Annotated in this window: 103 protein-coding genes, 3 tRNA genes and 2 pseudogenes; 62 read left to right on the forward strand and 46 right to left on the reverse strand. The window is 66.4% G+C overall.

Annotated features, from left to right (window positions below):
* Positions 1–342 precede the first annotated feature (342 nt).
* Both ACZ54P_RS04820 and ACZ54P_RS04825 read right to left on the reverse strand, forming a co-directional pair.
* Positions 343–2,358 (reverse strand): DNA sulfur modification protein DndB, encoded by a 2,016-nt coding sequence (locus ACZ54P_RS04820; RefSeq protein ID WP_465460244.1) that lies wholly within the window; start codon positions 2,356–2,358, stop codon positions 343–345.
* A 1-nt stretch (position 2,359) separates the two neighbouring features.
* Positions 2,360–3,052: a GIY-YIG nuclease family protein gene (locus tag ACZ54P_RS04825; RefSeq protein ID WP_465460245.1), complete on the reverse strand. Its 693-nt coding sequence runs from the start codon at positions 3,050–3,052 to the stop codon at positions 2,360–2,362.
* Between the two features lie 170 nt (positions 3,053–3,222).
* On the opposite strand from ACZ54P_RS04825, the pseudogene ACZ54P_RS04830 reads away from it, so the two are divergent.
* Positions 3,223–3,393, forward strand: a pseudogene (locus tag ACZ54P_RS04830) (DNA-binding response regulator); the annotation flags it as partial.
* Between the two features lie 105 nt (positions 3,394–3,498).
* Here ACZ54P_RS04830 and ACZ54P_RS04835 read toward each other — a convergent pair.
* Positions 3,499–3,759 carry a hypothetical protein gene (locus ACZ54P_RS04835; RefSeq protein ID WP_465460246.1) on the reverse strand — a complete coding sequence of 87 codons (261 nt, stop codon included), beginning with the start codon at positions 3,757–3,759 and terminating at the stop codon, positions 3,499–3,501.
* A 661-nt stretch (positions 3,760–4,420) separates the two neighbouring features.
* Between ACZ54P_RS04835 and ACZ54P_RS04840 the strand changes: the two genes are divergently transcribed.
* Positions 4,421–4,789: a hypothetical protein gene (locus tag ACZ54P_RS04840; protein WP_465460247.1), complete on the forward strand. Its 369-nt coding sequence runs from the start codon at positions 4,421–4,423 to the stop codon at positions 4,787–4,789.
* A gap of 174 nt (positions 4,790–4,963) precedes the next feature.
* On the opposite strand, the gene ACZ54P_RS04845 is transcribed toward ACZ54P_RS04840, so the two are convergent.
* Genes ACZ54P_RS04845 through ACZ54P_RS04855 form a run of 3 tightly spaced genes read right to left on the reverse strand, consistent with a single transcriptional unit; the run spans position 4,964 to position 9,347 of the window.
* On the reverse strand, positions 4,964–5,851 hold the full coding sequence (locus ACZ54P_RS04845; RefSeq protein WP_465460248.1) for a phospholipase D family protein: 888 nt from the start codon (positions 5,849–5,851) through the stop codon (positions 4,964–4,966).
* Positions 5,848–7,722: an ATP-binding protein gene (locus ACZ54P_RS04850; protein WP_465460249.1), complete on the reverse strand. Its 1,875-nt coding sequence runs from the start codon at positions 7,720–7,722 to the stop codon at positions 5,848–5,850. Before ACZ54P_RS04850 ends, ACZ54P_RS04845 begins: the two co-directional genes overlap by 4 nt.
* Complete coding sequence (locus ACZ54P_RS04855) at positions 7,719–9,347, reverse strand: DEAD/DEAH box helicase (protein WP_465460250.1); 1,629 nt, start codon at positions 9,345–9,347, stop codon at positions 7,719–7,721. The genes ACZ54P_RS04850 and ACZ54P_RS04855 overlap by 4 nt, the downstream gene beginning before the upstream one ends.
* A 473-nt stretch (positions 9,348–9,820) precedes the next feature.
* Here ACZ54P_RS04855 and ACZ54P_RS04860 point away from each other — a divergent pair, with 473 nt between their 5' ends.
* The 6 genes from ACZ54P_RS04860 (at position 9,821) to dcd (ending at position 17,606) form a co-directional block, all read left to right on the forward strand.
* Complete coding sequence (locus tag ACZ54P_RS04860; RefSeq protein ID WP_465460251.1) at positions 9,821–11,005, forward strand: cysteine desulfurase family protein; 1,185 nt, start codon at positions 9,821–9,823, stop codon at positions 11,003–11,005.
* A 61-nt stretch (positions 11,006–11,066) separates the two neighbouring features.
* Positions 11,067–12,152: a DUF4007 family protein gene (locus ACZ54P_RS04865; protein WP_465460252.1), complete on the forward strand. Its 1,086-nt coding sequence runs from the start codon at positions 11,067–11,069 to the stop codon at positions 12,150–12,152.
* The gene (locus tag ACZ54P_RS04870) at positions 12,149–15,721 is read left to right on the forward strand and encodes an ATP-binding protein (RefSeq protein WP_465460253.1); all 3,573 of its coding nucleotides are present in this window, start codon (positions 12,149–12,151) and stop codon (positions 15,719–15,721) included. Before ACZ54P_RS04865 ends, ACZ54P_RS04870 begins: the two co-directional genes overlap by 4 nt.
* Positions 15,718–16,554, forward strand: coding sequence for a phosphoadenosine phosphosulfate reductase domain-containing protein (locus ACZ54P_RS04875; RefSeq protein ID WP_465460254.1), 837 nt, complete (start codon positions 15,718–15,720; stop codon positions 16,552–16,554). Before ACZ54P_RS04870 ends, ACZ54P_RS04875 begins: the two co-directional genes overlap by 4 nt.
* 360 nt (positions 16,555–16,914) lie before the next feature.
* Entirely contained in the window at positions 16,915–17,037 is a 123-nt protein-coding gene (locus tag ACZ54P_RS04880; protein WP_465460255.1) for a hypothetical protein, read from the forward strand.
* A complete protein-coding gene (dcd, locus tag ACZ54P_RS04885; RefSeq protein WP_465460256.1) occupies positions 17,031–17,606 on the forward strand; it encodes a dCTP deaminase in 576 nt (191 codons plus the stop codon). Before ACZ54P_RS04880 ends, dcd begins: the two co-directional genes overlap by 7 nt.
* Positions 17,607–18,281: 675 nt before the next feature.
* Here the strand turns inward: dcd and ACZ54P_RS04890 are convergent.
* The gene (locus ACZ54P_RS04890) at positions 18,282–18,989 is read right to left on the reverse strand and encodes a tyrosine-type recombinase/integrase (protein WP_465460257.1); all 708 of its coding nucleotides are present in this window, start codon (positions 18,987–18,989) and stop codon (positions 18,282–18,284) included.
* Between the two features lie 909 nt (positions 18,990–19,898).
* Here ACZ54P_RS04890 and ACZ54P_RS04895 point away from each other — a divergent pair.
* The 5 genes from ACZ54P_RS04895 to ACZ54P_RS04915 all read left to right on the forward strand — a co-directional run bounded on the left by ACZ54P_RS04895 (position 19,899) and on the right by ACZ54P_RS04915 (position 35,966).
* Positions 19,899–26,600 (forward strand): LamG domain-containing protein, encoded by a 6,702-nt coding sequence (locus tag ACZ54P_RS04895; RefSeq protein WP_465460258.1) that lies wholly within the window; start codon positions 19,899–19,901, stop codon positions 26,598–26,600.
* Between the two features lie 95 nt (positions 26,601–26,695).
* Complete coding sequence (locus tag ACZ54P_RS04900) at positions 26,696–32,902, forward strand: polymorphic toxin-type HINT domain-containing protein (protein ID WP_465460259.1); 6,207 nt, start codon at positions 26,696–26,698, stop codon at positions 32,900–32,902.
* 1 nt (position 32,903) lies between these two features.
* The gene (locus tag ACZ54P_RS04905; RefSeq protein ID WP_465460260.1) at positions 32,904–33,323 is read left to right on the forward strand and encodes a hypothetical protein; all 420 of its coding nucleotides are present in this window, start codon (positions 32,904–32,906) and stop codon (positions 33,321–33,323) included.
* Between the two features lie 1,831 nt (positions 33,324–35,154).
* Positions 35,155–35,655, forward strand: a complete 501-nt coding sequence (locus ACZ54P_RS04910; protein ID WP_465460261.1) for an STAS domain-containing protein — start codon at positions 35,155–35,157, stop codon at positions 35,653–35,655.
* A gap of 20 nt (positions 35,656–35,675) precedes the next feature.
* Positions 35,676–35,966: an iron-sulfur cluster biosynthesis protein gene (locus tag ACZ54P_RS04915; protein WP_465460262.1), complete on the forward strand. Its 291-nt coding sequence runs from the start codon at positions 35,676–35,678 to the stop codon at positions 35,964–35,966.
* 99 nt (positions 35,967–36,065) lie between these two features.
* Here ACZ54P_RS04915 and ACZ54P_RS04920 read toward each other — a convergent pair whose 3' ends face one another.
* Complete coding sequence (locus tag ACZ54P_RS04920) at positions 36,066–36,830, reverse strand: GAF and ANTAR domain-containing protein (RefSeq protein WP_465460263.1); 765 nt, start codon at positions 36,828–36,830, stop codon at positions 36,066–36,068.
* A gap of 5 nt (positions 36,831–36,835) precedes the next feature.
* A complete protein-coding gene (locus tag ACZ54P_RS04925; protein WP_465460264.1) occupies positions 36,836–37,534 on the reverse strand; it encodes a GAF and ANTAR domain-containing protein in 699 nt (232 codons plus the stop codon).
* A gap of 224 nt (positions 37,535–37,758) precedes the next feature.
* Between ACZ54P_RS04925 and ACZ54P_RS04930 the strand changes: the two genes are divergently transcribed.
* Both ACZ54P_RS04930 and ACZ54P_RS04935 read left to right on the forward strand, forming a co-directional pair.
* Positions 37,759–38,334, forward strand: coding sequence for a dihydrofolate reductase family protein (locus ACZ54P_RS04930; protein ID WP_465460265.1), 576 nt, complete (start codon positions 37,759–37,761; stop codon positions 38,332–38,334).
* 237 nt (positions 38,335–38,571) lie between these two features.
* Entirely contained in the window at positions 38,572–38,775 is a 204-nt protein-coding gene (locus ACZ54P_RS04935; RefSeq protein ID WP_037319102.1) for a cold-shock protein, read from the forward strand.
* A 232-nt stretch (positions 38,776–39,007) separates the two neighbouring features.
* Here the strand turns inward: ACZ54P_RS04935 and ACZ54P_RS04940 are convergent, their stop codons facing one another.
* Genes ACZ54P_RS04940 through ACZ54P_RS04950 form a run of 3 tightly spaced genes read right to left on the reverse strand, consistent with a single transcriptional unit; the run spans position 39,008 to position 40,731 of the window.
* Positions 39,008–39,406 carry a contact-dependent growth inhibition system immunity protein gene (locus ACZ54P_RS04940; protein WP_465460266.1) on the reverse strand — a complete coding sequence of 133 codons (399 nt, stop codon included), beginning with the start codon at positions 39,404–39,406 and terminating at the stop codon, positions 39,008–39,010.
* 10 nt (positions 39,407–39,416) lie between these two features.
* Positions 39,417–40,055, reverse strand: coding sequence for a polysaccharide deacetylase family protein (locus ACZ54P_RS04945; RefSeq protein WP_465460267.1), 639 nt, complete (start codon positions 40,053–40,055; stop codon positions 39,417–39,419).
* Positions 40,056–40,059: 4 nt separating this feature from the next.
* On the reverse strand, positions 40,060–40,731 hold the full coding sequence (locus ACZ54P_RS04950) for a glycoside hydrolase family 11 protein (RefSeq protein ID WP_465460268.1): 672 nt from the start codon (positions 40,729–40,731) through the stop codon (positions 40,060–40,062).
* Positions 40,732–40,991: 260 nt separating this feature from the next.
* Here ACZ54P_RS04950 and ACZ54P_RS04955 point away from each other — a divergent pair, with 260 nt between their 5' ends.
* A complete protein-coding gene (locus ACZ54P_RS04955) occupies positions 40,992–41,585 on the forward strand; it encodes a GNAT family N-acetyltransferase (protein WP_465460833.1) in 594 nt (197 codons plus the stop codon).
* On the opposite strand, the gene ACZ54P_RS04960 is transcribed toward ACZ54P_RS04955, so the two are convergent.
* Positions 41,575–42,219, reverse strand: coding sequence for a response regulator (locus ACZ54P_RS04960; protein WP_465460269.1), 645 nt, complete (start codon positions 42,217–42,219; stop codon positions 41,575–41,577). The two genes, ACZ54P_RS04955 and ACZ54P_RS04960, sit on opposite strands and share 11 nt — an antisense overlap.
* The gene (locus tag ACZ54P_RS04965) at positions 42,216–43,412 is read right to left on the reverse strand and encodes a sensor histidine kinase (RefSeq protein WP_465460270.1); all 1,197 of its coding nucleotides are present in this window, start codon (positions 43,410–43,412) and stop codon (positions 42,216–42,218) included. The genes ACZ54P_RS04960 and ACZ54P_RS04965 overlap by 4 nt, the downstream gene beginning before the upstream one ends.
* Positions 43,413–43,585: 173 nt before the next feature.
* Between ACZ54P_RS04965 and ACZ54P_RS04970 the strand changes: the two genes are divergently transcribed.
* The 5 genes from ACZ54P_RS04970 to ACZ54P_RS04990 all read left to right on the forward strand — a co-directional run bounded on the left by ACZ54P_RS04970 (position 43,586) and on the right by ACZ54P_RS04990 (position 47,516).
* A complete protein-coding gene (locus tag ACZ54P_RS04970; RefSeq protein WP_465460271.1) occupies positions 43,586–44,677 on the forward strand; it encodes an alpha/beta hydrolase family protein in 1,092 nt (363 codons plus the stop codon).
* A gap of 37 nt (positions 44,678–44,714) precedes the next feature.
* On the forward strand, positions 44,715–45,095 hold the full coding sequence (locus tag ACZ54P_RS04975; RefSeq protein ID WP_465460272.1) for a PPOX class F420-dependent oxidoreductase: 381 nt from the start codon (positions 44,715–44,717) through the stop codon (positions 45,093–45,095).
* A gap of 81 nt (positions 45,096–45,176) precedes the next feature.
* Positions 45,177–46,013: an NmrA family NAD(P)-binding protein gene (locus ACZ54P_RS04980; RefSeq protein ID WP_465460273.1), complete on the forward strand. Its 837-nt coding sequence runs from the start codon at positions 45,177–45,179 to the stop codon at positions 46,011–46,013.
* Entirely contained in the window at positions 46,010–46,405 is a 396-nt protein-coding gene (locus ACZ54P_RS04985) for a PPOX class F420-dependent oxidoreductase (RefSeq protein WP_465460274.1), read from the forward strand. The genes ACZ54P_RS04980 and ACZ54P_RS04985 overlap by 4 nt, the downstream gene beginning before the upstream one ends.
* Positions 46,406–46,529: 124 nt before the next feature.
* Complete coding sequence (locus ACZ54P_RS04990; RefSeq protein WP_465460275.1) at positions 46,530–47,516, forward strand: MCE family protein; 987 nt, start codon at positions 46,530–46,532, stop codon at positions 47,514–47,516.
* 215 nt (positions 47,517–47,731) lie between these two features.
* Here the strand turns inward: ACZ54P_RS04990 and ACZ54P_RS04995 are convergent, their stop codons facing one another.
* Both ACZ54P_RS04995 and ACZ54P_RS05000 read right to left on the reverse strand, forming a co-directional pair.
* Entirely contained in the window at positions 47,732–48,181 is a 450-nt protein-coding gene (locus tag ACZ54P_RS04995) for a hypothetical protein (protein ID WP_465460276.1), read from the reverse strand.
* Complete coding sequence (locus ACZ54P_RS05000) at positions 48,174–48,539, reverse strand: hypothetical protein (RefSeq protein WP_465460277.1); 366 nt, start codon at positions 48,537–48,539, stop codon at positions 48,174–48,176. Before ACZ54P_RS05000 ends, ACZ54P_RS04995 begins: the two co-directional genes overlap by 8 nt.
* A gap of 428 nt (positions 48,540–48,967) precedes the next feature.
* Between ACZ54P_RS05000 and lanKC the strand changes: the two genes are divergently transcribed.
* The 4 genes from lanKC to ACZ54P_RS05020 all read left to right on the forward strand — a co-directional run bounded on the left by lanKC (position 48,968) and on the right by ACZ54P_RS05020 (position 55,375).
* Positions 48,968–51,511: a class III lanthionine synthetase LanKC gene (gene lanKC / locus ACZ54P_RS05005; RefSeq protein ID WP_465460278.1), complete on the forward strand. Its 2,544-nt coding sequence runs from the start codon at positions 48,968–48,970 to the stop codon at positions 51,509–51,511.
* Positions 51,512–51,551: 40 nt separating this feature from the next.
* Complete coding sequence (locus ACZ54P_RS05010; protein ID WP_465460279.1) at positions 51,552–51,695, forward strand: SapB/AmfS family lanthipeptide; 144 nt, start codon at positions 51,552–51,554, stop codon at positions 51,693–51,695.
* Between the two features lie 196 nt (positions 51,696–51,891).
* A complete protein-coding gene (locus ACZ54P_RS05015) occupies positions 51,892–53,568 on the forward strand; it encodes an ABC transporter ATP-binding protein (protein ID WP_465460280.1) in 1,677 nt (558 codons plus the stop codon).
* Between the two features lie 70 nt (positions 53,569–53,638).
* Entirely contained in the window at positions 53,639–55,375 is a 1,737-nt protein-coding gene (locus ACZ54P_RS05020; protein WP_465460281.1) for an ABC transporter ATP-binding protein, read from the forward strand.
* On the opposite strand, the gene ACZ54P_RS05025 is transcribed toward ACZ54P_RS05020, so the two are convergent.
* Positions 55,331–55,750: an acyl-CoA thioesterase gene (locus ACZ54P_RS05025; RefSeq protein ID WP_465460282.1), complete on the reverse strand. Its 420-nt coding sequence runs from the start codon at positions 55,748–55,750 to the stop codon at positions 55,331–55,333. The two genes, ACZ54P_RS05020 and ACZ54P_RS05025, sit on opposite strands and share 45 nt — an antisense overlap.
* The gene (locus ACZ54P_RS05030; protein ID WP_465460283.1) at positions 55,744–56,976 is read right to left on the reverse strand and encodes a hydroxyacid-oxoacid transhydrogenase; all 1,233 of its coding nucleotides are present in this window, start codon (positions 56,974–56,976) and stop codon (positions 55,744–55,746) included. The genes ACZ54P_RS05025 and ACZ54P_RS05030 overlap by 7 nt, the downstream gene beginning before the upstream one ends.
* Positions 56,977–57,158: 182 nt before the next feature.
* On the opposite strand from ACZ54P_RS05030, the gene ACZ54P_RS05035 reads away from it, so the two are divergent.
* The 3 genes from ACZ54P_RS05035 (at position 57,159) to ACZ54P_RS05045 (ending at position 59,693) form a co-directional block, all read left to right on the forward strand.
* Complete coding sequence (locus ACZ54P_RS05035; RefSeq protein WP_465460834.1) at positions 57,159–58,808, forward strand: thiamine pyrophosphate-binding protein; 1,650 nt, start codon at positions 57,159–57,161, stop codon at positions 58,806–58,808.
* Between the two features lie 283 nt (positions 58,809–59,091).
* Positions 59,092–59,268, forward strand: coding sequence for a hypothetical protein (locus ACZ54P_RS05040; RefSeq protein ID WP_465460284.1), 177 nt, complete (start codon positions 59,092–59,094; stop codon positions 59,266–59,268).
* A 221-nt stretch (positions 59,269–59,489) separates the two neighbouring features.
* Entirely contained in the window at positions 59,490–59,693 is a 204-nt protein-coding gene (locus ACZ54P_RS05045; protein WP_061980223.1) for a cold-shock protein, read from the forward strand.
* Between the two features lie 61 nt (positions 59,694–59,754).
* On the opposite strand, the gene ACZ54P_RS05050 is transcribed toward ACZ54P_RS05045, so the two are convergent.
* Both ACZ54P_RS05050 and ACZ54P_RS05055 read right to left on the reverse strand, forming a co-directional pair.
* On the reverse strand, positions 59,755–60,414 hold the full coding sequence (locus ACZ54P_RS05050; RefSeq protein ID WP_465460285.1) for a response regulator: 660 nt from the start codon (positions 60,412–60,414) through the stop codon (positions 59,755–59,757).
* Positions 60,411–61,652 carry a sensor histidine kinase gene (locus ACZ54P_RS05055; protein WP_465460286.1) on the reverse strand — a complete coding sequence of 414 codons (1,242 nt, stop codon included), beginning with the start codon at positions 61,650–61,652 and terminating at the stop codon, positions 60,411–60,413. Before ACZ54P_RS05055 ends, ACZ54P_RS05050 begins: the two co-directional genes overlap by 4 nt.
* A gap of 195 nt (positions 61,653–61,847) precedes the next feature.
* Here ACZ54P_RS05055 and ACZ54P_RS05060 point away from each other — a divergent pair, with 195 nt between their 5' ends.
* From ACZ54P_RS05060 to ACZ54P_RS05090, 7 genes are all read left to right on the forward strand, one after another.
* Positions 61,848–62,726 carry a diacylglycerol kinase family protein gene (locus tag ACZ54P_RS05060; RefSeq protein WP_465460287.1) on the forward strand — a complete coding sequence of 293 codons (879 nt, stop codon included), beginning with the start codon at positions 61,848–61,850 and terminating at the stop codon, positions 62,724–62,726.
* Positions 62,727–62,807: 81 nt separating this feature from the next.
* A complete protein-coding gene (locus tag ACZ54P_RS05065; RefSeq protein WP_465460288.1) occupies positions 62,808–64,058 on the forward strand; it encodes a GAF domain-containing protein in 1,251 nt (416 codons plus the stop codon).
* A 68-nt stretch (positions 64,059–64,126) separates the two neighbouring features.
* Positions 64,127–64,249: a hypothetical protein gene (locus tag ACZ54P_RS05070; protein WP_465460289.1), complete on the forward strand. Its 123-nt coding sequence runs from the start codon at positions 64,127–64,129 to the stop codon at positions 64,247–64,249.
* 8 nt (positions 64,250–64,257) lie between these two features.
* Positions 64,258–65,385, forward strand: a complete 1,128-nt coding sequence (locus ACZ54P_RS05075) for a sensor histidine kinase (protein WP_465460290.1) — start codon at positions 64,258–64,260, stop codon at positions 65,383–65,385.
* A complete protein-coding gene (locus ACZ54P_RS05080) occupies positions 65,382–66,020 on the forward strand; it encodes a response regulator (RefSeq protein WP_465460291.1) in 639 nt (212 codons plus the stop codon). The genes ACZ54P_RS05075 and ACZ54P_RS05080 overlap by 4 nt, the downstream gene beginning before the upstream one ends.
* A gap of 105 nt (positions 66,021–66,125) precedes the next feature.
* Positions 66,126–67,520, forward strand: a complete 1,395-nt coding sequence (locus ACZ54P_RS05085) for a hypothetical protein (RefSeq protein ID WP_465460292.1) — start codon at positions 66,126–66,128, stop codon at positions 67,518–67,520.
* The gene (locus ACZ54P_RS05090; protein ID WP_465460835.1) at positions 67,520–68,485 is read left to right on the forward strand and encodes a glutamate ABC transporter substrate-binding protein; all 966 of its coding nucleotides are present in this window, start codon (positions 67,520–67,522) and stop codon (positions 68,483–68,485) included. Before ACZ54P_RS05085 ends, ACZ54P_RS05090 begins: the two co-directional genes overlap by 1 nt.
* 42 nt (positions 68,486–68,527) lie before the next feature.
* On the opposite strand, the gene ACZ54P_RS05095 is transcribed toward ACZ54P_RS05090, so the two are convergent.
* The 5 genes from ACZ54P_RS05095 to ACZ54P_RS05115 form a co-directional block, all read right to left on the reverse strand.
* Positions 68,528–70,024 (reverse strand): hypothetical protein, encoded by a 1,497-nt coding sequence (locus tag ACZ54P_RS05095; protein ID WP_465460293.1) that lies wholly within the window; start codon positions 70,022–70,024, stop codon positions 68,528–68,530.
* 23 nt (positions 70,025–70,047) lie between these two features.
* Positions 70,048–70,626 (reverse strand): DUF3558 domain-containing protein, encoded by a 579-nt coding sequence (locus ACZ54P_RS05100; protein ID WP_465460294.1) that lies wholly within the window; start codon positions 70,624–70,626, stop codon positions 70,048–70,050.
* A gap of 26 nt (positions 70,627–70,652) precedes the next feature.
* Complete coding sequence (locus ACZ54P_RS05105; protein ID WP_465460295.1) at positions 70,653–71,165, reverse strand: DUF3558 family protein; 513 nt, start codon at positions 71,163–71,165, stop codon at positions 70,653–70,655.
* Positions 71,166–71,220: 55 nt separating this feature from the next.
* Positions 71,221–71,640 (reverse strand): hypothetical protein, encoded by a 420-nt coding sequence (locus ACZ54P_RS05110; protein WP_465460296.1) that lies wholly within the window; start codon positions 71,638–71,640, stop codon positions 71,221–71,223.
* A 95-nt stretch (positions 71,641–71,735) separates the two neighbouring features.
* A complete protein-coding gene (locus tag ACZ54P_RS05115; RefSeq protein ID WP_465460297.1) occupies positions 71,736–72,488 on the reverse strand; it encodes an ESX secretion-associated protein EspG in 753 nt (250 codons plus the stop codon).
* A 135-nt stretch (positions 72,489–72,623) separates the two neighbouring features.
* Between ACZ54P_RS05115 and ACZ54P_RS05120 the strand changes: the two genes are divergently transcribed.
* Positions 72,624–75,305 carry a serine/threonine-protein kinase gene (locus ACZ54P_RS05120; RefSeq protein WP_465460298.1) on the forward strand — a complete coding sequence of 894 codons (2,682 nt, stop codon included), beginning with the start codon at positions 72,624–72,626 and terminating at the stop codon, positions 75,303–75,305.
* Positions 75,306–75,371: 66 nt separating this feature from the next.
* Here ACZ54P_RS05120 and ACZ54P_RS05125 read toward each other — a convergent pair whose 3' ends face one another.
* The 6 genes from ACZ54P_RS05125 to ACZ54P_RS05150 all read right to left on the reverse strand — a co-directional run bounded on the left by ACZ54P_RS05125 (position 75,372) and on the right by ACZ54P_RS05150 (position 80,338).
* The gene (locus ACZ54P_RS05125; RefSeq protein WP_061980211.1) at positions 75,372–75,956 is read right to left on the reverse strand and encodes a PaaI family thioesterase; all 585 of its coding nucleotides are present in this window, start codon (positions 75,954–75,956) and stop codon (positions 75,372–75,374) included.
* 9 nt (positions 75,957–75,965) lie between these two features.
* On the reverse strand, positions 75,966–77,381 hold the full coding sequence (locus ACZ54P_RS05130) for an MFS transporter (RefSeq protein ID WP_465460299.1): 1,416 nt from the start codon (positions 77,379–77,381) through the stop codon (positions 75,966–75,968).
* A 213-nt stretch (positions 77,382–77,594) separates the two neighbouring features.
* Entirely contained in the window at positions 77,595–78,053 is a 459-nt protein-coding gene (locus ACZ54P_RS05135; protein ID WP_465460300.1) for a hypothetical protein, read from the reverse strand.
* A gap of 4 nt (positions 78,054–78,057) precedes the next feature.
* Positions 78,058–78,615 carry a SigE family RNA polymerase sigma factor gene (locus ACZ54P_RS05140; RefSeq protein ID WP_465460301.1) on the reverse strand — a complete coding sequence of 186 codons (558 nt, stop codon included), beginning with the start codon at positions 78,613–78,615 and terminating at the stop codon, positions 78,058–78,060.
* The gene (locus ACZ54P_RS05145; protein ID WP_465460302.1) at positions 78,616–78,963 is read right to left on the reverse strand and encodes a hypothetical protein; all 348 of its coding nucleotides are present in this window, start codon (positions 78,961–78,963) and stop codon (positions 78,616–78,618) included.
* 133 nt (positions 78,964–79,096) lie between these two features.
* Positions 79,097–80,338 (reverse strand): L,D-transpeptidase, encoded by a 1,242-nt coding sequence (locus ACZ54P_RS05150; protein WP_465460303.1) that lies wholly within the window; start codon positions 80,336–80,338, stop codon positions 79,097–79,099.
* 421 nt (positions 80,339–80,759) lie between these two features.
* On the opposite strand from ACZ54P_RS05150, the gene ACZ54P_RS05155 reads away from it, so the two are divergent.
* A complete protein-coding gene (locus ACZ54P_RS05155; protein ID WP_003097368.1) occupies positions 80,760–80,963 on the forward strand; it encodes a cold-shock protein in 204 nt (67 codons plus the stop codon).
* A 116-nt stretch (positions 80,964–81,079) separates the two neighbouring features.
* On the opposite strand, the gene ACZ54P_RS05160 is transcribed toward ACZ54P_RS05155, so the two are convergent.
* The gene (locus ACZ54P_RS05160) at positions 81,080–81,499 is read right to left on the reverse strand and encodes a hypothetical protein (RefSeq protein WP_465460304.1); all 420 of its coding nucleotides are present in this window, start codon (positions 81,497–81,499) and stop codon (positions 81,080–81,082) included.
* Positions 81,500–82,047: 548 nt separating this feature from the next.
* Here ACZ54P_RS05160 and ACZ54P_RS05165 point away from each other — a divergent pair.
* The 9 genes and pseudogenes from ACZ54P_RS05165 (at position 82,048) to ACZ54P_RS05205 (ending at position 86,585) form a co-directional block, all read left to right on the forward strand.
* The gene (locus ACZ54P_RS05165; RefSeq protein WP_061980204.1) at positions 82,048–82,302 is read left to right on the forward strand and encodes a hypothetical protein; all 255 of its coding nucleotides are present in this window, start codon (positions 82,048–82,050) and stop codon (positions 82,300–82,302) included.
* Positions 82,303–82,425: 123 nt separating this feature from the next.
* Positions 82,426–83,205 carry an SCO6745 family protein gene (locus ACZ54P_RS05170; RefSeq protein WP_465460305.1) on the forward strand — a complete coding sequence of 260 codons (780 nt, stop codon included), beginning with the start codon at positions 82,426–82,428 and terminating at the stop codon, positions 83,203–83,205.
* Between the two features lie 145 nt (positions 83,206–83,350).
* A tRNA-Glu gene (locus ACZ54P_RS05175) sits at positions 83,351–83,423 on the forward strand.
* Between the two features lie 28 nt (positions 83,424–83,451).
* Positions 83,452–83,525, forward strand: a tRNA-Asp gene (locus ACZ54P_RS05180).
* Positions 83,526–83,556: 31 nt separating this feature from the next.
* Positions 83,557–83,630: transfer RNA gene (locus ACZ54P_RS05185), tRNA-Phe, on the forward strand.
* A 579-nt stretch (positions 83,631–84,209) separates the two neighbouring features.
* Complete coding sequence (locus ACZ54P_RS05190; RefSeq protein ID WP_465460306.1) at positions 84,210–85,382, forward strand: AAA family ATPase; 1,173 nt, start codon at positions 84,210–84,212, stop codon at positions 85,380–85,382.
* On the forward strand, positions 85,379–85,954 hold the full coding sequence (locus ACZ54P_RS05195; RefSeq protein ID WP_350573012.1) for a hypothetical protein: 576 nt from the start codon (positions 85,379–85,381) through the stop codon (positions 85,952–85,954). The genes ACZ54P_RS05190 and ACZ54P_RS05195 overlap by 4 nt, the downstream gene beginning before the upstream one ends.
* Before the next feature lie 70 nt (positions 85,955–86,024).
* Positions 86,025–86,330 (forward strand): annotated as a pseudogene (locus ACZ54P_RS05200) (HD domain-containing protein); the annotation flags it as partial.
* Positions 86,331–86,405: 75 nt separating this feature from the next.
* Positions 86,406–86,585: a hypothetical protein gene (locus tag ACZ54P_RS05205; RefSeq protein ID WP_350573107.1), complete on the forward strand. Its 180-nt coding sequence runs from the start codon at positions 86,406–86,408 to the stop codon at positions 86,583–86,585.
* Here the strand turns inward: ACZ54P_RS05205 and ACZ54P_RS05210 are convergent.
* A complete protein-coding gene (locus tag ACZ54P_RS05210; protein WP_465460307.1) occupies positions 86,576–87,046 on the reverse strand; it encodes an NUDIX hydrolase in 471 nt (156 codons plus the stop codon). The genes ACZ54P_RS05205 and ACZ54P_RS05210 overlap by 10 nt on opposite strands.
* Positions 87,047–87,056: 10 nt before the next feature.
* Positions 87,057–87,941, reverse strand: coding sequence for an XRE family transcriptional regulator (locus ACZ54P_RS05215; protein ID WP_465460308.1), 885 nt, complete (start codon positions 87,939–87,941; stop codon positions 87,057–87,059).
* A 161-nt stretch (positions 87,942–88,102) separates the two neighbouring features.
* Here ACZ54P_RS05215 and ACZ54P_RS05220 point away from each other — a divergent pair, with 161 nt between their 5' ends.
* The 8 genes from ACZ54P_RS05220 to ACZ54P_RS05255 all read left to right on the forward strand — a co-directional run bounded on the left by ACZ54P_RS05220 (position 88,103) and on the right by ACZ54P_RS05255 (position 94,576).
* Positions 88,103–88,573 carry a hypothetical protein gene (locus tag ACZ54P_RS05220; protein WP_465460309.1) on the forward strand — a complete coding sequence of 157 codons (471 nt, stop codon included), beginning with the start codon at positions 88,103–88,105 and terminating at the stop codon, positions 88,571–88,573.
* Between the two features lie 294 nt (positions 88,574–88,867).
* Positions 88,868–89,137, forward strand: a complete 270-nt coding sequence (locus tag ACZ54P_RS05225; protein ID WP_465460310.1) for a hypothetical protein — start codon at positions 88,868–88,870, stop codon at positions 89,135–89,137.
* Positions 89,115–89,369 (forward strand): AMED_5909 family protein, encoded by a 255-nt coding sequence (locus ACZ54P_RS05230; RefSeq protein WP_465460311.1) that lies wholly within the window; start codon positions 89,115–89,117, stop codon positions 89,367–89,369. The genes ACZ54P_RS05225 and ACZ54P_RS05230 overlap by 23 nt, the downstream gene beginning before the upstream one ends.
* Positions 89,359–89,661 (forward strand): helix-turn-helix domain-containing protein, encoded by a 303-nt coding sequence (locus ACZ54P_RS05235; protein WP_465460312.1) that lies wholly within the window; start codon positions 89,359–89,361, stop codon positions 89,659–89,661. The genes ACZ54P_RS05230 and ACZ54P_RS05235 overlap by 11 nt, the downstream gene beginning before the upstream one ends.
* A 333-nt stretch (positions 89,662–89,994) precedes the next feature.
* Positions 89,995–91,578: an FtsK/SpoIIIE domain-containing protein gene (locus ACZ54P_RS05240; RefSeq protein ID WP_465460313.1), complete on the forward strand. Its 1,584-nt coding sequence runs from the start codon at positions 89,995–89,997 to the stop codon at positions 91,576–91,578.
* Positions 91,575–93,224, forward strand: a complete 1,650-nt coding sequence (locus ACZ54P_RS05245; protein ID WP_465460314.1) for a replication initiator — start codon at positions 91,575–91,577, stop codon at positions 93,222–93,224. Before ACZ54P_RS05240 ends, ACZ54P_RS05245 begins: the two co-directional genes overlap by 4 nt.
* 12 nt (positions 93,225–93,236) lie before the next feature.
* Entirely contained in the window at positions 93,237–93,449 is a 213-nt protein-coding gene (locus ACZ54P_RS05250) for a helix-turn-helix domain-containing protein (RefSeq protein ID WP_037333131.1), read from the forward strand.
* Positions 93,449–94,576 (forward strand): tyrosine-type recombinase/integrase, encoded by a 1,128-nt coding sequence (locus ACZ54P_RS05255; protein ID WP_465460315.1) that lies wholly within the window; start codon positions 93,449–93,451, stop codon positions 94,574–94,576. The genes ACZ54P_RS05250 and ACZ54P_RS05255 overlap by 1 nt, the downstream gene beginning before the upstream one ends.
* Before the next feature lie 212 nt (positions 94,577–94,788).
* Here the strand turns inward: ACZ54P_RS05255 and ACZ54P_RS05260 are convergent, their stop codons facing one another.
* Entirely contained in the window at positions 94,789–95,496 is a 708-nt protein-coding gene (locus ACZ54P_RS05260; protein ID WP_465460316.1) for a S1 family peptidase, read from the reverse strand.
* Between the two features lie 126 nt (positions 95,497–95,622).
* Here ACZ54P_RS05260 and ACZ54P_RS05265 point away from each other — a divergent pair, with 126 nt between their 5' ends.
* Positions 95,623–96,444 (forward strand): arylamine N-acetyltransferase family protein, encoded by an 822-nt coding sequence (locus ACZ54P_RS05265; protein ID WP_465460317.1) that lies wholly within the window; start codon positions 95,623–95,625, stop codon positions 96,442–96,444.
* A gap of 4 nt (positions 96,445–96,448) precedes the next feature.
* Here ACZ54P_RS05265 and ACZ54P_RS05270 read toward each other — a convergent pair whose 3' ends face one another.
* The 4 genes from ACZ54P_RS05270 to ACZ54P_RS05285 all read right to left on the reverse strand — a co-directional run bounded on the left by ACZ54P_RS05270 (position 96,449) and on the right by ACZ54P_RS05285 (position 101,668).
* A complete protein-coding gene (locus ACZ54P_RS05270) occupies positions 96,449–96,748 on the reverse strand; it encodes a GNAT family N-acetyltransferase (RefSeq protein WP_465460318.1) in 300 nt (99 codons plus the stop codon).
* Positions 96,745–99,522 (reverse strand): sensor domain-containing protein, encoded by a 2,778-nt coding sequence (locus tag ACZ54P_RS05275; RefSeq protein WP_465460319.1) that lies wholly within the window; start codon positions 99,520–99,522, stop codon positions 96,745–96,747. Before ACZ54P_RS05275 ends, ACZ54P_RS05270 begins: the two co-directional genes overlap by 4 nt.
* 238 nt (positions 99,523–99,760) lie before the next feature.
* The gene (locus tag ACZ54P_RS05280) at positions 99,761–100,273 is read right to left on the reverse strand and encodes a hypothetical protein (RefSeq protein ID WP_465460320.1); all 513 of its coding nucleotides are present in this window, start codon (positions 100,271–100,273) and stop codon (positions 99,761–99,763) included.
* A 39-nt stretch (positions 100,274–100,312) separates the two neighbouring features.
* A complete protein-coding gene (locus ACZ54P_RS05285) occupies positions 100,313–101,668 on the reverse strand; it encodes a nucleobase:cation symporter-2 family protein (RefSeq protein ID WP_465460321.1) in 1,356 nt (451 codons plus the stop codon).
* 155 nt (positions 101,669–101,823) lie between these two features.
* On the opposite strand from ACZ54P_RS05285, the gene ACZ54P_RS05290 reads away from it, so the two are divergent.
* From ACZ54P_RS05290 to ACZ54P_RS05300, 3 genes are all read left to right on the forward strand, one after another.
* A complete protein-coding gene (locus tag ACZ54P_RS05290; protein WP_465460322.1) occupies positions 101,824–103,038 on the forward strand; it encodes an NAD(P)/FAD-dependent oxidoreductase in 1,215 nt (404 codons plus the stop codon).
* Positions 103,039–103,071: 33 nt separating this feature from the next.
* A complete protein-coding gene (locus tag ACZ54P_RS05295; protein ID WP_465460323.1) occupies positions 103,072–103,800 on the forward strand; it encodes a Clp protease N-terminal domain-containing protein in 729 nt (242 codons plus the stop codon).
* A gap of 175 nt (positions 103,801–103,975) precedes the next feature.
* Positions 103,976–105,193 (forward strand): GNAT family N-acetyltransferase, encoded by a 1,218-nt coding sequence (locus ACZ54P_RS05300; protein WP_465460324.1) that lies wholly within the window; start codon positions 103,976–103,978, stop codon positions 105,191–105,193.
* Positions 105,194–105,244: 51 nt separating this feature from the next.
* Here ACZ54P_RS05300 and gndA read toward each other — a convergent pair whose 3' ends face one another.
* Positions 105,245–106,684: an NADP-dependent phosphogluconate dehydrogenase gene (gene gndA, locus ACZ54P_RS05305; RefSeq protein WP_465460325.1), complete on the reverse strand. Its 1,440-nt coding sequence runs from the start codon at positions 106,682–106,684 to the stop codon at positions 105,245–105,247.
* A 563-nt stretch (positions 106,685–107,247) separates the two neighbouring features.
* Here gndA and ACZ54P_RS05310 point away from each other — a divergent pair.
* Genes ACZ54P_RS05310 through ACZ54P_RS05320 form a run of 3 tightly spaced genes read left to right on the forward strand, consistent with a single transcriptional unit; the run spans position 107,248 to position 109,848 of the window.
* Positions 107,248–108,105 carry a helix-turn-helix domain-containing protein gene (locus ACZ54P_RS05310; RefSeq protein ID WP_044855139.1) on the forward strand — a complete coding sequence of 286 codons (858 nt, stop codon included), beginning with the start codon at positions 107,248–107,250 and terminating at the stop codon, positions 108,103–108,105.
* 22 nt (positions 108,106–108,127) lie between these two features.
* Positions 108,128–108,985, forward strand: a complete 858-nt coding sequence (locus ACZ54P_RS05315; RefSeq protein ID WP_465460326.1) for an SAM-dependent methyltransferase — start codon at positions 108,128–108,130, stop codon at positions 108,983–108,985.
* 14 nt (positions 108,986–108,999) lie between these two features.
* Positions 109,000–109,848 (forward strand): SAM-dependent methyltransferase, encoded by an 849-nt coding sequence (locus ACZ54P_RS05320; RefSeq protein WP_465460327.1) that lies wholly within the window; start codon positions 109,000–109,002, stop codon positions 109,846–109,848.
* 19 nt (positions 109,849–109,867) lie between these two features.
* On the opposite strand, the gene ACZ54P_RS05325 is transcribed toward ACZ54P_RS05320, so the two are convergent.
* The gene (locus ACZ54P_RS05325) at positions 109,868–110,131 is read right to left on the reverse strand and encodes a hypothetical protein (RefSeq protein WP_465460328.1); all 264 of its coding nucleotides are present in this window, start codon (positions 110,129–110,131) and stop codon (positions 109,868–109,870) included.
* 5 nt (positions 110,132–110,136) lie between these two features.
* Positions 110,137–110,409: a hypothetical protein gene (locus tag ACZ54P_RS05330; RefSeq protein ID WP_465460329.1), complete on the reverse strand. Its 273-nt coding sequence runs from the start codon at positions 110,407–110,409 to the stop codon at positions 110,137–110,139.
* 349 nt (positions 110,410–110,758) lie between these two features.
* Here ACZ54P_RS05330 and ACZ54P_RS05335 point away from each other — a divergent pair, with 349 nt between their 5' ends.
* Positions 110,759–111,013, forward strand: a complete 255-nt coding sequence (locus ACZ54P_RS05335) for a DUF397 domain-containing protein (RefSeq protein WP_061980178.1) — start codon at positions 110,759–110,761, stop codon at positions 111,011–111,013.
* Between the two features lie 58 nt (positions 111,014–111,071).
* Here the strand turns inward: ACZ54P_RS05335 and ACZ54P_RS05340 are convergent, their stop codons facing one another.
* The 4 genes from ACZ54P_RS05340 to ACZ54P_RS05355 are packed head-to-tail and all read right to left on the reverse strand — an operon-like array spanning position 111,072 to position 114,629.
* Entirely contained in the window at positions 111,072–111,620 is a 549-nt protein-coding gene (locus ACZ54P_RS05340) for a hypothetical protein (protein WP_465460330.1), read from the reverse strand.
* A complete protein-coding gene (locus ACZ54P_RS05345; RefSeq protein WP_465460331.1) occupies positions 111,613–112,752 on the reverse strand; it encodes a hypothetical protein in 1,140 nt (379 codons plus the stop codon). The genes ACZ54P_RS05340 and ACZ54P_RS05345 overlap by 8 nt, the downstream gene beginning before the upstream one ends.
* 18 nt (positions 112,753–112,770) lie before the next feature.
* Entirely contained in the window at positions 112,771–113,178 is a 408-nt protein-coding gene (locus tag ACZ54P_RS05350; protein WP_465460332.1) for a FixH family protein, read from the reverse strand.
* Complete coding sequence (locus ACZ54P_RS05355; protein ID WP_465460333.1) at positions 113,175–114,629, reverse strand: hypothetical protein; 1,455 nt, start codon at positions 114,627–114,629, stop codon at positions 113,175–113,177. Before ACZ54P_RS05355 ends, ACZ54P_RS05350 begins: the two co-directional genes overlap by 4 nt.

Below are 114,629 nucleotides of genomic sequence, written 5' to 3' on the forward strand. Positions count from 1 at the left end.
CAGTCGGCCACCGCACACCCCACGAAACCCGAACCAGCTACAGTCACCAACAAGCCGCGTGAAAACCCCGTGTCCGCCATCCGGGGGCAACTCCACCATCGTCGAGCTGTTCGACCCACGCACCGACTGGCTGGCGTTACGGCACGAACCCCAGCCCGCCGTGCTGGAAGGGGGTGATTTCCACTTCGTCGTGGTAGCACAACGGCTCACGCCAAAGATGACAGGTAGTGCGCCAACCGTGATCACGCTGAACGGCGTATGGAAACTGACCGGCCTTGCTCGTGCCCGGCGGAGAGCGGGTGCCAACTGCGATCACGTCGATCTAGGGCAGTGGGGCGGGGTCTATGACTCGGCAGCAGGGGTGGGATCAGAAGCGGGTGCGAGCAGCTTGGCGAAGTGGGCCAGTCGCCGGGCACCGTGAATCTTGATCAACTCCTCCAGTGACTCCTTGGTCGGCACCTGGCCATCCACCTTGCTCAGGCCGATCACGTACCGCCGCACACCTTTTCGGTAGGCCGAGGCGGCGGCGCGGAGCAACGGCGCGGCGCCGTCCTGCCTGCGTGAACCGAGCGCGAGTGCCTGAAGCCATCGGCGTGCCCCAACGACATGGATCTCTTCCGCCTCGGTCAGGGCGAGAGGGTCAGCGGCCAGCAACACCGTGTCACCGGATGAACTTGGCTGCAGCATCACCCTGATGTCGTCGTCCGACTGCTCCGTGCCGCCTGACTTAGCCACCGGCAGATTCAAAGTGGTGGCGAGCACCACCAACCCCATGATCGCGGTCTTCGACACCTGGGTGTAGTCAATGGTGCCGTCGGAATTCACCGCAGCGCCCGTCCACAGTACCTCTCTGGCCAACGTTTGACGGGCAAGATCGTTGAAACGGAGGATCCACGCCGCCAGTAAGTCCTCACGGCTGCCACTGTCCACATTCCACAGCGGCGCGAGGGCAGTCCGGTTGCTGTCAATCTCACGCGCCGCTAGAACGAACCCGCGCTGGAAGACCACCTGGTACGCCAGGCGATAACGTCCCTTGACCTCGGCAGCGATCCGAGATGCCAACTGAGAAGGATCATCCGCATACGCCGCCTTGTACGAGTTGCGGCCCTCGTGGCTCTGGCCCAGCCACAGTTCCTGCGTGCCCCCGAGCAGGCCCACCTCCCGGTACTTGCTCAGCAGCTCCATGTACGGAAGCCCCGCGAGCAACACCGCCGTGATGACCTTGCCGACACTGTCGCGGAAGCCGAGGCCGGCGGCCTTGACTTCGGAGTTCAACAGAGCGAACGGGGCTTCCTCCAGCTCGTCTGTCTTCAGCCGAGTATCCAGAGCATCAACGCTCCAACCCTGCACAGCCTCCAAGCCAAGCCGTGCCGTGAGTCGGTCTATCCAGGCCTTCATCGCCTCGTAATCACTGCTGGACGATGGCTGCCGGCTGTCGACGACGTCATCGACCAGCTGATGCAACACCTGCAGCGTCGTGATGGAGAATCCATCGTCGAACTTCGACCGGTTCGTCCGCACCCAATCCACCGCCGCCAGCGGGATCTGCGCCGGCCAGCTCGCCGTCGAAGGCAGCTCCTCGCTACGTAGTCCTGGGGTGATCAGCGCCCTCATACACACAGCGGTGACGCTGCGGTCGTCGAGCAAGTACTCCCGCTCGGGCGTCACCTTCACGGCGTGCTTGTTCAGATCAGTAAAAATTGACCTGCTCGCGGTCGTGATTTCCGAGGGCCCACCCGTCGGCGCCTGGAACCCCGCTCGCGGATCCAGCACCAGGATGAGCACTGGGATGCTCGTGACATGCGGCTTGAGCGTCGTCGGCTGCTCATCGTGCACAGCTTTGAGGGCCATGAACCGGTGCTGTCCGTCGATGATGATCGCCCGAACATGCTCCGGCTGCCAGCGCAGATAGCCGACGTCGGAACCCGTGAGTAGCCTCGCCACCACCGGACCGGCCTGGATCACGTCGAAACCGTCGGTGACCAGGTCCTGGGGCAATGCCACGTTCTCGTCGAACGCTTTCTTCGACCGCCCGTCCTTCTCCACCGGGACAAGCACGATCGTCAACGAGTTGAAGAACTTGATCCGCGCTGGTTGCTTCAGATACTCGGCGATCTCGGAGTTCGCGCGATCGGCGTCGACGTCGCGCTGCATCAATTCCTCGATGTTGATCGGGTCATCCGGATCGACGGCAAGTTCGCGAGCGAGATTCAGGTACTTCCGCGCCTCCTCCACCTTCATAGTGGTACAGAAGTATGGCACTTGCTCGCCGCCAATAGCGTACTCACCGCGCACAAACTGAAAGTCGCTTGTCCAGGCGGGCGCGGCGGCCCCGCCGAACTTGCTCAGCGCGGTCATGTCAGTCCATTCTCTCGTTAAATAGTGGATGGCTGGTGCGGATAACCAGTGACTCAGCGAGCTGGATCACGTTGTTCAGCTCCACCTTGCCCGGTGGGACGTACTCCTCGGAATCAGGATCGTCATCGTCCTCCATCAGAGGCGGGACGTCGTCGACAGAGCCGGTCAGGTCGTCACTGTCGTCGTCTTCGTCGGGAGCAAGTCCGTCGATCGTCACCGGGCACAGCACGACGGCACAGTCGTTCACGGACATCCCGTGCTCACGTAGCAGCCTCGAGAACTTGGATTTGTAGCCGAAGTGACTAGGAAGCCGATCGCGAAAGCTCAGTGCCTTGCCCACGTACAATGGCCTCTGGAACAGCGTCGCGCACATAAGCGACCACGACAGCTCAGCAGAGCCACCATCCAGAAGCGCGGTCAGCCGGGTCATCGTTGACGGAGAGAGAGAAGCAGGCTCGTCGTACAACTGGACCCGTCTGTAGTGGCCGAGCCTTCCGCTGTCGATCCGCTGCTCTCGAACCTGCTTGAACAGTGTGGAGATAGCTTCCACCATCGAATGGGCGCTCGTCTCGGCATGCGTCCAGTGATGGCCCAGCTGCAGAGTCCAGATGTAGATGCCCGCTGCGTTCGGCAACATGCTGCGCTTCTTCAGTTGTGTCGCGCCGTTGTATGTCAAGCCGTCGACAATCTGCACCTGGTACCGGTCGAAGATGATCTTCGTATCCTCCTGATCAGCCCAACGATGCTCGCTGAGACCCCGAACAGCATCCCCGACGACTGTCGACCACCGCAACCGGGTCGCCTGGAACCAGCGAACCTACCGCGACAACGACACATCGCCACGCCAACACTCAAGGTGCTGGTGCGCTCGGCGAGCACAAGGACGTCCTGGAGGCGGTGAAGGCAGCGCGGCCGGCTACCGGTCAAGTCGGCGTCCGCGGTGGAGCTGGTCGACGCCGTTCGCCGCACCGCGGCCGGCGCCCCGGTGTTCACCGTGGACCTAGCGGGTTGGTGCTCGGCGAGTACCGGCGCGTCTAGCCAGTACTGGCGTTTCGGATACGACCCGGCCACGGACACGACCGGCCTCGGTCCGTACGCCGTCCACGTCGCCTCTGCCATCGACGCGACGAAAGCCCTGGCCTACGCCATCGCCATGGCTGCTCGGGCTGTAGACCTACGCAACGCGGCGGAGCTGCGTTGCCGGGTGCTGGAGTGCTCGCAGACGCCGGCTTGCCACCCGGCGGCGAGGGCGATGCGTTCCGGGTATCCACGGGCGCCGACACCCGAATCTGGGTGTCCCTCGATCCCAGTGTCGGTGGCGAGCGCGGAACGCAGGCCGAACAGGTGGTCACAGCCCTCGTAGCCGCGGACCTGCAACCGTTGTCGTTCCGAGAGCCGCAATGCCGCAACCCTGCCGACCGACTCCGAGGCGGTGAGCCGCTATACGTCGCCTCGTCTGCTGCAGTTACGTGAGCGCGGTCGAAGCAGAACCCTTCCCTGCCGCACTCCCTCCAGCATGGCGACTTCCGCCGGCTCGTGTCACGTCTTCAGCATTGCACCTGGCGCGTGGTGAAGGGTGATGGGTTCGTAGACGCCACCGGTGAGCAGGTCTGCGACGGTAGGCGGCGGAGCTGTTCTGGACGTTGTTCAAAGCGCACAGGCCTGTGAGATGTCGGACCGAACCAGTAGCGCTGCGCGCCAAGTCCCGTCTGGCGCCTCGATCCTCTGGGTGAACGTAAATACCGCAGGCGACAAAATACCTCGATAACGCCGCACTGTTCGCCGGGGAAAATGTTTATCCTGTGGGCGCCACTATGTACCGGTCAATCGGTCTTAAGCGGAGGGAGTGTCTCAACGTGACGCAGAAGCTGGGTAATGAGGTACTCAATTGCCTGATGAAATTGCGTCCTAATGTTCAAGGTGTCGTGCGAACTTGGATTCTAGTCATCATGGTGTCTGGCTCCGGACGTGGTTGCCGTCTCGGCGTATCCGGGGCCCATGTATTCGAAGTACGGCGAGACACACTGATTCCTCTGGCCGCCGGCGGCGACGCGGGGATCGTATGCTGATCACAGCCGCTTGGGCTCGCGCTCGCGAGAAGTCGTTCATCATCAGCCCCCATGATCAGTTCGAGCTCGCCGTGCTCACAGCCGGTCAAATGGTGCGCCGCTGGACCAGCGTCGCCGCTGATGGCCGGGTGTTCGTGCCGATGCCCTGTCACTCCCGGCAGCACGTCACCGTGTCCGATCCTCGAGCTGCCTATCAGGCGCAATGTCGGCTGTGCGGACGTGCTTATGGCCTGGAACTAATCGATGAAAACGACGGCGGATGGGCGGCCGTGCTCACCTGCGTCGATATCGAGATCTTGCTGTCCCGAGCGCTGCGGAGCGTCGGGCGCCAGGCTGCTGACGGAGCCCGCCGTGGGCCTTAGTTCAGCTCGCTCCGAATCGGGGTCAGCTGAAATTCGGCGCTCCTCGGCCTAAGGCTTATAGTTGAGTCGCGAGCCCCAGGGCGGATGTTGATGCTCTCCGAGGTTCCCCAGTTGGATGTCTTGTTGGCGCGTCGTTTGCGCTAGTTAACGGCCTTCGTAACGATAATCGCTCGCTCATTTAAGTTCGCGGCCATGGCGGAGCTCCCATGAGCCCACCTCGGTGTAGTACCGTCCGAAGTGTTTGAGCCATGCAGCAATGTTTTCTGCGGTCCTTTTTGCCTGGCCTTCCGCGACGCTAGCTCGTTCTTCTAGGGTGTGCTGCAATTCAATGTTGCTCAGATGTTCGCCATCTAATAGCTTTCGAAGCTCGGGGATCTCATGTAGGCGATCCTGCACGAAGGTGGTGAACTGAGTCTCAGACAATCCAACGGGGACGTTGAGCAGAGCGAGGTCTTGCACAAGCCCTGTCTCGACAGCTCCCGCGAACCTCGACCGTCCACTGTAGAACGCGTAGAGGCTCTCCGGGCGCCGAGTAACTGGATACCAGAACGCCGGTGCTGACGGCGCTGGCGTGCTGTCATGTTTAAGCAACTCGGATTGCTGTCGGACAAGGGTAGCCATGGATGCGGTGGCCGGAACGGCAACCTTCTTCAACTCCTCTAGAGCTCGTCGGACCTCCGGATGGGACGCAGGTACTTCGACTAACAACTCGATGTTGGCGTCTGGCGCAAGACCTGTCGCCTTCCCGGTCAGATTGGCTGAGCCAATCAGGCAGAGATCGTCAGCGCCGTAGATCTTGGCGTGGAGGGACGGACACAGAGCGATGTGCACACGTGGGTCCTCGTTGGCGATGTCCAAGATCTCCGGGTCAGAGACTCCGGCCGCTACCTCGGCCGGAGCCCAGCGAGTTACGCAGTCGATACGTTCCACCGACTTAGGAATGACGGCCAGAAGTTTCTCGAAGACCGCCTTCTTTACGAAAGGTGCGACGAGGGTCGTCGTAGCTTTGGCGCTCCGCGCCAGTACTTCTATCTGACGCCAGACGTGGCCTGCTTCGATCACTCGTCGTCCTCGCCGTCGATGAAGTCGCGGGCGTAGCGACCCCAGTCGCGGCGGGCATCGGCGATCTTCTCGCGTTGCTTGTCGTGGGGGATCTCGTCCTCCATACGAGCCCAGGAGAACAGGAGAAGCTTGAAGGTATCGGCCGCGCGGCGCAGCCGATCCCGTAGTTGATCTTCGTTTGTGTCCTCGGGGACTTCCTCAAGGACAGCGAGCAGCTCGTCGTGGAGCGGATGTTTGTTGTTGAAGATCACTTGGAGCATGCCGGCCATGAGGTCGATGCTGAAGAAGGCAGGTGTGTCCTGGTAGCTGGAGATCCACCGCACGCGCCAATCCTTTTCCAGGGCCTCGTCGACCAAGGACTGTGCAGTATCCTCATCGAGGTGGTGGCGCTGGGTGAGGGCGTCCACCTGTTCCCGGCGCTTGTCCTGCTCGGTGGCGCCGTCCTCCATCTGGTCGGTCTTGCCGGTGTGACCTTCGTCCCGCCTGCGGTTGACTGCGTCTGTTGCCTTCGACGTGACCTCGTCTTCGTGGCGTTTCTTGCTCTTGCGGGTGCCCACGGTTTGCTGTTTGAGCTGACGCCGTATCGCGCGCAGAAGCTTGGTCTCGAGGTAGAGGGCGAGGTCGAACAGCTTGAGGCGGGAGTCGCCGAGTTCGGCGAGGCGATCTTTGAATGCTTTGAATGTCTCATCAGCCTCCGCTTCAGCCTGCCAGTCGAAGTGAGCGAGCGATGAGAAGATGGTGGCGGTTTGCTTGTTGTTCGTGACGCCGAAGACCTCATCGAGCGCCGGTGGAAAGTCGACCTCGATTCCCCACCACCGCTCCACGGGGTCGTACCCGATCGCCCAGCTCGAGTCCAAGTCGAGTTCACGTCCGTGCCGGACCAGCGAGACGCCGATGTTGCGGCTCGCATGCTTGCCCCAGGGGTGATTACCGGCGTCCTTGTTGGGGTTCGCGCCGTTGGGCCACGGGTGGTCGGGGACGTCGTGCCGTCGCGCCTCGGGTCGCGCGATGGAGGCACGTACCTTGATCTTGTGCTCAACATCATCAATGGTGATCGGAAAGTGCATGACGCCAGGCTCGTTCTCGTTGCCCATGTTGAAGGGCTCGAACATCGGCTTGTCGCCGAACGGTGCTGGCGTGCAGGTCGGCTGCATCATGTAGAGGGGGTCGTTGGGTTTGGCGTAGTACACGCCATCGACGACCTTGCCATCCCGGACCGGGGCCATCCTGATGTCGACCTTGCCCTCGTTGAGGAAGTGGCGGTAGACGCGGCCGATGAGTTCGGACGTGTTCTTCAGGGTCGCCGCGGCCCCGTACCAGTTCACGCGATCAAGGGTTCTCCATACGACGAGGGTTCCGGTGTCGTCGAGGCCTTCGCTGAGGTCGCGCCAGTAGGCAGGGACTCCACCCTGAATGTGCTCCGGAGCGGGTACCTCATCGCGTCCGTTGTCGATCTCGTCAAGATCGAGGTAGGTGTACAGGGCATTGCCTGGCCCATTGGTCCACGACCAGACCTCGACCTTGGTGCACTGTGACATGCTCGAGTTGGGCAGGCCCATGCCGAAGCGCCCGATGCGCTTGCGGTCGTCACCGAGGCCGTCACCATATTTGAGGGCACGGCGCAGTGTCTCGAAGTCCATACCCTTGCCGTTGTCAAGCACGGCGATGGTTTCAACCCTCTGCCTTGTGCGGGTTGCTACCTGCACGGGGCTCTCGCAAGCGAAGACTTCCACCAGCGTGGCGTCGGCATCGATACTGTTGTCGATCAGCTCAGCGAGCGCGTACGCGGTGTTCTTGTAGCCGCTGTCACGCATGGCCTTGACCGTCAGAGCAGGGCTAACAATCCGGTACTTGCTGTCGTCGACAGTCACGCGGTCTCCCATACGTCTTCCCAGTTGGTGAACGCTTCAGCCACGTCGCCGAACCCCGGCAGCTCTGGGTCCACGACTGTGACGATCTCGCAGGTGGCGGTTCCGCCGGCCTTGGGCCCGCGGATGACCCGGCCGACCATCTGACTGTAGAGAACCAGCGACTTGGTCGGGCGGGCAATGACGGCGGCGCTAGCGGCGGGGGCGTCGAAGCCGGTCGTCAAGACCCCGAAGTTGCACAGAATCATCGGGCGACGACCGCCGCCCTTGAAACGGGTAATAGCTTGATTCCGGTGTCGAGCAGAAGACTCGCCAGTGACGAACTCGGCGTCGACGCCTACAGACGACAGAACGGCAGCGATGAGGCGGCAGTGGTCGACGGAGGCGGCGAATACCAGGATCCGGCGATGCTGCTGTTCGAGCAGCTCCATGATCGTCTGGATGACCTTGAGGTTCCATTGCTCGTCTCGTGCGAGCTCTTCCACGATGCTCGTCGGGATGTCAAACGAGCGGGCCAGCAGCAGGCGATCGCGAGCGGACAGGTATAGCCCCGCTTCTGAAGCCACAGTTCTCATGGTTGGCTTGGCCAGGTAGCCCTGTTCAATCAGAGCAGTCACCGGGTTGCTGTACCCCTCGATCTCCAGCATCACCTTCTGCCGCGAGAAGAAGTCCGACAGTCGCTCGTCCTGAGCGATGTCCGCCCAGGTTCGTCCTGGTGTGGCCGTCAACCCAAGCAGGCTGGCGTCGGGGCGGATGGTGAGGGCATCGACGACTCGTTGGAATGTCGGGGCGATGATTTGATGTGCCTCGTCGAAAACAGTCAGACTGCTGCGCGCGGAGAGCGTATGAAGGAATTTCGTCTTGGACTTTGCTGTCGAGACGGCTTTCTCGAGACCGAGGACAACCATGCCATCGTTAGCACCGTCAAGGTCCGTCGGTGCGTTGCCCCACATTCGCACCACCGACACGGAGCGGTCGCCTAGCTGTGACCAGGCGCGTTCGAACTCTGTCGCGGCCTGTTCCAGCAGCTCCTGACCGTGCGCGAGCCATACGACCAGGGTGGGCTCGTACGTGCGGAGGTGATCACAGATCAGGTTCATACCGGTGCGCGTCTTGCCTACGCCGGTCGGGAGGTGGAGTACCGCGCGGCGCGGTCCGTCGTAGATCAGTTCCTTGACCTGCGCCGCAGCGCGCCGCTGATGCGGGAACAGGGCATACAGCGGCTCGCAGTCCCTCCGGAACGCCGGCGGCTGCGCGGGGGCCCTATCGACCGTGAAGCCCAAGAACTCCAGCAACTCACTTCGCTGGTCAGCTGTCCAGCTCAGACTGGCCAGAACATCTAGGGGGACCCGCCCAGTGACGTCCACGTCCAGCCGCTGAGCCAGCTCGGATTGCTTGGCGGTTGGGAGGAGAACGAGCAACCCCGACCGCTCGGCCTCGTCCGATACGAGTTTCTCGGCCTCGATGACTACGAGGGCAACAGCGCGCAGGCGTCCGTCCGACGCGCTCCCGCCGTCGACGAGGTCAAGCAAGGCGCACAAATCCTTGCCGAGTCGCTCGCGAATGTAGGACATCGGCGCGCTGCTCAGGACGTCGCGGAAGGAGATGCCAGGCGACCAGTCGGTCACGTGCCCACCGCCTCATCGGGAGCCACGCCGAAGCACTGGTCACCAGAGAAACGATCAACTATCAAGCCGGGAAGTCCCTCCTCGTGGAGCAGCGGGCTGAGCAACCTACTGTCGATGTCGCTGAGGAGCTGCTCCGCCGTTACAGTGCGCGAACACTTTAAACCCTCCCACCGACAATTCGAGTCAGGTTGCCTATATCTGAAGGTTGGTAGCCTTGACCAGCGGAGTCCTACTCGCCGTGGGAGAGCATGCCCCTGAGCGGCTCGATACCAGATCTCGCATATCGAACGCGCGGGCGATAGGTGAGGCTGATGTGCTGACCCATCGAGACCTGTCAGCGTCCCGTCCCTCGAATCTGAGGCCGACTCTACTGCCTGAGTGTTCGCTACTCCTGGATGACCTGACGGCGCGGCGCTTGGACGCCTCCAGGAGTGACGCGGTAGGGTTTGCTTACGGCAGCGGAGGGAGTCGCATTGGAGATCGGTCTCACTGTCAGTGATAGCCCTGGTGGTGCGGTGTACCTCGACTACAACGCCACCGCGCCGCTGCGCCCCGAGGCGATGGTCGCCATGGTTGCTGTGCTGAACACCGTCGGCAACGCCTCAAGTCAGCATGCCTATGGGCAAGCCGCTGCCAGCCACGTCGAGAGCGCCCGCCGGAGGGTCGCCGATCTCCTGGGATGCTCGCCGGGGGAGCTGGTGTTCACCGCGGGCGCAACTGAAGCCAACAACCTTGCCCTGTACGCCGCCCCGCAGGGAGGCCGGATCCTCGTCGGTGCTACCGAGCACCCGGCAGTTTTGGAAGCCGCCCGCGCCCACGCTCCCGGGGCCGTGACGATGGTTCCCGTAACGCTAGACGGGGTGGTCGACCTGACCGCTTTGTCCGATGCCCTCTGCGAGGGCGGTGTCGATGTCGTGTCGGTTATGGCAGCCAACAATGAGACTGGGGTCCTGTCTGACTTGCCGCGCGTGATCGAGCTTGCCCACGCCGCCGGGGCCGTCGTACACACGGACGCCACACAGCTGGTGGGCAAGCTTCCGGTGGACCTCGCCGAGTTGGACGTTGACCTCTTGTCGCTGTCGGCACACAAGTTCGGCGGCCCGCAAGGAGTCGGCGCACTGTTCGTCCGGAGGTCTCTGCGGCTTGCCACCCGCCCACTGCTGCACGGTGGCGGCCACGAGAAGGGCTGGCGGGCAGGTACCACCAATGTGGCGGGCATCGTAGGCATGGGCGCTGCCGCCCTGGCGGCCGACACCGGGCTCAACGTGGAGGCGCCGCGAGTGCAGGCGTTGCGTGACAAGCTGGAGCGAAGCCTGCTCGACTCGGTGCCGGGAAGCTGGCGCAATGGCTCACCGGAGCACCGACTTCCAGGCGTCACCAGCATTACCTTCCCCGGCGCCCCGGCCGACGCGGTCGTCGCGGCCATGCCTACCGTGGCTGCCTCGGACGGTAGCGCCTGCCATTCCGGAGCGCTGGGCCCAAGCCACGTGCTGCTGGCCATGGGCATGAGCCGGCTGGACGCCGAGTCGACTATTCGATTCTCTCTCGGTCACGCCACCACCGACGCCGATATCGACCACGCGATCCAGGCGGTGCCCGACGCCGTACTCCGGGTCCGGGCCGCGCTTGGCAATGCAAGCAAACGCGTGCCCGCCTGACCCCCGAGCTGCGACCACCACCTCCCGCAACGACGTCTTGACTGATAGAGGCATTTCAACGATGGCAACAACACCCCTGGCGCTAGCAGCCCGGCCAGCCTTCGCTCGGCACGAGACCTTCGCCCCCCGCTTCGGCTGGTTGCACAAAGCCTACTTGCAGGTGTCGGAGAACAACGACGTGTTCCTGCGCGACGACGCCACAGTCACCCTCGGGGTCGGCAAGAACATGGTCAACGCGATCCGCTATTGGTCGGCGGCGTTCAAGCTGACGGTCGAGTACCCCAAAAGCGGTAACTCGCGCGCCTTCGCAGCCGCCCCAACCTGGGAGGCAAGGTGGCTGCTCGACGAGAACGGCGCCGACCCCTACTTGGAGGACCCGGCGAGCTTGTGGCTGCTGCACTGGTGGCTGCTGTCGCCGACCTGCGCCACCCCAGCCTGGTGGACCGCCTTCCACTTGCTCCCGTCCGCAAGGTTCACCGAGCCGGAGCTGACCGAACTCATCGAGCGGCACGTACGCCTGGCCGGCTGGGACGGCGCGGTACGCGCCTCGGTCGAGAAAGACGTCGACTGCATGACCAAGATGTACGCACCCCGCAAGGGCTCCGCGGCATCGAAGAAGCAAGTCGAGACCGCCGGCAGCTTCGAGGACGTACTGGACTGCCCGTTCAGGGAACTCGGGTTGCTCGAATCGGTAGACCCCGGCCACAAAGCCCCGAGGACATGGCGGTTCACCAGCACCGCGCGAACCTCCCTGCCTCCCGCCGTGGTCGCTTATGCCTGCCTGGACTACGCCGCACAGATGGACTCCGGCGCGGGCTCGATCGCGATAGCACGGCTGGCCAACGAGCCTGGCGGCCCAGGGCGCGCCTTCCGTATCCGCGAACCCGAGCTGGCGCAAAGCCTGGAGACGGTGTGCGACCAGCATCCTGAGCTCGCTATCAGCGAAGCGGTGGGCCAGCGCGCGCTGGTGTTCCACCGCAACCCCAAGGAGCTCGCGTGGGATGTTCTCGACGAGCACTACGGGCGGGTCCGCGACCGCGGATGCCCGACCCGCGAAGAGTGGCTGGACAAGTACCCACAGCTGGCCACCAAACCAGCGAAGCGGGCCGCTGCAGCTGAGATCGCGATGCTCGAGGAGGCAGTGTGAGCGCCGCAGCGGTGAAGACCAAGGTTAGTGGCAAGGCAGCCCGGACGCCGGGCGTGCCCGCCGGGATTGCTGTGGTCGGGTCCAAGCTGCGGTCGACCAATCTCGAGCGCGATGTCCACGGTGACGATCTGCTGCCGCCGCTGTATATCGGCGCCCGCATCCAGGACGCTCTCGACCGGCTCGCCGGCGCGCTGGAAGATTCCGCTCGCACCCGCGCGTGGTCGCTGACCGGCCCTTATGGTTCGGGAAAGTCGACACTTGCCCTCCTGATGACTGCCCTGCTGGCCGCCGACAACTCCCGGCGACGCCACGCGGACGAGACCGTCGCCGAGTACAACCCCGATCTGGCGGAGCGCCTAGGGGCGGCCCGCGAGCAGGCCGCCCCTGAAGGGTTCCTGATCGCCGTGGCCACTGCCCGCCGCGAGCCGCTGACCACCACCCTCCGGCATGCCCTGCGGCAGGCGACAGACCGGCACTGGCCCGACGGGAAAGCACCCAAGGACGTCACCGTTGCCATTAAGGCACTGACGAAACCAAGCAGCGGGCCAGCCGAGCTATTGGCCGCTGCAGTGGCGTTGTGTGCCCACAGCCCTGTCCTGCTGATCATCGACGAGTTCGGCAAGACGCTCGAATACCTGGCTGCCTCTGACGACGACCAGAGCGCCGACGACCTGTTTTTGCTGCAAGAGCTCGCCGAGAAAAGCGCGGGCAAGAAAGGCTTGCCGCTCTACCTGGTCACCCTCCAGCACCTGTCGTTCCTCGACTACGCCTCCCGATCGGCGACACTGCAGAAACGCGAGTGGGCCAAAGTCCAGGGCCGGTTCGAGGACATCACCTTCACCACCCACATCGGCGATGCCCTCCAGCTCTTGCGACGCAGCCTGGACCACAGTGCCGTCACCGCGGCAGGCCGGAAGCTGCTCACCGAGCACCACACAGCGTCGGCCCAGGCCTGGTCGGAACACGGCCTCGACGGCGTCGTCGCACCCGACGAGACCTTGTTCGCCGACCTGTATCCCCTGCACCCGCTCACCGCTGTGGCGGCGCCGCTGCTGGCATCTCAGGTCGGACAGCACGACCGGAGTGTCAGCGGCTTCCTGGGCGGCGACGAACCCAACAGCGTTGCCCGCTTCCTCGCCACTCACTCTCGCGCCAAAGACGCCCGCGCGTCGACGATCCAGCTGCCACAGCTCTACGACTACTTTCTGGCCTCGGGCCGCACAACGATCTTGGTCTCCGCCAACGCCAGCCGCTGGATCGAGATCGACAGCAGGATCAGTGAGGCGCACGGGCTGTCGGAGACCGAGCTGCGCATCCTCAAGACCGTCGGGCTACTCAACCTGGTCGACTCCTCGGGGGCCCTGCGGGCCAGCGCCCACATGGTGCTGTTCGCGTTGACCGACCCCGCCTGCCAGGACGGCCAGGAGTCTGCCGAGGCGTTACATGCGACCCTGAAAGACCTGCAGGAGCGCGGTTTCCTGGTCTACCGGGAGTTCAGCGATGAGTACCGGGTATGGCAGGGCACTGACGTGGACCTGCAGGCACGCATCGACGAGATCTGGGAGCGGTGCGACGACCACGCCGTCGTCGGCGTGCTCAGGCGGCACCTGCCTGAAGCGATCGTGGCTGGCCGCCACAGCCAGCGCACCGGCATGCTGCGGCACTTCGTCACCAACGTCAGTGAGCCCACCACGGGACGCATTGAGGGGCCCGAGCTCGGCGGGGCAGCCGACGGCCTGATGCTGTTCCACCTCGGCGGCGAGGACGACCTGCCCACCGTACGGACGTCGCTGCCGGTCGTGGCCGGAGTCACCAAGCAAGCCCCAGCCGTCCTCGACGCCGGCCGCTTGCTCTTCTGCCTGGAGACACTGCGCGAGGACGACACACTCGACGCGGTCGCCCGCAGGGAAGTCGGCGAGCGGATCAGCCAGGCCGCCGCCGAACTCGCGACCGTCCTCGCCGAGGCGTTCTCCCCCGTCCAAGCCGACACACGCTGGCTACTCACTCAGGCCAATGGCCGCACGTCGGCTGACGACGAGGAACCCTTGCAGGCTCGCAGCCTGTCCGGAATCGTCTCGGCCGCCTGCGAGAGCGCATACCCGCAGACCCCGCATGTGCGTAACGAGATGATCGGCCGACACACCTTGACCAGCCAAGCGGCCAAGGCACGCCGCGAGCTGCTCACCGCCATGATCGAGCACCCATACGAGCGGTACCTCGGCATCGAGGGATTCGGCCCGGAGCGGGCGATGTACGGCGGCGTGGTGGAGTACATGGGACTGCACGCCCTCACTGATCACAGCCATGGCGATCACAGCGGAGGACTAGTTCCATTCGGCTACGTCGAACCTGGGAAGGACAAACCGGTCTACCCAGCCTGGGAGGCGCTCAGCGACGCGTTCACCAACGCGAGCAAGCAAACCTCGCTGGACGAGATCTCCAAACTGCTGATGGCCGCCCCCTACGGGGCCAAGGCCGGTATCGTTCCCATTCTCCTTGTGGCCGCCTTGCTGCTGCGCTCGGAGGACGTGGCGCTGTTCGAGGAAGGCAACTATCGGACACGGCTGACCGCCGACGCGATGGAACGCCTGCTGAAGGCCCCCAGCCGGTTCACGGTAAAAGCAGCGCCCACCAGCAGAGGTCAGCGCAGGCTAGTCCTCGACCTGTTGTCCGAAGCCCTCGGTACCGACGACGCCCGGCCGGCCCGAACCGTGCGGAACCCCCGGGTACTCACTGTCACACAAGCACTGCTGGACAAGGTCCGGGTGCTGTCGCCGTACGCACGCCGCACCCAGCGCATCAGTGCCGATGCCCAAGCGGTGCGCACCGTGCTGACCACCTCCGGCGACCCGGTGGACCTCGTGTTCAGCGCGCTGCCACAAGCTCTTGGCCAGGCCCAGGTAACCGCTGGCGCCCGCCGTAACGAGGACTCGGCGCGAGCTTATGTCCGCAAGCTCGCCGATGCTCTCGACGAGATCTCCTCGGCCAGCGCCGTCCTTCGTGACAACGTGGTCGCTGCGATCGCCGAGGCGTTTCGGCTTCCTACGGAGATAAAAGAGCTGCGTCGCGAGCTCCGTGACCGCGCCCGCGGATTCGGCAACGCCACTCTGGAGTCCCAACTGCGCGGCCTGGTGACCATTGCTATCAATGAGACGCTCACGGACGAGGACTGGCTGGACCCGCTCGTTGTGCGCATCAACGGGGTACCGCTCAACGACTGGACGGACACCGACGCCGAGGCATTCGGTCGGCGCGCCAAACAGCTCGCCCTAGCCCTCGACCGCGTCAGTCACTTCTACGAAAACCATGAGGAGGGCGACAGTGGGGACGAGGGGTATCAAGCGCAACTAGTCACAGTTACTACCCCTGAGGGCACCGAGACTCGTACACTTGTTCGAACGTCGGCGACCTCGCGGGCCGACGCAGCAACCTTGGCCCGCGAGGTGCTGAAGCGGGCGCGCGCCGAGCTTGGCCCTGATGGGGGGCGCATCCTCCTCGCCGCCCTCACTGAGCAGTTGCTGACCGCCGACACCGACAATGCGCCACTCGATCTGATGGGAGCCTCATGACTGACACGGCGCGAGAGGGCGACACAGTGCGCCACGTCCTCGGCATCTCCGGCGGAAAAGATTCCTCCGCGCTCGCTGTCTACCTGCGTGACCGAGTGCCCGAGATGGAGTACTTCTTCTGCGACACCGGTGCGGAGCTGCCGGAAACCTACGAGTACCTCAGCCGGCTTGAGGGCGTGCTTGGCAAGCCGATCGCCAGGCTGAACGCCTCCCGCGACTTCGACCACTGGCTTGAGGTCTACCAAGGCACCCTGCCCAGCCCCAACATGCGCTGGTGCACCAAGAACCTGAAGATCAAGCCGCTGGAGGAGTGGATCGGCGACGACCAGGCCATCTCGTACGTAGCCATCCGCTCCGACGAGAACCGACTCGGTTACGTCAGCACCAAGCCCAACATCACTGCGGTATTCCCGTTCCGCGAGGATGGCATCGACCGCGAAGGCGTCAACCGCATACTCGACGAGGCTGGCATCGGTCTGCCTGCCTACTACGAGTGGCGCACCCGCTCAGGCTGCTACTTCTGCTTCTTCCAGCGCAAACACGAATGGGTCGGGCTCGCCGACAGGCATCCCGACCTCTTCAAGAAGGCCATCGAGTATGAGGACAAGGTTCGCTACCAGGCCACCGCGATGCAAGGTCGCGCCTACACGTGGTCTCAAGGCGAATCGTTGCCTGAGCTGCTCAATCGCCGGGAAGAGATTGAAGAGCGTCACCAGACCGCGATGGAGCGCGCCGCACGCAGGACCAAACCGAATCGCCCCCTCCTCGAGGTGCTGACTGACGCCCTTGACGAGGACAACGACGAGGCTGGGTGCTCCGTCTGTCACCTGTGACAGTAAGTCGGCTGTTGCGGGTCATGACGTTGGTGATGACTGAGAGGTCGGAGATGAGGGGACGGGTCCTTCGGTGACAGGATGAGAAGTGTGCCCATTTCGTCCTTCCTGAGCAGAAAGACCTGTCCGTGCCGCTTGTGGGAGGGGGGCGGCGGACAAGATGCCCCGAGGCCCGTGGTGGGACGTGTGTTGAACGTCGGTTCCGATGGCGACCAGTGCCGCTGACAACCAGTACGTCGTCTGCGACTACCTGGCCTTGACGGCCAGGTGGTCGACGTCGCCGTAGACGTCGAGTCATAAGGAGCCGCCGACCCGCTGAGCCACGAACTGTCGTACCGTCGTTCGGAGGAGTCGACGGGCGTGCGGTTCGACCAGCACGTCGGCGGTGGGGTGGGCCGCCTCGTGGACCGGATCCGCGCGGACTCCGACCACCTTGACGACCCGCGTGCGTTGCGCGCCGGATGGCTGGAGGCGCAGTGCTGACCGACCGGGAGATCGACGCCGCCGTGCACGCAGGAGAGGTTGTGATCCGCCCTTTCGACTTCGCACGATCACGCCCCGCAAGCTATCTGCTGCGGCTCGGTAACAGATTTATGCGCGCCTCGAGCGAAGGCGGTCCCATCGATCCGTTCTTCGAAGCGGACGTCAACGGTGCTGTCGGTGACGCGTTCGATGCACAGGCCCTTCGATTGGAGCCAGGTGACTTCGTCCTCGGCGCGACGGCAGAGGAGATCGGTCTGCCACCGTGGTTCGCGGGGCGGATCACCGGCATGTCGCACCTGGGCAGGCTTGGACTGACTGTGCACGTCACCGCGGACACAATCAACCCAGGCTTCGGATATGACGCCCCGACCGCGATCACCCTGGAGTTAGTGAACCACCATCCCCGGCCGCTAATCCTCCGGGCCGGGATGCCAATCTGCCACCTCCAACTCCACCGCCTCGCTGCAGAACCCGCACGGGCCTACCACAAGTCGGCGGTGCAGTACTCGGGGCCGAACCAGCCGACGGCGAGCCGTTACTGGGCCGAGTTCGGCGATGTTGTGCCGTGACCGACCGCACGAGCAATTTGACGATCCTCGGCGTAGGGGTGGCGACGCTGTGCTTGGTCCTCGTGGCCGCGCGCGCCGCTGTGCACGTCGCCCTTTTCACCATAAGCAGGATCGGAGGTCGCTCTGCCGCACGTAGCCCAGGGGGGCTGCGCAGCAGTGCCTGTCGGCGCGGGGAGATCCATCTGACCGTTGACACATCCTGCGAGAGGTAACGTCGGCCACGGACCGAGATTGTGAACGAGGCGCAACCGCAGGTCATGCCGTATCCGTAGCCCCGTTGAGCACAGCAGGACGAATGGAGACATAACGGAGCCCAGATCGGCCGTTCACGCAAGCAAATACGATCTTGAAGTCGGAGAAATAGCAGGTAAGAGCCCTTGTAGGCCGACACAGATTCAAGATCACCGCAGTCGAACCCGCTAGCTTTTAATCCGCAGGTTCTGGGTTCGAGCCCCAGGCGGCCCACCACATCAACATCCCCGCTGGCCAGTGGGGATGTTGTCGTCTGTGGATCTTGCTTGCTTCGCGACGATCTTGCGTGGGCTCGCGGTGGGCTCTCTCGGTGCTCTGTGCAGGCAAATCGCTGCAGCACTGGCGTATCGATGTGTTCCAGGGCGTGCTTCGCCGTCGCGGGTTTGCGCCCTTTCTCGGTCGGCTTTGTGGGTCTGCGAGGTCTCAGGCAGCGGCCTTCGTGTGGTGGGTCCGTCTGCCGGCGGTCACTGGGCGGCGCAGGGGCGGACGACGACGGTGTGGCATCCGTAGGCGTGTGCCCGTGGCGCAAGCGGCGTCGAGGATGAGACGGGCGGTGGCTTCTGCCGAATCGCGGGCCAGGTTCGGCAGCACGCTGACGTAGGTGTCAGCGGTGAGCACGATGTTGCTGTGCCCGAGCAGGTGTTGCACGGTTTTGAGGTCGGCGCCTGCGGCGAGGGACAGGCTGGCTGCGCCATGACGTAGGTCGTACAGCCGGACCGGCGGCAGCCGCTCTTGGGCTTGCCGATCTCGATGGCCGCGGCGCAGACCGAGCAACGCCAGCAGGTGGAACAGGGGGTAGAGCCGGTGGCCGCGGATCTTCCGTAGGAAAGTCGCGGTCTGGGCGGCGGTCCACACCGCGACTCTCGGTCGGTCCCCGGTCGCGCGCCACAAGGCGACCCGCGGCGGCGTCCACACCACCGCGTGCGGCCGCCTCTGCCGAGGGAGCTCGACGAAGCGAGCTGGATTGCGGTCGATCAGCCCGCGCCGCACCGCCGCGTTGAGTGCCGCGCGCAACGTGGCGTGGATTCGTTGCAGCGTCCCCGCGGCCACCGGGCGCCCTGCTGCGCCGTGGGTCCGGATGATTCCATTGAACGTCGCCTGCACCTGCGCGTTGGTCAGCTCGCCCAGCAAGCGGTCGCCCAGGTATGGGATCAGGTACCCGCGGATGTGCTGGCGGTAGCTATGCAGCGTCGACGCGCCTGGCCCGACCCGGGTCCAGCCAGAGCAGCAGCCACTGCTCGACCGTGATGGCCGCGGTCGACAAGTCTCTCCCGCCCGAATCGAACAGGCAGGCGTGGGCCTGGCGAGCCGCCAGCTGCGACGAGAACCCGCCGCGGCGGATCTGTCGCCTCCGCCCGTCCGGCCACGGCGGCATCTCCACCCTGAAGTACCAGCTCCCGTGCCCCCGCACCGCCAACCCTCGACACCGGCTACCCAGCAACCGCCCCGCACTGTCCCGACAACCGCACCGCTTGTACACGCCAGCGATCTTCATGGCACACCGCCCATTCCTCCGGACGTGCTCAGCGCGCGCCGTCGGCGTGCTGTTGCGGAATCCCCGATGAGGACGCCGCAAGACGCCCCGCCAACGGTCATCGAGTCGACGCGTTCGTTGGTCTCCGTGGTGTCCGTGCGCGCACCGTCTCAGCGAGCCCATCTTGGCGCTCGGACGGCTGACGTGCGCACGTCGCGACGCAAGCAGGCGAGCGAAAAGATACGATCGCCTTGAGGCGTGACGGCGGCGTCGATATCCGGGCAACAACTTCGGCGGCAAGTCGGAAAAGTGCCAACCGGTTGTTGCTCGAACCTGGCAATTGGCGTGTCTTGAAGAGCTGACACAAAATGGTCTGGTCCACGTCATGATCATTCACTCTGTTGGAGTCTTCCTTCACTCGATAGTGATCGTGAAGAGTCATGGTGACTTTGTGGGTCGCGTGGCGTCGGGGACGCGTGCTGACCGGGCCGAGGGGGTCCTTTTCAATGATGCGTCCGTCAGTGGCGCGTGGTTTCAGGCTGCGCGCGTTACCCATGGTGTTCCTGATGTTGGCCGGTGTCGTCGTGGTGACGGCGAGTTCGCCGAAGAGTTCGCTGCCTACGGCCGTGGTCCCTGTTGCGGAGGCGCCGGATGCCGCTAGTGCGTTCGCGGCGGCGCGGTTGCAGGGCTCGCCGGTCGGGGTGGCTGATCAGACCGCTGAGGCGAAGAAGGTGCTGGCGAATCCTGACGGGACGTTGACGGCGCAGTTGTCGCCGCAGCCTGTACGGGTCCGTAAAGGCAGTGGTTGGGTCCCGGTCGACACAGTGTTGACCTCCGTACAGGACGGCACGGTCAGACCGAAGGCGGCCGTGGCAGACGTGGCGTTCTCCGCCGGTGGCGAGGGGCCGCTGGTGCGGTTCTCGCGTAACGGTAAGAGTCTTGCGTTGCGGTGGCCTGGTTCGTTGTCGAAGCCTGAGCTTGACGGCGGCACGGCCAGGTATCGGGAGGTGCTGCCCGGCGTCGACTTGGAGATGCAGGCAGAAGCCGAGGGCTATAGCCAGCGTTTCGTGGTCAAGACCCCAGAGGCGGGGCGTAACCCCGCGTTGTCGTCGATCAAACTCGCGCTCGAGACGGAGGGCGTGCGGCTCACGTCGGATGGAACAGGCCGGGTTCAGGCCGTCGATGGCGGCGGGCAGAAGGTTTTCGTGGCGCCGGCGGCGACCATGTGGGACGCCAGGGGGCGCGAGAGCACGAGCACGCCTGTCGAGGTCGCGATCGATCGTTCGATGATGACGTTGAAGCCGAACGTCGCGATGCTGGCGGATCGGGGCACGCGGTACCCAGTGGTGGTCGATCCGGACATGCGGTCGCCGGGGCAGAGTATGTGGGCGAAGGTGTTCCGCGGCTATCCCGATGGCTCGTACGTCAATGGCACGGGTGACGGGGACGCTTGGGCGAAGGTCGGTAAATGTACCTGGAGTGAATGCGGAAGCATCGACCTCGCGCGTACCTACTTCCAGTTCGATACGGCATTCCTTGCCGGAAAAGAAATCAAGACGGTCAATTTCAACACGGCTGTGGTGCACGGTCCGAACTGCGACCCCAAGGAACATGAGCTCTTCATCGCAAGAGACAACATCTGGTGGGGAACGACCTGGAACAACGCGCCCGGTGGGGATCTTGTTTCCACTGTCTGGGTGCCCAGTAACTGGAATTCCTGCTCGGGGAACAAGCCGGTCGGATTCCCGGTCGGCCTCTACATCAACCCGAACGGTCCTTCGACCTACTTCCTGAAGGCGAAGTCCGAGACGGATTCCGACGCGTGGCGTAAGTACGACGTGCCCAGCACGATCCTGCAGATCACCTACAACACGCGGCCGAACCCGCCGCACGACATGAGGACCGATCCGCCGCTGCCCGCGCCGTGTCGCTGGTGTGACGGTGTGCCGTATGTGGGGGACCCATCGATCCGGCTGTTGAGCAGGTTGTCCGATCCGGACGCCAACGACCAGCTCCGTCCGGTGTGGGATATCTACGGCGGGGCTCCGGACCAGCGGGCTCCGGCGATCTACCAGGCATCGGGTGCCTATCACAGTACTGATGTCGATCTGACGAAGCGGAATGGGCAGCGTGTCACGTGGACGGTGTGGGGTCACGATTCCGCGGATGGTGGTGATTGGCGGAATGGGCCCGGCCCGTTCATCGTCGATCGGACGGGGATCGGTATCAAGCCGACGGTGACAGCGCCGCTCTACAAGGCGGACAATGCTTGGCATGGTGGTGTCGGCGTGCCGGATGTGTTCGAGTTCGATGCGAGCGACGCGACCACCAAGGTCACGGATGTCGACCACTACCTGTACGGCTGGACGGATCCGCCGACGACGCCGATCGACGCCATCGCGCTCGGCGGTAAGGCTTACGCGAAGCTGACCCCTCCTGGTGACGGGCCGCGGGACCTGTATGTGCAGAGTGTCGACCGGGCCGGGCATCGCAGTCCGACGCAGACGCACCACTTCTACGTGCGAGCGGGTAACGGCCCGTTGGCGCAGTGGTCGTTGGAAGGCAACACGAAGGACACCGCCACGCTCGGGTTCCGCGACGCGACGCTGAACGGCGGGCCCGTCTATGTGCCGGGCAGTACCGGGTCAGGGCTCAAGCTGGATGGCGTCGACGACTACATGACGGCACCGATTTCGACGAGTACGTACCCCAGTTTCTCCTTCTCGGGCTGGGTCAATCTCGCCGAAAAGAAGCCGGGCTGGTCGACATTGCTGAGCCAGAACGCGTCGACAACGGCGATGGTGAAGCTCGGGCACACCGGCACCGCGACCGATCGCTGGGCATTGGAGTTCCGGCCTGGAAACGACCCGGCTACGGCGCCGACGACGGTGCCGTCGCTCACCACGGCGCAGACGAACACGTGGACTCATCTCGCCGGTGTCTACGACTCCGAGGCGCAGCAGATCCGGCTTTATGTCAACGGTGACCTGCAAGGCAGTGCGGCATGGAAGTCCCCGTGGCCCGCGACTCATGAGTTCGCGGTCGGTCGCGCGATCGTCAACGGCGTCGGGAAGGACTACCTGGCCGGTGCGGTCGACGAGATCCGCACCTATGACCGGGTGCTCACCGATGCCGAGGTCAAGTCCGCGGTCACGCGGGACAACGTCACCGCGGGCTACTGGAATCTCGACGACGCGGACGGAACGACCGCCCGCAACGCCGCCGCGGGCGGTGAGATGGCGGTGCTCCAGCCCGGCGCCAGGTTCGCTCCCCAGGGCGCGGTCAACGGAGCAGCCACCTTCGACGGGGTCAAGGGATTCGCGGCCACGTCAGGACCGGTGGTACGGACCGATCAGAGTTACGCGATCACCGCCTGGGTGAAACCGGACAAGGTCGGTGACATGACCGCCGTGTCGCAGGACGGCACGACGGTGAGCGGTTTCTATCTCAAGCAGAACAACGGTTCCTGGGTCTTCGGCGTGAACCCGGGTGACGCCACCGGTGGCACGGCGACGGAGGCCAGGTCCGGGGCGAACACGGTGCAGACCGTGCCGTGGACACACCTGGCCGGTGTGTACAACGCGACCGCCAAAACCCTCACGCTCATGGTCAATGGGAAGCAGGTCGCGAGCGTCCCGGCTCCTGCGACGCCGTGGCACGCCACTGGTCCCTTCGCCATCGGGCGAGGGAAGTACGGGGCACCGCTCGGCTACTGGTCCGGCGGGATCGACGAGGTACGTGCCTACAGCCGCACTCTCGACCTCGCGGAGATCCAGGGCATCGTCGCCCAGAACAACGTCACCGCCGCTACCTGGAAACTCGACGGCGACGCGCAGGACACGTCAGGGGCGGCGATTCCGAACCACGGCACGGCGCGAAATGGTGCTCAATGGGGCGCGGGGCAGACCAGCTACCCCGACGCGACTGATCTCGCGGTGAACCTGGACGGCATCGACGACTACGTGAGCGCGCCGGCGCCGGTCAACACCGGCATGAGCTTTTCCGTCGCCGCCTGGGTCAAGATGACCAACAAAACCCCAGGTTGGGGTGCTGTGGTGAGCCAGAGCGGGCAGAACGTGTCCGCGTTCAACATCGGCTACACCGGCACTGCTGACGACCGTTGGGCCTTCGCGATGCACGGCCCCGACAGCACGGCACCGAACTCTGTCGTTCGTGCGCGCTCGGCGCAGCCGGTCCAGAGTGGTGTCTGGACACATCTGGCCGCGAACTACGACAGCAACACCGGTGAGATGCAGCTGTATGTGAACGGCACCCTGTCCGGTACCGCGACGTTCACCGCACGGTGGAACGCGACCACTGAGTTCGACATCGGCCGCGGCAAATGGGCCGGTAACTGGTTGGACAACTTCGGCGGTGCGGTCGACGACGTCAAGGTCTACAGCCGCACCTTGTTCACCGACGAGATCCGCACCATGTCCGGGCAGGACCTCACCCTGGTGCACAACTGGCAGCTCGACGAATCCAGCGGCACCAAGGTCGCCGACTCCACCGGTGCCCGCACCGGAACTCTTGAGCCCGGGGCGCAGTTCGCGCCCGGCCGTGTCGGGAACGCCGTCCAGTTCGACGGAAAAACCGGTGCTGTCGGTACCACCGGTGTCGACCTGCGGACTGACGAGAGCTTCAGCGCGTCGGCGTGGGTCTATATGGACCGCAAGTCCGACATCGTCTCCAAGCTCACGGCTTTGAGCATCGATGGCGAGCGGACCAGTAAGTTCCGGCTCGGGCATGTCGCCGACGAGATGAACGCGACCTGCTTCGATGGAGTCTTCGAGAATCCGAACGCCTGCGGCAAGTGGGTGTTCGAGATGGCCGAGTCGGACTCGGATGCGGCACCGATCACCAAAGCAGCTGTGTCCACTTTGCCGGCCGAAATCAACACGTGGGTGCATCTGGCCGGCGCCTATGACCGGCAGACCAAGAAGACCTGGCTCTACGTCAACGGAAAGCGCGTTGGGGATGGAACGTTGAACGCGCGCTGGCAAGGGGCCGGAGCGGGTCAAATCGGCCGCGGCTTGACCGCCGACAAGCCGAGCCAGTTCTGGACCGGCAGAGTTGACGATGTCCGCCTTTACACGACAGCTCTGGACAAGGAACGGGTCTCGGGCCTGTACAAGTCCTATCCCGCCGCTGATGGTGGCCCCGCGACGTTGCCGACGGCTGACGCTGCATATTGGCGCTTCGATGAGAAAGCCGGGCAGACGGCCCAGGATGTCAGTGGCCGGGGTAAAAACGCGACGCTCAAGGGCGGGGCGGGCTGGACCGACGGGAAGATCGGGCCGGCGGCGTGGCTGGACGGGACGACCGGTTACGCGGAAACCACCGGGGCGGTCATCGACACCACGAAGAGCTTCTCGGTCTCGGCTTGGGCGCATTTGACCAAAACCGACAGTGGCTACTACAGCGTCTTCGGTCAGGACGGTAACAGAGTCAGTGCTTTCCTTGTCCAGTACGACGGCGGTACGAAGAAGTGGCGTGCCGTGGTGCCCAGTGCGGATCAGGACGACCCCCCGGCGGCGTCGCTCTGGTCGGCCCAACCCGCGGTCCTCAACGCATGGACCCAGCTCGCCGTGGTCTACGACGCCCAGTTCCGGCAGCTCAAGCTCTACGTGAACGGCGTCCAATCCGCCATCCAGGTCGGAGTCACCTCGATCTCGTCGTCAGGGCCCTTCACAATCGGCCGTGCCCGCTGGAACGGGAACAACAACAACTTCTTCCCCAGGGGCATCGACGACGTCCGCGTCTTCTCCAAGGCCCTCAGTGACGGGGAAGTCCGCAAGGTGCACGACGAATTACCTCGTGGAGACGGCGGTGCCTGGCGATTCGACAACGGCACCGGCAAGGACTACAGCTGGCGAGGCAACGCCGTCGTCCCGACCGGTGGCGCGTCCTTCGTACCGGGGGTGAGCGGTACCGCGTTCAAGCTGAACGGAATTGACGGGCAGGCCACCGCGCCGGAGCGGGGTTTGGCCATGGAGGACAGTTTCACCGTGTCCGCCTGGGCCAACCTCGCCCGTACCGATCAGGTCGCGACTGTGCTGTCGCAGGACGGTGCGCGGATGAGCGGCTTCACTCTCCAGTACCGGCCGGAAGCCGGACGGTGGACGTTCGGTACGACCGCCCAAGACGTCGACGCGTCACCTGTGTCCTACGTCAGCTCGTTCGACCCGGCGGTCGTGAACCGGTGGACACATCTCACCGGCGTCTACGACCAGGCCGCGCGTCAGCTCCGGCTGTATGTCGACGGGCAGTTCGCGGGCAAGAAGGACGGTGTAGTCCTCTGGCAGGCGAACGGGTCCTTCGCCATCGGCCGCGCCAAAACCAACGGCAAGTCCGCCGAGTTCTTCCCCGGCATGATCGACGAGGTCTACGCCCACTACGGCATGGCCTCGGAAGCAACCATCCGAACGTACGGCAGCTTCCCCGCACCCGACGGCGGCCAGCTGGGCAGCTATGTCGACGGGGCAGGACGCAAGCGAACGGCGAGCACGAGTGTCACACCCGCGGCCGGTTACCGGTTCGACGGGAGCTTGGGCATGCTCATCGACGGCGCCCAGCCCAACACCCGTGTGCTGTACTCCTGCCAAGCTGGCACGGATTTCTTCACCTCGACCGACGCGGCCTGTGAAGGTAAGTCCAAGATCGGTGAGATCGGCTCCGTCTACACCCAGCAGCCGACCAACATCTCCACGATCCCGGTCTACCGGTGTACCTCGTCGAATGGGCATTTCGACAGCCGCCAGGCCGACTGCGGGGGAGCGACCCAGGAGTCGCTCCTCGGCTACACACTCGCCTACGCACCGCTCGTGCGCTACTACAACAACGCCGCCTACGACCACCTCAGCACCACACAAGCGGTCCGCCCCGGCTACTACGCCGAGTTCCGGCACGGGTACCTGTCACTGCTCCCGCAGACCGGAACACAACCCCTCACCGCGTGCGTGAACGATGCTGACCAGTTCGTGTCACTCGACACGGCTTGCGAGGGCAAAAGCGTCATCGGTCCGCTCGGACAGCTGTGGACACAGCGGCCGGAAGGGCCGGACGTGCAGGTCCTTTATCGGTGCGGCAGCGGAAGCATCGAGTCGATGACCAACACCAGTGACAGCTGCGGCGCCATGGGCAACGACCGCTTGCTCGGCTACGTCATCACCAAGCTTCCCCAGATCGCACCGGTCTTCGCCGCATCGAGCAGCGGAACCACGGCAGGGCGCGAACCCGCACCTCCGGCAGGGACCGGCGGCGGATAGACCGCCGCCGGAGTTCGCGACCCCGATCGACCACAGCCATTCGAGGCGGCCCCACACCACGGGCAAAGCCTCGCCGCGTACAGCCTGGAGAATCGATGCGACAGACGTCGACCACACGCCGCACTTCGAGAACCATCACCGTGGCGTTGATTTGCTCGCTGGTCGTGACCGGCGTCAGCACCTCGCAAGTCGCGAACGCCGCCGTAGGGCCGAGCGTCGAACTGCCGAACATCGGCTCTACCTCGGTCACTCAGCAGACGATGCAGGGGCGTACTCCCGACGAAGCCAGCCTGGCGGCGCTCACCGGGAACCAACCCACGGGTTCCACCACCCCCGACGGTGGCGGAACCAGCAAAGCGACCTCCCTGTCGCCTACAGCTACCTGGGACGTGTCTACACAAACGGGAGACTTCTCCTGGTCGTATCCACTGCGTGTGCCTCCCGCCCCGGGGAACCTGACGCCCAACCTCGCTTTGTCCTACACCTCGTCCGCGGTTGACGGGCGCACGAGTGCCACGAACAACCAGGCATCTTGGGTCGGGGACGGATGGGACCTCCACCCGGGCTTCGTCGAACGGGCTTACGGTGCTTGTCAAGACGACAAGGAGAACGGAACGGCACCACCGAAGGTCGGCGATCTCTGCTGGAAGAACGACAACGCGATCGCTTCATATAACGGTTCCGGCGGCAGGCTGGTTTACGACGCCGCAAAGAAGACATGGCGCCAGAAGAGTGACAACGGCTCCCGCATCGAGCACCTCACCGGAGCCGCGAACGGTGCTCGTGACGGCGAATACTGGAAGATTACCACCGTCGATGGCACTCAGTACTTCTTCGGCTCCGCACCGGCCTCCAAGTCGACCTGGACCGTCCCCGTCTATGGCGACGATGTCGGCGAACCGTGCCACGCGGCGGACAACAAATTCGAGAACTCGGCCTGCGTCCAGGCGTACCGCTGGAACCTGGACAAGGTCGTGGACCGCCACGGCAACCTGATCCTCTACACCTACGACATTGAGACCAACACCTACGGCCAAAACCTGAAAGACACCCCGGTGTCCTACGTCCGTGGCGGAACACTCAAGGAAATCCAGTACGGACTTCGTGACGGTGACTCAACGCCCGCGACCGGCAAGGTGACCTTCACGACCGAGGACCGTTGCGTTCCCGGCAGCCTGTGCACCCTCGACAAGCCAGAGAACTTCCCCGACGTCGCCCTGGCAGACCGCTGCGAAGGCACAACCTGTAAGGACCACTACAGCCCCACGTTCTGGTCGACGAAACGGCTCGCCAAGATCACCACCCAGGTCCGCAAGAACAACAGCTACGCAGATGTCGACAGCTGGACTCTGGAACATCAGTTCCCGGATCCCGGTGACGGCCGGAAAGCCGCTCTCTGGCTCAAAAGCATCGCCCATACCGGTCATGTCGGAACACCGATCGCATTGCCCAAGGTCACCTTCGAAGGCACGAAGCTCGCGAACCGGGTGGACAAAGGCGACGGGCCAGGCCCCCTGAACCGGTATCGGCTCTCCGCGATCGTCTCCGAAGCCGGTGGTGTCACCAGCATCAGGTACGCGCCCGCCGACTGCACCGCGACCTCCTTGCCGGACAAACCGGAAACCAACACCAAACGTTGCTTCCCGGCCACGTGGACACAGCGCGACTTCGCCGAGCGCACCGACTATTTCAACAAGTATGTTGTCGAATCAGTCGTGGAGTCCGACTGGATGAGTACCAGCAGTGAGCAAGTCACCGGCTACTCATATCCCGAAGGTGCGGCGTGGCACTACTCCACAGCTGATTTCGAGACCGAAAAAGACAAGACCTGGAACGAGTTCCGCGGGTTCGGCAAGGTCATTGTCCGCACCGGCAAGCCCAACGACCCCAGCGGACCGATGGGCTACACCGAAACCCGCTACTTCCGCGGCATGCACGGGGACAAGCTCCCCAACAACGGCTCACGGACGGCGAGCGTCCAAGACAGCGAGGGCGCCGCTTACGTCGACGAGGACTGGCTCCAGGGCTTCACCCTCGAGACCATCATCAAGAACGGCGAAGCCGGGGCCATCGTCGGTAAGACGATCACCGAACCTACCTGGCAAGGACCGACTGCCACCCAGGGGGCCTTGAAGGCATACCTGGTTAACACCGGTGTTAAGCGCGGATTCGCGGCACTGGCCTCGGGTGGCTGGCGCATCGCGAAATCCACGACGGAATACGATCCCAACGGCTTGCCCACCAAGGTCAGCGACTTCGGTGACATCGCCGTCTCCGGGGACGAGCACTGCACGACCACGACCTACGCGCAGAACACCACACGGTGGCTGTTGAGTTTCCCTTCGAGGGTCGAGACCCTCTCTGCGGGATGTGGTCTGCTGCCGGTGTATCCGCGAGACACCATCTCCGACGTCCGGCTGTCCTACGACGGGCTCGCGCATGGTGTTCCGCCCGCTGTCGGCGATGTCACGCTGGCTGAAGAAGTCGACAGCTACAACGGCTTCACTCCGGTTTACCGGACCAGTTCCAAGACCAAACTCGATGTCTATGGTCGTCCGCTCGAGATCACCGACGCCGATGGCAACACCGCTACTTCCATCTATACGCCCGCAGTCGGCGGTCCTGTCACTCAACTCGCTACCGCCAACGCGCTCGGGCACAAGACGACTACCGTGTTCGAGCCCGCTTGGGGGTCACCTCTCACGGTCACCGATCCCAATAATCGCGTCACGGAGACCAGCTACGACGCGCTCGGGCGTAAAACGGAAGTCTGGCAGCCGAACCGGCCCCGAGCAGAGAACGCTCAAGGCACCGCCCGCTTCGTCTATGACGTCCGAAAAGACGCACCCAGCTCGGTTACCACCACGCAAATCGGCCCCAAGGGGAATTACGCCACCTCGACCGCGATTCTCGACGGTCTCTACCGAACCAGACAAGTTCAGGCACCCGCACCCGGAGGCGGCAGGCTGCTGGTAGACACGCGTTACGACTCACAGGGCCGTGCCTACAAGACAACGCAACCGTTCTACAACGACCAGCCGGTCGATACTTCGCTCTGGGAGGCCAGTGACCTCAAAGTCCCGGGCCTGACCTTCACCGAGTTCGACGGCGCCGGCCGGACCACCGCATCGATCTACCAGGTCAGCGGACACGAAAAGTGGCGAACCAGTACGGCCTACGGCGGAGACTCGGTGAGCGTCACGCCGCCGGAGGGCGGTCTCGCGACCCGTACGATCACCGATGCCCGTGGCCGTACCCGCAGCGTCTGGCAGTACCACGGTGCGCAGCCGACCGGCGACTACGACGAGACCAAGTACGACTACACCCCTTCCGACAAGCTTGCCACCATCACGGACTCGAGCGGTAACCGCTGGTCCTACACCTACGACACCCACGGCTCGCTGATCCGCGCCGACGATCCTGACCGCGGTGCCACCACCTACACCTACAACAAGCTGAACCAGCAGATCAGCAGCACCGACGCCCGCAATGTCACCCTCGCCTACGGCTACGACAAACTCGGCCGGAAGACCGGCGTCTTCAAAGACAGCCTGGCGGGGACCAAGCTCAGTGAATGGGTCTACGACACCGCGCATAAGGGGATCGGGCAGGTCGCGTCGTCAACTCGCTGGGTCGACGGGAACGCCTACGTCAAGAAGGTCAACGTCTACGGGCCGCTGTACCAGCCGACCGTCCAGTCGATCATCATCCCGCCGATCGAGGGCCCGAAGCTGGCCGGTACCTATCAGTCGTTCTTCCAGTACAACTGGGATGGAAGCCTCGGCGGTGCGGGTATTCCGCGGGCCGGTGACCTGTCAGTCGAAAGCATGCTCTATGTCCACGACGATTTCGGATACCTCCAGAGCACCGAAGGCGGCGTGGACGATGACTACCAGGACTACGTATCCGAGACCAGCTACACCCGCTACGGCGAACCACAACGATTGCAGCTCGGCGGTGAAAGCAGCACCAGCACCGACGGGAAACGCGCCTGGCTGTCGTACTACTACGACACCAATACCCGGCGGCTCGATCGAACCATCGTTGACGCCGAGGTTCCGCAGCCGATGCAGACCGACACCAGCTACACCTACAACCCGGCGGGCAATATCACCTCGATCGGTAATGCCCCGCTGGGACAGCCGGTCGACAAGCAGTGCTTCGGCTACGACTATCTGAAACGTCTCACCGAGGCATGGACGCCCACCAACGCGGATTGCGGTGCGCCTCCCAGTGTCAGCGGTCTCGGTGGTCCGGCCCCGTACTGGCAGTCCTTCACCTATGACAAGTCCGGCAACAGGACTGGTGACACCCAGCGCCTGGCCGGTGGCGACATCACCCGCAAATACAGCTATGCCGCTCCCGGAACCGCCAAACCGCATGTACTGAACTCCGTCACCACAGAAGGATCTACAGGCGGTAAGACGACTCAGTACACCTACGACCAACTCGGCAACACCAAGACCCGCCCCGGTGTCTCCGGGCAGCAGAACCTCGAATGGAATGTTGAGAACAAGCTCGAAAAGGTGACCGAGGGAGCTTCGAGCACGTCGTTCCTCTACGACGCCGACGGCGATCGGCTGATCCGGCGTGATCCGACGGGCACGACGCTTTACCTCGGGCAGCAGGAGGTTCGCCTCGACAAGGCGAGCGGGAACGCGACCACGACGAGGTACTACACCCACGGCGGGGCGACCGTCGCGATGCGGACCGGCGGCGTCTTGACGTGGCTTGCCGGTGACCATCAGGGCACCACGCAGGTCGCGATCAATGCGAACGACCTCACGGTCAAACAGCGGCGTCAAACCCCCTTCGGCAGCCAACGGGGCCAGGACGCGGGCATGCCGGGTGAGCGTGGTTTCGTGGGTGGCACGATCGATGCCTCGACCGGGCTTACGCATCTTGGCGCCCGTGACTACGACCCCGATCTGGGCCGGTTCGTGTCGTTGGATCCGCTTCTCGACCCGTCCAGCCCGCAGCAGATCAACGGCTACAGCTACGCCAACAACAACCCGATCGCGCTGAGTGACCCCACTGGTCTAGCTCCTGAGGACTCGCCGGGCTATTGCGTCGGCTGGCGTGGTGACTGCGGGATCGATCCGGTGGCCGGAAGTGGTATCCACGGTCACTACAGCGACCAGCAGCTCTCGAACATGAACGTCAAGCGCGGTCAGCCGGGTGCTAACGAGAAACGCCGGCAGTTCGAGCAGTCGCGAATGACCGGCGGGAAGAAGCCGAAGCGTCGTCCTCAGACGCCCCTGGAGTGGATAGACGCCGTAGCGGTGCCCTGGACCGGCGCAGGCGCGGTCTGGCAGTTGTTCAGGTCGGAAAGCCTCTCCGACGCCGCACATAACGGACTTGACATCGTCGGCTACATTCCCTTGGTCGGCGAGGCTGCGGATATCGTCAACGCGGCAATCTATGCGGGTGAGGGCGACGACTTCAACGCAGGGCTCTCCGCTGCCGCCGCTATTCCCTTCGTCGGCTGGGCGGCCGCAGGCGCCAAGGCTGCTGCTAAGCAGGGTACGAAGTTGGCCGGTGACGCTGGCCCGGCCGCGGCCAAATGTGCCACGCCGAATAGTTTCGTTGCGGGGACTCGGGTGCTGCTTGTCGGCGGGGTGACAAAGCCGATCGAGGAGGTCGAGGTCGGTGACGAGGTCGTCGCTACAGACCCTGAAACCGGCCGCACCGAGCCGCGTCCGGTAATCGCGACGATCGTCGGTGAAGGTCAGAAGAACCTGGTCGAACTTACCGTCGACATCGACGGTCCCAGCGGGGACAAGGTTGGCGTGGTCATCGCGACTGATGAACACCCGTTCTGGTCGCCAGGGCGTGCATCCTGGACCAACGCGACCGAACTTAAAGCCGGTGATACCCTCCGGACGGATATCGGAGCGGTCGTCACCGTAGCTAAGGTCGACCGGTGGCTGTCCCAGCGCCAGCGCGTCTACAACCTCACCGTAGACACCCTGCACACCTACCACGTACTCGCCGGGACCACGCCGATCCTGGTGCACAATGAAGGCGGGGATGATTATAACCAGGCAATGAATAAGGCTATGGCCTGGCTTCAGGAGCGCGGATTTAAGGCGGAAAGGTCAACTATCGGCAAGTTTGGAGATATCCAGGGTAAGCCTATTGGCATGCAGACCGCCGATGGCAAAACGGGATTCAGGGTCGAATACGACCAGAGAAATGGCGCTCATATCAATGTCTGGAGTGGAAAAGAAAAAGGGCCACACTATAACTTCGATGCTCGAGAGTCGACTGTGACCAAACTTCAAGGACATTTTGGATGTTAGAATGACTGGTAATTACTGGGAAGATGCTGTATATGCGGTGCCACCGCTTGATGATTTAAAAAGGTGCGACACGGCGGCTATTCTAGGCTGGGTTGGAGAAAATTTCCCGCTAGACGGGTCCAAGATTGACTGGCAAAGCGTGCAAGGTCGTCACGTGCATCGGAGTATTACTGATGGCGCAGAGATGACTGCGGTAGTGGTCAGGGAAATATGTCAGCGAATTCACTCGGGGGTGATGGTTGAACATGCCGGGGATGGACTCTCTCCGTATGGTGTCTGTTTTACTGACGAAATTTCGTCCTCGGCTGTAGCTGCATTGCTTGAGATACCAGAGCATCATTATTTTGTCGCGAAGGATCGAAGCTGGATTGTAGTCGTTACTACCGAAGGAGATCTCGACATTGTAGATCAACTGCTATAGCAGGGAGGCAAATGCTGCAAGTCGCAGGTGGTGACATCACTCGGAAGTGCGGCGACGCCGCATCCAGGCATCCTGAAGCTGCACCTGCTGAACGCGGTCACTTCGTAGGGCCGGCGGGCGCCAAGACAGCCCAGTACGCCTACGATGAACTGGGCAACACTTAAGACCCGCCCCGGCAAGGCGACGAGCAGTTCGTGGTCGTGCTGCACGAGCAGATGTGCTTCACCTTTTCCCGGTACCAAGTCTCCTGCCAAGACCTCGCTATCAGGCCGGACCTTCGAGAGCAGGTTGTACAACTCAAGCCGTCGGCGCTTCGAGTCGCCCGCCGCAGGCAGGACTTCACTCGAAACGATTGCATGCGATCGTCGTCGCGCGGGACCGGTACCACTGGTCTCATCAGGTCTCATCGATTGTTCCTTCAAGGAAGCCACAATGTTCGGTCGACGAGAGGTAGATCCCCTCGGGGAGCCCGGACAAAGCCTTCTAGGTGTGGTAGGCGAAGGACTGCAGCAACTTGTCGAGAGCCACCTTCACCGCTGGGCAGGCACGGCAACCCTCGTGGGCAGTCGCGATCAGATACAGCCGGTTGGCAGATGACGCGGCACGGTAACGCCACTTCGGGCACGGAGCCCACCGCACGCGCCCGCCAGTCGCGGGCCAGGCGTTCTGCGGACGACGTCACAATGGCGCGCTGCTGATCGGTCAATGCGTGGGAGTCCGCTAGGGCGTCGTAATGGGATCGCGCCCAGCGTGGGTCGTCCTCGACGTACAAATTTGGACTATCTTAATGCTCGGTGAAAGCTACATGCACTGTCGCGTTTGCGGCCTTATACAGAGTGACCCTCCGTGGGGGAAGACGGGAAGACGCCCAGCTACGATATCTGCGACTGTTGTGGAACTGAATTTGGATACGAGGATGCAACCCCCGTTGGAGTAGCTCGCGCTAGGGAGAAGTGGGCGAGGTCGGGGTTTCAATGGGTGCACCCGTCGGCCCGCCCTGATGGTTGGTCGGCCGATGTTCGACTTATGGAGGCGACCCGCTTCGATGATCATTAGCAGGTCGACAACCTAACCCCGTGGCCGCTGGGACCGTTCCTTGTGGAACTAACACCGATGATCGCACTGCGATTAGGTTTCCGAGGCCTTCGTTTGCTGGTCCCAGGTTGCGGGATTGACCATAGGTGGGAATAGGCAGCTGCTATTTGCGTCGTCGGGCAGCCTGAGCGCAACTTTGCAGCAAGGCTGTGATCTTGTTGCTGTAGGCACGCCCGCCACGATTGACCGGCAGAGCTTCCGGGCGCTGCTGGCAACGTTGTTCAGGCCAGGCGAATGATGCCTCGGTTCTCCACGTAACGGGCGAGCTGGTGGAGCTTCTCAGCAGCCGACCGTAGCGTTGGAAGAGTGGAGCGGTGGGGGATCACGCCGTCTCCGATTGGGCTCCGTTGCTGACGTAGAGCCCGAGACGACCTGATAAAGTCTGACACCCGGTGCGGCTGTGATGTCCGCGTTGACCTGCGCGGATGGTCAATATTTGACACTGCGCGGCACTGCCTGGCACCGCGGCGGAGGGGACTTTCGATCCATAGGTTCTGGGTTCGAGCCCCAGGCGGCCCACTCTTTCCTGGTCCACGTTCGGTGGGTCACCCGGGGAAAACCCGTCGAGCAGGCGCTGAAGGATCCCCATCGGGGTAGGATTCGAGCGACAGCGCCGGAGTGCCCAGACACCGCCCTCACGACGATCGACCGTCAACGAGGCCGCATCTGTTCCTCCTCCGTGCACCTGTCCGTGCGGCGAGTTTCAGCAGCGGTCGGCAAGGTCTGGAGCCCGCTCGTGAAACTCATAACGCTCGATCTTCGTCGTTCCCGCCGTCCCAGCGCGGCGCTCGAACCAGTGGAAGCCGAACTCGGTGTGGTCAGAACGGTCATCGAGGTCCCGGCCGCCGAGGAACCGCCGCCGCATAGAGCCCCGCCGTTGACCGTGGCGGTCGAGCAGTGTGGCCGGACGCTGGTCGTCGCGGTGGACGGCGATGTGGACCTGCACACCGCGCCCGCTCTGCGCGAGGCGATCGCATCGGCGTTGGCGGATCGGCCGAAGCGGCTGGTCGTGGACCTGACCGACGTCAGGTTCCTCAATTCCACGGGGCTGGAGGTCCTGCTGGGGGCGCACCGGCAGGCCGGTTCCCATACCGATCTGCGTGTCGTCGCCACCACGCGCGCGACCTGGCGCCCGATCCAGATCGCCCGGCTGCACGAACAACTGATCATTCACACGTCACGCTCGGCGGCCATCGCGGCGCCGGTCGAAAGTCCGCTCGAATCGACAGAGTCTTGATGGCGAAAGAAGGACCCTCGATGTTCACCATGACCGAATCGGCCACCGAAGCGATCAACCAGTTGACCACGGCACAGAACGTCCAAGCGGAAGGCGGGCTGCGCCTGACCCTCAACGGCCTCCCGGAGGACGGTGCCGCGCTCGACGTCGAAGTCGCCGCGCATCCCGCCGCGGGCGACGACGTCATCGCGACCACGAGCACCCAGGTGTTCCTCGCCCGCGAGACCCGGGTCCGCCTCGCCGACAAGGTTCTCGACGTCCGCAAGGACATCGACGGTCACTACACCTTCCTCATCACGACAGCGGCCTGAGCGACCGGACGATCCTGGGCTACGTCCTCTCTACGTCAAGCGTCGTGACCGCGGCTCAGTGTCGGCCTTCGGCGCCGGTCGTGTTCGTGGTGCCCGCGGTCAGTGGGCGAGGATTCCGGCGATGTCCGCGGTGCCGTCCGCCACCTCGCGGGCCAGGTCGGAGAGGCGTTGCCGGTGGGAGCGGGCGTAGCCCCGTAGTGCGGCGAAGGCCGCGTCCATGTCGAGGTTCTCGGCGTGGGCGGAGAGGACGCCTTTGGCCTGTTCGATGATGACTCGGCTGTTGAGCGCGGTTTGCAGTTGTTCGGTGAGCAGGTCGGCGTTGCCGATGGCCCGCTGGTGCAGGATGCCGATCGTGGCGACGTCGGCCAGTGCTTGACCGAGCTGCGTGCTGGTGTCGTGTACTCCGTCGCTTTCGGCCTTCAGCAAGGTCAGCACGCCGATGACCTGGCGGCGCAACCGCATCGGAACCGCTTGTGCGGCTTGGAATCCGCAGTCGCGGGCGGCGGCGGCGAAGCGAGGCCACCGGGAGGAGTCGGCGGTGAGGTCCGCACTGGCACTCGGCGCTCCGCTGCGGACGCAGTCGATGCAGGGCCCGTCCTCGGTTTGCACGGCGAACACTTCCAGCAGCTCCGCCCGTTCGGAGGACGCCGCCGCCATGCGGAGCCCGCCGTGTTCGTCGAGCAGGATCACGCCGGCCGCGGACACCTCGAGCAATTCGACGCACTGCTCGCACAGCATGTGCAGGAATTCCAGGACGTCGAAGTCGTCGATCAGGGTGTCGGCGAGTGCGACGAACGTGTCGGCCAACCGCTGCTCATGGCCCGTGGTCCGCGCCAGGGGCGTGACCTGCGGTTGTTCTGACATGCCGGTCAGTCTCCTAACTCGAGGTAGAGGTCGCGGCCGACGATCCGCCGGGACACCTCGTCGAGGGGGGTTCGATGAGCGTAGGCGTGTGCGCGGATGCGCAGCAACGCGTCGTGCATGGAGATGTTCAGCTGGACGGTGACGACGCCGGTGGCCTGATGCACCACGGCATGGACGTCGGACAGCCAGCCGACGTCCATGGGATCCGGACTGTCGAGATCGTCGAGCACCAGGTTGGTGGCGATGTCGGCGAGCGTCAGCGCGTCCCTCAATTCCTCCCAGCCGAGAGAGCCCTCGCTGTCGCGGTGGAGGTCGAGGGTGCCGACCCGCACCGCGCCGACGTGCAGCGGAAACGAGAACACCGCCGCCACGCCGGCGGATTGAGCTTCGGAGGCGAAGGCGGGCCAGCGGGCACTCGCGGTCGCCAGATCGGCGGCCAGCACCGGGCCGCCCAAGGCACGTGCCGCGACCCGGGGGCCTTCGCCGACCGTGCGTTGCAGGTCGTCGAGGACCAGGCTGACCGGATCGGTCGCGCAGGCGACGGCTTGCGCGGTGTCGTCACCGCCGCCGTGGACGACTATCGCGGCGCCGGACACCCCGCAGATGTCGACACACAGCTCGCACACTCGTCGCAGCAGCGTGGCCGGATCAGTGCTCCCGACCTTGAGCATGCTCAGCAGCTCGACGTGCCGTCGAGCGGTCACGATGATCCCTTCGTCCTCAGAGAGTCGGCTCCCCGGAGGGCGAGGGTGCGTTCTCGCTCGGTCCTCGGCGGGGTCCGTGCCCGCCGGGGTCTCGAGCGTAAGCAGCGAGTTCAGTCTACCGCCCGCAAGCTTTCCGAGACGCCCATGTCGAGACGGCCGGGGCGGCTCCGACCTCCGGGTGAAAGCGCCGGACGGGCGCTGAAGAGGCGAAGGAGGGCTTGGCGATGAGCAAGGTGGTGCTGGATGTGTCGATGTCCCTAGACGGGTTCACCGCCGGACCGAACGTCCGGGCCGAAGAGCCCATGGGGGACGGCGGGGAACAACTGCACGAGTGGATGGGCGAAGCCGGGCCGGACGCCGACGTCCGCCGGGAGGTGGACGTGTCGGTCGGGGCCACCATCATCGGGCGGCGCACCTTCGACCTCGGCCTGCGCCCGTGGGGCGGCACCCCGTGGCCGGGCGTCCCGAGCTTCGTGGTCACCCACCGGACCAGGGACGATCTCCTCGGCGACAACGGCGGGACGTTCGCCTTCGACGGCCTGGAGGTCGCGGTCCGGCGTGCCAAGGAGGCCGCGGGGGACAAGGACGTGCTCGTGCTGGGTGCGGACGTGGCGGGTCAGCTGCTCGCCGCGGGCCTGCTCGACGAGGTGTATCTCCACCTCGCGCCCATTCTGCTGGGGCAGGGGACGGCGGTGTTCGGGGGCGGTCGCGGCGACCTGGTCCCGGCGGGGGAACCTGTCGCGGGGGCCGTGACCCACCTGCGCTATCGCGTCCGGCGTGGAGCGACCCCGCGGCGCTAGGCGAACGGTCGGCCGGCGGCGGGGACGACCCGGTGTGGGTGAGTACACCGTACGTTTTTCCTGGCGGAAGAAGTGGCCCTGACCTGGCGAATGTCCGGTTTTTCGAGCCGTCCCGACGCACCGAAATCTTCTTTTTTCGGGACACGACGTGTGCTCTCCGGCGACACCTGCCAGAATGGATACTGAGATCGGGGCATCGAATGCGCTCAGACTCGCTATGAAGAGCAGGTAAAAAGTATGGCTCAGGGCAGCGTGAAGTGGTTTAACGGCGAAAAGGGCTTCGGCTTCATCGCGCAGGATGACGGCGGACCGGACGTGTTCGTGCACTACTCGGAGATCCAGGGGAACGGCTTCAAGTCCCTGGACGAAGGGCAGCGCGTGGAGTTCGAAATCGGTCAGGGCCAGAAGGGCCCGCAGGCCCAGCGCGTCGTCGCCATCTGACGTTTCTCCACCGCCGAAGGCCCTCACCCGCACTGGGTGAGGGCCTTCGGTCGTTGAAGGGCCCGCAGGTCAGTCCTCGAGCCGCCGTGTGACGGCCGTCACGTGGCCGATGGTCCGGAGGTCTTCCGGCTCGATCCCACGTCCTGGGCATATCCGGTGCCCAGCGAGAAGCCGCGAACTGGCTGAACGAACGGTTCGCCGGAAAACCGGCCGCGTGGAACTGCGGCCGGTTCTAGCGCGGCCCCGAAGTTCGATCCTCCTGGGGAAACGCGTCGAGCTGCCTCCGCAACGGCTTGATGTCACCGGTTTCCTTGGCCACCCGGATCACCTCGCGCAGCCGCGCGAGGTGATCCGGGTGCTGCCGCCAGTACGGCGCCCGCACCATGAGGATCGCGGCGAGCAGGTCGCCGGGGTAGTACCGGCCCTCGGCCATGGGGTCGGCTTCGAGCAGGGGGAGTGCGAGGGGAACGAGCACCTCGACGCTCACCTGCTGCCCCAGCAGCACTCGCAGGTCCTCCACCTCGAAGTCCCGGATCGGCTTGTGGCGCAACCGGTAGACCGTCGTCATGAGGCCGGTCGCGTCCGATGGCGGGTCGCCCCATGGCGGTTCGAGGTCGTCCAAAGTGGTCACGGGCCCCAAATTACCCCGGCGCCACCGCCCGTCCGGTCTGTGGCGAGATCGCACCGGCGCACAGCCCTCTGGCGGCCAGCCCCTGTGCGATCCGCGGGATCGCCGCGATGGTGTTGGCGGGCCAGTCGTGCATGAGGATGACCTGCCCGTTGGTGAGGCGGGCGTTCGCCGCGACGATCGCGTCGGTGCTCGCGTTGTTCCAGTCCTGCGAGTCGACGTCCCAGATGATCTGGGTCAGCCCGTACCGCGCCGCGACCGAGCGCACGGTCGTGTTCGTTTCGCCGTAGGGCGGCCGGAACAGCTTCGGCGTGCCGCCGCCGGCGTTGGCGATGGCCTGCTGCGTCCGTGAGATCTCCGAATCGATCTGCGCCTGGCTCAGCTGGGTCAGGCGCGGATGCGTGTAACTGTGGTTCGCCACCCACATTCCGGCGCTGACCTGGGCTCGAACCAGCGCCGGATTCGCGGCGGCGTACTGGCCCTGGTTGAACATCGTGGCCCGCAACCCGTTCTGCCGGAGCGCGTCGAGCAGGCGTGAGGTGGTGCCGGACGGGCCGTCGTCGAAGGTGAGTCCGACGTATCCGGAGCAGGCGGCGGGAGTGGCGCCGGGAGCGAAGGTGAGCGCGGCGACCAGCGCGGCGACGACGAACACGGCGTCACCCGCTCACGGTGATGCTGGAGTTGCCGCTGCTCTGATAGCCCTCGGTCGCCATGATCATGTAGTAGTTGAAGGAGCCGAGCCGCATCCCGGCCCGCGCCCAGGCGTCGAAGTGGTTGCCGGTGGTGATGGTGCCGCCGGTCCGTTTCGCCTGCCGGACGCTCCAGTACTGGTTGAAGGTCTTGGTGCCTTCGACGGACGGGGCGTTGTACCTGGTCGTCTGGTAGATGTCGTACGTCCCGCCGTCGCTGGTGACGGTGCCCTTGTAGGTTCCGGTCGGCCGGTAGCTGCCCCAGTTGTCGACGATGTAGTACTCCACCAGCGGGTTCGACGTCCAGCCGTACAGGGTCAGGTAGCCGTTGCCGGACGGGGAGAAGCTGCCGGAGTAGGTGACGTTGCGCCGCCCGCCGTTGCTCCAGCCTTTGCCCGCGACGAAATTGCCGGTGTTGCTCCACGAGGTCCGGTAGCTGCCGCCCGCGCTCAGCGTCATCGAGACCGAACCGGGCCGGTCGGTCCAGAACGAGTAGTAGTAGCCGTTGTTCGTGCCGGTCTGGTTCGTCGTGATCACCGTGTCGGCCGAGGCCGTGCCTGGCACGAACGCCGTGATCAGCGCGGCCGCGACGGCCCCGCTCAGAATCAGCCGGAACCGGGATTTCCCAAGAGATCTCATCCTTGTGCTCCCTCTTCGTCGAGGTGTGCCGAGGAAAAAAGTGTCGGTGGCGCCGAGGAAGCCGGTCAAAGACTTTCGAAGAAGTTTCGTCAGCTCGCGAGAGTGTGGCCAGGGTCATCCGCGGAACCCGACGACGGTCTCTTCAGCTCCCGTCCCGGCTACCGATATCGTCAAGGGATGCTTGTGATCATTCGTGAGCACCCGTGCGGTCTGGCGCGGTGAGCCGCTCCGTTCTGGAGCCCGAGCAGGTCGGGCGGAAGGTGCGGCTGCGCGAGGTCGGCCTCCGGGACCGCCGGGTCCTGATGGGCTTCGACCGCGACATGGCCCGCGAGGCGACACCGCTGATCGGCGGTGGGCACCGGCATTGGGCGTCGCACCGGTCGGGTTCCGCCGGTGACGACATCCACTTCGGCATCGAGACAGTACGCGGCCGCATGCTGGTCGGCTCGGTCTGCACCATCGGCGCCGACCCCGTGACCGGCCTCTTCGGCTACGGCATCGGGATCGCCCCTCGGCACCAGCGCTGCGGATACGCCACGGACGCCATCACCGTCCTGCTGGCGCACATGTTCGAGCAGCGCGGCTTCCGCAAATGCGAGGTCAGCGTGTACGGCGGCAACCTGGCGTCGCTTTCCCTGCACGGCGGCCTCGGCTTCCGCGAGGAAGGCAGGCTGCGTGACACCGAAGTGGTGCGCGGCGAGATCAAGTACCTGGTCCGGATGGGCATCACGGCCGAGGAGTTCGCCCTGCGCCGTCCGGGCGACCTCGGTGATCTCGGCGGTCGCCGAGGTCAGCACCGGCGGCCCCGCCGCGGCAAGCACTGGCGTACGCCCGCCGCCGCCGTCAGCGGTTGATCCCGGCCTCATAGGCGAAGACGACGGCTTGGACGCGGTCGCGGAGGCCGAGTTTCGTGAGGATGCGGCCGACGTGGGTCTTCACCGTCCCCGGTGAGAGGAACAGCAGTTCCGCGATCTCGGCGTTGGACAGGCCGCGGGCCAGCTGCTGCAACACCTCGCGTTCGCGGCCGGTGAGCAGGGCGAGCCTGCCGTCGGGTGACGGCGTGGGAAGGCCGGTGACGACGCGGTCGAGCAGCCGACGGGTAACGGTGGGGGCGAGCGTGGCTTCTCCGGCGGCGACCACGCGGACGGCGGAGAGCAGGTCCGGGGCCAGCGCGTCCTTGAGCAGGAAACCGCTGGCGCCCGCCCGAAGCGCGGCGTAGACGTACTCGTCGAGGTCGAAGGTGGTCAACACCAGCACCCGGGTGCGGTGGGCCGCGGCGATCGCGGCGGTGGCCTCGACGCCGTCCATTTCGGGCATCCGGATGTCCATGAGCACGACGTCGGGATCGAGGTCCGCCACCAGCTTCACGGCCTCCGCGCCGTCGCCCGCCTCGCCGACGACGTCGATGTCGTCGGCGTTGTCGAGGATCATCCGCAGGCCGGTGCGCACCAGCGCCTGGTCGTCGGCGATGACCACCCGGATCGTCATGACGGCAAGGTCGCGCGGACGGCGAAACCGCGTTCCGGACGTGGTCCCGCGTCGAAGGTGCCGCCCAGTACGTTCACCCGTTCCCGCATCCCTTCGAGGCCGTGGCCGGTGCCGGGGGGTGCCTCCGCCGCGATGCCGTCGTCGGTCACCTCGATCTCCAGCGCTTCGGGCTCATACCGCATCACGATAGTCACCGACGCGGCCGGACCGGCGTGTTTCAGCACGTTCGTCAAGGCTTCCTGCACGATCCGATAGGCCGCCAGGTCCACTGTGGACGAAAGTGGCCGCGGTTCCCCTTCGACGCGGAAGTCGACCGGCGTGCCCGCCGAGCGGATGTCGCCGACCAGGCGCGGCAGACGTTCGGCACCCGGGCGCGGTTCCCAGTCCGGGGCGTCCTGGCCGAGCGCGCCGAGCAGCCGCCGGATCTCGCTCAACGCGGTCCGCCCGGTGCCGACGATGGCGTCCAGCGCCTCCCGTGCCCGCTCCGGCCGCCGCTCCAGTTCCGCTTGGGCGCCCTGTGCCTGCAGCACCACCACCGAGAGCGCGTGCGCGACGACGTCGTGCAGTTCGCGGCTGATCCGCCCGCGTTCGGCCGCCACGGCCAGCGCGGCCTGGGTGTCCCGCTCGCGTTCGAGGTCGGTGGCCCGCTGTTCGAGCACCGACAGCCGGATCCGGCGCTGCCGCGTGTTCATCCCGGCCAGCCACGCCACCGAGAGCGACAACCCCACGCCCGCGAACCCGCCCCAATCCTGGACTTGGCTTTCGTCGTCGTCGATCGGCGGCGCCAACCGATCGATGATGATGATCCGCGGCAGCGGGACGTGCGTCCGGGAGTTCGCTTCCGAGGCGTAGAACGACCACGCGGCGGCGATGAGCAATCCCGTCGCCAGCAGAGTGAAGGAAAGCCGTCGCGACCCCCAGGCCGCGACGGAGAAGAGGCCGATCAACGCCACGAGGTCGACCGGGCGGAGATCGTTGCCCATGGCCAGATGAACGAGCGACACCACCGTGCCCGCCGTGAAGGTGATCGCGGGATTGCGGTGTCGTACCAGCAGGGAAGCCAAGGCCACCAACGACACCACCCACCACTCGAAGCCCTCCGGGTCGTCGGCGGCGACCACAGTGGACAGTCCGATGAGCACGGTGAGCCCGCGGTCGACGGCCTTCGGGTGACTCCTGAGTACGGCCAGCACCGGCCGAGCGTAACCGCGGATCGGGCGCCGCGGATCCACCGCGAGGCAGAGGCCGGGGTACGACCTGCGACAGACGGACGGGTGAGGAGCGACGTGCTCTCCGGCCGATGCGCGAACACGGCGGCATGGCACAGGCTGGGTGGCGGAAAATCCTCGACAGAAAGAGAATCCTCATGAGAAGGCTTCTTGTCACGCTGCTCGCCCTCGCCGCCATGGTGCCACTGGCGATCCCGGCTTCGGCGGAGGCGAAGTCCTTGAAGTTGCCGCCGCCGACCGGTTCGCATCCCGTCGGCTCCACCGACCTGCATCTGGTCGACGACTCGCGCCGGGATCCCTGGGTACCGACCGGGCCGCGTGAGCTGATGGTGTCGATGTTCTACCCGGCTCTGCTGCCGGTCGGCTCGCGGCGGCCATATCTGACACTGGCCGAAGCCAAGGCCTTCCTGACCGAGTCCGGGCTCCCCGACGTCGACCCCGCGCGGGTTGCCGAGACCAGGAGCAGCGCCCGTGTCGACTCCCCGCCGTTGCCGGGGAAGCGGGCGCTGGTCGTCCTGTCACCCGGTTTCGGCAAGCCGCGCACCACGCTCACCGGCCTGGCGGAAGACCTGGCGAGCAAGGGTTTCGTCGTCGCGCTGATCGGCCACAACTACGAATCCCACGGCACCGCCTTCCCCGACGGTCGCGTCACCGAATGCGCCGCCTGCGGATCCGAGTCCACGCTGCTCCCGCCGATCCGCTCCGCGGACGTCTCCTTCGCCCTCGACACGCTGACCAGGCCTTCGTCGAAGTGGGCCTGGTTGATCGACCGGACGCGCGTCGGTATGGCCGGGCATTCGATCGGCGGTTACAGCACACCGACGGCGATGGTGAACGACCAGCGGATCCGCGCCGGCGTGGACCTGGACGGCAGGCTGTGGTCGCCGATCCCCGCGTCCGGAATCGACCGGCCGGTCTTGCTGCTCGGCCGCGAAAGCGAGTACACCCCGGCCGGTCCGGACACGACCTGGGCGGGCAGCTGGCCGAATCTCACCGGCTGGAAGCGCTGGATCAGTGTCGCCGCGGCCGGGCACGCGTCCTTCACCGACGTCGGCGTGCTCGGTGAGCAACTCGGCCTGTCGTGGCCCGGACTGCTCGGTGGCCTGCGCGGGATGGAGCTGACCAGGGCGTACGTCTCCGCGTTCTTCGACGCGAACCTGCGCGGCGGCCGTCAGCCGCTGCTGGACGGGCCGGTGGCGGGCAACCCCGAGATCAAGTTCTGGAACTAGGCCGTCACGTTCGCGCCGGCCGTCCCGTCCAAGGGTCATGACGACACAGCTCAGCAGGTTCACCGACCAGAAGACGATCCTCTTGAAGACGTTCAAGCGGGACGGGACGGCCGTCGGGACACCGGTCAACATCGCCGTCGAGGGGGATCACGCGTTCCTGCGCACCTACGACGCGGCGTGGAAAGCCAAGCGGATGCGGAACAATCCCCGGGTCGAGATCGCTCTTTCCACCTTCCGTGGCATTCCGACCGGAGACGCCGTGCGGGGGCACGTGCGGCTGCTCGACGGCGACGAGGCCCGGCACGCGGCCGAATGCCTCGCCAAGAAGCATCGGCTACTGCACGGCTTCTTCGTTCCGCTCCTGCACCGGCGGAAGAAGTACAAGACGCTCCACTACGAGTTGAGACTGGATTCGTAGCGTCCTCGGTCGCGATGCCCGATTCCTTTCCGGCGGCCCGCTGGTCTTCTTGTCGGTAAGTGAGAACGACAGGAGCAGGGTATGCCGGACAGGAAGGTCATCGCCGTCGTCGGCGCGACCGGTAAGCAAGGTGGCGGGCTCGTGCGCGCCATCGCGGAAGACAGCTCGGGGGAGTTCGTGGCACGGGCCATCACCCGCGATGCAGCCACCGCGGAGGCGGTGGCGGATCTCGGCGCCGAAGTGGTGGAGGCGGATCTCGACGATCCCGCCGCGGTGAAGCGGGCTTTCGCAGGCGTGTATGGCGCGTACTGCGTGACGTTCGCGCAGCAGTATCCACCGGAGCACGAGATCCGCCACGCCGCGACGATGGCGGCGGCGGCCGTGGAGAACGGGCTGCAGCACGTCGTTTGGTCGACGTTCGAGGACACCCGCGCTCAGCCGGGGCCCTACTACGTTCCGCAATTCGATGCCAAGGCCGAGGCGGACGCCGAATTCCGCACTGTACCGACGACTTACCTTCGGACGGCTTTCTACTGGGAGAACCTCGCCCTGACCGGAAACACGCTGTCGTTGCCGCTGGGCGAAGCGAAACTGGCCGGGATCGCCGTCGACGACATCGGCCGGTGCGCGCTCGGGGTGTTCAAACGACCGGAGCTGATCGGCGAGACCGTTTCCCTCACCGGCGAGAACCTGACCGGTGCCGAACTGGCCGCGGCCATCACCGACGCGTTGGGAAAACCCGTGCGGTACAACGACATTCCGCCTTCCGTCCTCCCCGAGGACGTCGGCAACATGTTTCGGTTCTTCCAGGATTCGGAGGCCATCTTCGCCGGTGGCCGCAGTCGGGCACGGACACTCGAGCTGAATCCCGCGTTGCAGAGCTTCTCCGGCTGGCTGACGAAAGGATCGATCCGATGAGTGTCCCGTTGGACGACCGTGCCCGCGAGTTCATCGACGGCAAGAACGCGGCGACCGTCGCCACCGTCACCAAGGACGGCGGTCCGCAGACGTCGGTCATCCTGGTCGGGCGCGACGGCGACGTGCTGCTGTTCAGCACGACGACCATGCGGGCGAAGGCGCGCAACATCGAGCGTGACCCGCGGATCAGCGTGCTGATCTACGCCGGTGCGGATTCGAGCAAATACGTCGAGATCCGGGGTACGGCCATTATGGAGCCCGATCCGGAGAAGAAACTGCTGCACGAGATGTACGCCAAGTATCTCGGCATGGAACCGCCACCGGAGCCGGGAGTCGAGCGGCTGATCGTCAGGCTGACCCCGGAGAAGATCAACCACTTCCCGCCGTGCTGACCATCGGGCGGCGCTGTCTGTCCTCAATGGACGGACAGCGCCACCCGATCGGTGCAACGTTTCGCCTGGCGATCGACAGGAGCGGCCCTTACGCTTTCCCGACCGCGACCTGCGAGGTGAGACGATGCGGTCCTTCGGCTCGGCGGATCCGGTCAAGCTGGCACTCGCCGGACTCACCACGATGGCCCTCGGAATGGCGGCGGCGCTCAACGCCGACGCCCTGCCGGTGATCGGCGGCGGCACCACCTATTCGGCCGAATTCTCCGACGCGGGCGGACTGCGCGCGGACAACGACGTCCGGATCGCCGGGGTCAAGGTCGGGAAGGTTTCCCGGATCGGCCTCGAAGGCGACCGTGTGCTCGTCTCGTTCCGGGTGAAGGACGCCTGGCTCGGTGACGCCACTGGCGCGTCCATCCAGATCAAGAACGTACTGGGGCAGAAGTACCTGGCCCTCGACCCGCGAGGTGAAGCGATCCTCGATCCGGGCGACCCGATCCCGCTGCGAAGGACCATCGCGCCCTACGACGTCCTTGAAGCGTTTCGAGACCTGTCGAAGACCGTGGACGCCATCGACGTCGATCAGCTTGCGAAGAGCTTCGACACGATTTCAGCCACCTTCGCCGATACACCTGCCGACGTCCGCGCCGCGCTCGACGGGATCTCGAAGCTCTCCGGCACCATCGCCTCGCGCGACCGGCAACTCCGGACGCTGGTGGCGAACACGCGGCAGGTCTCGCAGACCCTCGTCGACCGCGACGCCGAGGTCCAGCGGCTGGTCCAGGACGGCAACGCGCTCCTGCGCGCGATCTCCACCCGGCAACAGGCGATCAAGGATCTGCTCGACGGCTCGAAACGGCTCGCGACCGCGCTCGACGGCATCATCGCCGACAACGACGGGCAACTCGGGCCGGTGCTCGAACAACTCGACCGGTTGACGTCGATGCTGCACCGCAACCAGGACTCGCTGGCCAAGGGGATCGCCGCGTTCGCCCCGGCGATCCGGGTGCTCACGAATGTCGCGGGAAACGGGCGGTGGATCGATGGCTACCTGTGCGGGCTCGTCCTGCCCTCGTTCGGACCGCTCAACGAGAAAGGCTGCTTTGAGTCGTGAGTGATTTGGGTCGTTCTCTTGAGAAGAAAGACAATCGTGTCGTGGTTGCGGGCGGTCTGTTCGCCGGGGTGAGGGGCTGGGCGAAGGCGTAACTCGCGTGCTCAGAGACGGGACTCGCGTGCCTGAACCCCGCACTCGGGTGTTACGCCTCCAAGCACGCGAGATCCGGCTCTAAGCACGCGAGTACGGCGCCACGTCGCTCACGAGTCCCAGGACTACGGCTTCGTCCGCCGGAGCCAGTACAGCCCGATCACCGGCAGCACCAGCGGGATGAAGAGGTAGCCCTGCCCGTACACCGACCACACGGTGGCGTGGGGGAAGGCTTCGCGGTCGAAGAGGCTGAAAGTGCCGACGGTCAGCACGCCGATCAGTTCGATTCCGCAGGCGAGCAACGCGATCCGCCACCAGATCGCGCCGCGGCGGGCGAGCGCCACGGTGGCCAGGAGATAGACGACGGCCGCGAACGCGGACAGGACGTAGGCCAGCGGGGCCTCGTGGTACTTGGTGCTGATCTGCACGGCAGCGCGTGACGTCGCCGCCAGCGCGAAGATCGCGTACACGGTGACCAGGATGCGGCCGGGGCCGGAGGCCTGGTCCGTACCGGGCTGCCCGCTGACGTCCTTGGTGGCTTCGCCCACCGTGCTCTCCTCGGTTTCTTCAGGCACTGGCGCCCGCCCACACCTCGTGCAGCCGGAGCACCATCACCGGGATGGCGAGGCAGGCGATCCCGAGGATCGCGGTGCTCGACCGCGTGCGCTCCGCCAGTGCCCAGAACGTCCCGAGCGGGAGCACGACCAGGCAGCCGATCAGGTAAGCGAGGTAGGTGGCCATGCTGCCCGGGCGGCCGCCGCCGATCAGCAGCACGACGCCGATGACGAGCTGGACCACCAGGAGGAGTTCGACGACGCCGAGGCCGACGAGCAGCGCGTTGTCCGGCAGCTTCTTGCGCGCGGACTGTACGAAACTCCACACCGCGACCAGCGCCGCGCAGATCGCGACGGTCATCGCGAAGCCTGTGATCACGCCCGCCTCCTTGCCTACTCCGCCGTCGACAACGTACCTGCGGGCATTTCGCCGCCGGCGGGCGACCGGCGGGGTTCGTGGCGGGGGCCACGGGGGAGCCCGCAGTGGTCCAGACCGCGAGTGAATAGATCACGAAGCGCGTTCGATTGGCGTTCTGTCAATTCGGCCGGGCCTCATTGCGTTCTGTACCTGGACCAGGCATTACGGCACACGCGTGATCCTGTTACACACCGACCGGGTGGTTGAAAATCGAGTTGATCTCACCCTGGGTACCCCTACTATTCGGTAGGTTTCGAATTCACGTCCCTGAACAGCCCATACGAACCCCCGGTATGGCGGATTGGCCGTTCGCTGCCGGGCGGGTGGAATATTCCCCATCGCGATGGTGCACTTGGCCCATCCGATTGGTGCGAAGGAGGGGGCGCTCGATGGATGTCCGTTACGAAGCGTATTGCTTCGCGGATCCGCTGTTCTTCGACGAGCAGCGGGAAACCGGGGACGCCGCCGACGATTACGCCGCCCTGTTGCCCGTTCCCGATTCCGAGTGGCGCTCCGGGGTGCGCGGTGTGTGGCGCATGCTGCACCCTCTTGCTCGAAACCTTCCTTCGCAGGGCTGGAAAATCCACGTGTCGGCAGGTTTGAGCAACGCCGAGCAGGTGCTCGTGAAGGTGCACGAGCATTGTATCGAGCACAACGTGTCGTACAAGCATCTGCGATCAAGGAACACGCTGCTCGCCAGGAATTCCAAATACGCGCCGCGTGACGGCAGCGGAAAGTTGCTGACTCTTTATCCAGCTGACAACAACGAGCTCGAGCGCGTTCTCGCGGAGCTGTCCGCGAAGCTGGATGGGGAACCTGGCGCGTATATTCTGAGCGACCTGCGCTATGGTGCCGGCCCGCTTTACGTCCGTTACGGCGGATTCGCCGAGCAATGGGTGGAACTCGACGGCAAGCGCGTCCTCGCGGTGCGCAAGCCGGACGGCACGCTGGTCCCGGACAAACGTGAGCCGAGCTTCTCCGTACCCGACTGGGTGACGATCCCGGAATTCCTCGCGCCGCACCTCGCGGCTCGCAAGGGTGGCGACCCGGCGCAGTTCCCCTACCAGGTGAAGAAGCCGCTGCACTTCTCCAACGGTGGCGGGGTGTACCTCGCCGACCGGAACGCCGACGGCGAACAGGTCGTTCTCAAGGAGGCCAGGCCGTACGCCGGCCTCGACCGCGACCTGATCGACGCCGTCGAGCGGCTCCGCCGAGAGCACGAGGTGCTGGAACGGCTCAAGGACATCGACGGCATCCCCGCCGCTCACGACCGGTTCACCGTCTGGGAGCACCACTTCCTGTCCATGGAGTACATGCCCGGCGTCTCGCTCGGCAGCTGGCTCGCCCGCAACTACCCACTCACCCGCCGGGACTGCACGGAAGCCGACATCACCGCCTACACCAAACGCGCGCTGGCGCTGGTCGACCGCGTGGAGAAGATGGTCGAAGCGGTGCACGAGCGCAGGATCGTCTTCGGTGACCTGCACTCGATGAACATCCTGGTCGACGGGGACGACGACAAGGTCTCGCTGATCGACTTCGAGATGGCGGCCGACGTCGACAAGGGTGGACGTCCCGCGCTCGGCGCTCCCGGCTTCCGGGCTCCGCGGGATCGCGAGGGCTTCGAAATCGACGAGTACGCGCTCGCCGTCCTGAAGCTGTGGATCTTCCTGCCGCTCACCACGCTCCTCGAACTCGCCCCGGCGAAGCTGCGCGGACTGGCGGACTTCGTCCAGCGACGCTTCGACGTACCGGAGGGCTACGCCGACGCGGTCGTCGCCGAGCTCGCGCCCCGGGACGCCCCGCCGCAAACGAGCGAGACCGAACTCGACCAGGCCGAGCCGGACTGGACGCTGGTCCGCAAGCAGATCACCGAAGCGATCCTCGCCAGCGCGACCCCCGAACGCACCGACCGGCTCTTCCCCGGCGACATCGAGCAGTTCCGCGTCGGCGGAGCGTGCTTCGGCTACGGCGCGGCCGGAGTCCTCCACGCGCTGCACGCGGTCAACGGAGACCGGTACCCCGATCACGAGAAGTGGCTGCTGGACGCGGTCCGTCGCGACCCGCCCGCACGACCGGGGTTCTACGACGGCTCGTACGGAATCGCCTACGTCCTCGAAGAGCTCGGCTACCGCGACGAAGCCACCAAACTGCTTTCGTCCTCGGCGACGCTCGTGGACCAGACCGCCGACCACGGGCTCGAAGGCGGTCTTTCCGGAATCGGCCTGACCCAGCTGCACTTCGCGGTGAAGCGCAAGGACAACGAGTTCGGCAGGCAGGCACTCGCCACCGCCGTCCGGCTCGCCGAAGCACTCGAAACCGCCGACCCGCCCGGCGACTTCGCCAGGGCAGGGCTGCTCAACGGCTGGTCCGGGCCGGCGCTGCTGTTCATCCGGCTGTTCGAGCGCACTCGCGAAGAGGGCTGGCTGTCCTTCGCCGACCAGGCGCTGGAGCGGGACATCGAGGAGTGCGTCGAATCCGACGATGGCTCGCTGCAGGTTCGCGACGGGGAGACCAGGACCTTGCCCTACGCGGGTGTCGGCAGCGCCGGGATCCTCTTGGTCGCCGAAGAGCTGGCGAAACACCGTCCGGACGCGAATGCGCTGAAGAGCCTTCCCGGGCTACGCGAATCCTGCCGCGGCGAGTTCGTCATCCACCCCGGCCTGTTGTTCGGCCGGTGCGGGCTGATGACCGCGCTCGCGACGGGCGCCGAACCGGACCAGCGCGTCCGCGAGGCCGTCGACCTGCACCTTTCCCGGCTGGCCTGGTACGCGGTGCCGTACAAGGGCGGCCTGGCGTTCCCCGGAAACCAGCTGCTGCGGCTGTCGATGGACGTCGTCACCGGCGGCGCGGGCATCTTGCTCGCCCTCGCCGCAACCCTGGACGGGAAGGCCTTGCTGCCGTTCCTGTCCTCCAGAACTGCCGGTCGTTGACGACCGGCGGACCAGGAAAACAACGAAAGGGAACACCATCATGGAACTCGTTCTGGACCTGCAGGCCATGGAAGCCCCCGAGGTTCTCGAAGGCGGCGGTGGCGGCAGCCACGGTGGCTCGAGCAACCTCAGCCTGCTGGCGTCCTGCGCGAACAGCACGGTCAGCCTGCTGACCTGCCACTGATCACCTGAGTGATCGCTGAGGGCGCGGGAGCGGCACAGGCCAAGTGCGCCGCTCCCGCGCCCCTCATTTTGCCGGTCGAATCATCTCGTTGGGATCACGTTGCACGAAGTGGGACGTCCCCAGCGTGACTTGCCCTGCCGACGTCGATCACGGCGGCGGATTCACGGCGGGTTCACCTCGAAGGCTAAGGAGTGGGATGGCGGGTTCCGCCGATCGTCTGCTGGTCTCCGTGACCATGCTCGATCGTCCCCGCCTGATCGCGCTGATCCTGAGCGCGCTCGCCGGGACGGCCGCGGGGCTGCTCCTGCCCGGCGCGCTCGCCGCCGCGGTCGACGCCGTCGTCGCGGGGCGGCCCAGCCTTCCCGAGGTCTCATGGCTGCTCGTGCTGGGTGTCACGCAGATCGCCGTCGGCCTCATCGGCGGCATCCTCACCGCGCGGATGACCGCTTTCGCGACCGCCTGGCTGCGCCGCGAACTCACCGACCGCCATCTCGCGCTCGGCACCAGATCCGCCTTCGCCGACGGCGACGCGATCAGCAGGCTCACCGGGGACTGCACCGGCGCCGGTCTGGTCGCCTCGGTCGTCGTCCAGCTCGGCTCGTCGACCTTGATCTCCGGCGGCGCGGTCGTCCTGCTGGCGTGGATGGACTGGCGTCTCGCGCTCGTCTTCCTCGGCAGCATCCCGTTCGCGCTGATGCTCGCGCGCACGCATCTGAAGAACACCGCCGAAGACGTCCTTACTTACCAACAGGTTTCCGGGGAACTGGCGGCGAGGATGGTCGACGCCGTCGCCGGGCTGCGCACGATCGCCGCGTCGGGTACCGCCGACCGCGAAGCCGAACGAGTGTTGCGGCCGTTGCCGAAGCTGAGTCTCGCGGGCCGCGGGATGTGGCGCACGCAGGCCAGGATGGTGTGGCGTTCCGGCCTTTTGCTGCCCGCGGTGGAGATCGCCGTGCTGGCCGCCGCCGGTTTCGGCGTGCTGGAGGGGAGGTTGAGTGTCGGACAGGTCCTCGCCGCACTCGGTTACGTCGCGCTCGGCATGAGCATGGTCACCCAGATCCCGTTGCTCACCACGCTTTCCCGGGCGCGCTCGTGTGCGCGGCGGATCACCGATGTGCTGGAGTCACCCGTACCCGAACCAGGCAAGCTGGGCGTCGCCGCCGGGCAGGGGACGCTCGAACTGCGCGGCGTCACCGTCGAAGGCGCGTTGCGGGAGGTCGACCTCGTCGTCCGCGGCGGCCGGTTCACCGCCGTCGTCGGGCGTTCCGGCTCGGGGAAGTCCGCGCTGGTCAGCGTCCTCGGCGGGCTGCTGAGCCCGGACGAAGGGACGGTGATGCTCGACGGCCGTCAGCTGGCGGATCTGCGGCCGCACGAACTCCGCGCGGTCGTCGGTTTCGCCTTCGAACGGCCCGCGCTGCTCGGCGCCACCATCGGCGACGCCGTCGGATACGGCTCTTGGGCCGGTGAAGCCGCCGTGCGCGCCGCCTGTCAGTCCGCGCAGGTCGACGACCTGATCGTCCGGCTGCCGAACGGATATCGGACGCCGCTGTCGGAGACACCGCTCTCCGGCGGGGAGGCGCAGCGGATCGGGCTGGCGCGCGCGATCGCGCACGCGCCGAGGGTGCTCATCCTCGACGACGCCACCGCCAGTCTCGACACGGTCACCGAAGCCGCCGTCGAAGAGGCGATCGAACGCACTCTGCCCGGCCGGACCCGGGTGGTGGTGACGCATCGCGCGGCCACCGCGGCGCGGGCGGACGCGGTGGTGTGGCTGGACGACGGGCGGGTCCGGGCGGTCGGCACCCACGACGAGCTGTGGCGTGATCCGGCTTACCGTGCTGTTTTCACGGGTAGCTCGGCGGAGCAGCTATGAACAGCGAGAACCCAGCCAAGCACGACGCGATCGCGGGCGCGGGTTCGCCAGCCAGTACGGAGGGCGAGCAGTGAGCGTCTGGGGGCTCTACCGTTCGGCGCTGGCCGGGCAGTGGAGAGGCGGGCTGGTGTTGCTGGCCTGCTCCGTGCTGGAAAGCGCGCCAGCGTTCTTGTCCGGTCGCCTGGTCGAACTCGCGGTTGACGAGGGGTTTGCCGCGGATCGGCCAGGCACCGGACTGCGTTGGCTCGCGGTGTTCGGACTGGTCGCCGTGATCGGGGCGTTCGGGTCCCGGCTGGTGTGGCATCAGCTCGGCAAGGTCGTCGAGCCGTTGCGTGACGCGCTGGTGACCGCCGTGGTGCGCGGGGTCCTGCACGATCCGGCGCCACCGCGGAATCAGCCGGACGCCAGCGGCGTCGCCCGGATCACCCAGCACGTCGAGGTGGTCCGCGACGCCACGGCGGGGTTGCTGGTGCAGGCACGCGGGATGGTCGTGACGACCGTGGCGGCGTTGGCCGGGTTGTTCACCATCGCCGGTTCGCTCGCGCTGATCGTCGCGATCCCGGTGGTGGTCTCGGTGGCCGTGTTCGCCTGCCTGCTGCCGTCGCTGGCTCGTCGGCAGCGCGCGCTCGCGTTGGCCGACGAGCGGACCGCCGAGGTCGCGGGCGCGTCGTTGTCCGGGATGCGCGACATCGTCGCCTGCGGTGCGGAACCCCTTGCCGCGCTTGAGCTTTACGACGCCATCGACACGCAGGCCAAGGCGGCCGTGCGGGTGGCGCGGTCGGGGGCGGCCAGGACGGTGGTGATCGCGACCGGCGGCTTCGTCCCGCTGCTGCTGGCGTTGCTGGTGGCGCCGGGAATGGTCAAGGACGGGGTGCTCACCGCCGGTGCCGCGCTCGGCGCGCTCGTCTACCTCGCGACGACGATGCAGCCGGCGTTGCGGGGGCTGGCGTCCACCGCGAGCACCGTGGTGCTGCGGCTGATCGTGGCGCTGCGGCGGTTGGCGGAGACCGCGGAGGCCGAGCCGGAGCCGGACGGTACGGCCGAACCCGCCGGGACCGCGATCTACGTGCGGGATCTGACCTTCAGTTGGGGTGCGGCGGCCGAGCCGGTGGTGCGCGGGCTGGACCTGCATCTGCGGCCGGGCGAGCGGTTCGCGGTGGTAGGCCCGAGCGGGATCGGCAAGTCGACCTTGGCCGGGTTGCTGACCGGGATGCTCGAACCGCAGGCCGGGCGGGTACTGCTCGGCGGGGTACCGGTCCGGGAGGTCCCGGCGGCGGTACGGCATCGGATGATCGCGCTGATCCCCCAGGAGTCGTACGTCTTCGCGGGATCCGTGCGGGACAACGTCGGCCTGTTCGCACAGACGGCGATGGACGCCGAACTGTGGGCGGCCGTGACCGCCGTGGGGGCGGAGCCGCTGATCACGCGGCTGGGCGGACTCGACAGCGAGATCGGGCACGGGACGCTGTCCGCCGGTGAGGCGCAGCTCATCGCGCTGGCGCGGGTGTACGCGAGCGACGCGGGCGTCGTCATCCTCGACGAGGCGACGTCGCACCTCGACCCGCCCGCCGAAGCCCGCGCGGAACGGGCGTTCGCCGAGCGGGGCGGGATCCTGGTGGTGATCGCGCACCGGCTGACGTCGGCGTTGCGCGCGGACCGGGTCCTGGTGATGGACGGCAAGGAGACCGCCCTCGGTACCCACCTGGAACTCATGGACCGGTCCACGCGCTACGCCCAGCTCATGCACGCGTGGGCGCCGCGGCTACCCCAGCCCAGTGCGCAGTTCTTCCAGCGCGCCCCGGAGTAGACCGTCGACCGGAACCGGGCGCCGGGACTCGCGATCGACGAAGACGTGCACGAAGTGCCCTTCGGCGATCACCGTCTCCTTCGAGTACATCCCGACCTCGTAGCGGACACTCGACCGCCCGAGATGCCCGACCCGCAGGCCGACCTCGAGTTCACCCGGGAACGACACCGAAGCGTGGTACTTGCACTGGGATTCCACGCACAACCCGATGACCTGGCCGGTTTCGATGTCGAGCCCGCCGCGTTCGATCAGGAGTGTGTTGATCACGGTGTCCATCACCGAGTAGTGGACGACGTTGTTGACATGTCCGTAGACGTCGTTGTCCTTCCACCGCAACGGAACCGTCTGCCAGTGCGGGTACTCGGCGTTCACCACAGCGTCACCGATTCCCGCAGGATCCCGGCGAGATCCGCTTCGGCTGCCTCGCGTGGCGCCGTCGCCAGCAGCCGTTGTTGTTTCACCGTACCGGAAACCAGTGAGTCCACATCGGACTCCGAGTAGCCGACGGCGCCGATCCCGTTGGGGATCCCGATCTCCCGCATGATCTGCCGCAGCACCGCGGGCAGATGGTCGTGAAGGTCGCCCGGCCATTCGTAGTCCGGGGCGAGCAGCCGGGCCACCCGCAGGTGCCGGTCCGGGCAGGCGTCGAAGGTGAAGCGGAACGCCGCGGGCGCGGTCAGCGAGACCGCCATCCCGTGCGGCACCATCGGTTCGTCACCCGGATAGCCCGAAGGATGGAAGTCCCGGACCTGCCCGGCGATCGGATAAGCGTTGGCGTGCGGGATGTGCACGCCGGCGTTGCCGAAGCCGAGTCCGGCGAACGTCGCCGCGAGCGCCATCGCCTCGCGTGCCTTCAGGTCCGATCCGTCCCGCACGGCCGCGGGCAAGGCCCACGACAACAGCCGCAGCGACTGCTCGGCGAACATGTCGGCCAGCGGATTCGCGCCGCAGTAGGGAACCCGGTCCTCCGGGCGTTTGCGGTCGAATTCGGTGTACGGCTTCGCCGTGTAGCTTTCCGCGGCGTGACAGAGAATGTCCATCCCGCTCGCGGCGGTGACCTCCGGCGGCTGCGACACCATCAGTCGCGGATCGACCACGGCGAGGCTCGGCCGCAGCCGGAGATGGCTGATACCGCTCTTCACCCGCAGTGACAACACGTCCAGCACGCACACCGTCGTGCTCTCCGAGCCGGTCCCGGTGGTGGTCGGCACCGCGACCAGCGGTTTCAGCGGCGCGCTCGGCGCGCGGCCGCCGCCGACCGGCGCGTTGACGTAGTCCATCAGGTCGCCGTCGTTGCTGGTCAGGAGGTTCACCGCCTTCGCGGTGTCGATGGCGGATCCGCCACCGACGGCGACGAAGGCGTCCCACTCGCCCTGTCCTTTGGCGAAGTCGACGGCCTTGCGCATGCTGACGTCGGTCGGCTCGACGTGAACGCCGTCGAAGACGACCGCTTCGATGCCGTAGGTCTCGATGCCTTCGGCGATCCGTTGTGGCCAGCCCGTCGCGGCGACGGCCGCGTCGGTCAGTACGAGCACCCGCCGGGCGCCGTACTGGGTGAGGTCGTAGCCGATTTCGTCACTCGACCCGGTTCCGTACTTCAAGGCTGGTGCGCCGTAGGTGAAAACAGTTTCACGTCCAGCGGTGGCTGAGGTCACGTTTTCGTGCTCCCTTGCTCGAACACGTCCCGATTTCGGACATTCTGCCGCCCCGGGGTTGCCGGAATCGAAAGATCGCTTGACGGCACCGATCACCGCCCGCCTAAGCTCTTCTCATTAGATACCAACTGGGAGCGTCCGTCGCCCATACGGCCGTGCGGATCTTGACCGAGGCAGGAGTCCACCGCGTGTACGCGGTGGCGGGTGAGTCTTTCCTGGACCTGCTCGACGCGCTGCAACGCGAACGGTCGATCACCTTCGTCTCGGCGAGGCACGACTCCGGCGCGGCCTTCATGGCCGAGGCCGAAGGCAAACTCACCGAGCAACCGGCGGTACTGCTGGCGGGCCGCGGCCCGAACGCGGCGAACCTCGCGATCGGCGTCGCCACGGCCTACCAGGACGAGAGCCCGATGGTCGTCCTGCTGGAGAACCCGCCGTCCAGGCCCGGCCCGACGAGCGAACTGCCCACCGCCGACCTGACCGCGATGTTCGAGCCCATCGCCAAGTGGACCGGCCGTGCGAAGCAACCGGACGAGGTGCCAGGCCTGCTGGTCGAGGCGCTGACCCGCTGCCGCGAAGGACGTCCCGGCCCCACCGTCGTCGCCGTTCCCGCCGACTTCTGGGGTGTCCCGTTCGATTCGGCCAAACCGGTCGCCGCCGTCCGGCCGCCCGTCACCGGCGCGCTCGGCCGGACCGCCGAGGCGGTCGCGCAACTGGTCGACGAGGCCCGCTACCCGGTGGTGATCGTCGGCGGCCGGGCCCGCGCGGCGCGGGACGAGCTGATCGCCGTCGCCGACGAACTCGCGTTGCCGGTGTACAACGCCTTCCGCCGTCAGGACGCCTTCCCGGAGAACCACGCGCGCTACGCCGGCCACCTCGGCATCGGGATCCCGGCGCGCCAGCTCGACGCGCTGGAACGCGCCGACCTCGTCCTCGCGCTGGGCACGCAGCTCGACGAGGTCACCACCCAGTCCTTCCGCTACCCCACGCCTTCGCAGACGTTGGTGCTGGTGGGCACCGGGATCGAGCCCGCCCGGCGTGGTGGCTTGACCTTCCGGGTCGACTCCGAAGTCGAACCGTTCCTGCGCGAACTGCGCACCGTCGCCTCGCCGCGGACGCGTCGAGCGTCGGCCGCGAACGCCGCCGTGCACACCTTCATGACGCCGCCCGACACCAGCGGCGCCACCCGCGTCCATCCGGCCGACGTCATCCGCGCCGTGCGCAAGCTCGCGCCCGAAGACGCGATCGTGACCAGCGACGCGGGCAACTTCGCCCAGTTCATGCACCGCTACTGGTGTTTCACCGCGCCCCGCAGTCAGCTCGGGCCGAGCAACGCCGCCATGGGCTACGCGGTTCCCGCGGCGATCGCGGCGAAACTCGCCGAGCCGCGCCGGACGGTGATCGCGATGGTCGGTGACGGCGGCGCGCTGATGACCGGGCAGGAGATCGAAACCGCCGTCCGCTACCGGGTGCCGGTGACCGTCCTGGTGTTCCAGAACGGACTGCACGGTCCGCTCGCCGTGCATCAGGCGCGCAAGCACGGACGGCTCTCGGGGGTCACCGTCGCAGCCACCGACTTCGCGTCGTGGGCGCGCGGGCTCGGCGCCGCCGGGTACACCGTGGACGACCGTGAGGAGCTGGAGCCGATCATCGCGAGCGCGCTGGTCCGGCAACGACCCTGTGTGATCGACGTCCGGACGGATCCGGACGTGGTGACCCCGGACATCCGGCTGACGAGCCTGCTCGGCGCCGCGAGGCCGCAGCAGGGCGGCCAGTAGGCGCGGCTCGCCGATTACCGGGCGGTACTTTTTCTCAGGGGATACACAGAAACCCTTGTGGGACTGCCTTCACCTGCTCCAAGGAGTGGGAATGTGGTGACGACTCGGCCGACTTTCGGTCGCGGAGGCCGGATTTTGTCGGTCGGCCGTGGCACAATCGCCGCAACACCGAGAGTCCGATGAGGACTGGGTGGACAGGAGCGGCCAGTGGGGCCGCGGCCGTCCGCCGGTGAGTTGTTGGCACGCAGTACGTACAGCGTTGTGTTGACACAGGGGAGAAAACATGGCTGACGAGATGAAGCCACAGGACAAGTCCAAGTCCGTTTCCGGCGTGGTACCGGTGCAGTTCAGCGCGGACGCGGAGACCCACGATGTCGCCGTCGTGCCCACCAACCGTGACGCCCTGCGCCGTTCACCGTTCGGTGCCGACGTACCGTTGCGCGCGGCGAGCGGCGAATAGCCGAGTGGTAAAGAGCACCGCGCGGCCGGGTGACGACGCTTGTCGGCCTACGTGAGGTGTGCTTTACTGGTTTAGGTCTCGTTTTTTGTGTTCGTGTTGGTTCACGCTCGCAGAACTCAGCGGGCGTAGTGTCTCCTCATTTCCGAGGAAGCAAACCGTCTGATCGTGACCCGGGTTGCCGACGTGGCTTCCTGTTTGTTTGTGTTGCATATGGAGATTTTATGACTCAGGGCACTGTGAAGTGGTTCAACTCCGAGAAGGGGTTCGGCTTCATCACTCCCGACAACGGCGGCGGCGACGTCTTCGTGCACTACAGTGAGATTCAGGGCAATGGCTTCCGCAGCCTTGACGAGAACGCCCGCGTGGAGTTCGAAATCGGTCAGGGTGCGAAGGGTCCGCAGGCCACCTCGGTCAACGTGATCTGATCCAGGCTTTCAAGCAGGGCCGCCTCCCTCGGGAGGTGGCCCTGCTGCTTTTTCCGGGTCTTCACGGGGAGACGAGCCCGGCCTCGTAGGCCAGCACGATCGCCTGCGCCCGGTCCCGTAGCGCCAGTTTCGCGAGGATCCGGCCCACGTACGTTTTCACCGTCTGCGCCGAAAGCACCAGATCCGCCGCGATCTCCGGATTGGACCGTCCTTTCGCGATCAACCGCAGTACTTCGCGTTCGCGTTCGGTGAGCACGTCGAACCGGGCCGGGGACGGCCGCGGAACCGGTGCGCTGGCGACGAAATTCGCGATGAGCCGCTTCGTGACGGCCGGCGAGAGCAGCGCGTCCCCGGCGGCGACCACCCCGATCGCGGCGATCAGTTCGGCCGACGGCGCGTCCTTCAACAGGAACCCGCTGGCGCCCGCCCGCAACGCTCCGTAGACGTAGTCGTCCAAATGGAACGTGGTCAGGACGATCACCTTCGGCTTGTCGCCGTCGCCTTCGAGCAGCCGCCGGGTCGTTTCGAGACCGTCCAGCACCGGCATCCGGATGTCCATCAGGACGACGTCGGGTGCGGTGGTCAGCGCGGCGATGCCGTCCAGCGCCGCCAGTCCGTCACCGGCCTGGCCGACGACGTCCAGTCCCGGCTGCGCGTCCAGCAGGCTCGCGAAACTTTCCCGCACCATGGCCTGGTCGTCGACGATGAAGACGGTGGTCACGTTTCCCCCGTGAGTTTCAGCGTGACGGCCACCCGGAAACCGCCGTCCGCCTCCGGCCCGGTCTCGCACGAGCCGCCGATCAGCGTAACGCGTTCGGCGATCCCCGCCAGGCCGGTGCCGTCCCCGGCCGAAGGGGCCGGAACCCGTTCGGGCGGCCCGTTCTCGACCAGGATCGTGAGCGCTTCCGGCTCTCGTCGCACGTCGACGTCCACCCTCGACCCCGGGCTGTGCCGGGCCGCGTTACTCAACGCCTCCTGCAGGATCCGGTACGCGGCCAGGCCGATCGTGCCAGGGACGTCGTCGCCGCCGGTGATCCGGGAGCGCACCTCGATCCCGGACGCCCGGCAGCCGTCGAGCAGCCCGGGGACCTCGGCGAGTCCCGGCTGCGGTTCGTGTTCCGGTTCGTCCTCGTCGTCCCGCAGTACGCCGACCAGCCGACGGGCCTCGTCCAGTGCTTCCCGTGCCGCGACGCCGAGCGCGCGGAACTCCTCCGCGACGCTGTCGTTGACGTCCGGGAGCCGGTAGCGCGCGCTGTCGGTCCGCAGGGCGATCAGCGAGAGATGGTGACCGATGATGTCGTGCAGTTCCCTGGCGACCTGCGCGCGCTCCTGCAACGCGGTCCGCTTCGCCCGCTCTTCGACCGCCGTGCGCTCGGCCGTGTCGGCCTGCGCCAATGCCCGCCGACGTTGCTGCATGCCGTAGCCGGCGACGATGGTCACGGCCACCACGAGCAGGGACAACACCAGGGTCTTCGTGCCGGTCCGCGGTATCTGCGCGAGACCGACCCCGACGGCGAGCACCACCGCGATGATCGAGATCCCGGTGCCCTGCTTGGGTTTCGTCCTGGCGAGGGTCATCGCCAGCACCGGCAGGTACGGGAGGACGTGGAACTGCAGCGGCCATTCGCTCGGCGTCGTGTGGAACGGTGGATCGGGTGCGGGGAAGAGGACGGCGATGGCCGCGGTGACCATCCCCACCGCCGCCACGCGGACCGCGGTCAACGGGAAGCGCACGACCAGCAGCGGCGGTGCGACCTGCAGAAGCAGCAAGAAGAAGACCAGCGGAAGGCTTTCGGGGCCGAGGTAGTGCGCCCAAGCGCCGAAGGTCATGCTCACCAGCACGGCGAGGGTCGAGACGGCGAGGACCCCTTTGAGCCAGCCCGGCACGTGCCACCAGGCGGAAGCCGGTTCGAGATCTGCGTCGCGCCCGGTGAGGAGCGCCCACCCCAGCGAATCCATGGCTCGACGCTAACGACGCGGCGGTCCGGGCACATCCCCGCGAGGGGGACAGCCGGTGTCCCCCACGGGGTGACCGGTGGCCTCGCACGATGTGGGACTTCGCCTGCTTCCCGAGGATGCAACCTCGTGCAACTCTTCCTTTCGCGGCCTCGACGTCGTTTCCTTGTAGGACTTGGCGCGGGCAGCGGAGGACATGTGGGCGAAGTGGTCGCGGGGATCCTGGCGAACCCCGCTTCGGAGCGTGACATCCAGAGTCTGCGTTCGGCACTCCGCGTAGCCGGAGTCGGCCGGGTGATGGTGTGGACCGAGGCGGGCAAGATCATCGGCACCGTCCGCCGGATGGTGGACGCGGGCGCGAGTGTGCTCATCTGCCTCGGTGGCGACGGCATGATGCGGGCCGCCGCGGCGGCTTGCGGCGACGTCCCGATGCTCATGCTGCCGACCGGAAGCACCGCGCTTCCCGAGCCGACCGTCGCCGGGCTCGCCGCCGGGCTGCTGGCCAGCCATCAGGTGGACACCGACCTGGTCACGAACCGTGCGACCGTCCTCGAGGTCGTCACGAAGGCTCGGCGTGAGATCGCGCTGAACCACGTCAGCGTGTCGGCGGAACCCCGCTGGGATCCCGCGTCGCTGACCGAGCTGTACTGCACGTTCGCCGTGCCGGACGGGATCGGCCTCGCCAGCATCCCCGGCAGAGTGTGCGCCAGCCCGAAGTCCACTGTGGACGGTGTGGCGGTCTCGCTCGGGCCGGTCGACGAGACGCCGTACGTCGTGCAGGCGCCGATCGCGCCGGGCGAGGTCCGCGCGGTCGGTGTCCGGGGCTGGAGCGTGCTGTACCCCGGGGTGCGGGTCGATCTCGGGGCCGCGGGCGGCTCCATCGCGCTCGACGGCGAACCGCATTTCGTGCTGAAGCCGGGAGAGAGCGCTTTCGTCGAGTTGAAGCCCGAAGGTCCGTGGTGCGTCGACGTCCGCGCCGTGATGGCGGAAGCCACCAGGAAAGGCCTGCTCCTCGGGCGAAAGCCGGAGCGGGCCCTTCCCGTGTCCCGCCTGGTGGAAGCACCCTTCATCCGGTAAGCCCGCCCCAGGTCACAGAGACCTTCCGATCGCCGGTGCGGCCAGGCACACTGGGCGAAACGGAGCAAGGGAGTTGGCCAGGTGCGGCTGGAAGCGGCGTTGCCGGTCGGCGCGGATCCGCGGCGGCACGCCCGCGTCCTCGCCAAAGTGCACGAAGCCGCCCTCTCCGGCGACGCGCTCCCGAGCCACCCACGCGCGGTCATCGGCGCGTCCTGGCAGCGCATGCGCCGTCTCGGCCTGGACCCGGATCGCGGCGCGCCCGTTCCCGCCCTCGTCCCGGAGCAGCTGGAGGCCCGCCGCCGCGAGAGCGGCCTCGCCGCCGCCCTGCCCGCCCTGCGCGGCGGCCTGATCAGCCTCGCCGAGCAGGCCGCGCACATCATGGTGGTCGTCGACGCCGGCGGCCGTGTTCTCTGGCGCGACGGCAGTACCGCGGTCCGCCGCCGCGCCGACGGGCTCGGCCTCGTCGACGGCGTCGACTGGAGCGAGAACGCCGTCGGCACCAACGCCATGGGAACCGCGTTGGTGACCAGGCATCCGGTCCAGGTCTACTCCGCCGAGCACTACGTCCGTAGCCAGCACGACTGGACCTGCGCCGCCGCGCCGCTGCACGATCCGAGGGACGGCAAGCTGCTCGGCGTCGTCGACCTCTCCGGTCCGGCTTCGACCGTGCACCCGACGACGCTGGCCTTGGTCGACGCGGTCGCGAAACTCGCCGAAGCACATCTGCGCACTACGCACCTCTCCGAACTCGAACGACTGCGCGGGCTCGTGTCACCCCTGCTGGCCAAGGTGAAGGGCCGGGCGGTGATCACCGACCCGCACGGCTGGATCGCGGCGTCGGCGGGCCTCGTCCCGGTCGGCCGGATCGCCCTGCCGAACGACGTCACCGCCGGCCGGACCTGGCTGCCCGCCTACGGGAACTGCCTGGTGGAGCCGCTGCCCGGCGGCTGGCTCGTCCGGCTCACCGAAGAGGAGGACGCGCCGCCGACCCACGTCGTACTCGATCTGAAGTCGTCCAGGGATGCCACGCTGCGCGTCTCGGGCGCGGCGGGAGCCTGGTCGCACCGGCTGAGCCCCCGGCACGCGGAGATGCTGTACATCCTCGCGCGCCATCGAGAAGGGAGGTCGGCGTCGGAGCTGTCGCTCGACCTCTTCGGCGACGCGGGCCGCACCGTGACCGTCCGCGCGGAGATGTCCAGGATGCGACGGCATTTCGGCGGGATCCTGCTGGGCAGGCCGTACCGGTTCGCCGACGACGTCGAGGTCGTCGTCGAGCGGCCGTCCGACGGCGAGGTCCTCCCGTACTCCGTCGCGCCCGCCGTCCGCGCCTGAGATCTCCACCCCCGGCTCAACCCGGCGATGGTCTCGCTCCACCCTTCGGCGTTCCTAACGTTCGGCCGATGGGAAACAGGAACGGAAAAGCCCTGCTGGGCCTGGTCGTGATCGGTATCGTCGTCCTTCTCGGATTTCTGGCCTATCGGCTGATCCTGGTGGAGCTGATCACCCGGCTGAGCGATCGCTGAGGGGATGGATGGGGAAGCGGGAAAGGCCACTGCTGCCGGACACGATCGCGCCGAGCTGGCTGGTCGTCCAGCTGCTCGGCACGGCCGCGGTCGTGGTGGTGCTGCTGACCGCGAGCGAGTCCCGGGCATGGATCTGGGCGGCGTACGGCGTTTGCGGCGTCTGCTGGCTGGGTTTCGTGGTGGCTTCCCCGCGGCTGCCCAGGGCGGCGACGGCGCTGCTCGCGGTGGCGACCGTCCCGCCGTCGCTCGCGCTCGGCTGGGCCGAGGATTCGTCCGCCATCGTGCTCGCCGTGGTCACGGTCAGCCGGTTCGCCACCCTGACCGGCCCGTCGGTGGCCGCCATCGTGGGGGTGGTGGGACTCGACCTGGGGCTCGCGGCGATCCCCGGCCTGCTCGTGGGTTCCCCGCTGGTGGTGGTGTTCGGCAACGTCGGCGTCCTGCTCGTGCTGATGCTCCTGGGGCTGAACCGGCGGCAGTACGAAGTGCAGGCGGTCCAGGCGGCCGCCTTGCTGGAGCAGACCAAACTGGCCCAGAGCGAACACGCACGGGCCGCCGCGCTCGACGAGCGTACGCGGATCGCCAGAGAGATCCACGACGTGCTCGCGCATTCGCTGGGCGCGTTGGGGATCCACCTGGAGGTCGCCGAGGCACTGCTGGCCGAGAAGTCCGATGTGGACGGTGCGCTCGGCAGAGTCCGGTTGTCCCGGCGGCTGGCCGCCGAGGGACTGGCCGAGGCGCGAGACGCCGTCGCGGCTCTGCGCAGCGACGTCCCGTCGCTCGCCGAAGCCTTGCGGTCGCTGGTGGAAGCGCACCACGACGGGGTGACCTTCGAGGTTTCGGGGGAGCAGCGCCCGCTGTCGTCCGCCGCGGCGGTTTCGCTGGCAGGTGTCGCCCGGGAGGCGTTGACCAACGCGGCCAAGCACGCTCCCGGCCGTCCAGTGTCGCTCCGGCTGCTTTTCACCCCGGCGGAAGTCCGCTTGCGGGTGCACAACGAACTCGGCGATACCGCCCGATCGGAGGACGCGGGCGGATTCGGTCTCACCGGGATGCGGGAGCGGCTCGCGCTCGCCGGTGGCACGCTGTCCGCGGGGCCGGAGGACGGGCACTGGACGGTGGAGGCGGTGGTGGGGGCGTGATCCGGGTGGTCGTCGTCGATGACCAGCAGGTCATGCGCGAAGGGCTCGTCGCGTTGCTCGGGCTGGTCGAGGGGATCGACGTCGTCGGCTCCGCCGGTGACGGACGGCAGGCGCTCGAACTGCTCCGCGGGACCGCGGCCGACGTCGTGCTGATGGACCTGCGCATGCCCGTGCTGGACGGGGTGGCCACGACCAGGTTGCTCAAACGCGATCACCCGGACGTCGCGGTCGTGGTCCTGACGACGTACGCGGACGACGCTTCGATCGCTGACGCGCTCCGCGCCGGAGCACGCGGCTACCTGACCAAGGACGCCGGCCGCGCCGAGATCGGCGCCGCCGTCCGCTCCGCCGCCAACGGACAGGCGATCTTCGCCGCCGAGGTCTCCGACAGGCTCGTCGCCGCGCTCGAAGCGAGAACGGTCACCCGGGCCAGGACCGAGCTCCCGGACGGCCTCACCGCCCGCGAAGGCGAAGTACTCGGTCTCATCGCGCGGGGGCTGTCCAATCCGGAAATCGCCGCCGAGCTGTACATCGGCGAGGCCACCGTGAAAAGCCACATCAACCACACCTTCGCCAAGATCGGTGTGCGCAATCGTGCGGAGGCAGTGCGCTACGGCTTGGAAAAGGGCTTCTGACGCCATCGGCAGATCACGTGCCGATGACACACGCCGGTGTCACTGGCTGCGCAGATCCCGACTCGGATACCTTCTTGCGGGTAGAGCCAATGGGGAGGATCGGCGATGACGAGCACTGTGACCCGGCCGGGGCCGCCGGGGAGCCCCGCGCCGCCCCCTGCGCCGGAGGGCCGCGGCGGGATCGCCGGGCTGCTCGAACTCCCGGGTAACGGGATCCGGGCGATCGTCCGGTCCGCGGCGACCACGCCGGGCAGGCTGTCGGTGATCGCGATCGGGCTCGTCCTGCTGTCGCTGGTCGCGGGACTGACCGGCACGCTGGCCGCGCAGGACAAGAAGGACACGATCAACGGCCTGATCGACCACCGCGAACCACTGGCCGCCGCCGCGCAGCAGGTCTACCGCGCGCTCTCGGACGCCGACGCGACAGCGGCGAGTTCGTTCCTCTCGATCGGCACCGAGCCGCTCCCGATGCGCCAGCGGTACGAACGCGACATCGCGGAAGCCGGTGCGGCGCTGGCGAAGGCGGCGTCGGACTCCTCCGGCGTCGACGAAGCCGCCGAGCAGATCAACATCCTCGGCCGCGAACTCCCCGTCTACACAGGACTGATCGAGACCGCGCGGGTCTACAACCGGCAGGGTTATCCCGTCGGGGCCTCGTATCTGCGGGAGGCCTCCGAGCTGATGCGGGCGAAAATCCTTCCCGCCGCACAGGACCTCTATCGCATCGACACCGACCGGCTCGCCGCCGAACAGGACGACGCGACCGGGTTTCCTTGGCTGGCAACGGCTTTCGTGCTCGTGCTGCTCGCCGCGCTGATCTTCACCCAGGTGCATCTGACGCGGAAGACCAACCGGCTGCTGAACATCGGACTCGTCGTGGCGACCGTGTCGGTGGTGGTCGCCCTGCTGTGGGGCGCGGTGGCGCTGATCGTGCAGAGCAGCCTCGTCGGCAGCGGCGAGGAAGACGGCTCGCACCAGGTGGACGTCCTCGTCCGCGCCCGCATCGCGGCACTGCAGGCACGAGCCGACGAAACGCTGACCCTCGTCGCCCGCGGCGACGGCGCGGCGTATGAAAAGGACTTCGGCGATCTCGCCGCGCAACTCGGCGGGACCGACGGACAGGGCGGTCTGCTGGGCGAAGCCCGCGGCCTGGCGGCAGGCGGTGCGGCCGCCGACAAGGTAGACGCGGCGATCCAAGCGGCGTCGGCATGGTTCAAGGCGCACGCCGAGGTGCGGCGCCAGGACGACGACGGCTTCTACCAGGACGCCGTCGGCACGGCCATCCGCGACGACAAGAAGGACGGCGCGGCCGGGGCATTCCTGCGGCTCGACGAGAACCTGGTGGCCGCGATCAACGTGGGACGACAGGAGTTCCTCGACGACACCCGCGGCGGCGAACGGGCGCTGACCCTGCTCGCGCCGGGGATCGCGGTACTGGCGCTGATCGCGGCGGCGGGGTCCGCGTTGGGAATCCGTGAACGGCTGAGGGAGTACCGGTGATGCGGAACGGTCTGCGAGCGGCCGTGCTCGGCGCGGTCCTGGTGCTGGCGACGGCTTGTGGCAGTGCGGGGACGCCGGTCGACCCGGCCCCCGTCGGCGACGTCGCGCCGCCGTTGCCCGCGAACGTCGGCGGTGCGGATTCCGCCGGTGGCGGCGGCACGGCCGACATGAGCTGCAATCCGCTGGCGAGTCTGCGGCCGACCAGCGGCCTGCAGATCAGCAGCGGCTCGACGATGGCGAAGATCAAGGAGAACGGCAAACTGACCGCGGGCGTCGACCAGACGACGTTCCTGTTCGGTTTCCGGAATCCGACGTCGGGCCAGCTCGAAGGCTTCGACATCGACATGGTCAACGAAATCGCCAAGGCTATCTTCGGCAGCGCGGAAGGCCGCGTGCAGTTCCGCGCGATTCCGTCGAAGCTGCGCGAAGAAGTGCTCGAGAAGAAGCAGGTCGACATCGTGGTGCGTACCTACAGCATCACCTGCAGCCGACTGAAGAAGGTCAACTTCTCGACCGCGTACTACAAGGCGGGACAACGGATCCTGGTCGACGCGGCGTCGAAGGTCGCCCAGCTTTCGGATCTCGCCGGGCGCCGGGTCTGCGCGACCAAGACGTCGACCTCGCTGACGAAGATCGCCGCCGACCCCTCGAAGCCGGTGCCGGTCTCGGTGGACAACTGGTCGGACTGCCTGGTGATGCTGCAGCAGAAGCAGGTCGAGGCCGTGTCGACGGACGACGTCATCCTCGCCGGGATGCTCGCCCAGGATCCGACACTGAAGATCGTCGGGGACCGGTTCACCGAGGAGAATTACGGCATCGGTATCCCCAAGGAGAACGAGGACATGGTGCGGTACGTGAACGCCGTGCTGGAGAACGTGCGTGGTGGCGCTTGGCAGGCGAGCTACGCGAAGTGGATCGGGAACAAGCTTGAAGGCGGGACGCCGCCATCAGCTGAATACAAGTGAAAACGGGCCGTTCGGGAGCGATTCCGAACGGCCCGTCTCGTACTAGGGGGACTTCTCGCCGATCACCGGCGGCACCGGCTTCATTTCGCCGTCGTAGCCGCCGAACAAGACGTCGGCGTCCTCATCCTGCAGGTAGTTCGGGGCCTTCTTTTCCTTGTCCTCTTCCTTCTGCCCCTTGCCGGCAGGACCGCCGGCGCCCATCACGCCCGGACCGCCGCCCTTGCCGGCGGCGGCCGCGCCACCCCGGGTGATGCGCTCCTCGGGCACCTTGCCCGCCCCGGACCCACCGCCCTTGCCGGCCAGCTTTTCGGCCTCACCGGCCGAAACCTTGCCGCCCGCGAGCCGCTCGGCGACGTTGCCCGCCCCGCCGTTCCGCCCGAACCCGCCGCCGCTCTTACCGCCCCCGCCACCGGTCAACCGGCTCGCCGCACTGCCACCCGGCCCGCTCGTCGTCCGGCCGGGCTTGCCGCGGTACTGCTCGCTGCCCAGCCGTCCGAGACCGGTGGGGCCAGGGCCGTTGAGGGCCGCCAGCCCCGGCGCCGGACCGGGACGGAAGGACCCAGGCGGCCCGCTAAGCGGCTGATTCGGCCCGGACACCCCCGTGTGGCCGCCGCCCGTGGTGATCCCGGGTCCTGGCGTCGGACCCGGCGTCGGGCCGGGCCCACCGGGGTTACCCGGCCCAGGCATCCCCGGCCCACTGCCCGGCCCACCGCTGAACCCCTTGACGTCCCCGCCCGAGAACCCGGACGCCGAGGTCGAATCACCCATTTCCGGCGGCGGGGAGAAGGTGGGCTGCTGGGAATTGACGTCGAAAAGAGACTGGTCGTAGGTGTGCATCACCTGCGCGGCCTGCTGATGCGCCTGGAACGACTGCTCCTGCTTGGCCGAGATGTTGCCGACCGTTTCCACCGCGCCCGCGAAATTCCCCGACGCGAACTGCTGCATCGCGTTCTTGTACTCGGCGTTGCGATCGAACGGGACCTCTTCGGGCATGGAGTTCTTCGCGGTGGTCGCCGCGGCCGCTGATTGGGAAAAGCGGTTGGACGCGAGGTAGGCGCCGTCACCCGCGTTGTCGGCCCACTTGCCCAGATTCTTGAAGAACCCGTGCGCGGCCTCCGCGGCGGGCCCCTGCCAGTGGGCGCCCTCCTTGTTGGCGGCGGAGGTGAGCGCGTTGCTGAAGGTGTTCAGGGCGTCGCCCTGGTTGTTCCAGATCTCGCCCTTTTGGTCGATCTTCTCGGGGGAGAGATTGTTGGTGACCATGCCGATCAGGTCGCCGTGGGAGTTGCCCTCGTAGCGCTGACCTGACGGCGTCAGCCCGGCCCGGAACTGCTGGCCCTGAGCGAGCACCGCGGCCTGATCGCCCGAATACTGGCCGGCGACCTGCTCCGCGGTCATCCGCGCGGTGAGGGAGTTGCCGCCGGGACCCTGGTTGACCTGGTCGTAGGTCTCCGCGTAGCGCTTGCCCTCGTACGTCCGATGCGCCTTGCCGTCGGCGCTCGCGAACGAGCCGAAGTTGTCCTGCCCGACGTTCTCCGCCATGATCCCCTCCCTGCTCTTTCCTGTCAGTTGCCTTGGGGAAGCTTGGGTGCGAGAGCCTCGGCGACGGAGGTTGCATCGGTGCACGCTTGGTCGTCCGATCCGACCGCCAGAGTCAAATTAGCTGTCGCGCGCGAAGTGGCTGTCACGGAAATTCCAATGAAGCAGTTACCCTGACCGGCGGCGCCGTCCAGTTGAACAGCTTCCCGTCCGCCGATCTTCGTGCCCTTGTCGGATTCCAAGTCGTCGATGCCTTCATCGCCCACGGAGTAGAGGGCGACGTTTCCGTATCGAGCCTTCTTCGCGCGGCAGCCGTTGTCGCTCTCAAGTGTTTCGGGTTCATATTCTTCGTAGCCGAGCGACGCAGTCGTTTCCTGGATGATCACGCAGGTGTCCAAGCCTGCGGAAACATCGGATGCTGTCGGGCTGGAGACTGGCATCTTGGACTGCTCCGGCTTGGGTGTTCCGGCATTTTGACTTTCGACGGCGCCTGCCGCGAGAGCGGAGCAGGAGGCGATCACCGCGATTGCCGACGGTAACGTGGAAACGAAGGTCTGACTCTTGCCCACGATTCGTTTCGTCTTCAAGTCGGTCGCGTCGTTCATTATGATCGCTTCCCTCGTCTTTGCCGTCAGTTGCTTTGGGGAAGCTTCGGTTCGATCTGTTGCGCTATCGCGCGAGCGTCGGCGCAAGCCTGCTCATTCGTTCCCCCATTGGATAGTCCGAGAGTCACCGTCGCGCGGGAGTTCGCGGTTACAGCGATTCCGATGGTACAAACACCTTTGCCGCCCCCACCCTGGATCTCGACGGCTTCCCGGGAGCCGACCTTCGACGGCACGAGCTGCCCGCCGTCCGGCTTCAGCGCGGATATTCCCTCGTTTGGAACGAGATACGTGGCAACCGTGCCGTAGCGGGGTTTGGTCGCGCCGCAGCCGTTGTCGCTCTCGTACGTTTCGGGTGTGGCCGGCTCGAACCCTTGAGCGGTGGCGATCGGCTCGAGGAGGTCACACGCCTTCAAATCGCCGAAAGCGTTGTCTCCGGTAGCGCTGGTGTGCTGCGAGCTGCTCGACTGCACGGGTGGAGCGGGCGTTGGATTTCCCTTGCCCTCTGTCGTGCAACCGGTGAGCACGGAGATCGAGGTCATCGCGAAGAGCAACCTGGTGTACTTGGACTTGGTTGTCCGAGCATGGTGCATGTGTTCAGATTTCCTTGCCGAGATCGGACAGGTCAACACTTGCGGAGTGGTCGGTGGCTTTGTACTTGTCGATGGCTGTGTCGATGGCGCCACAGGCTCGCTCGACGATGGTCTGGAGTGTCTCAAGCTGAGTCCTGGCGGATTGCTCGTCGCCCGACGCGATCAAGGTCATGTGCTGGCCGACCTCCATGGCGAACGGGCTGGCTCCCAATTCCGGCGAGCGCTCCAGGACTGTGAAGCTCACTTTGTTTTTGGTCCAACTGTCGAGGTAATCCTGCAGTGCGGTCTTGTACGCCTCACCCATCTCAGGACTGACCGCGAACTTCCCTTCCTTCGCCGCCGTCACCATCGCGTCGGCCTGCGCCGAGAAGTCACCCAGCATCTGCGAAAAGTCACCCGGCGGTCCACCGGTGCCGTCTGCCATGGTCTCTCCCCTGTACCAAGTGCCGGTTACTCGTCGCGTTCGTCAGATCACGATATCAGCGGAAGAAGCTCGAAAGAGCCCCCTTCAGGGGAGGATCACGCGCTGCCGACGCGGGCGGCTTCGACCAGGTCGTGAACCCATCGTGCCAGGTGGGAGCCGCTCGTCGGGGTGCATGTGCGGCGGACTTCGCCGTCGGGGAAGCGGTCCGTGGTGAGCATGAAGCGGCCCTGGACACTGTCGAACCACTGAACGCTCTTTTGCTGCGGTTTGCCCCGGTCGTCGCGCAGGGTGACGCTGATCGTGCCGAGCCGCGCGAGCGGGTGCTCGAAGAACCGGCTCGCCGCGCCCAGGCGGAGGTTGTCCGGGTCCTCGTCGAAGGGATCATCCGGTCGCTTCGACGGGGGAAGGGTGCTGGACGTCGTCACCCGTCCGGGGAATGGCTGCAGTGACGGCAGGTTGCCGAGGAGGGTCGCGACGACCTGTTCGGGGTAAACCGGCTCGAAGAGGATGTCGAATCCGCGTTGCTGGCTCACGACACCCAGACGGCGGTCCCAGCCGCCCCGATAGAGGTATTCGGCATCCTGCTCGACCTCGTGCGCCTCCAGGGTGACGACGAAGTCGGCCGTGGCCCAGAGCCGAAGGGTCTCCTCGTAGTCCCGCAGGAGTTCGCGGCCGCGCGCGAAGCCGCGGTCGGCCAGCCCGGCCCAGACTTCGTCGCAGTGCCGCTCGCGTTCGGTGAAGGTGGTGCCGACGGTCGGGATCTCGAAGGGCAGCACGAATCTGCCGAGTCCGAGTTCCTCGAGTACGACGTCGAGCTGGGTCATCGACATCGAAAATGACGCAGGCACTCCGACCTCCCCCTCATCACCTGCTGAATCGGTTCTCTCCCGCACCGTAGCGGGTTCGACCCGGCGCGGGCACGACCTGCCTGCTCGCGACTAGGATCGGGCCTGACTTCGTCGCGGGGATTTCGGGAGGTACCAGTGTCGGATGAGCCGCGCCGTCCTCGGCACGCAGCGCCGGATGACACCAAGCCGGACAAAGAGGCGGAGGCCGCCTCGTGGACGCCACCGGCGCCGGTCCGCTGGGAGACACCCGAGCCGTCCATTTCCGGCAGGCTCGATTTCACCGAGCCGCCCCAGGCCAAGCCGGGGCCCAAGCCGGAAAGCGACGCCGAGCGCACGATTTATCACGCGCCGGTCCAGCGCCCGCAGACTCCGCCGCGCGGCCAGCAACGGCCGATCCCCGGCGCCGAAGACCCGACGCGTCCGCCGGGCGAGATGGCCCCGGTGAGCCCGCAGACCCAGGTCGTCCGCCCCGAGTGGCAGGCACCCGCCGACGCGCCGCAGCCGACCAGCGTGCTCTCCTCGCCCACCCCAGAGACGCAGAGCATCATGCCGCCGGCACCGCGCGTCGACAGCGGACCAGGGCCGCTGCCGGATCCGGGCACGGAAAGCGTGCTCCCCGAACGTTCCAGCGAGAGCCGGGGAACCGGGAGCGGCACCGGCATGGGTACCGGATCGGGTAGCCGGGGGACCGGCACCGGAACAGGTTCGTTCCCCGGCACCGCGCGCCGGACGTCTTCGCGCACTTCGCGTCGTGGCCGTCTCGGCGCCGGGCTCGTCGACGTCCCGCAGGTGCCGTACCGCGACCCGGCGTCCGCCGTCCTCGAGAACCCCATGGTGTCGGAGGAGAAGCGCTTCTGCGGCAGCTGCGGCGCCAAGGTCGGCCGCGGCAAGAACGGCGAAGCCGGTGCGCCGGAAGGCAACTGCGAGAAGTGCGGGAACCCGTTCTCCTTCGTCCCGAAGCTGCGGCCGAACGAGATCGTCGGTGGCCAGTACGAGGTGCTCGGCGCGCTCGCGTACGGCGGGCTCGGCTGGATCTACCTCGCGCAGGACCACAACGTCAGCGACCGCTGGGTGGTGCTCAAAGGCCTGATCGACACCGGTGACGCCACCGCGATGGCGGCCGCGGCCAACGAGCAGCGGTTCCTCGCCGAGGTCGAGCATCCGAACATCGTCAAGATCCACAACTTCGTGCAGCATCCGGACGGAGACACCGGCAACTCCGTCGGCTACATCGTCATGGAGTACGTCGGCGGCCAGTCGCTGCGCCAGCTCGCGCTCGCGCACCACCGCGAGACGAAGCGCCCGGAGCCGTTGCCGATCGGCCAGGTGATCGCCTACGGGCTCGAGATCCTGCCCGCCATGGGCTACCTGCACAGCCAGAACCTGCTGTACTGCGACCTCAAGCCCGACAACGTCATCCAGACGCATGAACAGCTCAAGCTGATCGACCTCGGCGCGGTCCGCCGCATCGACGACTACGAGAGCCCGCTGTTCTTCACCACCGGCTACAGCGCGCCCGAGCTGGCGACACACGGCGCTTCGGTGGCGTCGGATCTGTACACGGTCGGCCGCACGCTCGCCGTCCTCAGCTTCGAGTTCTCCGGCTACACCAGCAAGTACAAGACGACCCTGCCCGGACCGGACGTCGTCCCGTTGTTCGCGCTCTTCGGTTCGTACTACCGCTTCCTGAAGCGCGCGACGCACACCGACCCGGACCGCCGGTTCATCGCGGCCGAGGAGATGGGTGACCAGCTGACCGGCGTGCTGCGCGAGATCATGGCGCTGGGCACCGGAAAGCCGCGTCCGGGTGCCTCGACCGTCTTCGGGCCGGAGACTCGCACCTTCGGCGTCGATCTGGTCGTCCCGGAGCACGGCGGGAGCGTGCCGCTGCCGGATCCCGGCGAGGTCGTCTCGGGCCTGCCGATCCCGCAGGTCGACACGGACGACCCCGCGGCGGGCATGCTGGCGTCGACGGTCGCGCTCGATCCGAGCGGTGCGATCGAGGCACTGGCGGGCGCGCCGCGCGAGTCGATCGAGGTGCGGTTGCGTATCGTCCGCGCCCGGATCGAGCTCGGTGAGCTGGTCGAAGCACAGCGACAGCTGCAGGCCGCGCAGTACCTCGCCATCAAGGCGGGTTTCCCGCACGACTGGCGGATCGACTGGTACCGCGGGCTGATCGAGCTCGCGGGTGGCCGGTCCCGTGTCGCGCACGTCGCGTTCGAAGCGGTGTACGACGACCTGCCCGGCGAGATCGCGCCGAAGCTCGCTTTGGCCGTCAGCGCGGAGGGCGTCGGGGACTACTTCGGCGCCGCGCGCTACTACGAGCTGGTGTGGCGAACGGACCGGTCGTACGTCAGCGCCGCCTTCGGGCTCGCTCGCGTGTACCTCGCGCAGGGCGCCCGTGCCAGCGCGATCGAGGTGCTGGAGGCCGTCCCGGCGTCGTCCACGCACTACGTGGCCGCACAGGTCGCCGCGATCAAGATCAAGACCAGGATCAACGGTGGCGGCAAGGATCCGGTGCCGGTGTCCGAACGCGACCTCGTCGACGCGTCGACGAGGCTGGAGCGGCTGCAGCTCGACGCCGAACGTCGCACGCGGCTGTCGGCGGAGGTCCTCGAAGCGGCGTACGGCTGGCTCAACGCGCAGAACCGGCCGACGCCGGGCGCGAAGGTGCTCGGTTGCGAGCTGGACGAGCGGGGCCTGCGGTTCGGGCTCGAGCGCTGCTACCGGACGCTGGCGCGGCTGGCCGGCACGGTGGATCAGCGCGTGGAACTCGTCGACAAGGCCAACGCGATCCGGCCGAGGACCCTCACCTAGCTCGCGTTTCGTCCTCTGAACGCGGTGGTTCGGGGTACGAACTACCGCGTTCAGAGGACGAAATGCTCAGGGGTTGATGTCCCACTCGCGTTCACGCTTGGCCTTTTCGTGCGCGGCGGCGAGCTTCTGGAGTGCCTCGGGGTCGCCGTGGGTGCTGAAGTGCTCGAACTCCACCCGTACGAACAGCGCCCGCGCCCGCACCGCGACAGGGCCGTCTTCGGCGTCGAGACGTCCGTCGGCGCTCACATAGATCTTGCGGCCCGCGATGCCGTCCAGCTTCGTCGCGATGTAGAGCGTCGAACCGACCGGCACCGGCCGAAGGAAATCCGTTTCCAGCTTCCCGGTGACGGCGGGGCGACGCAGCAGGTTGCCGACGGTCGCGCCGAGCGCCTCGTCGAAAGCGCAGGCCAGCAGTCCGCCATGGGCGAGGCCGGGCGCACCCTGGTGGGCGGAGGTGACGGTGAACTTCGAGTACACCGTCGTCCCTTCGCCCACCGTGGACTGCAGGTGGAGCCCGGCCTCGATCTCGTCGCCGCACCCGAAACACTCACCGAAGTGAATACCGAGGTCGCTGCCCGGCTGCGGGGCTTTCGGGTGGACGGTCGCCGGTTCGACTTCGACCGGCGGCCACGGCTGGGAGATACGGCTCATGGAAAGACGTTAACTCGCCGGTAGCTCCGAGGCCTCGCCGGGAGTGGCGGTTTCCGGTTTCCGGCGACGCACGATCCGCGAACTCACGATGCGGCGCAGGGAGACCCCGGCCGTCTCCGGCAGCAGCAGGATCGGGATGGCCGCGATCGCCGCCGCGGCCATCAGGTAGTACGCGGGCCACAGGTTGTCGCCGGTCTTGTTCACCAGAGTGCCGATGACGTACGACGCCGTGCCACCGAACGCGGCGGTGGAAACGCTGTAGCCGATGGAGAAACCGCCGTAGCGCTCCTGTGTCGGGAACATCGCCGGCAGCGTCGCCGCCAGCACGGCCAGGATCAGCACCAGCGGTACCGCGATCATCACCAGGCCGAGCATGAGCTGCCAAGCGTTCCGGTCGTCCGCGGCCGCGCCCATCAGTGAGAACGCCGGGATCGGCAACACCAGGAAGCTCGCGCAACTCGCGATCAGGATGGGTTTTCGCCCGATGCGGTCGGACAGCATGCCGACCGGCACGATCAGGATCAGCATCAACGCGATGGTCGCCAGGATGATGAGCAAGGGGGTGTGCCCGCTGAAGCCGACCACGTCCTTGAGGTAGGTCTCCAGGTAGGTGATCACGATGTAGTCGGCCACGTTCAGCATCACCACGATGCCGATGAGGTGCAGGATCGAGGTCCAGTGCTTCTTGAGGAGCGCCTTCAGCGGCGACTTCTCGACCTGGTTCTTCTTCTCGATCTCCAGGAACAGCGGAGTGTCTTCCAGCTTGTTCCGCAGGTAGAGACCGACGATGCCGAGCGGACCGGCGATCAGGAACGGCAGGCGCCAGCCCCATTCGCGCATCGCCTCGTCGCCGAGGACCACGGTGAAGATCGTGACGAAGCCCGCGCCCATCGCGAATCCGACGAGCGTGCCGAACTCCAGCCAGCTGCCCCAGAAACCCCGGCGCCGGGCGGGGGCGTACTCGGCGATGAACGTCGCCGCGCCGCCGTATTCACCGCCTGCAGAGAAGCCTTGGATGGTGCGCAACAGGATCAGGAGTACCGCCGCGGCCGGGCCGATCGTCGCGTAGGAGGGCAACAGGCCGATGATGAACGTCGACCCGGACATCAGGATGATCGTCAGCGCGAGCACCTTCTGGCGCCCGATCTTGTCCCCCAGCGGACCGAACACGAAGCTGCCGAACGGCCGCACGACAAAGGTGATCGCCAGGACCGCGAAGGTCGCCAGCGCACCTTCGGAAGTGCTGGAAGCGTTGAAGAAGACCTGCCCCAGGATGGCGGGCATGAAGCCGAAGACACCGAAGTCGTACCACTCGATGCAGTTACCCATCGCCGCTCCGGCGACGGCCTTTCTGATCTGCTCCGGTGGGGCCTCCGCTGGTTCCCCTTTTTCCTGATGCCCAGCGCTCAGCGCCTCTTCGGCCATGGGTTTGACCTCCCGACCCACCCGTTTACCTACCCATCGTCGACGGTTGTTTCCCTCGACCGTAGGTGTTCAAACATGCAGGTTCAGCGCTTTGCAGCGATCGCGCGAGCGCCGTTCCCCCGAAACGGTGATGAATGACCAGGTGATGCCGAGGTCGGAGAATTTCCGATTACCGTGCGTCACATGCGCGGGAGCGGACGTCCGGGCAAGAGATCAGCGGGTCGTGATCGCTGTCGGCGGCTCGCTCGGCCCGTTCGTCAAGGTGGGCGCGCCAGGAGGCGCGGCCGTGGTCGTGCGGCCCGGCTGAACGGTCTTGGGGGTCGCCCGCGTCGGGCCGGACTTCGGAGTCGTCCCCGCGGCGGGTGACTCCGGCGGAGAGGCTTCCGGCCGGGGAGTCGTCTCGGAAGACGGCGGCGAGACCGGTAGCGGGGAGATGGTCGACAGGCCGGGCCCCGCCGGCCGCACCGGCGCGGATCCCTCACCACCGCGACCACCGACGGCGATCGCGCCGGTCACGATCACCGCGACCGTCGCCAACGAACTCCCGGCCACGGCGAGCCGTTTGCGTCGTCGCCGGATCCGGCCACCCTTCTCGATGATGTCCGCCGCCCGGATGCCCAGCGGGGGACCGCTCGCCCCGTGCGAAAGCACGCCCTTGATGTCCTCGTCCATCTCCTCACCTCCCATCGTCGTGCGCTCCACTCAAGGCCAGTTCGCTGAAATGCGGTCCGAGCCGCTTGCGCAGGGTCGCGAGGCCCCGTGCGCTCTGACTCTTCACGTTCCCGGTGCTGCAGCCCAGCGCCGCCGCCGTCTCTTCGACGCTGAGGTCTTCGAAGTAGCGCAGCACCAGCACGGCCCGCTGCTTAGGCGCGATGCCGGACAGGGCATGCCTGACCAGCATCTCCTGTTCAGTGCTGCCCTCTTCACCCGGGACTTCGGGAAGGGCGTCGGTGAGCTTCTCCCGTTTGCGCCAGACGCGCCGATGCTCGGAGAGGAACGTCCGCAACACGATCTTGCGCGCGTAGCCGTCCAGCGCGTCGTGCCGGGAAAGCCTCGGCCAGGCCAGGTACAGCTTCAGCAGCGCGGCCTGGGTGATGTCCTCGGCCTGATGCCAGTCCCCGCACAGGAGATACGCGGTGGCACGCAGGTTGTGCGCGCGCTCGTCGAAGTACCGGGCGAACTCGCCGTCCCACGGCGAGCCCGTCCCGGTCTTCGACGAGCGGCTCGACGACACCTAGTTACCGGCTCCTTCGACGATGGCGGGGAGGCGCAGATCCCCGGTCGGCCCGGCCGGGACGGCCTTGGGCACGCGGTGCTCGCCCGGCGCGGCGACAGTCGGGGTCTTCTCGGCTCCTCGCGCCGGGGCGGTGGTGGCCCGGGTCGGCTCGCCCGGTGCCGCGGTGGGCGCGCTGGTCGGCTGGGGCGCCTGGGGCGCCTGGGTGGCCGTCGGCGACGGCGCGCTCTGGTCGGCCGACGCCAGCGACGTGGTCGCGAAGGCGGCGCCGCCCGCCAGCAGCAGCGCGCCGAGGGTGAGAGCGATACGAGTACGCAAGAGGGTCTCCTCGATCCGGGCGCCGCTCATTGGCCGCGGCGCCTTACGTCGTTAGACATGCGCCCCGCCCAGCCTGGGGTTGCATCGAGTTTTCGCGGGTTTTCCCGACACGAACGGCCGGAGACCACGAAGGTCTCCGGCCGCCCGGTTCCATGGAAGTACTTCAGCTCGCGAGAGCGGACAGCTTCGTCCACTCGTCCCAGGAGTAGGTCCAGTCGCTGTAATCGCGAGCCCGGTTGATCTTCACCGTGCTGCCCTCGATCTCGACGGGGTCGCCGACGAGCGCACCCGCCATGTACTCCTTGGCGTTCGCCGGCGCGAGGTTCACGCAACCGTGCGAGATGTTCTTCTTGCCCTGGGCCCAGATCGAGGGCGCGTAGCCGTGGATGAACTCGCCGTTGGTCGAGAACCGCACCGCGGACGGCACGACGATGTTCTCGTAGTCGTAGCGTTCGTTGGTCATCGAGTACGTGTCGTGCTTGGACATCACCACGTGCGTGCCGCTCGGCGTGACGCGGCCCGGGTCGGCGTCGAGGCCGTAGCTGGCCGCGTAGTCCGCGATCTGCTGGCCGTCCCGGATCACCACGAGCCGGTGGGTCTGGGTGTTGCCCTTGACGATCTGCGAGCGCCCGATGGTGAAGCTCGCCGAGCGGTCTTCCTTGCCGTACACGCCGTCGCCGATCTTGACGCCGTAGATCTTGGCGTTGAACTTCACCGTGGTGCCGGGCTGCCAGTAGGCCTTCGGCCGCCAGTGCACCGAGGTGTCGTCGTGGACCCAGGCCCAGGAGCCCTCGGTCTTCGGCGTGGTCTCGACGGAGAGGGCCTTCTCGACCGACGCCTTGTCGGTGACCTTGCTCGGGAAGGTCAGCGTGATCGGCATCGCGACGCCGTAGGTCTGCCCGTCGAACACGTTGATGTTGGCGCCGACCTGCTTGCGCGGCTTGACCGTGGTGAAGGCGCCGCCGACGTCGACGGGCTTGCCGTCGGTGCCGGTGGCCTTGCCGGACCAGGTGTAGGTCTTGCCGTAGCCGAGCTGTTCGGTGGCGGACCAGCTCTTCTTGTCCTCGGACGGCTGCCCGGCGACCTGCTTGCCGTCCGGGTTGGTCAGTACGACCTGGTCGAGCGTGCCGTCGGCGACGCTGACCTTGATCGGCTGGCCGGGCGCGACGTCCTGCGCGCCCGCGGCCGGTTCGTAGGTCAGTTTGGCCGGCGCGGCCGCCTGTCCGCCGGTCTCGCTGCTGATCGGACCGCCGCCGTCCGGCCCGCTGGCCGAAACGGTCGGCTCGCTGCTGCACGCCCCCAGCGTCAGAACGGCCACCAGCCCCAGTGCCGCGAACGCCGCGCGGCGGCGGGCGGTTTCAGTGAACCTCAAAGCTTCCCCTTTGCTCCCCTGTACACCGACCATGACGTTCGGACCGCCCCATAAGTTGATCCCACGGAGAGTGATGCGAGTCACAATCGAGTGGATCATAGTTCACGATCGGGGCATGGCCGACTTCGGTCCGTGTCCGGCGATGACCTGAGGTCGGCGCGCCGGGAAAGGGTAGTGAGGGGGTCCGACAAAAGACGGCGCGGTATACGACGTTCCGGTGACCTTGGTACTTGGGGGTGCCCAGAGTCCGATCACGGGCTTCAAATATGGCCAGATCCCGGTACTCTGCCATCAGGCCGTCGTTTTGCGTGTTCGTGGCTTCACACTCGCGGAACTTCTGACGCGAGCCATGAGCCGGTGACGCGCTCTTCGCTCGACTCGTTGGAACCGCCCGGGACGGTCTGGGTGTCGCTTCGGTGGCACTCGAAGCGGATGTGCAACGAGGAGTACAGCGGTGGCGCAAGGCACTGTGAAGTGGTTCAACGCGGAGAAGGGCTTCGGCTTCATCGCGCAGGATGGCGGCGAGGGCGACGTCTTCGTTCACTACTCGGAGATCGAGGGCCGCGGTTTCCGCACTCTCGAGGAGAATCAGCGAGTGGAGTTCGAGGTCGGTCAGGGCCAGAAGGGCCCGCAGGCCCAAAAGGTCCGCGCGATCTGAGTCCGCCCTTCGGCGTTGCTCAGACTGATCAAAAAGGCCCCCGGCGATTTCGCCGGGGGCCTTTTCGGACTTCGAAAGCTTCTTCTGTTGTGCTGTTTCCGTTCCGGGGTGACGGGTCAGCGGGCGACGGGCTGCTCCCACGCGTTGGCGTCGAAGTGGAATTCGTCGGTGTGGGCTTCCTCGTGGCGGCGCTGCTGGGCCGAGTTGGCCTGTGATTCCCACGAGAGACGCTCGAGGATCCATTCCTGCGCCAGCGCCTGCGGCGACAGGTTGCGTTCGGTGGCGGCGTCCTTGAGCTGTTCCATGGCGATGAGGTTCATCCGCAGCTGGAACACCTGCGCTTCGCCGAAGCGCTTGCCGGTGCCGGTGCTCTCCGGGTCGTTGTCGGGGGCGAGGGCACGAAGGTAGCTGGTGAGCTCCGTGTCTTCGACGACCGCCTCGGCCTCCTTGGTGGCGGAGTTGCGGTGACGACCGGGGTTGACCGGCTTCAAGTTCGTGCGGCTGCCGTTACGACGGCTCAGGGAAGGAAGGGGCACCGGGCCACGATAACGGTTCGGTCTCGGCAAACCAACCACAGTGAGCCACGACACACTCTTTTTATTTCCCCAATGGCCTGACGATCTCTACTCGCGCCCGGCCCGGTGATCACTAAACGCAATCAGGGCACTCTAAGAAACCTTTTCGCGCCAGCGAAGTTGATTACTCGGCCTTCACCGGTGCGGGGCTGTCAACCGCCACCGAACGGACCCTGGGGGTCTGGGGGGTGGCCCCCCAGAACACGGAGCGACCCCCGCGCCAGGGGGAGGAACGCGGGGGTCGGAGGGGATCTCCACAGGCGCTGACCGGGGGTGTGTCAGCAAATCGATTGTTGCACGGTTTGCTGAGAAGGGCGAGTGGGCGCGGGCAGAATTCCGGTCGGCGCGTCACCTGTGGTTCGCCTGTGATTCATGTGGCACCGGCGTGCGCGTGATTGCTCTGCGTTGTGCGGAGCGTGGCGGCAGGTTCACTCTCCGGGGGGCTGTGTGTCGCGGTCGGCGGTGGCTAGCCTCGCGGCCAAGCTGTTCGTTGGCCGTTTGGAGGAACCATGGGTGGGTCTGTGGAAGTTCGACAGTTCCTCCTTCGGTACGAAGGTGCCGATGGGGGTAGTTCGACGTTGGCGGGTGGTCTGCCGGCGCAACGCACGGGTCAGGGGGATACCCAACGGGTGTCCGACGATCAGGTGCGGCGTGCCCGGTTGGCGGTGGCCAACGGGGCGCTGGGTGTCGATGACTGTGTCCAGTTGCTGGACATGCTGGGGTTGACGCTGGATGAGGACGGGCAGGCGCCCGTTCAGCGCTGAGTTTCGACCGAAGCCCGGTCGTGTGGTGTGTTCGCCGCGCGGCCGGGCTTTCGTTTGCCCTTGACGAGTCGCTCGCCAGTTATGCAACACTGTTTTTATTCAACTCGGGGGAAGGCGGCCGACATGGGCGACGTGGCGACGATCGAGCTGGCGCGGGAGATCCGGGGCACGGTGCAGGTGCTGGGCGGGCAGTTCATGACCTCTCCGCAGCTCGCCGAAGTCGAGGCCGAAGTGGGGCTGTCGCCGCGAACGCTGTATCTGCGAGGGCGTTCGGCGGTGCTCGGCGACCCGCCGCCGAAGGTCGTCGCGGAGCTGTTCGGGATCTTCCCGCACTGGCTCTTCGAGTTCGCGCTGCCGCCCGCGATCGCGGCACTCGACGCCGCCTCCGCGGTCCGCGCCTACGCGCGGTCATCGGCGAAGTGGGCGCGGGTCAGCCTTTCGGACGCCGACGCCCCCGGTCGCCTCGCCGATCTGCTGTTCCGTCTCGTGGACGCCGCGGACGCGAGTGGTCTCGCGTTGTTCGCCGGATGGCAACTCGCCGAACGTCCGCAAGACGACGTCGAGCGGCTGGCGTTCGCGCTCATGGTCTTCCGCGAGTTCCGCGGCGGTGTCCACTTCGCCGCCCTCCGCGCGGTGGGCCTGACCGTGCCCGAGGCCGTCGTCGCGGACCCGGAGGGCGGGCGTGGGCGGCTCCTGCGCACCGCGTGGTCCGAGGAAGCCGCCGACGAACTGATCGCCGCGGCAGAGGTCAAGGGTGAGCTGCGGCAGCGCTGGCGGCACGCCGAGCACCTGACCGATCAGCGCGTGGCCGAACTCCTCGCCGTCACTCTCACGGGCGACGAGCGAGACGAGCTTCGGAGGCGTCTGGGCGCCCTGCGGGACACCTCGGCCCTGATATCCTGAAGTCACCGCGTTCTCGCAGGTCCCAGCCCTGTGAATCCGTTAGAGGCCCCCTGTGCGGGAGCCAAAACGGGGGTGTCCTATAGTTATGTTCGCTCCCGGGGACACCGGAGAGCGCGGGTCGGTCGGTTCGCCGAAACCGAACCGGGCTCCCATCGTCCAGCGGCCTAGGACTCCGCCCTTTCAAGGCGGCAACGCGGGTTCGAATCCCGTTGGGAGTACGCAGTACAGTTACAAAGCAGTATGCAAGGCCCTGTGGCGCAGTTGGTTAGCGCGTCGCCCTGTCACGGCGAAGGTCGCGGGTTCGAGTCCCGTCAGGGTCGCAAGATCGTTCGGCTCCTTGCCGGCGTTCCCGGCCAGGTAGCTCAGTTGGTACGAGCGTCCGCCTGAAAAGCGGAAGGTCGCCGGTTCGACCCCGGCCCTGGCCACCGCTCCCAGAACCGCCTTGATCCAGGTCAAGGCGGTTTTTTCATGTCGAGGGTCGATCTTGGGTCTGTCCACTGTTGACCGTGGTTGACCCGCTTTGGCCGCCGCTTGTCGCACGTATGTTGCACGCCTCGGGGGCTGCTGTCGCTCGCTGAGGGCTTCGCGTGCCTGTTTGCTCCGCTTCCCTCGCCCCTGCCATCTCTAGCGCCGGGTCGGTCGCGTCAAGGCACGCTTTCCTGCCTTGATGCGGGCGGGCCGGTGTTAGACGCTGAGAAGCGAGGGACCACCCTGGTGACCACTGCGCGTCGGCTGGGTGGGTCGGGTGATCTCGCCGTGTGGCTCCTGGATCTCTGTCGTCGTTGGCGGCGCGCTGCGGGTGCTGCCCTGCGGCGGGCTCGCCCGGCGGCGCCTGCCGGAGCGGAGCGGGAGGCCGGCGTCGCCTCCTGGGCGTAGCCCGCCGGACGGGTGGTGACCTGCGCGCCGCCAACGGCGGCGCCTTGATCCCATAGAGCCAAATTCGGCAAGCCACCCACCGGTGATTCGGAAAGCCAGTCCTTCTCACATGGAGGTACGCTGCGGTCGTGACCAGCAGGGAGACACTTATACACGATCTTGGACCCGTCCGGTTCAAGTCGTTGACCATGAGCAACTTTTTGTCTTACAGGTCAGCTACGCTTGATTTTAGTGATCTCACCGCACTGATTGGACCGAACGGTAGCGGTAAATCGAACGCGATCTCAGCGATGAAGTTGCTACGAGACATCGCGCTCCACGGGCTGCCTGTCGCTTTGTCGCGCAGGGGAGGGTACGACCAGCTCCGTCATCGAAGCACAGGGCGCCCGTATGAACCAGGCTTGCGAATCGAATTTACAGTCGCGGGCGGCCATCCGTGTTTTTATGAATTACGTCTTTCTTCTCTTAAAGGAAAGCGGTATGAAGTAAAGGAGGAGCGCGGTTCCGTACTTGTCGGCAGTAGAGAGTTGAAGTTTCAGCACACCAAGGGCGTGTTTTCGGCTGAGGAGGTCTCGACGCTTCCTGAGCCGATTGAGCGCATGGATCGAACTATCCATATCCCTCAGGGGCAGAGTATTCTTTCTTTGCAGCCAAGCTTCGGTGTAAGTATCGTTTCCGCGGTGCTGCAATCGATGCAGGTGCTAGAAATAAACCCTACGCGAGCTGCGGAACTGCAAGACCCTTCGCCTGTTTCGGAGTTTGAGCCGGATGGCTCTAATATTGCGAGCATAGTTGAGAATTTTGATCAGCATGAGCGTGCTCAACTTGCGCAGCTGCTTGCCGCTGTCGTGCCCGGAATTGCTCGTATCGAGGTGCGTCATCTAGCGGATAAAGTGACTGTCGTATTCGTGCAGAATACAGGTAAGGCGAATAGGGAGTTCTTCGCCAAGCAAATGTCTGACGGCACCCTCAGGGTATTTGGAATCTTGGTGGCAATACTCCAAAGTCCAAGACCAACAATTCTTCTAATTGAAGAGCCAGAAGTAGCTATTCACCTAGGTGCTCTTCAGACCCTAGTCGAAATCTTGCGCGGCGAGGTAGACGATATTCAGATCGTGATCACTACGCATAGTGCTGACATTGTGGACAGCGTTGATCTGGATGACCTGCGCGTTGTGTGGGTGACTGACGGTGTCTCACAGATATCCAAAGTCGCTGAACATGCCCGAGGGCCTATTGTTGACGGATTAATTACGCCTGGCGCCCTCCTGCGGGCGGACGCGCTGGATCCGTCGCTATGAGTCAAATTCATTCGCCGCATGTGGGCTTAATAATTGAAGGCTTCGGCGATCGTGGCGCGATTCCTTTGCTGCTTCGAAACTATCTGCACTCGCGAGGTATCTACTCCGATATCCTTGGAAAGCCGATCCCTTTAAAAGGTAAAAGCTCTGCGACCAAGGACAAGGGGATAGAGGGTTACGCCGCTGCGGCTGCCTCTCGGCCGGGCTGCAAGGGTCTTCTTGTTGTCCTGGACGCCGACGACGAAATGCCCTGCAAGGAGGGGCCGGAACTGCTGCAACGAGTCGCGACTATTACACCAGTCCCTTGTGTAATTGCAATTGCTGAAAGGGACTATGAGGATTGGATATATGCTTCCGCGGAAACCTTAGAGATTGACATTGCTGAATTTTCACCGGCAGCACGCGGCCTTAAAGAGATCACAAACGCATTGCGCCCAGAAAAATATAGGAAGCCGATTTGGCAGCCGAAGTTAACTGCACGGATAGACTTTGATCTTGCCCGATCGCGAAGTTCCAGTTTCAACAGGTTTCTTGCGCGATTTGATGAACTCTGTCAGCCGATTGTTGACTGATCGCCAACATCGCAACTTCTCCTCTGTGCTGGCTTGGCTATGGCGCGTTGACTGCCGCTACCGTGGGTAGGTGGAGTTGTGGACGTGGGCGGAAGGTCTGGCGGTAGCAAGGCTCTGTGAGCAGTTGCCACGTCGATGGGCGCACGTTCAAGGTGTCTGCAAGCGAGCTAAATCGGCGTTTCGGCTGATATCAGCCGCTGACGCAGACTTGCTTGCTGCGGCTTGCCTGGTCCATGACCTTGGATACTCGCCGGATCTGACGATCACAGGGCTGCACGCGTTGGACGGTGCTCGGTATCTGCGGGAGGTCGAGGCTCCGGAGCGGTTGTGCGCGTTGGTAGCACACCATTCAGCGGCGTACTTGGAGGCAGACCTGCGGGGCCTGGGCGACGAGCTAGCCGAGTGGGCCGACGAACGGACGTTGCTGAGGGACGCTCTGTGGTGGGCAGACATGACCACCTCACCTGACGGCGACGTCGTGACCTTCGAGGAACGCGCGAAGGAGATTCGGCAGCGGTACGGACCGGATGACGTCGTGTCGACGTTTATTCAGGTAGCGCGGCCGGAGTTGGCGGGCGCAGTCGAGCGGACGGAAGCTCGGTTGCGGGCAGCGGGCATCGACTACGTGTAGAACGGCTGGTCAGTACCCTCGAAGCCGCGGGCGATCCTGAGCCGGATGGCGGGGTGGATGTTGAGGTCGTCCAGCTTGGCTGGTTCGACCCACAGAACCTCTTTGCTCTCGCTGCTCGTGCGCAGGTCACTGGACAGAGCGCGGGCGCGGAAGCAGAGCGAGAACTCCTGGCGGACCTCGCCGTCGTCGTACTCGATGACGTAGTCGGGGTCGGAGAAGATCCCGATGAAGCCAGTGACGTCGACGGTCAGGCCTGTCTCTTCCTCGACCTCGCGGACCACGGCCTGTGCCACTGATTCGCCGAACTCCTGCCCGCCGCCGGGGATGGCGTATCGGTCGTTGTCGGTGCGCCGGATCATCAGCAGCCGGCCAGCCTCGTCCAGGATGAACGCGCTGACGGCGACCTGTAGTGAGTTCGCCTCCGGCGCGTTCGGTTCGTGGTAGTGGTCTCGGCGTGCCATAGCTCCTTGCCTACCAGGTCAGCGGCTTGGCGGCAGCCCAGACGGTCTCGAAGCTCTCCATGTACGTCTCGAAAATGTCGCCCTTCGCCGTCTGGCGGAGATGTAGCGCGGGGGCGTGTGCTCCTGGAAGGCCGTACACGTGGGTGTTGATGACCATCTCGTCGTCGAACCGGAACACCGAGTTGTACAGCGTGGTCGTGTGCAGCCGTGCCTCTACACCGGGTAGGCCGTCGAGCGGGCGGAGGAACGCTAATGCGTTGCGGATGCGAGCGGAAACGGTGCGTGCGTCGAGCCGTTCCTCTTCGCTGCGCTTGGTGGCCTCGTCCGCGTCGGGATCGCCGAACAGAAGCCGAATTTTGGCCCCATCGCTGGCTTTCTTCTTGATCTGCTTCGCAAACGTAGGTCGTTCGACGAGGAACAGGGCGGCCAGGCAAAGAATGTCGATGCGTTCCTCGCTGTCGTCCATCAGCCGAGTCCACAGGTCGGCGGGGATCGCGCTTCGGTGCGAGAAGACTTCAACGACTTCCGGGTTGCTGCGTGGTTCCATCGCGGAGCTTGGCGGACTAACAGTTTGGCTCGTCGGCGATGCAGTTGGTTCGGGGACGAACTCGATTCCACCGTCGTGAAACTCGAAGAGTTGTTCGGCTTGCCATCCGGGAAGCATTGCTTCAAGGATTCGGCAGTGGTCCGCGTAGGGCAGGCCGACGAGTTCGCCTGACAGCCATCGATAGAACTGCGCTTTGCTGGGAAAGCTGCCCCTGAGGCTCTTGTCGACCTTCTCGGCCACCTTGTCGTACTCGCGGCAGAACGCGCGGTAGCTCTGCAAGTGCCGTCCTCGAAGCAGGACCTTGAGGACAATCGGTCGGGCTTCCTGAGCTGCGGTGTCGGGGCTCATGAGACCAACGTAGCACGGGAGACGAGACAAGACGAGACAAGATGAGTGCGAGACGCTGTGAGGCGAGACCGAGACGGTGTCGTGACGGGACACTCATTTGGCCGATTGTTGTAGGTACGCCGGTAAAGGCGTATCCGACAAGCGGGAAGGTTCACCACGACATGGCGATCGAAAAGGGCATCCGATTCAGCGTTGAGCACGATGAAGCGTTTCCGCAGGGTCTTGTGATGGTGGGCGAAGTGTCGCCGGACAACGAATACCAGTCGCGTGAGGAGAGGGCGCAGGGTCGGCCGACGAGGCAGCGAGTGGACGAAGTGACCGGGAAGCGGCAGTGGAAGTTCATGGCGACCGACCCGGGTGAGACGAAGGCGAAGCGGGCTTCGTTTGAGATCACGCTGTTGGCCGACGTGCAGCCGGTGCCGACGACGGTTGAGGTGATGCCGGGTATGCGGCCGGTGGAGCTGGACGGGTTGACCGCTGAGCCGAAGGTGACCGGGCAGGGCGAGTACAAGTACCTGGCCTATGTGTTCCGCGCGACCGGGTTCAAGGCGACTGGTAGTGGCGCGGGCTCCAGCTCGGGCGGGAAGGCTGCCCGGTCGACGGCGGGCGAGTCCTCGGCCAAGGCCGCGTGACGGCACTTCTTCTGTAGGGAAGTGGTGTCGTGATGCCGAACAAGCAGGTGTCTGCGTGGGAGGCGGCGTATCGCGTCTATCGGGACGCGTCGGATGCGGATGCGCGGTCGCGAGACACGAATCCGGATATTGCGCGGGAGATGGCGGCGGCGTCGCGTGAGGTCGCTCAGGCGTGGCGGGCTCTGGGCAGTGATCCCGACCTGCCGTGGTGGGTAGTCGCCGCCGTGGTGTCGGCCGCGCAAGCCTTCGAGGACCAGGCGCGGAAGTGGGAACGCAAGGCGGGAGGTGACCAGCATGGGGAAGGGGCTCGGCGCAACGTGGGTGATCAGCCCGTGGGACGAGGTGACGGTGGAGGAGAGTGGTTCGGGTCCGGGGTCACCCCCGGTGCTGGTGCTGTCGGGCACGGCGGGGTTGCTGACGATCCGTCCTCCCGAGCATCGGGGCGGTTGGCCGGACCGGGCCGTCTTCCTTCGCCGACTCCGCGATTGCGCGGACGAACTGGCGGCACTGCTCGAAAGCCGCGCACAGAGCGGGGCCTGTGATGACGACTCCGGGAAGGAATGATCCGCAAACGCTCAAGGATGCGCACGATATTGCGGCATCGACTCGTCCGCTGCCAGGGGCAAGCCTGGTGACGTGGCTGAAGTGGCGGCAGGCCAACGCAAAGATGTATCGGTCGGTGTCCGATGTGGACCGCTTTCATCACCACGAGATTCGGTACTGGGTCGCGCACGAGGACAGCAAGGCAGAAGAGTTGGCCGCGAGGATTCAGGCGGAGAAATCGGATGCCAGTTAAACGCGTGCAGGAATGGGGCGGTACGGGCGACGGCTCAGTGCTGGACGGCAAGACGGCGGCACAGTGGTTGCGGCGGGCACGTCGGTTCCGGCGGTTGACCCAAGCGCAACTGGCCGAACGATCCGGTGTCAGTCCTCGACATCTCGGCCAACTGGAGCGGGGTGAACGGTCGTTGTCCACGGTAGGTACGGCGGTCCGGCTAGCGGATGGTCTGAACATCGCACGGGAGCACGTGTGGTTGGTCGCGCTTCGCGAGTTCGAACGTAAGGAGCGTAGCCAGTCGCAAAATTGATCAAATAGGCAAGAACTGAATATCGAAATTTCACACGTGGGGACGTGTGGCGGATAAACGCGTCCCTGCGTGGCTAAACGCGTCCCTTAAAACGCAGAACCGGCCCTCGGCTACCAACCTGTTCCGGTTCTGCGCCTGTCCACTGGAGCAGTGAACAATGACGAAGATAAATGACGGCACACAGTGCGAGTCAACGGGGGTCACCCGAACGCGCTGTACGGAATGCAAACGGTTCGCTCGGCTGCTGCCGGGTGAGGAGAAGTGCTCCCCGTGCCTGGGGATGCTGCCGCTGTCGATCGTGGTTCCCGCTGCTGGTCTGCGGGGTGGTCGGCGATGAACACGCAGGAGATCATGACCACGCTCGCGGTCGGCGGCGGCCTGGCGGTGGTGTTGTGGGTGCTGGCCAAGGTCGGCCGTGTGCTGGCGAGTGTGTTCGAGGCGCTGGCCGCGTTGGCGGTGCTCGGGATGGCGCTGTGGGGCATGCTGCGGGCGGTCGGCTGGGTTGTTCGGCAACTCGTCGGGCACTGGCGTACCTGCCTGGCGCTGCTGGTGTTGTGGGCCTGGTGCATGGTCCTGGGCTGGGTGTCCCTCGTCGTCACGGTCGGCGTGCTGGCGGGCGCGCTGCTGGTGTGGTGGCGGCTGGACGAGGTGGGCTACGACCAGTGGTGCGGGCGGTGGCTGCGGGCGTGGTGGCTGCGCTGGGCGCTCTACGGGCGAAAGCTGGCCGGGTGGCTGCATGCCTGCGGGCTGACGGTCCGGGATGACGCGATCCCGGTCGACGTGACGGTGAACCTGGTTTCTCGTCGGCGCAAGCGTGAGGCGGTCGCGAAGGCGCGTCAGGCGTCCGGGGTGGCTGTGCCGAAACTGCTGTCGGTCCGCTCCGGCCCCTCGTGGGATGAGGTCCGTGTCCGGCTGGTCCCTGGACAGAAACCGGAAGACTTCGATGAGGTCGCGCGAGAGCTGGCGGTGGCGCGCAAGGTTCAGCGCTGCCAGGTGCGGGAGCTTGAGCCGGATGTGGTGTCCATCGACTTCATGCGGCGGGATCTGCTCGACTCGGCGGTGACGTGCCTGCCGGTTCCGGAGATGGTGTCCGTGGACGGCTCGGGCGTGGATCTGCGGGCGGTCTATGCGGGGTCGACGGAGTACGGCACTCCGTGGACGCTGGCGCTGGTCGGTGGTGGCGCGCACACGCTCGTGGCTGGCGCGTCGGGGTCGGGGAAGGGGTCGGTCCTGTGGGCTCCGCTGGTGTCGGCTGCGGCACCGATCCGCGCCGGTCTTATCCGCGTGTCCGGAATCGACCCGAAGGCGGTCGAACTCGCCTACGGGCGCGGGATCTTCGCCCGCTACGGCGTGTCCGGCAAGGAAGCCCTGGAAGTTCTCGACGCGCTGATGGAGGAGCTGGAGAACCGTAAGCGGGTCTTCGCCGGGAACACCCGTCAGGTCCCGGTCTCGACGGAGTATCCGGTGGAGCTGCTGGAGTTCGACGAGATCGGCGCTCTGACCCGGTACACCGACCGCAAGACCCGTGACGCGATCGTGGGACGGGTCGCGATCCTGACCACCCAGGGGCGGGCGCTGGGGTTCGCGGTCCGGGGCTATGTCCAGGAGCCGACCAAGGAAACGGTTCCGGTGCGGGAGCTGTTCACCCGTCGTATCTGCCTGCGGGTGACCGCGAAGAGTCAGGTTCCGATGGTCCTCGGGGACGGCGCTTATGAGCGTGGGGCGTGGGCGAACCGCATCCCGGAGGGCTCGCCCGGTGTCGGCTACGTCTGGGGCGAGGGCATCCGCGAACCGCTGCGTGTCCGGGCGGGCTGGGTCTCGGACCAGACCATCAAGCACCTGGAGCACTACGTCACCAACGGCGGCGCCTCGGTCATCCACCTGTCAGACCGGCGCGGCGAGAGGGGGACGGCATGACCACGACAGATCCGCAGGTCGGAACAGATCCGGCCTCCCCGCCGGCCACGAATGGACGAATCCGCGGGGCACTCTCTGCGGAGGTCGTGAAGGCCACCGCGGAAAAGCACGGCGTATGTGTCCGGCCCTTCACGATGGAGGTTGGAGACACCGACACCGGCGAAATCCGCTACGTCCCTGTGCCCTGCGGGTCGACGGTGGAATCGGTGTGCCTTCCCTGTGCTCGCAAGGCAAAGGCGCTCCGTCAGACACAGTGCCGTGAGGGCTGGCACCTGACCGAAGAACCGGTGATCGAACGAGAGGCACCCTCGGAGACGCAAACGGAGTTGGTGGCGTTCCGGGCTGATCTGGCGGCGGCCTACCAGGAGGCGCTGGCGGTCGGTGATGAGGTCGAAATGGAGGAACTGCGGGCAGAGGTCGCCTCGGTGGACGAGGAGCTGCGGGCGTCCGGGATGATGGGTCGCCTGCCTGCCCTCGACGTCCCGGAGAAGCGTCCGGTGAAACGGTCGACCAAGCGGCGGCAGGACGCGCCGAACTTGCCACGCCGCAAGGTCAGCAAGACAACTGTGGGCCGTGAGTTCGCGGGGAAGTTCCGGCCGTCGATGTTCGTCACGCTCACCTGCGATACCTACGGCCCGGTGCGGTCCGATGGTTCGCCGGTGAACCCGACGACGTACGACTACCGGCGGGCGGCTCGGGACGCGGTGCACTTCTCGGCACTGGTGGACAGGTGGTGGCAGAACCTGCGGCGCGTGGTCGGCTGGTACGTGCAGTACTTCGCCACCGTGGAGCCCCAACGGCGGGCGGCTCCGCACCTGCACACCGCCCTCCGTGGCTCCATCTCGCATGAGGTCATCCGGATGGTCACGGAGGCCACCTATCACCAGGTGTGGTGGCCCAACCATGACGAGATCGTCTACACGGATCGGGAACCGTTGTGGGACATGCATTCCCGGACGTTCGTGGACCCGGATACCCGCGCTCCGCTGCCGGGCTTCGATGAGGCGAAAGAGGCGGTGGAGGAACCGGCGCACGTGGTCACGTTCGGCCGTCAGGTGCACTCCAAGGGGATCTTAGGTGGCACGGAGGAATCTGGGCGTCACATCGGGTACCTCACCAAGTACCTGACGAAGTCCACGGGTGAGGTGGTCGACGCTGACACCTCCGCACAGCGTGATCATCACGACCGTCTTCACGCTGAACTGTCGGTCACCCCGTGCTCGCCTCGGTGCGCGGTGTGGCTGCTCTACGGCATCAACCCCAAGGGAGCCAACGGAAAGACCGTCCCCGGCCACTGCAAGGGCCGTGCCCACCGCCGAACGACACTCGGGCTTCCTGGGCGGCGCGTGCTGGTGTCCCGCAAGTGGTCCGGCAAAACCGTGGCCGATCACAAGGCGGACCGGAAGGGCTTCGTCCTGGACGCGCTGGCCGCTGTCGGCATCACCAAGGAACAACCCGAACCGGACAGGTTCGTCTGGCGCAAGGTCGAACCCGGCGACACCCACTGCCCACCACGGGACCACCTGGTGATGCGCGCCATCTCCGAACGGATCACCTGGCGGGCCGAGTACGACCGGGCACTACTCGCCGCACAGGGGCCACCCGATCAAGGTTCGGAAACTTCGGCAACTCGGCAAGCGGCCTAGGAAGGGGGAGACGTGGAGAAGAACTATCTGACAGTCGATGAAGCGGCTGAGTACCTGAACACGGGTGTCCGGTTCGTGCGGCGACTGATCGCGGAACGGCGGATCGCCTTCCACAAGGTCGGCGTTCACGTTCGGCTGGCGGTCGCTGATCTGGACGCGTTCGTGATGGCGGGACGCGTCGAGCCGGTACGGGTGAGCTGGTCCGCTGGTCGGGCGGTGGCGTGATGGCGAAGAAGCGGAGGCGGTTCGGGTCGGTTCGGAAGCTGCCTTCCGGCCGGTTTCAGGCGTCGTTCCTCGGTCCGAACGGAGTGCGCCAGTACGCGCCGGACACGTTCCGGACCAGGACCGACGCTGATCGATGGCTGGTCGGCGTAGAGGCGGATATCAACAAGGGCGCTTGGCTGGACGACAAGCTAGGACGAGAAACGTTCGGCAACTACGCGAGTGCCTACCTTCGCGACAGTCCGAACATCGGGGACAGGTGGGAGGAGACGTGTCGGCGGAACATGCGCCTTCACATGACTGAGCTACTGGATCTCCCGCTGATCGCGATCACCCCGCCGGTGGTGCGGAGCTGGTACGCCAAGGCCCTTCTCGGGGAGGGCGGGAAGACGTCGATCGGGCAGTCGTACCGCTTCCTCCGGGCCGTGATGAACTCGGCCAAGAGGGACGGGGCGATCGTGATCAACCCCTGCCAGATTCCCGGCGCGGGCTCGGACAAGGCCAAAGAGCGAGGCATCGCTAACCCTGGGCAGATCGTTGACCTCGTCGAGGCGATCACTCCTCGCTACCGGGCGGCCGTGCTGCTGGCGGCCTGGTGCGGCCTTCGTCGCGGTGAGGTCTGCGGCCTCCGGACGGCTGACGTGGACCTGGTGGACGGCGTCGTGTGGGTCCGGAAGAACCGGGTGGAGCTTCTGGAGAGTCCGAAGAAGTACGACAAGGACCCCAAGACGGACGCGGGGCGTCGGCCGGTGTCGGTCCCTCCGCACGTCATGCCGTACCTGCGGGATCATATGAAGGAGTGGGCGGGGCGGGATCGGTTCTTCGTCGGCAGGGACGGGCAGCCGATGCGAGGGAACGCGGTCTATCAGGCGTTCGTCCGGGCGCGGGTGAAGGTCGGCGTGGACGTGAGCTATCACGACCTGCGGCACACGGGCCAGACACTCGCGGCGAGTGCGGGCGCGACGCTGGCTGACCTCAAAAAGCGACTCGGGCACGCGTCGGCGGCTGCGTCCCTCAGGTATCTCCATGCGGTCGAGGGGCGGGACAAGGAGGTAGCCGACCAACTGAGCAAGCTCGCCGCGCACGGGAACGCTGCCAAGCTACCTAAGACCATCATCGTGAAGCACTGACCCGCGATGTTGCACGGGGGTTGCACGCGGTGCCGATGCAACCCCCGTGACCAGCGAAAACGTCTGTGCCTGAAAAGCGGAAGGTCGCCGGTTCGACCCCGGCCCTGGCCACCGCTCGCAGAACCGCCCCGACTCAGGTCAGGGTGGTTTTTTCATACCTGGGGCCGAAAGGTCCCGCACCGCGCACTGAGGGACGGTCAGGGCCTGGCGTCCTACTCGCCGGTCTGCTGCTCGACCCAGTCGGCGAACGCGGTCACGTCGGTGTAGCTGCCTGGCATCTCCGGGCAGCCGGCGGTCTGACCGCGGCTGGTCGCGCCGACCAGAGTCCACTTGTCGCCGGCCTTCACCACGGCGGGGCCACCGGAGTCGCCGTAGCAGGCACTCGCCTTGCCGCCCTGGTTGTCCAGGCACCGCTCGGTCCGCGCGTCATAGGCACCGGGGCCTGAGCATCCTGAGTCTTCGGCGATCTTGGTGTCGAGCTGCTGGAGCACCTCCGGGGCGGCACCGCAGCCGCGAGTGGGACAGGTCAGCCCCCAGCCGATATCCCGCACGTCGGTGCCCGGTGCCGGCGACTGGCCGATTTCGATCGGCGTCGCCTCCGCCGGCTTGGTCAGGTGCACGACGGCGATGTCGTACGGGCCGGAGCCGTCGTACTTCTCGTGGACCACGAACTTGTCGACCTCGCCGCCCTTGGTGTGGTCGGTGGTGTCGATCCGGTACCTCCAGTTGGCGGGCTGCTCCCCTTCGACGCAGTGCGCGGCGGTCACCAGCCACTGCGTGGCGATCAGTGACGCGCCGCAGTTGTGGTCACCGTTCTTGGTCTGCATGGACGCCATGAAGCTGTAGGTTTCGGTCGCGTCCACGCCACCCACGATCAACGGCTGCACGCCCGAGGGCGGTTCGGCGGCGGAAGCCGGCATCACCGACCCGAGTACGACAGTGGAACTGGCTAAAGTCGGTGGCCGTTGCCAGTTACCAGTTGGCTCAACAGGTTCCGAGCGCTCACGCCTTGACTTCGAGTAAGGTCGAGGTGTCAGGATCATGGCATGACACTCGCACCTGAGCAGGTCGACGAATGGACCGTCGACACCCTCGACCTCGACGCGTACCTCGGCCGCATCGGCCAGAATCGCGAGAAGCCTTCCGCCGCCGCGTTGCGTGAGCTGGCGAAGGCGCACATCCTGGCCGTTCCGTTCGAGAACGTCGACGTCGTTTTGGGGCAGCACAAGGGAATCGCGCTCGAAGATGTGATCGGGAAACTCGTCCGCCGTCATCGAGGCGGCTACTGTTACGAACACGGCAGCCTGTTCGCCGCGGCCGCCGAACAACTCGGCTACCCGGTGCGCCGCCTGGTCGCGCGGGTCCAGCCGCAGAAGAACGGGCCGTACACGCATATGACGCTCGCGATCGAGGCCGACGGCGTCCGGCACCTGGTCGACGTCGGTTTCGGCGCCGGGATGCTGGTGCCGATGCCGCTGGTCGACGGCGCCGTGGTGGATCAGGCGGGTTGGCCGCACCGGCTCGTCGCCGACGGCGACTGGTGGCGCCTGCAGAAGCTGGAGGGCGACGACTGGACCGACTTGCACGCCTTCACGCTCACGCCGATGCACCGGATCGACTACGAGGTCTACCACCACTACACCTCGACGCATCCGCGTTCGCCGTTCACCGGGCAGCTGGTGGTCATGCGCCTGGAGGAAGGGCTCAGCCGCAAGCTGGTCGGCGACGAGTTCATCGTCGAACGCCCGGACGGGATCAAGGAGACCACCAAGATCCCGGCCGAGCGGCTCGACGCGACGCTGCGCGAGATGGACGTCGTGCTGACCGAGGAAGAACTCGCGAAGCTGCTGAAAAGCTACCCGGGCTGAGCGCTCAGAGTTCGAATTCCGCGCGCTTGTCCTCGGGCACGAGGTCTTCGTACTCGCGGTGCTTCGCGATGTACGAGCGCACGTACGGGCAGTAGGGCAGGACCGACCTGCCCTGCGCCCGGACGTCGTCGAGAGCGGCGGTCACGAGTTTGCCCGCCAGGCCCTGTCCCGCGAAGTCGTCCGAGATTTCGGTGTGCAGGAACAGAATCGCGTCCGGCCGGGTGCGGGTTTCCAGGAACCCGGCGGGTTTCCCGTCCACGACGATGTCGTAGCGGTCTTCTCCGGATTCGATCTCGACACTCATTCAGCCGCTCCGAAAAGTTCGTCCGGTGGCACGGGCCTGCCCAAATGGAAGCCCTGTGCCTGATCACAGCGCAGCTCCCGCAAGACGGCGAGCTGCTCTTCGTCTTCGACACCTTCGGCGACGACGATCAGGTCGACGGCGTGTGCCATCGCGATGATGCTCTTGACGATCGCGGCCGCGTCCCGTGATTCCGCGATACCGGTGACGAAGGTGCGGTCGATCTTGAGCGTGTCCAGCGGCAGCCGTTGCAACTGCGCGAGCGACGAATAGCCGGTGCCGAAGTCGTCGATCGCCAGTGAGACACCGAGATCGCGCAACGACATCAGGACTTCGGCCGCCGCGGCCTGATCCCGCATCAGCGCGCTCTCGGTGACCTCCAGGGTCAGCGCGTGCGGCGGCAGGCCGGTGGTCTTCAGCGCGTCCTGCACGCCTGCCACCAGATGCGGGTCGTCCAGCTGCCTCGCCGAAAGATTGACCTTGAGGTTCAGGTCGACGTCGAGCCGTTCGCGCCGTTTGGCGATCTCGCGGGTGGTCGTGCGCAGGACGTGCTTGCCGATCAGGTTGATCAGGTCGCTTTCCTCGGCCAGCGGGATGAACTCGGCGGGCGAGATCGTGCCGTGTTCCGGATGTTTCCAGCGCAGCAACGCTTCCACGGCGACCATCTGGCCGGATTCGATGTCCACGACGGGCTGGTACGCCGTCCAGAGTTCGCCGTTCTGCAGTGCGTCGCGCAGGTCTTGCTCCATGCGGAGCCGCCGCTGCATCCGCTCCCGCAGTTCGACGTCGAAGAACTCGTAGCGCGCGCGGCCGAGCGTTTTCGCCTGATACATCGCGACATCCGCGTCCCGGAGCAGGTCTTCGGCGGTCCGGGTGTCGTCGTTGGCCGCGGTGACGATGCCGATGCTGGCGTCGATGTGCAGCTGCCTGCCGTTCACCGTGATCGGTTCGGTCAGCGCTTCGCGGAGATGTTCGGCCAGCGCCTTGATCTCATCCGGCTCGGTGATCTCGGCGGTGACGACGACGAATTCGTCGCCGCCGAGCCTGCCGACGAGGTCGTTCTCGCCGATTCCCCGCCGTAGCCGTTCGCCGACGATGCGGAGCACCTTGTCGCCGACCGAATGGCCGAGGGAATCGTTGATCACCTTGAACTTGTCGAGATCGATGAACAGCACCGTGGTCAGCTCGGCGCGGCCCGCGCCGGACAACGCCTCGGCGAGGCTGTCCAGCACCAGCGTCCGGTTCGCGAGTTCGGTGAGTGGGTCGTGCGTCGCCTCGTGGGCGAGCCGCTCGCCGATCGCGCGGCGTTCGGTGATGTCGGTGAACGAGGCGACCACCGACTCGGCCGACGGGTCCTCCGGGGTCAGCAACCTCGCGGTGAGTGAAATCCAGACGTCGCCGCCGTCGTGCCTGCGCAGCCGCAGCACGAGACCGTTCTGTGCGACCCGGGTGCGCCGCGCCACCACCGACGGCATCCTCGCCGGCGGAATGCGCCCCTGTTCGTCGTACAGCTCCAGCGTCACGCACGGGACGCCGATGAGGTCGTCGTGGCCGACGCCGATGATCCGGCAAGCCGCCGAGTTGGCCGATTCGATGAGCCCGCCGGGGCCGATCACGACCACACCTTCGTCGAGCGAGGCGACCACCGTGCTGTAGTGCTGCTCGGCGCGCCGCCTGGCCGTTTCGTCCGCGCAGACCAGCACGAAGCCGTCGTTCATCTCCGCGGCGGAAACGCGGATGGCCAGCGTCGAGCCGTTGCGGTGCCGATGAGTCGTCTGCAGGACGCCGCCCCTGCGCAGCACCGCTTCCGGGTCGAGCGCGGCGCCGACGAGGTCACTCACCGTGCCGCCGATCGCCTCGTCCGCCGTCCAGCCGTATACGTTCTCCGCGGCCGGGTTCCAGCTGGTCACCACGCCGTCTCCGCTGGTCGCGATGATCGCGTCGCTGACGTGACTGATCAGTGCGGCCTGATAGCGCAGCGTCGCTTCCGCGGCCTTCTGCGCGCTGATGTCGCGCATGATGACCTGGAAGGCGGGCCTGCCTTCCCACGTCGTCCGCACCGAGATGCTCTGTACCAGGTATTTCGTCCCGTCGAGGCGGAGCATGACGGCGTCGGCGGGCTCGGTGGACGCGCCTTGGCGGTGGAGCGACGCGATCCTGTCGAGCAGGGCAGGGAGCGATTCGTCGGCGACGAGGTCCATGATCGGCCGCCCGATCAATTCCGCGGTCGAGGACGCTCCGAGCGCGGTGACGGCAGCCCTGTTCACGTACGTGACAACGCCGGCTTCGTGGACACAGACCGCGTCGGGACTGAGTTCCACCAAGAGCCGGTAACGATCAGTGAGGTCTTCGAGGGCTTGCCGGTTTTCGCGGACGTCGGTCACGTCCGTGGCGATCCCGAGCAGGCCCGACGAACCGTTGTCGTCGCCGATGGTGCGGGCGCGCAGGCGCACCCAGCGGAGCTCGTCCGCCGGATTCCGGAACGACTGCTCGAGTTCGAACTCCCGCCACGGCGGGGAAGTGCGGGTGCCGGAGGTCAGCGGGGCCACCAGATCGGCGAGCCGTGCTTCGATCTCGGCTTCGGTGAGACCGACTCCACCGAGCAGGTTCTCCAGGCCGGGGAGCCAGGACAGGGTGTCGCTCTCGAAGTCGTACGACCAGATGGCGGCGTGGTCGCCCGCGAGGCCGAGATCGCCGACCGGCTCGTTCCCGAGCGGCGCGCCTGCCGATGTGCCGGAATTTCCGGCTCCGGGCACGGCGAGGGCGTCAGCCTCCATGATCCGTCCGAACCCCCTCTTCCGGTGCTGGCACCGTCGATTACACCACCCGCGAGGGGCGCTGTATACGCGAACCGAAGGGCGACCACCGGGGATATGCGCGAAAGCACATGGATATACGCTGTGTGACTGGTATCCGCCGAGTTCTCTCATCGGGTGAATAATTTTTGGTTAAGCTCACCCATTCGGCGGTCAGCTCGGGTAAAACTACTGTGGCCGTTCCCCGGTGCGAAAGGTTTCAGCTGGTGGATGACGACGACGTTTCGGTCGCCGACCTGCTCATTCGCGAGGGCTGGGATGACCACGAGGAGTCACGGGCAAAGTCACGCTGGAGAGTTATCGCGGTGGTGATCGCCGTGGTCGTCGCCTGCGGCGCGGCCGGTGTGCTCGTGGGATTCGATTCGGAACCCGAGCAGAACGCGCAGCCGAACCAGATCCGCGTCATCGAGATGCCGAAGCGGCCTTCGGAGAACAGGGGAGCCGACGCGACGTCGGCGGTTTCGACCACCGAAGCGGGCGGAACCGGCGAGCGCACCGACGGTGGGCCCTCGACGCAGGCCAGCAGGACGACATCCAGCCGTCGCACGTCGAGTTCGGCCGCGTCGACGTCCGACTCCCCGGACCCCACGCCGACGCTGACCTCGTCGAACGGGCCTGCCGATCCGCCGAGGACGACCGGATCCACGGTCGCGCCGCAGCCGCCCAAGCCGACCCCGCCGCCGCCGAGCACGAAGCCGACCGAAGAGTGCAATCTGTGGCCGAAGTGGCTTTGGTGCTAGGTTCCGGCTGATCAGGGCGCTTTCAGCAGATCCGGTTCCCGTCGCTTGCCGAGGTGGTTGAACAGCAGGTTGAGGGTGAAGGCGACGATCGCGGCGACCGTGATCGGACTGCCGCAGATGGTCTGCAGCCACGACGGGAAGTGCTGGAAGAAGATCGAGTTCCCGAACCGGTTCGTCGAGAACGCGGGCAGCAGACCGACGCCGAACGACACCGCGACGATGAAGGTGTTGTGGTTGCCGGAGAACTCCACCTTCTTCAGGTTCTGCACGCCGACGACGGCGACCATCGCGAACATGACCACCGCGACCGCGCCGACCACCGGTTCCGGTACGGCCGCGACGAACGCGCCGACCTTCGGCACCAGTCCCATCAGCACGAGCAGTCCGCCCGCCATCGCGACCACCCAGCGGCTGCGGACCCCGGTCATCTGCACGAGGCCGACGTTCTGCGCGAAGGCCGTGTCCGGGAACGAGTTCATCGCGCCGCCGAGGATGGCCGAGAGACCGTCGGTGGCGAGACCGCGCGCGAGGTCGGAATCGGTCGGCGGCCGTCCGGTGATCTCACCGACCGCGACCAGGTCGGCGGTGGACTCGGTGTAGGTCACCAGCATCACGACGCACATCGAGAGCACCGCCGCGATCGGGAAGGCCGGCGGGCCGAAGTGGAACGGCGAAGCGAGGCCGAACCAGTCGGCGTCGGCGATGCCCTTGAAGCTCACCAGGCCCATCGGGATCGCCGCGACCAGGCCGATCACCAGCGCCAGCAGCGGGCCGATCTGGTTGGCGAACCCGCGCAGGACCCTGGTGAACAGGATGATCACCGCGATCACGCCGAACGCGAGCGCGATGTTGGCCGGTTTCGCGTAATCCGGTGCTTCGGTGTCGTGGCCGGCGATCAACCCGACGCCGGGGCCGATGAGCGAGACGCCGATGACGACGAGCAGCGTGCCCGACACCAGCGGTGGGAAGAACCGGATCATCTTGGCGAACGGTTTCGCGATGAGCAGGCCGAATACGCCCGACGCGAGCATCGCACCGTAGACGGCCTGCATGCCGTACTGGGACGCGATCATGATCATCGGATTGACCACGGTGAACGTCGCGCCCGCCACGATGGGCAGCCGGATGCCGAAGAGCCTTCCGATCCCGATCGCCTGAATCAGCGTCGCGATGCCCGCGACCAGGAGATCGGCGTTGACCAGCAACGCGATCGTCGCCGCGTCCAGTTTCAGCGCGCTGCCCACGACGAGGGGGACCGCCACCGAGCCCGCGTACATGATCGACATGTGCTGCAGGCCGAGCAAAGTCAGCTTCGGCAGCGGCGGGCGCTGGTCGACCGGGTGGACTTCGGCTGGGCTGGAGCTCATGTAACCCCCTGTGACACGCGGGAACCTCGGCGATCAAGCTAAGTCGCCCGGCATGACCGTAGCGCGTCCACGGCGTGAGGATCACGTTGCGAAGGGGCGGTCGAACGGGCCGGACCTGTGTTGAATGGACACCGGGTACAACGGAAGGAGCGCCGATGGAGACCGTCCTTGTCGTAGGGGCCGGGCAGAGCGGGTTCGGGGTGGCGACCTCGCTGCGGGACAAGGGGTTCGACGGGCGGGTGGTCCTGATCGGCGACGAACCGGGTTTGCCGTATCAACGGCCTCCGCTGTCGAAGGGCTATCTCGCCGGGACGGCGGGGGACGCCCAGCTGCGCCTGCGCGCCGAGGACTTCTTCGCGGAGAAGGACATCCAGCTGATCGCCGGCCGCGTGGCGTCGGTGGATCGCGACGGCGCGAAGGTGATGCTGGAGGACGGGACCGCACACGAATACGACCATCTCGTACTCGCGACGGGCGCGGGCAACCGGGTGCTTCCGGTGCCCGGGTCCACTTTGGATGGTGTGTTCACCTTGCGTACCAAGGATGACGCCGATGTCCTGCGTGCGGCTCTGGAGAGCGCGAAGAACGTCGTCGTGGTCGGGGGCGGGTTCATCGGTCTTGAGTTCGCCGCGCACGCCGGGCGGCCCGTGACGATCGTGGAGGCGCAGGACAGGCTGATGGCCCGCGTCGCGACTCCGGAGGTCTCGGCGTACTTCGCGGCGCTGCACGAGGGAGCCGGGCACACCGTGCTGCTCGGCCAAGGCGTCGCGGCGTTGCATGGCGACGGCCGGGTGGCCGAGGTGGAACTGAGCGACGGCGGCCGGCTGCCCGCCGATCTGGTGCTGGTCGGGGTCGGGGTGGAGCCGCGGACCCGGCTCGCCGAAGAGGCCGGGCTCGCCGTGGCGAACGGCGTCGTCGTCGACGAACATCTGCGCACGAGCGACCCGAAGATCTCGGCGGTCGGGGACTGCGCGAACTTCCCGTGCGTGCAGGCCGGGACGGCGACGCGGCTGGAATCGGTGCAGAACGCCGTGGACCAGGCGCGGGCGGCGGCCGCGGCCATCGCCGGTGAACCCGCGCCGTACGACAGCCTGCCGTGGTTCTGGACCGACCAGCTCGGCGCGAAACTGCAGATCGCCGGGATCCTGACCGGGGCGGACAAGACCGTGGTGACCGGCGATCGGGAGGGCGGGAAGTTTTCGGTGCTGTCGTTCCGGGAGGGGCTGCTCACCGGGGTCGAGTCGGTGAACCGGCCGCCCGACCACATCGCCGCGCGCCGTCTGTTCGCCGCGGATCCGGCGCCGCGGCTCGAAACGCTGGAGGCCAACGACTTCGATCTCAAGACGACCTTAGCGTCAACTCGCGGTTGACGATTGGGTTACCGTCAACCTAGAGTTGACGGTATGACCACCCCAGTCCGTCTCGACGACCTCATCTCCCACATCAAGCAGCAGCATCCCGATGGCGACGTGCTCGGCCAGCTGTCCGACGCGGTCTTCCTCGGCGAGCACCTCGGCGAAGTGGCCGACCATCTGATCGGCCACTTCGTCGACCAGGCGCGGCGCTCCGGTGCGTCCTGGACCGAAATCGGCAAGAACATGGGGGTGTCCAAGCAGGCCGCCCAGAAACGCTTCGTTCCCAAGGAATCCGGCGAAGGCGCCTCGCTCGAAGACCTCGTGAAGGTGTTCGGCCGCTACACCGATCGCGCCCGGCACGTCGTCGTCGCGGCGAGAGACGAGGCTGTCGCGGCGAAAAGCCCGCAGATCGAACCCGTCCACCTGATCCTCGGCCTGCTGGCCGAACCCGCGGCGCTCGCCGCCGGGGCGATCGTGGCCCAGAACGTGACCCTCGAAGCCGTCCGCGAGGCGGCGTCGGCGAGGCTGCCGGAACCCGCCGACGAACCAGCGGAGGCGGCGAAGATGGTGTTCGGCGCGCAGAGCAAGAAGGCGCTGGAGCTGACCATGCGGGAGGCGCTGCGGCTCGGGCACAACTACATCGGGACCGAGCACATCCTGCTGGCCCTGTTCGAGCTTGGCGACGACCTGCTGGGTGAGCTCGGGCTCACGAAGAAGAAGAGCGAGGCGGTGATTCTGCGGGCATTGGCGGAAATCGTCGCCACGAGGGGGAAATGACGCGGATCGCGCTCGTCGTGCTGGTGTTCATCGCCCTGGTCTTACTGGCCGCGAGTACGTGAACGTCGTTCCACCGCCGTCGAAATTCACTTGCTCAAACCTGGGTACGACGCTGCACTGTGGCCGGGCGCCGCGATCCCGTGGTGCCCGGTATTCGGGGAAGGCCGCGGCGACAATGGAAATCCGCTCCACGACCGAGCAGGACAGGGACGCTTTCGTCGACACTTTCCATGTCGCCTTCGGACGCTTCCCGGAAGCATCGGCTGAGGGCGGCGGGATCTGGTCCGCGCTCGAAATGGACCGCGGCCTGTTCGCGGTCTCGGCCGAGGGACGGCCCATCGGCGCCGCCGCCGCGTACTCCTTCGAGCTCACGTTGCCCGGCGAGATCCTCGCCCCGGTCGCCGGGGTCACCGCCGTCGGTGTCCTGCCTTCACATCGGCGCCAAGGCGTGCTCAGCGCCATGATGCGGCGTCAACTCACCGACGTACGCGCCCGAGGGGAGTTCCTCTCGGTGCTGCTGGCCTCGGAGGCCTTGATCTACCGCAGGTTCGGTTACGGACCGGCGACCCACACTCAGCGGCTGACGGTTTCGCGCCACAAAGCCGCTTTCGGTCTTCCCAGGGCGGTTGGCCCGGCCGACGCTCCCACGACCGGCTCCCTCGAGGTGTTTCGGCGTGCCGAGTGCGCCGCGATTCTGGAAGAGGTCTACGACCGATACCGGCGCGTGCAGCCCGGTGCGCTGTCCAGGCCACACCGCTGGTGGGCCTTGGGCGCTGGGCAGCCGCCGATCTTTCCGGCACCGCGCTACATCGTCGTCCACCGTGACGAAGACGGTGTCGCGGACGGATACGCCAGCTACTCGGTCGGCGACGCGGACACCTTGACGGTCGACGAAACCATCGCCGCCGACGACGCCGTCTACACCGCTCTGGCGCGCTACGTGCTCGAACACGACTTGGTCGATCAGGTCGTGTTCAAACATGTCCCGCCCGAACACCCGCTTCGGTGGCAGTTCGAGGACTTCCGCGCTGGCCAGCTCAGCAACGGCACCGACTGGCTCTGGGTGCGGCTGCTGGACATCCCGCGTGCGCTGACCGCGCGCGGCTGGTTCATGGACGGTGAGCTCGTCCTCGACGTCGAAGATCCGTTCCTCGGCGAGCGTGGTCGCTACCTGCTGACTGTGCGGGATGGCAAGGCCGACTGCGTCCCGACGGACCGGGAGCCTGACCTGTCTCTGGACGTGAGCGACCTGGGATCGATCTACCTGGGTGGCACCTCCCCGAGCACGCTCGTGCGAGCCGGGCACATCCGTGCCCATCGCCCGGATGCGGCGGCCCTCGCCGACGCCTTCTTCCGAGCCGGGCGTCCCCCGCACTGCCTGCACTGGTTTTGATCAGGGGTTCCGCACCGCGAGCGACGCGGTGCGGAACCTCTTCAGCTCCGGTCAGGCAGAGGACTCGGGACGGCCGTCGGCCGCCCAAGCGGTGTGGAACGACCCCTCGCGGTCGACGCGGCGGTACGTGTGGGCACCGAAGTAGTCCCGCTGCCCCTGCACCAACGCGGCGGGGAGCCGCTCGGCGCGCAGACCGTCGTAGTAGGCCAGCGCGGTCGAGAAGCCCGGCGTCGGGATACCGAGCCGCACCGCCGTGGAGATCACCGAACGCCAAGAGTCCTGGGCGTCCTCGACGGCCTTCCGGAAGCCGCCGGACGTCAGGAGCGTCGGCAGCGCGGGCTCCTCGGCGTACGCGGCGGTGATGTCGTTCAGGAACTTCGCGCGGATGATGCAGCCGCCACGCCAGATGGACGCGACCTTGCCGAGGTCGATGTCCCACCCGTACTCGGCACCGCCGGCCTGGATCTGGTTGAATCCCTGGGCGTACGCCACCACCTTCGACGCGTACAGCGCCTGCTCGACGTCGTCCGCGAAGGTGTCCAAAGCTGACCCTGTCAGCGGAGTACGCGAAGGACCACCAAGACCGCGGGAAGCCTCACGGAGGTTCGAGGAACCCGACAGCGACCGGGCGAAGACGGCTTCGGCGATCCCGCTGATCGGCACGCCCAGGTCCAGTCCGATTTGGACGGTCCAGCGGCCGGTGCCCTTCTGCTCCGCCTGGTCCGCGACGATGTCGACGAACGGCTTGCCGGACGCGGCGTCGGTGTGGGCCAGCACCTGCGAGGTGATCTCGATCAGGTACGAGTCCAGCCGTCCAGAGTTCCAGGTACGGAAGACCTCGGCGATCTCGGCGGGGGAGTAGCCGCCGGCGCCGCGCAGCAGATCGAACGACTCGGCGATCAACTGCATGTCGGCGTACTCGATGCCGTTGTGCACCATTTTCACGAAGTGCCCGGCACCGTCCGCGCCCACATGCGTGCAGCACGGCTCGCCGTCGACCTTCGCCGAGATGTCCTCGAACAGCGGCCCGAGCGACTCGTACGACTCCTTCGACCCGCCCGGCATGATGCTCGGCCCGTGCAGCGCGCCCTCCTCGCCGCCGGACACGCCGGTGCCGACGAAGTGGATGCCCTTTTCGCGCAACGCGGCCTCGCGACGGCGAGTGTCCGCGAAATGCGCGTTGCCCGCGTCGACGATCACATCGCCCTTCTCCAAGAGCGGGACGAATTCGTCGATCACGGCGTCCGTCGGCGCCCCGGCCTTGACCATGATCACGACCTGGCGCGGCCGCTCCAGCGCGTCGACGAACTCCTGCGCCGAATACGCCGGGATGAAGTCGCCTTCGTCACCGAATTGCTCGACCAGTTCCTTGGTCCGCTTCTCGGAGCGGTTGTGCAGGGCCACCGTGTGCCCGTGCCTCGCCAGGTTCCTGGCCAGGTTGCGGCCCATGACCGCCAGACCGGTGACCCCGATGCTCGCCTTCTTGCTCATCCGCACCCTTCCGCTTCGATTCCCGTGCCGAGCCTATCCCCGTTGAGGGATACGGCGCCGGGGCGAGAAGGGATCAACCGGGAGTTGTCCACAACCGGCCCGGCCTGTGGACAACTCGGCTCGCGCGCCCCGGACCGACGGGGGCGCCGGTACGCTGGGTGCGGGGCCGTCCCCCAGGGATGGGTGGGGGGCTGGGTGTCGGGCGTGCGCCGTTCGATGGGGTACGTGTCGATCACCACGGTGTGGTCGGCGGCGCCGCAGTTGGTGATCCACCGCGAACCATCGGGCTGGACGTACCCGAAGACCTCGTCGGTGAGCCGCGGGACCAGGGGGATTGGGCCACCTGGTCACTATGTCGCGTCAAGGTGCCCGAAATGTGACTAGATCGCTCCGCCACCAGGGTGACACACCAGGTGACTGGTGTTTTCAGCCGTTTCCTGGAACGCTGCGCAATGTCATCATCGAACCCCGCAAGGTGGTCTACCCTGGGTGGGTTCGAATGTTCGCGCGCAGGACGGCGGGAAGCCGCGGTCCTGGCTATGTGGTCCGGGAGAGCAAGGCTGATGGCCAGCACCGTCACCTCGCGCCGGAAGCAGCTCGGAAACGAGCTCCGGCATGCCCGCAACGCCGCGCGGATGACACAGCAGCAGGTCGCCGAGGTTCTCGGCTGCACCCAGGGCAAGGTCAACAAGATCGAGTCCGGTGCCGTCGGGGTCAAACTCGGGGATGTGCGATCGATGCTGAACGCGTTCGGGATCAACGGCGACGAGGCCGACACGCTGATGAACCTCGCCCGCGCCGCGGCCGGGCAGCGCGGCCACTGGTCCGGTTATCGATCCGTGGTCCCGCACTGGTTTCGCACCTTCACCGACCTCGAACCCGCGGCCGCGGAGATCCTCACCTGGCACGGCGAGCGCATCCCCGGTCCGCTGCAGTCCGAGCACTACATGCTCAAGCAGTTCACCGAAGCGGGCGCCACCGACGTCACCTCGTTGGTGCGCAACCGGTTGGACCGCAAAGCCGTCTTCGAGCAACAGCAACCGCCTTACTACCGGTTCATCATCAGCGAAGGCGCCCTGCGCCGCGCTCCAGGCGGCTCCGCCCCCGCGGTGATGCTGGATCAGGTCGAGCATCTGCTGGCGCTGGAAAAACATCCGCGCGTGTATGTGCACGTGCTGCCGTTCGGCGCGCGGCTCGCCGCCGTGCCCAACGACTTCACCATCATGCGTTTTCCGGATCGCACCAGGGATTTCGTCTACATCGAGCATTCCGCGGGCGGGTTGTACCTCGACGACGTCAAGGACTTCAACATTTTCGTCGATTCCTGGGACCGGTTGCGCGGCGCCGCGCTGGAACGCCAAGAGACCCGGCAGTTTCTCAAGGAACTCGCCGAGCTGTACCGCAATCAGATGCAATCCTGAGAACACCGGTTTCCCTTCGGTAATGTTCCAGGCATCACCGCGGTCGAGTGGACAGGGGCTGGACGTGGACCCGGAGTTCATACCCGAGGGCATCGACCTCGAGCGGCCCAACGCCGCCCGGATCTACGACTGGGCCCTCGGCGGGAACGCGAACTGGGCGGTGGACCGGGAATTCGGCGAGCAGATGGTCAAGGCCTTCCCGCTCGTCCGCACCGGCGCCAGGGCGAACCGGGCCTTCCTCGGCCGCGCGGTGCGCTACTGCGTCGAAAACGGCGTGACCCAGTTCCTCGACCTCGGTTCCGGCGTGCCGACGGTCGGCAACGTCCACGAGATCGCCGACGACGTCGATCCCGACAGCCGATGCGTCTATGTCGACAACGAACCGGTCGCCGTCGCGCACGCCAAGATCCTGCTGGAGAAGAACGGCGACCCCCGTCGGCACGCGGTGATCGCCGGTGACCTGCGCGACGCGGACGACATCTGGGAGCGCGCCTTCGACACCGGCGTCCTCGACCCCGCGAAACCGGTGGCACTGCTCACCGTCGCGGTCCTGCATTTCGTGCCGGGACCCGAACTCGCCGGAACCATCGCGCGCTACCGCAGGCTGCTGCCCGCCGGTTCCTTCTTCGTTCTTTCCCACGTCACGATGTCCGGCGTGGAAGGCGACGAGCTCGAACAGGTCCAGCGCGTCGTGAAACAGTACGAACAGTCGAGCACGCCCGCCGCCTTCCGTGACCGCGAGGAGATCCTGGGCTTCTTCGGGGATTTCGAGCTCGTGGAACCCGGTCTGGTGCCGGTCGGCGCATGGCGGCTGGACGACCCCCGCTCTCCTACGCTTAACTGCGGCATCGGCGGGGTCGCCCGCAAACCCGCTCTCTGACGAGGTGTGAAGGCATGACCGCGCAGCAGGATCCCGTAGCCCCCGAAGGTGTCGATCTCGAACGTCCCAACGTGGCCAGGGTGTACGACTGGTTCCTCGGCGGCTCGGCGAACTGGGCCATCGACCGCGAGTTCGGTGCTCAGGTGCTCAAGCAGTTCCCGGAGGTCAAGACGTTCGCCCGCGTCGGGCGCGACTTCCTCGGCCGCGGCGTGGGATACATGGCGCGCCAAGGGATCACCCAATTCCTCGACATCGGCTCCGGAGTGCCCACCGTCGGCAACGTGCACCAGATCGCCGGCGCGATCAACCCGGACTCCCGCGTCGTCTACGTCGACATCGAGCCGGTCGCCGTCGCGCATTCCCAACTGCTGCTGGAACGCGAAGGACTGCTCGGGCGGCACGCGGTCCTGCAGGGCGACGTCCGGGACCCCGCCGACATCTGGAAGCGCGCCCTCGAAACCGGAGTGCTCGATTCCCGGCAGCCGATCGGGCTGGTCTTGGTCGGCCTGCTGTACTTCCTCGGCCCCGACGAACCGGTACACGAGATGGTCAAGCACTATCTCGACCTGCTGCCGTCGGGTTCGTACTTCCTGTCCTCGCATCTGACCGAAGACGGCGTCACCCGCAAGACCGGTGACAACCGCGAGAACGTCCAGGAGCTGTACAAGAAGACGAGCGCGCCGTTCCATCTGCGCTCCCGTGCGGAATTCGCCGCGTTCTTCGACGGCCTGGAGCTGGTGGAGCCGGGAATCGACTGGATGGCCGCTTGGCATCTGGACGAAGCGGCTTCCCGGGCGAGCGCCAGGTTCGCCGACGACCCGACCTTCACCGGCGGACTCGGCGGGCTCGGCCGCAAGCCCTGATACAACAGGGCTGTGGTGATCAGACCCGGCCGGCCAGATGCCCGATCAAGGGCGACAGCTCGAACCGGCCTTCGAGCGGCCTGCCGGTTCTGATCAGGTCCCGGTGCTCTCGCCTGCCGGGAAAATCGACTTCGGAGTTCCACGGCGGCTGCTTGCGCAGCGGGGCCTGGATGAGGCTGAACCCGAAACGCTGACGCAGTTCGAGCCCGATGTTGCGCCGCTTCCCCGACGCCAGGCGTTCGTCCTCACGGCGGAACAACAGCGTGGTGAGGCGGACGGCCATTACGGTCACACCCCCCGGCCCGGACGCGGCAACCGCGTCTGGTCCGCCGAATCGGTGAGGCCGAGACAACGTTCACAGGGCATCCCCGAGCCGACGGGGATCCATTCCAAGTGGTCGTAAGGCATCGCCGCGCCGCAGCGGGCGTGCAGGAATTCGGGGTGCGAGCCCCCGGAGTGCACGTCGAACAGATGCGCGGAGCGGCGGCTCTCGCCCGCCGTTCCGGCCATCAGCCTGCCGACGGCCAGTACCGTCGCCGGCATGGTGTCCTGAATGATCACGCTGATCCTCCCCCACGAGGTCGGCGATGGGTGGTCATGCGCCGCGGGGTGGTGTTTCCGGCCGGTCACCTGCCGTCGGTGCCCTGCTGGAACGACGAAAACCCCGCTGAACGCCACCCGGTGACACGTGTCGCCAAGCTCTTCGCATACTGCGAGCGATTCACCAACAACCGAGCCCCGGCCGCTGCGATTAATCCTACTCCTGGAATAATCTTCATGTCGAGGGTGGGCAGAGTTGATCACCCACTTGGCGGTGCGGGATAGTCCCGTTGAGGCAGGGGAAGCTGGGGACGTGACGGTTCGCGCAGGTGGCGATCGCACCCCCGACAGACGTTCGGAGGTACGACCAATGGCCGATTATCCATCGGCGCCGGATTATGATCCGACCACGGCCGTGTCGCTGTTCGACGACGCCGCCTGGGAGAAATCGTTCGCGAGCGAGCCCAACGGGGGGAACTGTGTCGAGGTCAACCTGGGCAGGGAAGGCCTGGTCGGGGTCCGCGACACCAAATTGGCCGAGAGTCCCGTCTTCGTCTTCGATTCCGGTGAGTGGAACGCCTTCCTGAAGGCGGTCAAGGCCGGACAGTTCGATTTGAGCCCATGACGAACGGCTCGCGTGCCCGTCAGGACACGCGAGCCATCCGACCTTCGGTCACTCCGAGTCACGCTATCGCCGAGACCCCGTTCCCGCGCAGCCTGGCTTTGGTGCGCCGCCAGGCGATGGTGATCAGCACGGCGAGGACGATCAGCGGGATCAGGCTGATCGACCAGCTCACCGCCATCGGCGGCCCCGGCTGTTCGAGCACCTTCAGGTCGCGGAGTTCACCCGCGCCCCGGCCGGCGGGTCCGTCGAGTTCGAACCGGAACGTCCACGAACCCTGCGTCTGCAGGGCCCGGATGTCCAGTCCCCACACTTCCAGCTTCCGCGGATGCTTCGCCAGCGGTTGCGGACGGCCCAGCCGCCCGGTCTCCGGATTGACGAACGCGAGCGTCCCCGACTTCCCGGCGATCCCGTCGTCCGGGATGAACGTGAAATCCAGTGATTGCATCGCGCGCAACGGCCACGTGCTGAACCCGACCGTCATCCCGTACGGGCCGACCTGCACCCGTTCGGTATGGACGATGTTCACCGGTTCGTAGGCATTCGCCACCGGTGTGGTCGCGAACAGCAGCCCGATCGCCGCCGCCAGCGCCAGCAGTGTCTTACGCATTCGCTTCGCCCCCTTGAGTCTTCGCGGGCGCCAGCAGCCGCAGCATCCCGCCGAAACGCCATCCGGCGAACCCGCCGAGCAGCCCGACCACCGCGCCGACCGCGGCCGTCGTGAACACCACCGGCCACCTGACCGAGTCGGCCCCGTAGACGATGGCGTTCTGGATCGGCATGCTCGCGCCGACCAGGAGCCCGCCGATCCCGCCTGCCAGTACCGAAACGCGATCGGCGGACCAGCCGCGCCGCGAAAGCAGGTAGACCGCTTCGAGCAGGAGAGCGATCGGCAGCAGCGCCATCGGCATCATCGAAGGCATCGCGGGCACACCGTCGATGTAGTCCCGCATCGGCAAGCCGACGGCGCCCGCGTACGCCTCCGCGGCCCACGGCGAGAACCACCAGGTGATCGCCTGGATGACCGCGAGCGAGGCGGCGACCCACGCCGCTCCGCCCGGTCGCCCCCAGAAGCCCGCGCCCGCCGCTACCAGCAGCACCGAAAGCAGTGCGATCCCCACGGAGACGACGTCGAGCCCGTCGACGTCGATCTGCTCCAGGCCGAGCACGGTGACCGTGCTGAACGCGATCAGCACGCCGAGGCTGCCGACCACGCCGCGGCTGCCCCAGCGGTGCTCCCGCGCGGCCGCGAACACCATGACCGTGCCGATGATGCTCAGCGTGATCGACAGCAGCAGCCCGATGTGCGGCGGCGAGTCGATCACCGCGTCGAAGCCGTACAGGCCGTGCCACCACTGGTCCCACAGGCCGTACAGCAGGAACATCGCCGCGCCGCTGCCGGTCACCAGGTAGCCGGCCGGTGCGGCGAAAACCTTGCCGAAGACATTGATCGCGCGGCCGCCGACGCGGGCGTCGACGCCCCGGCCCGCTCGGCGCGCGGCCGTGGTCATCAGCACGACCACGAGGCTCGCGAGCCCGGAAATCGCGCTGCCCGAATACAGGAACAGATGCGGCATCGTGAAGAACGTGTCCGGGCCGACGTCGCCGTGCCACTGGATGTCCCAGGTCAGCCCGATCAGCGAGATCACCGACCCGGCCAGCACCGTGCTCGCCGGCACGAGCCCGGTGCGCTCACTTCGTGCCACCGAGACGGTCCTCGTCCCTCCCGCGGTGAGATCCATACCCCCGACCTCCCTCTCTTATTTGACCAGCAAAGAAAAAACGTGCTGCGTGGCGCCGGAGCGCCCGCGCAGTGAAACGGTGATCTCCCATTGCCCCGGCATCGGCAGCAGGACGTCGCCGGTGCGATATCGGCCCGGTGCCTCCGCGATCGCGCGAGACGGCGCGAGCGCGTGTCCCATCTGCGGCATGACGGGTTCGAGGGTGACCACGTCCGGCACGGCACCCGTGACCGTCAGCGTGAAGACGTTGCCGCCCTGATGCGGATCCGCGACCGACAACTCCACGGTGTACGGGCCTCGCGTCGAGCGCTGCACCTGTTCCCCGCCGGCGCTCGGCCACACCAGCCAGGCCACGATCGCCACCACGAGGACGGCGACCACGGGGATGAGGAGGACGGGCTTACGTCTGTCCACGAGGGAACTCACTGGGGTGCCCCTTCCGACGGAACCTCGATCTGCATGGGCACGGTCAGCACCGTGTAATCGCGTTCGGCCTGCAGCCAGACGCGGTACTTGCCGGGTGCGCCGAAGGTGTAGGTGAACGGGACGGCCGGGCCGTATGCGGCGACGGTCTCGTCGGGTTTCCCCGGCATACCGGGCGATTGCGGGATCATCGAGTGCACGTGGGCCCAGGTCGGCGCGGCAGCGGCATCCGCGCCGACCCGGCCGTCGCCGGTTATCGGGCCGACGACGATCAAGTGGCCGAGCATGCCCAGCCACGGCTGGAGATCGGCGCGGGCGAACCGTGCGGTGATCGTGGTCGGCGTGCCCGGTTCGACGTCGACGTCGACGTCGATCTTGTTTCCGTTGACGACCCGCGAACCCGCCCCCGCGGGCACCGGTTCGGCGGGGGAGTCGGTGCCCGCCGCGACCGGCATCGTGGTGCGGACCAGCTGTACACCACCGCCTCGCCGGGCGAGTTCGCCGGCGACGGCGTAGGTTCCCGACTCGGGCGGCGTGAACTTCACCCGGTAGTCGCCGGGGCCGACGCGCACCGGGTGGAGATGCCAAAGCCTGCCCGTGGGCGAGATGACGACGAGATGGATCAAAGCGTTGTCGTGCACCAGAAGATCGTCGATCGGGCGACCGGTCGCGCCGTCGGTCAAGACGATCCGGACGTCGGCGAGCCCGCCCGACCGGGCACCCGGGGAGCGCACGGCGAGATTCACCGGCGGCCGCGATAAGTCCACAGTGGACATCTGCGCGTTCGCGTACGGGTCCTGGATGTTGTCGATCGTCGGGTCCAGTGCCGCTCCCGGCGCGGGCGGCGGCGGGGTCGACGCCGAAAGCATCGCGCCGGTGATCGCGACGGCGAGCGCGGCGACCATCCCGCCCGCCGGGATGAGGGCGAGTTGTGGCCGTTTCACGCGCATCGCGATGACGAGACCGAGCACCAGGAACACACCCGCGGCGACGAAACCGCCGAAGGTGGCCTTTTCCCACGGGGGAATGACCCTGGCCGGGACGATGAACGGGATCGACGCGGTGTCCGTCCCGTCGTCGAGGCCCAGTTCCCACGGCCCCGGCTGGTCGACCCGCAGTCGCGCCGAATAGGCGCCCGGCTTCTCACCCAGTTGGACGGTGGTTTCGGAGAACGTCGTGCCCGCGGTGGACGCGCGCAGTTTCAGCGCTCCCGGCGGGTTCCCGGCGTGCGTGACGACGTCGACGTGCAGCGGACCGGGCGCGATGTCCATCCGCCGCAGGATGATCGTGAGATCGCGGGTGCCGAGCGTCTGCGCGACCTGGACGTCCGCTCCGCTCGACACGCCGTCCGCCTGGGCCGTGCCGCCCGACAGCGAGAACGCCAGCGCGCAGAGTGCGAGTACGCGGGCGATGACCAACGGCGCCGTGCGCCGCCCCCTCGGTGAATTCCCCAT

The sequence above is a fragment of the Amycolatopsis sp. NPDC034160 genome (assembly GCF_055575355.1).

Excerpts from the sequence above, each read along its gene's own strand:
- ACZ54P_RS05285 (WP_465460321.1), bottom strand. The coding sequence starts at position 101,668 with ATGAGCTCCAGCCCAGCCGAAGTCCACCCGGTCGACCAGCGCCCGCCG.
- ACZ54P_RS05205 (WP_350573107.1), top strand. The coding sequence starts at position 86,406 with ATGACCACCTCACCTGACGGCGACGTCGTGACCTTCGAGGAACGCGCG.
- ACZ54P_RS05265 (WP_465460317.1), top strand. The coding sequence starts at position 95,623 with ATGACACTCGCACCTGAGCAGGTCGACGAATGGACCGTCGACACCCTC.
- ACZ54P_RS05235 (WP_465460312.1), top strand. The coding sequence starts at position 89,359 with ATGCCAGTTAAACGCGTGCAGGAATGGGGCGGTACGGGCGACGGCTCA.
- ACZ54P_RS05090 (WP_465460835.1), top strand. The coding sequence starts at position 67,520 with ATGCGGAACGGTCTGCGAGCGGCCGTGCTCGGCGCGGTCCTGGTGCTG.
- ACZ54P_RS05210 (WP_465460307.1), bottom strand. The coding sequence starts at position 87,046 with ATGGCACGCCGAGACCACTACCACGAACCGAACGCGCCGGAGGCGAAC.
- ACZ54P_RS05240 (WP_465460313.1), top strand. The coding sequence starts at position 89,995 with ATGAACACGCAGGAGATCATGACCACGCTCGCGGTCGGCGGCGGCCTG.
- lanKC (WP_465460278.1), top strand. The coding sequence starts at position 48,968 with ATGGATGTCCGTTACGAAGCGTATTGCTTCGCGGATCCGCTGTTCTTC.
- ACZ54P_RS05010 (WP_465460279.1), top strand. The coding sequence starts at position 51,552 with ATGGAACTCGTTCTGGACCTGCAGGCCATGGAAGCCCCCGAGGTTCTC.
- ACZ54P_RS05275 (WP_465460319.1), bottom strand. The coding sequence starts at position 99,522 with ATGGAGGCTGACGCCCTCGCCGTGCCCGGAGCCGGAAATTCCGGCACA.
- ACZ54P_RS05245 (WP_465460314.1), top strand. The coding sequence starts at position 91,575 with ATGACCACGACAGATCCGCAGGTCGGAACAGATCCGGCCTCCCCGCCG.
- ACZ54P_RS05340 (WP_465460330.1), bottom strand. The coding sequence starts at position 111,620 with ATGCGTAAGACACTGCTGGCGCTGGCGGCGGCGATCGGGCTGCTGTTC.
- ACZ54P_RS05260 (WP_465460316.1), bottom strand. The coding sequence starts at position 95,496 with ATGCCGGCTTCCGCCGCCGAACCGCCCTCGGGCGTGCAGCCGTTGATC.
- ACZ54P_RS04920 (WP_465460263.1), bottom strand. The coding sequence starts at position 36,830 with ATGTCAGAACAACCGCAGGTCACGCCCCTGGCGCGGACCACGGGCCAT.
- ACZ54P_RS05045 (WP_061980223.1), top strand. The coding sequence starts at position 59,490 with ATGACTCAGGGCACTGTGAAGTGGTTCAACTCCGAGAAGGGGTTCGGC.
- ACZ54P_RS04930 (WP_465460265.1), top strand. The coding sequence starts at position 37,759 with ATGAGCAAGGTGGTGCTGGATGTGTCGATGTCCCTAGACGGGTTCACC.
- ACZ54P_RS05320 (WP_465460327.1), top strand. The coding sequence starts at position 109,000 with ATGACCGCGCAGCAGGATCCCGTAGCCCCCGAAGGTGTCGATCTCGAA.
- ACZ54P_RS05125 (WP_061980211.1), bottom strand. The coding sequence starts at position 75,956 with ATGAGCCGTATCTCCCAGCCGTGGCCGCCGGTCGAAGTCGAACCGGCG.
- ACZ54P_RS05110 (WP_465460296.1), bottom strand. The coding sequence starts at position 71,640 with ATGGCAGACGGCACCGGTGGACCGCCGGGTGACTTTTCGCAGATGCTG.
- ACZ54P_RS05085 (WP_465460292.1), top strand. The coding sequence starts at position 66,126 with ATGACGAGCACTGTGACCCGGCCGGGGCCGCCGGGGAGCCCCGCGCCG.
- ACZ54P_RS05295 (WP_465460323.1), top strand. The coding sequence starts at position 103,072 with ATGACCACCCCAGTCCGTCTCGACGACCTCATCTCCCACATCAAGCAG.
- ACZ54P_RS05255 (WP_465460315.1), top strand. The coding sequence starts at position 93,449 with ATGGCGAAGAAGCGGAGGCGGTTCGGGTCGGTTCGGAAGCTGCCTTCC.
- ACZ54P_RS04985 (WP_465460274.1), top strand. The coding sequence starts at position 46,010 with ATGAGTGTCCCGTTGGACGACCGTGCCCGCGAGTTCATCGACGGCAAG.
- ACZ54P_RS05315 (WP_465460326.1), top strand. The coding sequence starts at position 108,128 with ATGTTCCAGGCATCACCGCGGTCGAGTGGACAGGGGCTGGACGTGGAC.
- ACZ54P_RS04875 (WP_465460254.1), top strand. The coding sequence starts at position 15,718 with ATGACTGACACGGCGCGAGAGGGCGACACAGTGCGCCACGTCCTCGGC.
- ACZ54P_RS05220 (WP_465460309.1), top strand. The coding sequence starts at position 88,103 with ATGGCGATCGAAAAGGGCATCCGATTCAGCGTTGAGCACGATGAAGCG.
- ACZ54P_RS05100 (WP_465460294.1), bottom strand. The coding sequence starts at position 70,626 with ATGAACGACGCGACCGACTTGAAGACGAAACGAATCGTGGGCAAGAGT.
- ACZ54P_RS05225 (WP_465460310.1), top strand. The coding sequence starts at position 88,868 with ATGGGGAAGGGGCTCGGCGCAACGTGGGTGATCAGCCCGTGGGACGAG.
- ACZ54P_RS05150 (WP_465460303.1), bottom strand. The coding sequence starts at position 80,338 with ATGGTCGGTGTACAGGGGAGCAAAGGGGAAGCTTTGAGGTTCACTGAA.
- ACZ54P_RS05105 (WP_465460295.1), bottom strand. The coding sequence starts at position 71,165 with ATGACCTCGATCTCCGTGCTCACCGGTTGCACGACAGAGGGCAAGGGA.
- ACZ54P_RS05170 (WP_465460305.1), top strand. The coding sequence starts at position 82,426 with ATGGGCGACGTGGCGACGATCGAGCTGGCGCGGGAGATCCGGGGCACG.
- ACZ54P_RS05075 (WP_465460290.1), top strand. The coding sequence starts at position 64,258 with ATGGGGAAGCGGGAAAGGCCACTGCTGCCGGACACGATCGCGCCGAGC.
- ACZ54P_RS05290 (WP_465460322.1), top strand. The coding sequence starts at position 101,824 with ATGGAGACCGTCCTTGTCGTAGGGGCCGGGCAGAGCGGGTTCGGGGTG.
- ACZ54P_RS04975 (WP_465460272.1), top strand. The coding sequence starts at position 44,715 with ATGACGACACAGCTCAGCAGGTTCACCGACCAGAAGACGATCCTCTTG.
- gndA (WP_465460325.1), bottom strand. The coding sequence starts at position 106,684 with ATGAGCAAGAAGGCGAGCATCGGGGTCACCGGTCTGGCGGTCATGGGC.
- ACZ54P_RS05300 (WP_465460324.1), top strand. The coding sequence starts at position 103,976 with ATGGAAATCCGCTCCACGACCGAGCAGGACAGGGACGCTTTCGTCGAC.
- ACZ54P_RS05215 (WP_465460308.1), bottom strand. The coding sequence starts at position 87,941 with ATGAGCCCCGACACCGCAGCTCAGGAAGCCCGACCGATTGTCCTCAAG.
- ACZ54P_RS05040 (WP_465460284.1), top strand. The coding sequence starts at position 59,092 with ATGGCTGACGAGATGAAGCCACAGGACAAGTCCAAGTCCGTTTCCGGC.
- ACZ54P_RS05270 (WP_465460318.1), bottom strand. The coding sequence starts at position 96,748 with ATGAGTGTCGAGATCGAATCCGGAGAAGACCGCTACGACATCGTCGTG.
- ACZ54P_RS05335 (WP_061980178.1), top strand. The coding sequence starts at position 110,759 with ATGGCCGATTATCCATCGGCGCCGGATTATGATCCGACCACGGCCGTG.
- ACZ54P_RS05230 (WP_465460311.1), top strand. The coding sequence starts at position 89,115 with ATGACGACTCCGGGAAGGAATGATCCGCAAACGCTCAAGGATGCGCAC.
- ACZ54P_RS04865 (WP_465460252.1), top strand. The coding sequence starts at position 11,067 with ATGGCAACAACACCCCTGGCGCTAGCAGCCCGGCCAGCCTTCGCTCGG.
- ACZ54P_RS05195 (WP_350573012.1), top strand. The coding sequence starts at position 85,379 with ATGAGTCAAATTCATTCGCCGCATGTGGGCTTAATAATTGAAGGCTTC.
- ACZ54P_RS05145 (WP_465460302.1), bottom strand. The coding sequence starts at position 78,963 with ATGAGCGGCGCCCGGATCGAGGAGACCCTCTTGCGTACTCGTATCGCT.
- ACZ54P_RS05055 (WP_465460286.1), bottom strand. The coding sequence starts at position 61,652 with ATGGATTCGCTGGGGTGGGCGCTCCTCACCGGGCGCGACGCAGATCTC.
- ACZ54P_RS05325 (WP_465460328.1), bottom strand. The coding sequence starts at position 110,131 with ATGGCCGTCCGCCTCACCACGCTGTTGTTCCGCCGTGAGGACGAACGC.
- ACZ54P_RS05070 (WP_465460289.1), top strand. The coding sequence starts at position 64,127 with ATGGGAAACAGGAACGGAAAAGCCCTGCTGGGCCTGGTCGTGATCGGT.
- ACZ54P_RS04970 (WP_465460271.1), top strand. The coding sequence starts at position 43,586 with ATGAGAAGGCTTCTTGTCACGCTGCTCGCCCTCGCCGCCATGGTGCCA.
- ACZ54P_RS04990 (WP_465460275.1), top strand. The coding sequence starts at position 46,530 with ATGCGGTCCTTCGGCTCGGCGGATCCGGTCAAGCTGGCACTCGCCGGA.
- ACZ54P_RS04915 (WP_465460262.1), top strand. The coding sequence starts at position 35,676 with ATGTTCACCATGACCGAATCGGCCACCGAAGCGATCAACCAGTTGACC.
- ACZ54P_RS05310 (WP_044855139.1), top strand. The coding sequence starts at position 107,248 with ATGGCCAGCACCGTCACCTCGCGCCGGAAGCAGCTCGGAAACGAGCTC.
- ACZ54P_RS05130 (WP_465460299.1), bottom strand. The coding sequence starts at position 77,381 with ATGGCCGAAGAGGCGCTGAGCGCTGGGCATCAGGAAAAAGGGGAACCA.
- ACZ54P_RS04960 (WP_465460269.1), bottom strand. The coding sequence starts at position 42,219 with ATGACGATCCGGGTGGTCATCGCCGACGACCAGGCGCTGGTGCGCACC.
- ACZ54P_RS04950 (WP_465460268.1), bottom strand. The coding sequence starts at position 40,731 with ATGAGATCTCTTGGGAAATCCCGGTTCCGGCTGATTCTGAGCGGGGCC.
- ACZ54P_RS05355 (WP_465460333.1), bottom strand. The coding sequence starts at position 114,629 with ATGGGGAATTCACCGAGGGGGCGGCGCACGGCGCCGTTGGTCATCGCC.
- ACZ54P_RS04905 (WP_465460260.1), top strand. The coding sequence starts at position 32,904 with ATGACTGGTAATTACTGGGAAGATGCTGTATATGCGGTGCCACCGCTT.
- ACZ54P_RS04900 (WP_465460259.1), top strand. The coding sequence starts at position 26,696 with ATGCGACAGACGTCGACCACACGCCGCACTTCGAGAACCATCACCGTG.
- ACZ54P_RS05135 (WP_465460300.1), bottom strand. The coding sequence starts at position 78,053 with ATGGACGAGGACATCAAGGGCGTGCTTTCGCACGGGGCGAGCGGTCCC.
- ACZ54P_RS05345 (WP_465460331.1), bottom strand. The coding sequence starts at position 112,752 with ATGGATCTCACCGCGGGAGGGACGAGGACCGTCTCGGTGGCACGAAGT.
- ACZ54P_RS05015 (WP_465460280.1), top strand. The coding sequence starts at position 51,892 with ATGGCGGGTTCCGCCGATCGTCTGCTGGTCTCCGTGACCATGCTCGAT.
- ACZ54P_RS04895 (WP_465460258.1), top strand. The coding sequence starts at position 19,899 with ATGTTGGCCGGTGTCGTCGTGGTGACGGCGAGTTCGCCGAAGAGTTCG.
- ACZ54P_RS04820 (WP_465460244.1), bottom strand. The coding sequence starts at position 2,358 with ATGACCGCGCTGAGCAAGTTCGGCGGGGCCGCCGCGCCCGCCTGGACA.
- ACZ54P_RS04935 (WP_037319102.1), top strand. The coding sequence starts at position 38,572 with ATGGCTCAGGGCAGCGTGAAGTGGTTTAACGGCGAAAAGGGCTTCGGC.
- ACZ54P_RS05165 (WP_061980204.1), top strand. The coding sequence starts at position 82,048 with ATGGGTGGGTCTGTGGAAGTTCGACAGTTCCTCCTTCGGTACGAAGGT.
- ACZ54P_RS04840 (WP_465460247.1), top strand. The coding sequence starts at position 4,421 with ATGCTGATCACAGCCGCTTGGGCTCGCGCTCGCGAGAAGTCGTTCATC.
- ACZ54P_RS04980 (WP_465460273.1), top strand. The coding sequence starts at position 45,177 with ATGCCGGACAGGAAGGTCATCGCCGTCGTCGGCGCGACCGGTAAGCAA.
- ACZ54P_RS05095 (WP_465460293.1), bottom strand. The coding sequence starts at position 70,024 with ATGGCGGAGAACGTCGGGCAGGACAACTTCGGCTCGTTCGCGAGCGCC.